The 102679-nt window shown below is 42.2% G+C and carries 76 protein-coding genes, 1 tRNA gene and 3 pseudogenes (1 of these 80 running past the window's edge); 43 read left to right on the plus strand and 37 right to left on the minus strand.

The features are described 5' to 3' along the window. Positions 1-3089, minus strand: partial view of a PAS domain S-box protein gene (locus V7K46_RS29405; RefSeq protein ID WP_335119562.1) — the 5' portion only. The gene continues 511 nt to the left of window position 1, outside the view; only the first 3089 of its 3600 coding nucleotides appear in the window; it begins with the start codon at positions 3087-3089; its stop codon lies off the left edge, out of view. Position 3090: 1 nt separating this feature from the next. Then, entirely contained in the window at positions 3091-3399 is a 309-nt protein-coding gene (locus V7K46_RS29410) for a helix-turn-helix domain-containing protein (protein WP_335119564.1), read from the minus strand. 734 nt (positions 3400-4133) lie between these two features. Here V7K46_RS29410 and V7K46_RS29415 point away from each other — a divergent pair. Next, positions 4134-5165: a 1-acyl-sn-glycerol-3-phosphate acyltransferase gene (locus V7K46_RS29415; RefSeq protein WP_335119566.1), complete on the plus strand. Its 1032-nt coding sequence runs from the start codon at positions 4134-4136 to the stop codon at positions 5163-5165. 263 nt (positions 5166-5428) lie between these two features. Here V7K46_RS29415 and V7K46_RS29420 read toward each other — a convergent pair whose 3' ends face one another. Further along, the gene (locus V7K46_RS29420; RefSeq protein WP_335119568.1) at positions 5429-7318 is read right to left on the minus strand and encodes a transketolase; all 1890 of its coding nucleotides are present in this window, start codon (positions 7316-7318) and stop codon (positions 5429-5431) included. A gap of 967 nt (positions 7319-8285) precedes the next feature. Here V7K46_RS29420 and V7K46_RS29425 point away from each other — a divergent pair. From V7K46_RS29425 to V7K46_RS29455, 7 genes are all read left to right on the plus strand, one after another. After that, positions 8286-10907, plus strand: coding sequence for a TonB-dependent siderophore receptor (locus V7K46_RS29425; RefSeq protein WP_335119570.1), 2622 nt, complete (start codon positions 8286-8288; stop codon positions 10905-10907). 340 nt (positions 10908-11247) lie between these two features. Beyond that, positions 11248-11745, plus strand: coding sequence for a hypothetical protein (locus tag V7K46_RS29430; protein WP_335119572.1), 498 nt, complete (start codon positions 11248-11250; stop codon positions 11743-11745). 224 nt (positions 11746-11969) lie between these two features. Next, positions 11970-12296, plus strand: coding sequence for a DUF6464 family protein (locus V7K46_RS29435; RefSeq protein ID WP_335119574.1), 327 nt, complete (start codon positions 11970-11972; stop codon positions 12294-12296). A 212-nt stretch (positions 12297-12508) separates the two neighbouring features. Beyond that, positions 12509-13771, plus strand: a complete 1263-nt coding sequence (locus tag V7K46_RS29440) for an ABC transporter substrate-binding protein (RefSeq protein WP_335119576.1) — start codon at positions 12509-12511, stop codon at positions 13769-13771. A gap of 7 nt (positions 13772-13778) precedes the next feature. Next, positions 13779-14729 (plus strand): branched-chain amino acid ABC transporter permease, encoded by a 951-nt coding sequence (locus tag V7K46_RS29445; protein WP_335119578.1) that lies wholly within the window; start codon positions 13779-13781, stop codon positions 14727-14729. Between the two features lie 103 nt (positions 14730-14832). Beyond that, entirely contained in the window at positions 14833-15756 is a 924-nt protein-coding gene (locus tag V7K46_RS29450) for a branched-chain amino acid ABC transporter permease (protein ID WP_335119581.1), read from the plus strand. A gap of 23 nt (positions 15757-15779) precedes the next feature. Then, the gene (locus V7K46_RS29455; protein WP_335119583.1) at positions 15780-16571 is read left to right on the plus strand and encodes an ABC transporter ATP-binding protein; all 792 of its coding nucleotides are present in this window, start codon (positions 15780-15782) and stop codon (positions 16569-16571) included. A 14-nt stretch (positions 16572-16585) separates the two neighbouring features. On the opposite strand, the gene V7K46_RS29460 is transcribed toward V7K46_RS29455, so the two are convergent. Continuing rightward, positions 16586-17515 (minus strand): Rpn family recombination-promoting nuclease/putative transposase, encoded by a 930-nt coding sequence (locus V7K46_RS29460; protein WP_335119585.1) that lies wholly within the window; start codon positions 17513-17515, stop codon positions 16586-16588. Between the two features lie 276 nt (positions 17516-17791). On the opposite strand from V7K46_RS29460, the gene V7K46_RS29465 reads away from it, so the two are divergent. From V7K46_RS29465 to trpD, 6 genes are all read left to right on the plus strand, one after another. Continuing rightward, a complete protein-coding gene (locus V7K46_RS29465) occupies positions 17792-18781 on the plus strand; it encodes an AraC family transcriptional regulator (protein WP_335119587.1) in 990 nt (329 codons plus the stop codon). A gap of 161 nt (positions 18782-18942) precedes the next feature. After that, complete coding sequence (locus tag V7K46_RS29470) at positions 18943-21540, plus strand: TonB-dependent siderophore receptor (RefSeq protein WP_442939887.1); 2598 nt, start codon at positions 18943-18945, stop codon at positions 21538-21540. Positions 21541-21803: 263 nt separating this feature from the next. Beyond that, on the plus strand, positions 21804-22067 hold the full coding sequence (locus V7K46_RS29475) for a hypothetical protein (RefSeq protein ID WP_335119592.1): 264 nt from the start codon (positions 21804-21806) through the stop codon (positions 22065-22067). Continuing rightward, on the plus strand, positions 22058-22315 hold the full coding sequence (locus V7K46_RS29480) for a helix-turn-helix transcriptional regulator (protein WP_335119691.1): 258 nt from the start codon (positions 22058-22060) through the stop codon (positions 22313-22315). The genes V7K46_RS29475 and V7K46_RS29480 overlap by 10 nt, the downstream gene beginning before the upstream one ends. 281 nt (positions 22316-22596) lie before the next feature. Then, positions 22597-23484 (plus strand): DNA adenine methylase, encoded by an 888-nt coding sequence (locus V7K46_RS29485; protein ID WP_335119693.1) that lies wholly within the window; start codon positions 22597-22599, stop codon positions 23482-23484. A 75-nt stretch (positions 23485-23559) separates the two neighbouring features. After that, positions 23560-24639 (plus strand): anthranilate phosphoribosyltransferase, encoded by a 1080-nt coding sequence (trpD, locus tag V7K46_RS29490; RefSeq protein ID WP_335119594.1) that lies wholly within the window; start codon positions 23560-23562, stop codon positions 24637-24639. On the opposite strand, the gene V7K46_RS29495 is transcribed toward trpD, so the two are convergent. Next, entirely contained in the window at positions 24569-25615 is a 1047-nt protein-coding gene (locus V7K46_RS29495) for a retropepsin-like aspartic protease family protein (RefSeq protein WP_335119596.1), read from the minus strand. The two genes, trpD and V7K46_RS29495, sit on opposite strands and share 71 nt — an antisense overlap. Before the next feature lie 225 nt (positions 25616-25840). On the opposite strand from V7K46_RS29495, the gene carA reads away from it, so the two are divergent. From carA to V7K46_RS29520, 5 genes are all read left to right on the plus strand, one after another. Then, positions 25841-27007 carry a glutamine-hydrolyzing carbamoyl-phosphate synthase small subunit gene (carA, locus tag V7K46_RS29500; protein ID WP_335119598.1) on the plus strand — a complete coding sequence of 389 codons (1167 nt, stop codon included), beginning with the start codon at positions 25841-25843 and terminating at the stop codon, positions 27005-27007. A 152-nt stretch (positions 27008-27159) separates the two neighbouring features. Further along, positions 27160-27531, plus strand: a complete 372-nt coding sequence (locus tag V7K46_RS29505) for an STAS domain-containing protein (RefSeq protein ID WP_273769590.1) — start codon at positions 27160-27162, stop codon at positions 27529-27531. Between the two features lie 574 nt (positions 27532-28105). Continuing rightward, positions 28106-28582 carry a Mini-ribonuclease 3 gene (locus V7K46_RS29510; RefSeq protein ID WP_335119601.1) on the plus strand — a complete coding sequence of 159 codons (477 nt, stop codon included), beginning with the start codon at positions 28106-28108 and terminating at the stop codon, positions 28580-28582. 93 nt (positions 28583-28675) lie between these two features. Continuing rightward, a complete protein-coding gene (rlmB, locus tag V7K46_RS29515) occupies positions 28676-29854 on the plus strand; it encodes a 23S rRNA (guanosine(2251)-2'-O)-methyltransferase RlmB (protein ID WP_335119603.1) in 1179 nt (392 codons plus the stop codon). An 87-nt stretch (positions 29855-29941) separates the two neighbouring features. After that, positions 29942-30250, plus strand: a complete 309-nt coding sequence (locus tag V7K46_RS29520) for a DUF1816 domain-containing protein (protein ID WP_335119605.1) — start codon at positions 29942-29944, stop codon at positions 30248-30250. Between the two features lie 163 nt (positions 30251-30413). Here the strand turns inward: V7K46_RS29520 and V7K46_RS29525 are convergent, their stop codons facing one another. From V7K46_RS29525 to V7K46_RS29545, 5 genes are all read right to left on the minus strand, one after another. Further along, a complete protein-coding gene (locus V7K46_RS29525) occupies positions 30414-31274 on the minus strand; it encodes an alpha/beta fold hydrolase (RefSeq protein ID WP_335119607.1) in 861 nt (286 codons plus the stop codon). Continuing rightward, entirely contained in the window at positions 31274-31633 is a 360-nt protein-coding gene (locus V7K46_RS29530) for a hypothetical protein (protein WP_335119609.1), read from the minus strand. Before V7K46_RS29530 ends, V7K46_RS29525 begins: the two co-directional genes overlap by 1 nt. Before the next feature lie 462 nt (positions 31634-32095). Next, positions 32096-32974: a tRNA pseudouridine(55) synthase TruB gene (gene truB / locus V7K46_RS29535; RefSeq protein WP_335119611.1), complete on the minus strand. Its 879-nt coding sequence runs from the start codon at positions 32972-32974 to the stop codon at positions 32096-32098. Between the two features lie 142 nt (positions 32975-33116). Further along, a complete protein-coding gene (locus tag V7K46_RS29540) occupies positions 33117-34832 on the minus strand; it encodes an alpha/beta hydrolase (protein WP_335119613.1) in 1716 nt (571 codons plus the stop codon). A gap of 434 nt (positions 34833-35266) precedes the next feature. After that, positions 35267-36190 (minus strand): DMT family transporter, encoded by a 924-nt coding sequence (locus V7K46_RS29545; RefSeq protein WP_335119615.1) that lies wholly within the window; start codon positions 36188-36190, stop codon positions 35267-35269. Positions 36191-36470: 280 nt separating this feature from the next. On the opposite strand from V7K46_RS29545, the gene V7K46_RS29550 reads away from it, so the two are divergent. Beyond that, positions 36471-38759: a cytochrome-c peroxidase gene (locus V7K46_RS29550; RefSeq protein WP_335119617.1), complete on the plus strand. Its 2289-nt coding sequence runs from the start codon at positions 36471-36473 to the stop codon at positions 38757-38759. Positions 38760-39178: 419 nt separating this feature from the next. On the opposite strand, the gene V7K46_RS29555 is transcribed toward V7K46_RS29550, so the two are convergent. Then, the gene (locus V7K46_RS29555; protein WP_335119620.1) at positions 39179-40357 is read right to left on the minus strand and encodes a GNAT family N-acetyltransferase; all 1179 of its coding nucleotides are present in this window, start codon (positions 40355-40357) and stop codon (positions 39179-39181) included. Positions 40358-41116: 759 nt separating this feature from the next. Here V7K46_RS29555 and V7K46_RS29560 point away from each other — a divergent pair. Both V7K46_RS29560 and ptsP read left to right on the plus strand, forming a co-directional pair. Further along, positions 41117-42334, plus strand: coding sequence for a hypothetical protein (locus tag V7K46_RS29560; RefSeq protein ID WP_335119622.1), 1218 nt, complete (start codon positions 41117-41119; stop codon positions 42332-42334). A 94-nt stretch (positions 42335-42428) separates the two neighbouring features. Beyond that, positions 42429-45044 carry a phosphoenolpyruvate--protein phosphotransferase gene (gene ptsP, locus V7K46_RS29565; RefSeq protein WP_335119695.1) on the plus strand — a complete coding sequence of 872 codons (2616 nt, stop codon included), beginning with the start codon at positions 42429-42431 and terminating at the stop codon, positions 45042-45044. A 342-nt stretch (positions 45045-45386) separates the two neighbouring features. On the opposite strand, the gene V7K46_RS29570 is transcribed toward ptsP, so the two are convergent. From V7K46_RS29570 to V7K46_RS29585, 4 genes are all read right to left on the minus strand, one after another. Further along, the gene (locus tag V7K46_RS29570; protein ID WP_292771956.1) at positions 45387-45683 is read right to left on the minus strand and encodes a hypothetical protein; all 297 of its coding nucleotides are present in this window, start codon (positions 45681-45683) and stop codon (positions 45387-45389) included. 278 nt (positions 45684-45961) lie between these two features. Next, positions 45962-48055, minus strand: coding sequence for a TonB-dependent receptor plug domain-containing protein (locus V7K46_RS29575; protein ID WP_335119624.1), 2094 nt, complete (start codon positions 48053-48055; stop codon positions 45962-45964). Positions 48056-48396: 341 nt separating this feature from the next. Beyond that, a complete protein-coding gene (locus tag V7K46_RS29580; RefSeq protein ID WP_335119626.1) occupies positions 48397-48954 on the minus strand; it encodes a hypothetical protein in 558 nt (185 codons plus the stop codon). Positions 48955-48966: 12 nt separating this feature from the next. After that, positions 48967-49845 carry a hypothetical protein gene (locus V7K46_RS29585; RefSeq protein ID WP_335119628.1) on the minus strand — a complete coding sequence of 293 codons (879 nt, stop codon included), beginning with the start codon at positions 49843-49845 and terminating at the stop codon, positions 48967-48969. A 314-nt stretch (positions 49846-50159) separates the two neighbouring features. Between V7K46_RS29585 and V7K46_RS29590 the strand changes: the two are divergent. Then, positions 50160-50808, plus strand: a pseudogene (locus V7K46_RS29590) (Uma2 family endonuclease). Between the two features lie 321 nt (positions 50809-51129). Here V7K46_RS29590 and petJ read toward each other — a convergent pair. The 3 genes from petJ to V7K46_RS29605 all read right to left on the minus strand — a co-directional run bounded on the left by petJ (position 51130) and on the right by V7K46_RS29605 (position 54314). Further along, complete coding sequence (gene petJ, locus V7K46_RS29595; protein ID WP_335119630.1) at positions 51130-51465, minus strand: cytochrome c6 PetJ; 336 nt, start codon at positions 51463-51465, stop codon at positions 51130-51132. A gap of 606 nt (positions 51466-52071) precedes the next feature. Next, positions 52072-52563 carry a GNAT family N-acetyltransferase gene (locus V7K46_RS29600; protein WP_335119632.1) on the minus strand — a complete coding sequence of 164 codons (492 nt, stop codon included), beginning with the start codon at positions 52561-52563 and terminating at the stop codon, positions 52072-52074. A 578-nt stretch (positions 52564-53141) separates the two neighbouring features. Continuing rightward, a complete protein-coding gene (locus V7K46_RS29605; protein WP_335119634.1) occupies positions 53142-54314 on the minus strand; it encodes an RpoD/SigA family RNA polymerase sigma factor in 1173 nt (390 codons plus the stop codon). 802 nt (positions 54315-55116) lie between these two features. Between V7K46_RS29605 and priA the strand changes: the two genes are divergently transcribed. Then, on the plus strand, positions 55117-57636 hold the full coding sequence (gene priA, locus V7K46_RS29610) for a primosomal protein N' (RefSeq protein WP_335119636.1): 2520 nt from the start codon (positions 55117-55119) through the stop codon (positions 57634-57636). Between the two features lie 101 nt (positions 57637-57737). Here the strand turns inward: priA and V7K46_RS29615 are convergent, their stop codons facing one another. Together V7K46_RS29615 and V7K46_RS29620 are read right to left on the minus strand one after the other, a co-directional pair. Beyond that, on the minus strand, positions 57738-58412 hold the full coding sequence (locus V7K46_RS29615) for a response regulator transcription factor (protein WP_335119638.1): 675 nt from the start codon (positions 58410-58412) through the stop codon (positions 57738-57740). 50 nt (positions 58413-58462) lie between these two features. After that, positions 58463-59560, minus strand: a complete 1098-nt coding sequence (locus tag V7K46_RS29620) for a sensor histidine kinase (RefSeq protein WP_335119697.1) — start codon at positions 59558-59560, stop codon at positions 58463-58465. 577 nt (positions 59561-60137) lie between these two features. Here V7K46_RS29620 and kdpA point away from each other — a divergent pair. Next, positions 60138-61823: a potassium-transporting ATPase subunit KdpA gene (gene kdpA, locus V7K46_RS29625; protein ID WP_335119640.1), complete on the plus strand. Its 1686-nt coding sequence runs from the start codon at positions 60138-60140 to the stop codon at positions 61821-61823. Positions 61824-61876: 53 nt separating this feature from the next. Here kdpA and V7K46_RS29630 read toward each other — a convergent pair whose 3' ends face one another. Beyond that, positions 61877-62110 carry a hypothetical protein gene (locus V7K46_RS29630; RefSeq protein WP_335119642.1) on the minus strand — a complete coding sequence of 78 codons (234 nt, stop codon included), beginning with the start codon at positions 62108-62110 and terminating at the stop codon, positions 61877-61879. Between the two features lie 215 nt (positions 62111-62325). Between V7K46_RS29630 and kdpB the strand changes: the two genes are divergently transcribed. From kdpB to V7K46_RS29645, 3 genes are all read left to right on the plus strand, one after another. Further along, the gene (gene kdpB, locus V7K46_RS29635) at positions 62326-64431 is read left to right on the plus strand and encodes a potassium-transporting ATPase subunit KdpB (protein WP_335119699.1); all 2106 of its coding nucleotides are present in this window, start codon (positions 62326-62328) and stop codon (positions 64429-64431) included. Between the two features lie 442 nt (positions 64432-64873). After that, on the plus strand, positions 64874-65476 hold the full coding sequence (kdpC, locus tag V7K46_RS29640; protein WP_335119701.1) for a K(+)-transporting ATPase subunit C: 603 nt from the start codon (positions 64874-64876) through the stop codon (positions 65474-65476). A gap of 72 nt (positions 65477-65548) precedes the next feature. Then, complete coding sequence (locus V7K46_RS29645) at positions 65549-66733, plus strand: universal stress protein (protein ID WP_335119644.1); 1185 nt, start codon at positions 65549-65551, stop codon at positions 66731-66733. A 4-nt stretch (positions 66734-66737) separates the two neighbouring features. Here the strand turns inward: V7K46_RS29645 and V7K46_RS29650 are convergent, their stop codons facing one another. The 3 genes from V7K46_RS29650 to V7K46_RS29660 form a co-directional block, all read right to left on the minus strand. Beyond that, positions 66738-68237: a carotenoid oxygenase family protein gene (locus V7K46_RS29650; protein WP_335119646.1), complete on the minus strand. Its 1500-nt coding sequence runs from the start codon at positions 68235-68237 to the stop codon at positions 66738-66740. 97 nt (positions 68238-68334) lie between these two features. Continuing rightward, entirely contained in the window at positions 68335-69741 is a 1407-nt protein-coding gene (locus V7K46_RS29655; protein WP_335119648.1) for a folate/biopterin family MFS transporter, read from the minus strand. Positions 69742-70393: 652 nt separating this feature from the next. Beyond that, complete coding sequence (locus V7K46_RS29660; RefSeq protein ID WP_335119650.1) at positions 70394-71197, minus strand: Npun_F0296 family exosortase-dependent surface protein; 804 nt, start codon at positions 71195-71197, stop codon at positions 70394-70396. A 718-nt stretch (positions 71198-71915) separates the two neighbouring features. Here V7K46_RS29660 and V7K46_RS29665 point away from each other — a divergent pair. The 4 genes from V7K46_RS29665 (at position 71916) to V7K46_RS29680 (ending at position 77582) form a co-directional block, all read left to right on the plus strand. Further along, positions 71916-73160 (plus strand): anhydro-N-acetylmuramic acid kinase, encoded by a 1245-nt coding sequence (locus V7K46_RS29665; RefSeq protein ID WP_335119652.1) that lies wholly within the window; start codon positions 71916-71918, stop codon positions 73158-73160. A gap of 120 nt (positions 73161-73280) precedes the next feature. Continuing rightward, entirely contained in the window at positions 73281-73727 is a 447-nt protein-coding gene (locus V7K46_RS29670; RefSeq protein WP_273762642.1) for a hypothetical protein, read from the plus strand. A gap of 190 nt (positions 73728-73917) precedes the next feature. After that, the gene (locus V7K46_RS29675; protein WP_335119654.1) at positions 73918-74931 is read left to right on the plus strand and encodes a glycosyltransferase family 2 protein; all 1014 of its coding nucleotides are present in this window, start codon (positions 73918-73920) and stop codon (positions 74929-74931) included. A gap of 1100 nt (positions 74932-76031) precedes the next feature. Beyond that, entirely contained in the window at positions 76032-77582 is a 1551-nt protein-coding gene (locus tag V7K46_RS29680) for a serine/threonine-protein kinase (protein WP_335119657.1), read from the plus strand. Between the two features lie 466 nt (positions 77583-78048). On the opposite strand, the gene V7K46_RS29685 is transcribed toward V7K46_RS29680, so the two are convergent. The 4 genes from V7K46_RS29685 to V7K46_RS29700 all read right to left on the minus strand — a co-directional run bounded on the left by V7K46_RS29685 (position 78049) and on the right by V7K46_RS29700 (position 82365). Continuing rightward, entirely contained in the window at positions 78049-78246 is a 198-nt protein-coding gene (locus V7K46_RS29685) for an NblA/ycf18 family protein (RefSeq protein ID WP_335119659.1), read from the minus strand. A gap of 1206 nt (positions 78247-79452) precedes the next feature. Next, positions 79453-80178, minus strand: coding sequence for a Stp1/IreP family PP2C-type Ser/Thr phosphatase (locus V7K46_RS29690; RefSeq protein ID WP_335119661.1), 726 nt, complete (start codon positions 80176-80178; stop codon positions 79453-79455). Positions 80179-80194: 16 nt separating this feature from the next. Further along, complete coding sequence (locus tag V7K46_RS29695; RefSeq protein WP_335119703.1) at positions 80195-81880, minus strand: ABC1 kinase family protein; 1686 nt, start codon at positions 81878-81880, stop codon at positions 80195-80197. Positions 81881-82038: 158 nt separating this feature from the next. Continuing rightward, positions 82039-82365 (minus strand): DUF6825 family protein, encoded by a 327-nt coding sequence (locus V7K46_RS29700; RefSeq protein ID WP_273762648.1) that lies wholly within the window; start codon positions 82363-82365, stop codon positions 82039-82041. 636 nt (positions 82366-83001) lie between these two features. Between V7K46_RS29700 and V7K46_RS29705 the strand changes: the two are divergent. Both V7K46_RS29705 and V7K46_RS29710 read left to right on the plus strand, forming a co-directional pair. After that, positions 83002-83250 (plus strand): annotated as a pseudogene (locus V7K46_RS29705) (Uma2 family endonuclease); the annotation flags it as partial. A gap of 47 nt (positions 83251-83297) precedes the next feature. Next, complete coding sequence (locus tag V7K46_RS29710) at positions 83298-83978, plus strand: Uma2 family endonuclease (protein WP_335119663.1); 681 nt, start codon at positions 83298-83300, stop codon at positions 83976-83978. 172 nt (positions 83979-84150) lie between these two features. Here V7K46_RS29710 and V7K46_RS29715 read toward each other — a convergent pair whose 3' ends face one another. Further along, positions 84151-86847 (minus strand): CBS domain-containing protein, encoded by a 2697-nt coding sequence (locus V7K46_RS29715; RefSeq protein WP_335119665.1) that lies wholly within the window; start codon positions 86845-86847, stop codon positions 84151-84153. A 719-nt stretch (positions 86848-87566) separates the two neighbouring features. Between V7K46_RS29715 and psbZ the strand changes: the two genes are divergently transcribed. The 7 genes from psbZ to V7K46_RS29750 all read left to right on the plus strand — a co-directional run bounded on the left by psbZ (position 87567) and on the right by V7K46_RS29750 (position 95370). Beyond that, a complete protein-coding gene (gene psbZ / locus V7K46_RS29720) occupies positions 87567-87755 on the plus strand; it encodes a photosystem II reaction center protein PsbZ (RefSeq protein WP_335119667.1) in 189 nt (62 codons plus the stop codon). Between the two features lie 191 nt (positions 87756-87946). Then, on the plus strand, positions 87947-88525 hold the full coding sequence (ribH, locus tag V7K46_RS29725; protein WP_273762652.1) for a 6,7-dimethyl-8-ribityllumazine synthase: 579 nt from the start codon (positions 87947-87949) through the stop codon (positions 88523-88525). A 647-nt stretch (positions 88526-89172) separates the two neighbouring features. Continuing rightward, positions 89173-89244, plus strand: a tRNA-Gly gene (locus V7K46_RS29730). A gap of 982 nt (positions 89245-90226) precedes the next feature. Then, the gene (locus V7K46_RS29735) at positions 90227-90634 is read left to right on the plus strand and encodes a hypothetical protein (protein WP_335119669.1); all 408 of its coding nucleotides are present in this window, start codon (positions 90227-90229) and stop codon (positions 90632-90634) included. A 4-nt stretch (positions 90635-90638) separates the two neighbouring features. Beyond that, the gene (locus tag V7K46_RS29740) at positions 90639-91904 is read left to right on the plus strand and encodes a glutamate-5-semialdehyde dehydrogenase (RefSeq protein WP_335119671.1); all 1266 of its coding nucleotides are present in this window, start codon (positions 90639-90641) and stop codon (positions 91902-91904) included. A 406-nt stretch (positions 91905-92310) separates the two neighbouring features. Then, positions 92311-93882: an alkaline phosphatase D family protein gene (locus V7K46_RS29745; RefSeq protein ID WP_335119705.1), complete on the plus strand. Its 1572-nt coding sequence runs from the start codon at positions 92311-92313 to the stop codon at positions 93880-93882. A gap of 636 nt (positions 93883-94518) precedes the next feature. Then, positions 94519-95370 (plus strand): universal stress protein, encoded by an 852-nt coding sequence (locus V7K46_RS29750; RefSeq protein ID WP_335119673.1) that lies wholly within the window; start codon positions 94519-94521, stop codon positions 95368-95370. Between the two features lie 104 nt (positions 95371-95474). Here V7K46_RS29750 and psbM read toward each other — a convergent pair whose 3' ends face one another. From psbM to V7K46_RS29775, 5 genes are all read right to left on the minus strand, one after another. Then, on the minus strand, positions 95475-95591 hold the full coding sequence (gene psbM / locus V7K46_RS29755) for a photosystem II reaction center protein PsbM (RefSeq protein WP_273762658.1): 117 nt from the start codon (positions 95589-95591) through the stop codon (positions 95475-95477). 172 nt (positions 95592-95763) lie between these two features. Beyond that, positions 95764-96060 carry a 2Fe-2S iron-sulfur cluster-binding protein gene (locus V7K46_RS29760; RefSeq protein WP_335119675.1) on the minus strand — a complete coding sequence of 99 codons (297 nt, stop codon included), beginning with the start codon at positions 96058-96060 and terminating at the stop codon, positions 95764-95766. 184 nt (positions 96061-96244) lie between these two features. Further along, a complete protein-coding gene (locus tag V7K46_RS29765; RefSeq protein WP_006195022.1) occupies positions 96245-96382 on the minus strand; it encodes a photosystem II reaction center protein K in 138 nt (45 codons plus the stop codon). A gap of 78 nt (positions 96383-96460) precedes the next feature. Continuing rightward, positions 96461-97609 carry a tRNA guanosine(34) transglycosylase Tgt gene (tgt, locus tag V7K46_RS29770; protein ID WP_335119676.1) on the minus strand — a complete coding sequence of 383 codons (1149 nt, stop codon included), beginning with the start codon at positions 97607-97609 and terminating at the stop codon, positions 96461-96463. 129 nt (positions 97610-97738) lie between these two features. After that, positions 97739-98191, minus strand: coding sequence for a hypothetical protein (locus tag V7K46_RS29775; protein WP_335119678.1), 453 nt, complete (start codon positions 98189-98191; stop codon positions 97739-97741). A 379-nt stretch (positions 98192-98570) separates the two neighbouring features. On the opposite strand from V7K46_RS29775, the gene cobS reads away from it, so the two are divergent. After that, entirely contained in the window at positions 98571-99350 is a 780-nt protein-coding gene (gene cobS / locus V7K46_RS29780; RefSeq protein WP_335119680.1) for an adenosylcobinamide-GDP ribazoletransferase, read from the plus strand. A gap of 137 nt (positions 99351-99487) precedes the next feature. On the opposite strand, the gene V7K46_RS29785 is transcribed toward cobS, so the two are convergent. The 3 genes from V7K46_RS29785 to V7K46_RS29795 all read right to left on the minus strand — a co-directional run bounded on the left by V7K46_RS29785 (position 99488) and on the right by V7K46_RS29795 (position 101249). After that, complete coding sequence (locus V7K46_RS29785) at positions 99488-99943, minus strand: PPC domain-containing protein (RefSeq protein WP_335119682.1); 456 nt, start codon at positions 99941-99943, stop codon at positions 99488-99490. Between the two features lie 87 nt (positions 99944-100030). Further along, positions 100031-100708, minus strand: a complete 678-nt coding sequence (locus V7K46_RS29790) for a ComF family protein (protein WP_335119684.1) — start codon at positions 100706-100708, stop codon at positions 100031-100033. Between the two features lie 31 nt (positions 100709-100739). Beyond that, positions 100740-101249, minus strand: coding sequence for a GNAT family N-acetyltransferase (locus V7K46_RS29795; protein WP_335119687.1), 510 nt, complete (start codon positions 101247-101249; stop codon positions 100740-100742). Positions 101250-102021: 772 nt separating this feature from the next. Between V7K46_RS29795 and V7K46_RS29800 the strand changes: the two are divergent. Next, positions 102022-102597: pseudogene (locus V7K46_RS29800) on the plus strand (AMIN domain-containing protein); the annotation flags it as partial. Between the last annotated feature and the right edge of the window lie 82 nt (positions 102598-102679).

Consider the following 102679-nt stretch of genomic DNA (forward strand, 5'->3'; position numbering starts at 1 on the left):
GTTGCTCCCTGTTCTTCGCCCAAACTTTCTGCCTGAACTGTGCCCCCATGTAGCTCTACAATGTGACGAACTATAGCTAATCCTAATCCCAGTCCCCCGAATTTCCTGGTAGTTGCACCATCAGCTTGTCGGAAGTAGTCAAATACATAGGGTAAAAAATCTGAGCTAATTCCCTTACCTGTATCACTGACTCGAAGTTGAGCCTGAGAATCAAGTGACTGTAAACTGATTTCTACCTGTCCACCTTGGGGTGTAAACTTAATCGCATTAAAAAGTAGATTCCAGATAACTTGCTGCAAGCGACTTGAATCACCAGTTACTTGACCGATGTTTGGTTCAAGGACAGTGTTAATCTGAATCAATTTGGCTTCAGCCGCTAAACGTACAGTTTCTATTGCTGCTGCGATCGCACTTTCCAGATTCACAGGAGCAATATTCAGGCTGAGTTTACCTTGCAAAATTCGAGAGACATCCAGCAAATCTTCAATTAATTGGGTTTGAAGTTTGGCATTGCGCTCAATAGTTTCGAGGGCGCGAGTGGTGGTTGCTTGATCATACTTTTTAGTTTGCAGTAACTTCGACCATCCCAGGATCGGGTTTAGCGGCGTGCGAAGTTCGTGGGAAAGAACCGCCAAAAATTCATCCTTGATCTGGTTAGCTTGGACTAACTGCTCTTTTTGCTGCTGTAACGAAGCCATCAACTGAGCGCGTTCCAGAGCAACCGCTACCTGATCGGAGGTTGCTTGCAGCAGGGCAATTTCCCCAGAAGTGAAGTGGGTACGGGTGCGGCTGGCAAAGGAGAGGACACCAAGCAGCTTTCCCTGAGCAATTAACGGTTGACCAGCATAGGCTGTGATTCCAAAAGGATGAAGGATCTGGACATTTGGATGGCTAGAGTGCAGCACATCATTGACGACAATTTGATGGCGTTCTTGCGCCACTAGTCCGCACATCCCTTGATTAAATTCCAGGTATTCAATTCTTTGAAATACTTCATCAGTAATGCCGTTCCAAGCTACTAACCGAAATTTCTGCTTATTTTCATGTGTATCGATTAGATAGTGGAAGTAAAAATGCAAATCCATCTGCGCCGAGAGTTTGCTGAACAAGCTGTTCATTAGATCCAAGGGGCGCTCGGTTGAAAGTAAATCGCTGGTTGTTTCAGAAAGCAGTTTGAGTCGTTCACTGCGCTCTTGCAAGGCTTGTTCAGCAAGCTGGCGTTCCCGAAGGGCGCGTTCGCGTTCGGTGATATCAACTGCAACCCCTCCTACCAGGCGTTGCCCAGATGCATCCGCAATGGGAAACTTATATACTAAAAATTCGCCGAGGGTGCCATCTGTGCGTGGCGTAGACTCGATCGTTTCAACAACCTGATTCGTCTCGGCAACCATTCTAATGTTATCAAGCAGGGGTTGAGCGATTTGGGCTGGGTATAGGTCAAAAATATTTTTATTAATCGGCTTATTTGTTGCTAAATCAAATGTGTTCAGATAAGTTGGACTGAGGTAAAGTACACGTCCGTCCGCATTCGTAATCCATGCGGCGGCTGGAATATTGTCCATAAAAGCTTGAAATTGCTCTTGACTCTGACTCAGCGCTTTTTTAGCTTGTTTGAGATCACTAATATCAAGAATGAATGCAACTGATTTCTGCCGAGATTCTCCTAACAGAGAGTAGCCAACTACAACTGGGACAATGGAACCATCCTTGCGAATGCACTCCTTCTCATAGGGAGTACAGGTTCCCTTCGCTGTTGCTTCGGCAATAGCCAGTTCATCTAAATATTGGTACTCAGAGGGCGTGATATCAGTCCAGCATAGTCTGCCAGCCTGGATATCTTCCTGGGTATAGCCCACAATTCGCAAGAACTCGTCATTAACTTCAGTGATGCTACCATTCACATCACCAAAGAGAATGCCAACTATATTCGCTTTGACAAAACTCCTGAGGCGTTCATCACTTGCTTGGACTGCCTTCTCTGCTTGCTTGCGATCGCTGATGTCACGGAAGAAAATGTTAAGACCATCCTCACAAGGGTAGGCGTGAATCTCCAGCCACAGGTCATACTTGGACGGGTAGTAGTAGTGATGCTCGAAGTGGACGGGAATCTGTTCTGCCATCGCCCGTCGGTATTGGCGTTCTACATTAGTGCCTACTGATGCAGACCACTCCTCCCAGTGCGACTTACCAATAACCTCTGTGCGGAGTTTGCCGTTAATTCGCTCTGCTTCGGCATTTTGGTAGATGATTCGCCAGTCCCGGTCTAAAGTAATAAATGCATCACTCATGTTTTCCAGAGTGCGTGTATTCCGCTCATTAGCTTGCTGTAATGCCGCTTCTGCTTGTTTGCGTTCGCTCAAATCAACAACGAAGCCAATGACTGTTTCTTGAGTATCTCCCACAAGCACAGAACCGAGCAAAACTGGAATGCGATCGCCATCTTTGCGGATGTATTCCTTTTCAAAGGGTTTACATACTCCGGTCGTTTTAAGTTGTTCCACTGAATACTCACTCAATTGAAGATACTCAGGTGGGGTGATCTCACGCCATTTCATTTGGTTAGCGGATAAATCTTCTCGCGTATAGCCCACCATCTTCAGAAAAGCATCATTGGCTTCGATGATCGAGCCATTTTTTATCTCAGTTAAGATGACTCCAATGATGTTGGATTCTGCTAGTCGGCTAAACCGCATTTCGCTATTCTGCAACAATTTCAGGCTTGTCTCTGCCGAAAGTCTAGCAGTTCGCAACTTTGAAGAGAGGGCAGTAATTAAGAAGGACACTAGTGAGAATGTAGTTAATCGTACCAAGACGTTCGGGCTGAGGAAATCGAACGAGTAGACTGGCTCGATCAAAAAATAAACAACAGTTGTAACAGATAGAGCGATCGCCACTACTCCAAGTCCCATGCCGCCATACCAGGCACTGATTGCCACGGCAGCATAAAATAATGTAAATACGCTCGGATCGAAGACTGGCACCAACAGTCGCGTCAGCAGCAGTGCCACTATGACTGCCAGAATCATCACACTATAGTTTAGTAACCAAGAGCGCATCATTAAAATCTTTTCTGGTACTTTCACCATCATCTTAGGAGTCCTCTCGCTGCTCTGCTATTAGGAGATACTCGTTCAGCAGTCTTTTGCCTGATTCGCCCATCTTCTGTAACATTTCTTCAATTAGTTTTAGTGCCATCTGTGAAGGCACTGTAGATCCGTTCTCCCAGCGATTGACTGTTCGTAGGGAAACTCCCAACTTAGCTGCAAACTTTTCCTGAGAGAGATTGAGTTGCTGCCGAAGTTCACGGATGAAATCTGAAATTTTTAATAGCTTTCCTAGTTCCATAATAAGAAGATTAAGACAGTTGTCTCGAACTTGAGGAAGAATTTGAACAGTCATTAGTCATTATCAATTTCATCTTTTGGCGAAATACTGATATCATTTCTCAGTCTTCATTGGTTACTGTTAACTGGAGAAAGTATCTATATAAACATTAAATTTTCTCAGGTGTGTAATGTTCAAATAGGATTATTTTAAGTACTTTGATGAGTTTCAAGCATTACGCGGTGCCAAAAATGTATGGGTAGTGGATTACATTGTTACGGTTCGTACCCTACTTAATATTTTATATATAGCAATCCTATTTTAGTTGTAAAAATTATCGTAGACGCGCAGCGGTAGCGTTAGCGAGGAACGAGCGTCGGAACGAGCGTCACCCGGAGGGCTTGCCGCAGGCTACCGCCAACTCTTGGAGACACTACCTGTAGCAAGATCCCCATAGGGGTACGCGCAGCGTCTCCAAGAGCGCCAAAAAAAGAAGGAAAGAAGTTTACGAATCATTTAGGAATGCTATATAGCAATCCTATTTGATTTGTGAGAATTGTAATCCGCAGATCCACGACAACTTTTACGAAGTCGGGAATCTTGTTTTTGTGCGTTTGATTTATGATTGCTATAGATAGCCTTGATACATAAGTTTTCTTTAATAGTTTGCATATATAAACTTTTCCAAATTGTCGTTAATTTTGGTAACCAAATCTTAAATTAATTTTAGATATAGTAAAATTGCCAATGGCAAAACTATAAAGTTATAATGTACATTTAATTAAATTTTTGCCTGAACTTTAACTGTTTTGATTAATCAACACTCCGAAAACCTCCTTAACAGTCAACTGGAAAATACACCAGGTGAAGGCTATATATTTAGCTGGTTTGATTGGTTTTGTCTTTGGTATCCTCCAGGCTGGCTAATTTTATTCAACCGCCATTGGCAACACTATCACACCGATTCAGACGGTTGGAATTGGCTGGAATATGGATTATTTTTAATTCCTGGCGGATTTTATCTGGCGTTGCTAAGTCGTTGGTTACGTCTTGGTTTTCGTTCACCCCAAAAAGAAGTTGGTGAATTTGATCCCAAATATCAACAAGCTTTTGGTGAAGAAGTTCTTGGCCCCATCGTTAAATACTATTTTCGGGGAGAATTGCAACAAGTCGAAAACTTGCCGCAAACAGGGCCATTGGTTGTGGCAATGAATCACGCAGGGATGTGTTTTCCTTGGGATTTTTTGACTTTGGGTTATTTATTAAGTGAAGCTAGAGGATGGGTGGTACAACCCATAGCAAGTCCAGTATTATTTGAGCATCCTTGGGTGATTTGGTGGCTACCACCTAAATGGTCACAGGTATTGGGTGGTGTGCGAGCCGAATTAGATTATTTTGAGGCAGCGATGGCCCAAGATAAAATTCTCTTATATGCACCCGAAGGTATCCGTGGCCCTCTGAAAGGTTGGAAAAGACGCTATCAACTAGAAAAGTTTGATGTAAGTTTTATTAAGTTGAGCGATCGCTATCAAATTCCCATTCTCCCAGTAGTTTGCATTGGTAGTGAATTTTTACATCCTTGGGCTGTTAATTTAGAGAAATTGCAACGACTAGTCAAATTACCATTCTTGCCTTTCTCGCCTTTGATGTTTGTCTTAATTCTGTTTCCTTCAATGGGAATTTGGGCAATGAGAACTCGTCTGCGTTACTTTATTCAGCCTTTGGAACCAGCAGAATTGTACAACTATTCAAACAAAGAGCGTACAGTAGCTTATCGGCAGGCACAACAATTACGCGAAAAACTGCAAAATAAAATTAATCAGTTATTGAGAGAAATTTAATCCTACGAGTGAATTTAAGTTAATCCTAGAAAAAATAATTTACTATTTTAGTAATAATTCATTACGTTTAAGCTGAATCAAAAGACTTCTAAAAGGTTTTACTATGCAAAACCGTCCCTCTCCGACTGGAAGAGGGACAGGCTTGAACTTCAGTTCAAGGTAGGGAGAGGTTCGTCGAACTCACGTTAAACAATAATAGTTTCTCCCCCTGCTTTTTCTGCTCAACTCAACAGATAACTTTCTCTTTTGCGAACTGTATTGTATTATACCCCTACTGGCTGTCTGACTTGTGATTTCACCGCTTCAACAATGGCATCGGCGTCAATTTTGGCAGCATGGAGCAGTTCTTCTGGGGTGCCGGAACTTGGCATATCAAGCACTGCCAACTTAATTAGCCGCAGTTGAGGTCCATTGTAAGTAGGAATACTACTAGTACCAGCAAAGGCATCAAGCACAGCCGCACCTAATCCGCCTTCCATCCAGTGGTCTTCAACCACGACTAAATTTCCCTTGGTATCGCGTGCAGCTTGATGAAGTGTTTGTACATCAATGGGTTTGACAGAGTAGGCATCTATGAGCCGCACCGTGATCCCTTCGTTTTTTAAACGATCGCTAGCCTTAAGCGCTTCGTGTAAAGTAATACCAGCCGCAATCACTGTGGCTTGATCTTGCTCAGAGCTACGGATTACTTTGCTACCACCAATGGGGAATTCTTCATCAGAGCCATAGATTACAGGTGTGCTTTCCCTGGTGGTACGGAGGTAGACAATGCCATTGCGATCGCTCATCTGCGCCACTAGTTTAGCCGTCTGATTGCCATCACTGGGATAAAGTACAGTACTACTCCACACCGCCCGGAAGGCTGCTAAGTCCTCCAGTGCCATCTGTGAAGGGCCATCCTGACCAATGGATATCCCAGCATGGGAACCCACTAATTTAATGTTGGCACGAGAGATAGCCGCCATCCGTACAAAGTCGTAACCTCTACTCAAGAAGGCTGCGAAGCTGGAAGCAAAGGGTTTGTATTTTCGCACCTGCAAACCCACCGCTGCTGCAATCAGTTGTTGTTCAGCAATGTACATCTCAAAGTAGCGCTCAGGATAGACTTTGGCAAAATCTTCGGCATAAGTGGAATTACTCACCTCGCCATCAAGAACAACTACATCGGGTTGAGCAGCTCCCAATGCTACTAATGCGTCACCATATGCTTTACGTGTTGCGACCTTTGCACCTTTTTCATAAGTGGGAAGTTGCAGTGGTTGAGCATTCCCTGTTGCAGCAGGTTGGCTTTGTTCTTCAGGTTTGTTGACTTGAATTATCATCTGGCGTTCACCACCCAACTCTGCGATCGCCTCTTTCTCTTGGTCAGGTTTGAATGGTTTACCATGCCAACCACCGATATCTTCCACAGAAGCCACACCTTTGCCTTTCTTTGTGCGGGCGATAATTACCGTGGGGCGATCGTTGATGCTCAAAGCAGTGGTAAAGGCTTGGTCAATCTCTGTCAAGTCGTGACCATCAATTTCAATTGCGTGCCAGCCAAAGCCTCTAGCACGCGCAGCATATGCTTGTGTGTTCCAACCCAGTTCAGTCTCACCGCGTTGCCCTAGTCGATTGACATCAATAATGGCGATCAGATTGTCTAGTTTGGAGTGTGAGGCATGATCAAAAGCTTCCCACACAGACCCCTCAGCTGTTTCGCTATCACCCAGCAATACCCAGACATGGTATGGAAGTTTATCTAAATATTTACCTGCTAAAGCTACCCCCACACCAATTGGTAATCCTTGTCCCAATGAGCCAGTCGCCACATCAACCCAAGGTAAAATTGGTGTGGGATGTCCTTCTAAACGGCTGCCAAATTGCCGTAGCGATAATAACTCCTCATCGGTAATTGCCCCCGCTGCTTTATACATGGCATAGAGTAGAGGTGCAGCGTGTCCTTTAGAGAGAAGGAAGTGATCGCTATTAGGGTTATGTGGATCATCAAAGTCGTAGCGGAGATATTTGGAGAGTAAAACCGCCATCAGATCAGCGGCTGACATGGACGAAGTAGGATGACCTGAACCAGCAACGGTTGTCGCGCGAATACTATCGATACGCAACTGTTGTGCTAGCTCATGCCATTGGTCTAGTTGCTCCTGTGTGGTCATAGTAATATTCCTAAATGAAAATCAAGGGTATTGTAGCGAATCCTTTGTTTTATCACTCGTGTTTTGGCTAGACTTGGCTATTTTACCGAAAAAAATGTTGATGCACTCTAGGTAAAAAGAAAGATTATTCTTTTTGAATTTGACTTTGTGATGAATAGTGTCTTTTTTAACCAGAAGCAGACACAAATCCAACTAAACACTTGTTCAGAGATTTATTTCAATATCCCTAAGTTTACTTTAGATAGTAAGAGCTACAGTGGCTTCTTTCTAATGGAATAACTAAGCTTTATTTCTTAGGGTATACAAGACTAATTATACTAAATTCAGTATTTTATTTATTGCTCAACAAAAATGGCAGTCAATATGCAAATGCGATCGCTTACTTATCACTCAGATATGAATACTTCTCATTTCAGTTCTGAGCAGTGCTAATAACGGAAAAATTAATTTGTTAAGAGAAATTTTCCGTTCCTCTCTAAAGTGGTTTTTTGGATGAAAACTTTGAACGATTTTTTTTGACAATAGGATTAGTTCTACCCTGATGCTATAGAAGCAAGTTAATCCCAAATTTCTCATATCAGCCATATCCAAAAAATTGCGATCGCCTGTTAGGGAATAACAGTTAATCTACCTAATTTTTGGCTGAACCGAGAAATATTGGGAGTCATCTGCCAACATAAAAATTTCATGTTCAAAACCTCTTGACAAACTGCTCATCATCTTAGCTAAATTTTAACGAATGTATATTGCTGAATAAAAATAGCTAAACAATCGCCATATTCAGAGATTGTTTTGGGATTATTCAACTCCCTTTGTGAATAAAAGCTGATAAATACTTGTAATTTCTTATTGATTAGCTGTAATATTTTTTTTACTTGATACTAATTGCTCTCAATAAAAAGAGCTATTTGCTGGATTATTGACATTATTTCAGTCAGATGATAGTTACAGGTGTGTGGAGTAGTAAATGAAGCCAAAGCTGTTATCGAAAATTTTCTCAATCGCAAGTTCTATTTTGTTTTGGGGTGGAATGAGCGCCACTGCTCAAGAAATACCCAAGCAAGAGGTAGAGAATAAGTCTGTCGCATCCGTACAACGCAATTCTAGGTCAATTAGAGAGATTCGCCAACTCAGTGAGATAGAGCATCCCAAGACTAGCGCCCAAAGAAGAGTGCAGTCGCCAGCACCCTCATCAGAAATTGTACAGATTACGGGAGTTCAAGCTACTCCCACTGACAAAGGTGTGGAGGTAATTTTACAGACTGACAAAGGGGCGCAACTGCAAATCACAAATCGCAGTACTGGGAATAACTTTATTGCTGATATACCTAACTCACAACTGCGTTTACCTAATGGTGAAGCGTTTACATTTCGTTCAGAAAAACCGCTTGCGGAAATTATTGAGATAACAGTTACAAATCTCGATACAAATACTATCCGAGTGACAGTAACAGGTAAAGCAGCGTTACCAACGGTTGAATTATTTGACGATGATGCAGGTTTGATTTTTGGGGTAGTATCTGCTGCAACTGCGACGCAGCCACCAAAGAAGCCGACGAATGAGACGAAACCGGAGGAACCCATAGCACAGCAGGATGACCCGATTGAGTTGGTGGTGACGGGTCAACAGGATGGGTATCGCGTTCTTGATACCTCATCTGCCACAAGAACTGACACACCGTTGCGTGATATTCCCCAGTCGATTCAGGTCATACCGCAACAGGTCATTAAAGACCAGCAAGCAACTCGTCTCACAGAAGTGTTAAAAAATGCGCCTGGTGTAGTCGTAGGAAGTCGAAGCCCCCGCGATCCTCTCAATGTCATCAAAATTCGGGGCTTTGATGCTTTTGGAGAGACTCTACTCAATGGGATACAAGACCGTTCAATCAGCAGTGTCGGGTTTGGCTCAAATATTGAGCGGGTTGAAGTCCTCAAAGGCCCCGCTTCGGTTCTATTCGGTCAAGGCGGACTAGGTGGCAAGGTCAACTTAGTCACGAAGCAACCATTAAGCGATCCGTTCTACGAAGTAGAAACTTCTGTTGGTAGCTACAATACCTATAACGGTGCAATTGATTTATCTGGCCCGTTGAATGAGAGTAAAACGGTGTTGTATCGCCTGAATGCTTCTGCTGGAACAAACGAAAGCTTTATTGATTTCTATGACCAACAGCAATATCTAATTGCACCTACTTTAAGCTGGCAAATTAGTGACAGAACAAAGCTGACTCTAGAAGCAAGCTATTCCCTTGCAGAGGGACCGTATGATTTTGGGATACCGGCACAGGGAAGCGTCCTGCCTAACCCCAATGGCAAAATTCCTCGTAATCGTTTTCTGAGTGAGCCTAATTTGAATGACACCTCTAATGGTGCATTTCGGATTGGTTATAACTTTGAACATCGTTTTAGTGAAAATTGGCAAGCGCGTAGCGTTTTTCAGACTTCTTTGTTTCACCTAAAACGAAATATTGTGGCTCCTTTCGGATTACAAGATGATTTGCGTACTATAGAAAGAGGCGTTGAGGATTTTGACTACGATGAAAATGCTTATAATCTAGACAATTATGTAGTCGCTAAGTTGACAACAGGTAGTATCAAGCATGAGCTAGTCGCTGGATTTAACCTAAATAGAACTGATACTGATTCCAAAGCTCTTTTCAATGACACTACTTCTTTAGATATTTTCAATCCTGTGTATGGAAATTTTACACAAGCTAGTCTTCCAGATTTTGATATCAAAAATACGGCGCAACAATTAGGTTTTTACCTTCAGGATCAAATTACCCTAGCAGAAAACTTCAAAGTACTTTTGGGTGGACGCTTTGATATTGCCAATCAAGAGGCTAAGGATTTAATTGCCCAAACAAACGACTTTAAGCAGACAGAAGCTTTTAGCCCCCGTGTTGGCATTGTTTACCAGCCCATTAAACCAATCTCACTCTACGCTAGCTATAGCCGTTCATTCAATCAGGCGGTAGATCTATTTGGTCCAGCTCTGCCGGAACCGGAGCGAGGAACGCAGTATGAAATCGGGGTTAAAGCAGATTTGACTGACCGATTAGCTACAACCTTGGCATTTTATGATTTGACTCGCACCAATCTCTCAGCCGAAGATCCAAATAATCCACAACGAACTATTCAAATTGGGGAACAGCGCAGTCGTGGGATTGAGTTTGATATATCTGGCGAAATCTTGCCAGGGTGGAACATCATTGCTGGTTATGCTTACACTGATGGAGAAATCACAAAAGACAATCCATCGACAGTGGGTAATCAACTGAATAATGTGCCGAGACACGCGCTGAATCTATGGACAACTTACGAAATTCAATCCGGCAGTTTAAAAGGATTAGGCTTCGGTTTAGGAGCCTTTTACTACGGAGACCGGCAAGCCGACTTAGCCAACACGGTTGAGTTACCTAGTTATATACGCACAGATGCAGCTATTTATTATAAGCGGGACAATTACCGAGCTGCGATCAATATCAAGAATTTGTTCGACACTGATTATTTTGTCTCTGCACAAAACGTAAATCGGATTATACCTGGTGATCCCCTGACAATACAGGGTACAATTACCTGGCAGTTTTAAGCAAACCCCCTGGGCATCCTACGCTTCTATCCCTCAGGATGAAGCGTAGAGGATTCACTTTTTCTATAGAGGAACTGGAAATTATAGTCAACAACTTAAATTCTCCGTTCTCAGCACTGCTTAGAGCTTAACCGAGAAGTGTTGACTCAGATATTTCCTTTAAAACAAGCATTTCAGAGCATATAGCACTTTGCGTAAGTCTACAGCAAGCTACGCCTAGCGTCTCCTAGAGAAGATCGTCGTAGACATCGCTGGTGTTCAAGGTAAATATTTATTAGTACAAATATACTATTTTACTGCTAAAATGCCTTAAAAGTCAGCTAGCCTTGCTTGAGGTAGTATGAAAAAAATCCCAGACACGGACAAAAAGCCCATTTTGCTCAAAGTTTCGCTGTTGCAGCCTACATCTGTAACTACTGCTATAGTGCCACTGCAACCCCAAGAGGAAAAAATCATCAGTGAACGGGAGCGTTTAATAGCACAAGTCGAACGCATCAATCAGATGGCGGGAGAGTTAGAAGCAGCGATATTAGAGTTGAAAGCGATCGCCAACACACTTAATACTCAAAAACGTTACCCAGTTCTAAAATGCAAAAATATTTTTATTTGGCAGTCAATTAGCGTCCCTTGGGTGAAACGAAAGCCAGACGAATCATTTATTCTGACGACGCGAAGAGTTGATTTATTCCGAGCAGAAAGAGAAGCAAAGCTATTAGCACAGCAACTTCGTCAGCAAACCAAAAAAAGATTAGCATCGCAGCGACACAGAAAAAATAAGAGTGGGGCTGAGGCTGACATAAAACGCTTCCTTAAAAAGGTATTAGTCAACAAATCTTAAAATTATCAACATTCAACGACAGCTGACCCATGAGATTTAACAGTTATGCTGATTAAAGTGGCAGAAGGAACTTCTTCATCAAAATTGCTGAATACCACACTGCCATTGCTAATTGCAACCACAGTTGGTTGCAAATAGGCAAAGCTGCCCTAATATTTGCACTTCCGTAAAACCAGGTGCAACATCAGGGATAATCAATCAGCGCACAGAAGAGGTAAAAAAAGGTGTTAAAGACACTTTTAGTGATTGCCGTTGGTTTTTTACCGTCCCTGTTTTCCCTGTGGATGATCCGCAAAAACTTTGTGCGATCGCGCTTACGGATGAGGCAAGCAGCGATGAATTTTCCAATGGTGCAGGGACGCCACAACATTAGACCTGTTGAAGGCGATCGCTATTATTTAGAAGGGGTGGGTTATCTGATTGGCGATATCAGCTGCAAATTTAATGCCCGATCTGGCTATATCCGCTGTGCTGTCAATCCCGACGGCCCATGTAACATTTGCCGTTACTACGAACCTAAGGGATTAACTGGTAGTGAAAAAAAGACTTAATAAGTTTTACCTGAGTAAATCTGGATTCAGAAAATCTTAGCCAATTATAATTTGTATTGACAAACACTTTGAAAATTTGGCTTTGCATGGTCAAATAAGAATGATTTAATAGAATTCGTGCAAAAGTGTGAATCTGCGTCATTTTGTTTGCAGATTATGAAATTTACTATTAGCTTTTGCGGAATATCTAATAACTACATGATTATTTAACGATGAACAACGCGATCGCTCGGACAACAGCATTATTATCAACTTGCGCTTTGCTACTAACAGGCTGTGGTGGTGGCACTAGCACTGTGACAAATTCTCCAAATAATAGTCCAAATAGTACCCCAAATAACACTGCAACCAATACAGCAGCAACAACGGGTACATTGTCAGGTGCTATTCCCATCGGTATTGCTGTTGCCCAAACTAGCAATGTAGCATTACTAGGTCAAGAGCAAGTTGCTGGAGCCAAACTTGCCGAGAAGTATTTCAATAGTAAAGGTGGTGTTAATGGCACTCCAATTAAATTAGTGTTTCAAGATACTAGCGGTGATGAAGCAGGGGCAATTAACGCTTTTCAAACTTTAATTAACAAAGATAAAGTTATTGGGATTGTGGGACCAACTTTGTCACAGCAAGCTTTTAGTGCTGATCCTATTGGCGAACGGGCAAAAATACCAATTCTTGGGCCATCGAATACGGCTAAAAACATTCCCGAAATTGGAGATTACATTGCTCGTGTTTCTGCACCAGTTTCCATCGTCGCGCCTAATTCGGTGAAAGCTGCACTTAAGCAAAACCCTCAACTGAAAAAAGTCGCAGTTTTCTATGCTCAAAATGATGCATTTAGCAAGTCAGAAACAGAAATTTTTCAGCAAACAGTTAAGGATCAAGGGCTGGAATTGGTAACAGTCCAAAAGTTCCAAACAAGTGATACAGATTTTCAAAGCCAAGCTACCAATGCAATTAATCTAAAACCAGATTTAATCATTATTTCTGGTTTAGCTGCTGATGGTGGTAATTTAGTGCGACAATTGCGGGAACTGGGTTATAAAGGCTTAATTGTTGGTGGAAATGGTCTAAATACATCGAATCTATTGACAGTTTGTAAGGCACTTTGTGATGGTGTATTGATTGCTCAAGCCTACAGTCCAGAACATCCAGGTGAAATTAACGCAGCATTTCATAAAGCCTATACTGACGAATATAAAAAAGAGCCACCCCAATTTAGCGCTCAAGCTTTTGCAGCAGTACAGGTTTATGTCGAAGCACTCCAAGCTTTAGATAAAAACAGCAAGGTTAACAAATTACAGCTACCAGAATTGCGGACGCAATTAAACAAACAGATACTTGTTGGAAGATACAATACACCACTGGGTGAAATTGGTTTTACTCCTCTAGGTGAAGTTGTTCAAAAAGATTTCTATGTTGCCCAAATAAAAATGGCAAAAGACGGAAGTCAAGGTAAATTCATATTCCTCAAATAGTTGCTACATGAATATAAATCTATTTTTACAGCAATTATTAAATGGTTTATCCATCGGCAGTGTCTATGCAATTTTTGCCTTAGGATATACCTTGGTTTATTCTATTTTGGGCATCATTAATTTAGCTCATGGTGCAATTTTTACCATGGGTGCATATTTCACTTATGCACTCATGGGTGGTAACTTTGGATTTAACGGCTTGTTAGCTAATGCAGCCTTGCCAATAAAATTACCATTTGCTATATCCTTGATTTTAGGAAGTACCTTGGCAGGATTGGTAGGGGTATTGATGGAACGTGTTGCTTTTCAACCTTTGCGCCGTCAAGGATCTGACTCTTTACTAACTGTTGTTTCCAGTTTAGGGGTAGCAGTGGTAATTGTGAATTTAATCCAGTATTTAGTAGGCGCAGAAAGTTACACATACCCCGCAAATACTTACGGAAATTTGCCGCCTGCTATTAACTTTGGTAGTTCAGAAAACCCAATTCCTATTCGCAGTGTTCAGGTGGTAATTTTTACTGTATCAGTTGTGATTGTGGCAATTCTTACCTATTTTATCAATCGAACTAAATATGGTAAGGCAATGCAGGCGATCGCAGAAGATCCAACGACAGCTAGTTTGTTAGGAATTAATAGCGATCGCTTTATCATCCTAACATTCTTCATCAGCAGTTTTTTAGCAGGATTAGCAGGAACTTTAGTCGCCTCTAGTGTTAGTATTGCTGGGCCATATTTCGGCATTGCTTTTGGTTTGCGGGGTTTAGCGGTAATTGTCTTAGGTGGTTTGGGTAGTATTCCTGGTGCAGTGTTGGGAGGCTTGGTAATTGGATTAGTGGAGGCGTTTGTTCCTGCTGAACTCTCTGGATATAAAGACGCAGTAGCCTTTGGGATTTTGTTTATTATGCTATTAGTTAGACCCCAAGGTTTACTAGGACGGCGGTTTATTCAGAAAGTGTAGTAAGAGGAAGTTAGGAGTTAATAGTTAGGAATTGTGAGTTTAAATCCTCTTAAATCCCAACTCATAACTCATAACTCATAACTCATAACTTATAACTTAAAAAATGGCTGATTTTTTCACTACTTACGGTTCTTTAATTGTCTCTATGGTATTGGGGGCGCTACTAGGATTATCACTTTACTTACCGATAATGACAGGGCAATTGTCTTTAGCTAGTCCAGGATTTTATGCTTTAGGTGGGTATATTGCAGCAATTCTCTCCACAAAAGTTTTGACATCTAGTAGTAGTTTATATCCCATTCCATTATTGTTATTGGAGATGTTAATTACTGGTGTAATTTCTGGTTTATTGGGTGTATTAGTGGGAATTCCAGCGTTGAGGTTACGAGGAATTTATTTAGCGATCGCTACTATTGCTTTTGTAGAAGTTCTGCGCGTCATCTCTCTCAATCTGGATATTACAGGCGGTGCTGTCGGTATTTTTGGCATTCCTCAACCTTTCCAAACACAACTTGAATATTTATGGATTGTTTTGCCCTTACTATTAATTAGTATGGTGTTACTTTACCGTTTAGAACGCATCCGAGTAGGAAGGGCATTTATAGCTATCCGTGAAGATGAATTAGCAGCGGGTGCAATGGGAATCAATCCCACTTATTACAAAGTTTTGGCATTTACACTAGGGGCTATGCTTGCAGGGGTTGTAGGTGCAATTAGCGCCCACTTTCTGAATACTTGGAATGCTCGTCAAGGTACTTTTGATGCCAGTATTATATATTTAACTTTTGTTTTGATTGGTGGTTCGAGAACTTTTTTAGGGCCGGTAGTCGGAGGTATAGTATTTACAGCCTTACCAGAGATTCTGCGAAGCCTAGCTGATACTGGTGGTTTACCTAATTGGTTAGCACAATTTTTGCGCGATGGGAGATTAATTATTTTTGGCTTACTAATAGTAATAGGTACAATATTTTTCCCCCAAGGGCTAATTACTCCAGATATTTTTCAAAGACGCAAAATCCCAAAGTGAACTATTCATAATAATATGCAAAAATGTCACATAGTACTCCAGCAGCTAACAGCAGTATTGTCTTAGAAGCACGAGCATTGACTCGTCGCTTCGGTGGTCTAGTAGCAGTTAATAATGTATCTTTTAGTGTAAATAAATATGAGATTTTTGGACTGATTGGCCCTAATGGTGCTGGCAAAACAACACTGTTTAATTTGATTACTGCTTTCATTCCACCTTCTAGCGGTCAATTAATTTATCAAGGTGGAGAAATTTCCCAACTGCGTCCTCATCATATTGCTGCTTTAGGTATCGCCCGTACCTTCCAAAATATCCGCTTGTTTGGGGAATTATCGGCATTAGAAAATGTGATCATTGCCCGACACTTACACACTAAAAGTAATATGATTACAGGAGTTTTGGGATTACCACCAGCGCCTAGTGAAGAACTTAGAACTAAGCAAAAAGCTTTAGATTTATTGGATATGATTGGCTTGAGCGATCGCGCTGACGAAAAAGCCAAAAATTTTGCCTACGGTGATCAGCGTCGGCTAGAAATTGCCCGTGCTTTAGCATTAGAACCGCAAATTTTACTTCTTGATGAACCGGCGGCGGGAATGAACCCCAACGAAAAGCAGCAACTCAGTGCATTTATTCGCAACCTGCGCGATCGCTTCAATTTGACGATCATCCTGATTGAACACCATGTACCTTTGGTTATGGGTTTGTGCGATCGCATTGCGGTATTAGATTTCGGTCAATTAATTGCTTTGGGTGAACCATCTGTAGTCAGAAATAATCCGGCGGTGATTGAGGCTTATTTAGGCAATGAATGACTATCTGTCTCAAATTACAAAACCTGTTGCAATTCCTCAATATTATTTGTAGTTACAACATTCCGTAAAATTGTCTTCAAACGCTCTAAATCATTAATTTGGTTAATTTGTGGCATTAACTGTAACCCGTTATCACCGAATTTCAACTCTAAATTAATTTCAATACTAGAAAGTATTCCTCGCAGTTCCCCGCGTGCTTCTCCGCGTGCTTCCCCGCGTGCTTCTCCGCGTGCTTCCCCGCGTGCTTCCCCGCGTGCTTCCCCGCGTGCTTCTCCGCGTGCTTCTCCTTCACGTAAAATTTCCTGATACCAAGGCGACTCACGTAATACAGTCATATCCCACCTCATGATTTCTTGAATTAGGGCACTCTCTAAAACAAACGTAGCAGAAAAAGCTAAGACCGTTTCCAGTTGGCTTAGTTGTTCATCAGCACGGAGAATTTGCAATGCTTCTCTAATAGTAGATTCATTTTCACCACCTTTAAGAATGGGTACAAACGGCAGTAAGGAAGGTAAAGGTTGTTCAAAAGCAATGTTAACATCGACTTCCCACAGGTTAATTACCCGATAATCTTGTATTGCCCGTAATCCTGCAATATTTGATGTAAAGCTTGTGGGTATTTCGTTGTTACCAGTTTTAAGAATGTTGATGAGAACGGGGTATGTTGGCAAGTTATATTTTTCTTCTGCAAGTGCAGCGTATGCACGCATCCGACGTGGCATTTTGGATTGATAGCGTAATTGCAATTCGTTGAGAAGCAGAAATTCTCCGTTTTGGGGACTTGTGACACGGATTAATACATCACTTTCTCGGCTAATCCACTGAAATTCACTGGTGAGAATTTCCCCAGCAACAAGATTAGGAATCTGGGTTACCCATCTTACCCAGTTGTCGGGTGCAAGACTGATTAATTTTTTGGTACTGACATCGGCAGGTTTTGCCATCGGGGTGTAGATGCTCTCAATAAGTGAGATTTATCGTAACTTGAAGTGTGGTATTACATCTAAAAAATGTTTATTAACTAAGCTTTTATCTACTTTATTTGTCTGCAATGTTAATAACAGCTAGTGATGGGGTTTTGCGATTCTCCTTTGGAGACGCTATGCGATCGCCAGTTATAAAGAATGAATTAAGAAAAAATTTGGGCGATACCGACCGTAAGCTCTGCTAACGCCATACTAACCTATAATTAATGATAAACTTTATCATTATCATTAACTATGACCATTACCCTAACGTTGGAACAGGAAAGAGACTTTTGGGCAGAAGCTAGACAAAATAGCCAGCAAAACTCGTCAGAGCCATTTGAATCCTATTCTCAAGTACCCAGGCAACTGGGCAAAGGATATAGCCGAAGCATAGAAGTGCATCCCCAAGTGTGGCTGGGGATTAGTAACTACGAATACTACGATGACATACTGGAACCAGGCTGTGAATGCGTTCACCCTTTGGAATTTGCTGTTAGTATTTCAGGAACAACTATAGATGAATTTGGAGGGCAATTAGGAGAAGGATACACACTTATTTCAGGTGGCGGCATTCAACGAAATATGACTTTTTTGAATTCTCAAGCGCAGGTGGGTATTGGCTTCAGTATGCCTGTTGAGTTATTGGCAACCTTTTTCCCAACAGGGGACGGAGAAATTCCACCGCAACTACGTTTTTTGGTAAAAGGTAACGAGTGGCAGACATTGCTCTACCCAAAAACTACAACAGCAATACAGACAGTGGCACAGCAAATAGTCAACTGTCCCTACCACGGGATGACTAAGCGTTTGTATTTACAGGCGAAGGTACTAGAGTTGATGTCGCTGCAACTTGCCCCCTTCTTAACTGAACAAGGTGGACTGCAACCACAACCGCGATTTAGAACCGGAACTGTTGAGCGCATATACCAAGCAAGAGAAATTTTACTCTCCCGCCTAGAAAATCCACCATCATTATTAGAATTAGCACAACTTGTAGGAGTAAGCGATCGCACCCTCCAACGTGGTTTTCAGAAACTCTTTGGTACTACCGTATTTGGTTACTTGACAGATAAACGCATGGAACGAGCAAAACGCTGGCTCCAAGAAGGAAATCGCACAGTTCTAGAAGTGGCAATTATGACTGGTTACTCCAATCCCACACACTTTAGTGCTGCTTTTAAACGTCAGTTTGGTATTTCTCCAAGTCAGTGTTTATTGGGAGAAAAGTCTGTTTGGCGATGATTAGTTCTGTATTGGGGTAGACGTGAGTCATCCAATTCCTGTAATCTACATTTCGAGTTTATTCAGAAGCTTTCTCAACAAAGAGGGTTTTGGTTACTGGAGTGTGGGGAATTATTGTGAGGATTCAACGGTTGTCGTCTATTATTTGGCTATGGTTGGTGATGAGTTTTCTGCCAATGTTTATGGCACAATCTGTACGGGCGGAAGTGAAACAAAATTCGCCAACAGTAATTACAAAAATTAAGTCACTGAGTGAGATTTCACGCCCAGCCACAAATGTTAGTGGGTTGTTTTCTCAATCGTCAACCCCACAAGCAACACCTTCATCAGAAATTGTGCAAGTGACGCAAGTGAAGGCAAATCCCACCGCACTAGGTGTGGAGGTGATTCTACAAACCACTAAAGGGCAACAGTTACAAGTTACTAATCGTAGTGCTGGTAATAGTTTTATTGCTGATATTCCCAATGCCCAGCTGCGCTTACCTTCAGGTGAGGCATTTACATTCCGTTCCTCTAAACCACTTGCGGGAATTACTGAAATAACAGTCAATAACTTTGATGCCAATACTATCCGGGTGACAGTTATAGGGGAGGCAAGCTCACCAACAGTCGAGTTATTTGACAGTGATGAAGGTTTGATTTTCGGGTTGACAACTGCTGCATCTACTGCACAGCAGCCACGCCAAACACAACCAAAACCTCAACTAGAGCAGCCAACAAACCAAACTCAGCCGAAGCAACCATCAGCACCGGATGATCAGCCAATTGAGTTGGTGGTTACAGGAGAACAAGATGGATACAGCGTACCAGATGCGACCACTGCGACCAAAACCGATACACCCTTGCGCGACATCCCGCAATCAATTCAAGTTGTACCCCAACAGGTACTCCGCGATCAACAAGCCACCCGCTTGGACGATGCTTTAAGAAATGTTCCCGGTGTGGTTTCATCATCTGGACCACCTGGCAATAGCGAATCAAGTGGATTTACCGTTCGGGGCTTTGATAGTGGGATTACGCTCAGGAATGGTCTGGCAGATCCTCTGGGCGATCGCTCACTGGAACTGTCCAATATAGAGCGAGTGGAAGTTCTCAAGGGTCCGGCTTCAGCTTTGTTTGGTAATGGTAGCCCCGGTGGCACAGCCAACTTGATTACCAAGCAGCCCCTCGACACTCCTTACTATGCCCTTGAAGCAACGGTTGGAAGTTACAGCTATTATCGGGGCGCTGTGGATCTGTCTGGGCCTTTAAACGATGACAAAAGAGCGCTGTATCGACTGAATGTGTCTTATAAAGATGCAGGCAGTTTTATCGATTTTGCTCATGATAAAAATCTACTGATTGCCCCAGTTTTTAGTTTTGCAATTAGTGAGCGAACAAAACTAAGTTTGGAAGGAGAGTATATCAGTGCAGACACCAATCGATTGTGGCTACCAGCCTTCGGCACTGTACTACCTAACCCAAATGGAAAAATACCACGCAACCTGAACACGAGTGGACCTGACAGGAATGACAATTACGTTCATGAAGACATTGGTAGAATTGGATATAGTTTAGAACACAAATTCAGTGACAACTGGTCATTAAAAAACGCTTTTCGGGCAATATTTTATCATTTTGAAACCAGTGCTTTTCTACGTGATGGTACTCCTCTCGTGGATAACCGAATACTAAATCGAGTATTTGGTGAAGGACAGTTTAATGACGAAGCTTACAATCTGTTAACAGACATCGTTGGCAAATTCTCAACTGGCTCCATTCAGCATCAGTTGTTGTTTGGATTTGACCTGAGTAGATATGATTCTAAATATTTATTTAACGATAGGAGTGCAGCACCCATTGACCTGTTTAACCCAGTGTATGACCGATCTCTAGGTGAAAGTTTGGGTTCTCAGAATGGTTCTTCTCTAACAGAGGCACTTGGTATTTATGTCCAAGATCAGATCGCGCTGAGTCAGAATCTGAAGTTGCTGTTGGGTGTAAGGTTTGATGCCTTTAAACAGACGGATGGAGATTTAATCGCAAACACCGAAAGCAGCCAGTCAGGAGATGCATTTAGCCCTCGTTTCGGTATTGTTTACCAACCAATCCAGCCAATTTCACTCTATGCCAGCTACAGTCGCTCGTTTTCCCCAGCGATTGGACGTAGCTTTGATGGCAGCACCTTTGAACCAGAACGTGCCACGCAGTATGAAGTCGGGATTAAGGCAGATTTGAATCAGAGAATTTCTACAACACTTGCTTTCTATAATCTGACTCGCTCCAATGTCTTGACTGAAGACCCAATTAATCAAGATTATTCGATTCAAACAGGTGAGCAGCGCAGCCGAGGTATCGAATTCAACATTGGGGGTGAAATATTACCCGGTTTGAATGTGATTGCAGGTTATGCTTACACGGATGCTGTAATCACCGAGGACGAGACTTACAAACCAGGTAATTACCTGAACAATGTACCCAAAAATAGTTTCAATTTGTGGACGAAGTATGAAATTCAATCTGGTAGTCTCAAAGGACTCGGCTTTGGTTTGGGATTATTCTACGTAGGCTCACGCCAGGCAGATTTAGAAAATGACTTTGAACTGCCGAGCTATTTCCGTACTGATGCTGCCATTTTCTATAAACAAGGACAGTTGCGCGCACAGGTGAATTTCAGAAATCTCTTTGGTGTGGATTATTTTGATTCTGCTATTGATACTTTACGTGTTTATCCTGGCGAACCTTTCACCGTGCAGGGCACGATTTCGTGGGAGTTTTGATCTTCCCTAATACAGCACGGCGTAAATAAACCAGCCATTCCAAATCAACAAAACGCTTACGCTGTATACCTGTTTGAATTTTGAATTTTGAATTCCGCCTTGCGGTACTAGGGTGGATGGGTGAGGAGGCGATCGCTTCCTTTAATCACACTAATTCTTCCTACACAATAGGCCATGTCTCTTGACTCGCCAAGTCAGCGTCTACGCTTTGTATCAGTTCAATTGCGTTTGCCCTACAGCCCTTCTCAAGACAGGAGACGCTCTTGCGTTCGGGCATCCTACGGCAGGCGTTGGCAAAGCCATCGCTTTCGTGTTTAATAAAAGCAAATTTGCTAAGTTCCTATATTGAATTTGGGCAGTCGTTGATTAAATTCGGGCAGTCGTTGATTAAATTCGGGCAGTTGTTGATTAAATTCGGGCAGTTGTTGATTAAATTCGGGCAGTCGTTGATTGAATTCGGGCAGTCGTTGATTGAATTTGGACAGTTGTTGATTGAATTTGGACAGTTGTTGATTGAATTCGGGTAGCCACAAAGGGCTTACGCACTCTTGAACGTGGTTTTCAGCGACTCTTTGGTATTACCGTATTTGATTACTTGACAGATAGACGCATGGAGCAAGCAAAACGCTGGCTCAGAGAAGGAAATCGCACAGTGCTGCAAGTGGCAATTATGAGTGGTTACTCCAATCCCACACATTTTAGTGTTGCTTTTAAACGTAAGTTTGGTATCTCTCCGAGCCAGTGTTTGCTGGGAAAAAAGTCTGTTTGGCGATGATTAGTTTTGTATTGGGGTAGACGTGAGTCATCCAATTCCTGTAATCTACACTTCGAGTTTATTCAGAAATATTCTCAACAAACAGGGTTTTGGTTACTGGAGTGTGAGGAATTATTGTGAAAATTTAGAGCTTGTTGTCTAATATTTGGCTATGGTTGGTGATGAGTTTTCTGCCAATGTTTATGGCACAATCTGTAGGGGCAAAAGTCAAACAAAATTCGCCAACAGTAATTACAAAAATTAAGTCACTGAGCGAGATTGAACGCCCAGCCACAAATATTATGCTCAAAAGCCCTCTGCGATATCCTGGCGGTAAGTCAAAAGCAATAAATCAAATAGTTGAATATTTACCAGAGAGCTTTTCTGAATTTCGAGAGCCTTTCGTGGGTGGTGGTTCTCTATTCATTTATTTAAGACAAAAGTTTCCTGATATCAAGATTTGGATTAACGATTTAAACCGCGAACTATTCTTATTCTGGAAGTTTGCTCAATCTGATCTAGCTCAGTTAGTGAAAGAAGTTAGACATATTAAAGTCAAATATACAGAGGGCAAATTACTCTTTACAGAATTTACGAAGGTAGATGTCAATAATTTATCTGATTTAGAAAGAGCCGTTCGCTTTTTTGTCCTCAACAGAATTACTTTTTCCGGGACTGTAGAATCAGGTGGCTTTTCCCAAGAAGCTTTCCATAAAAGATTTACTGATTCTTCAATAGAACGATTAGAAAAGTTAGAATATATTCTGTCAGAAAATGTCCAAATTACTAATTTGGATTACAGCCACTTATTAAAATTAGAAGCAAAAGATGTATTTTTATTTTTAGATCCACCATATTTTAGTGCTACCAAATCAAAGCTATATGGTAAAGATGGTAACTTGCACACCTCTTTTGAGCATCAGAGATTTGCTGAACTTTTGCAACAATGCTATCATCGCTGGCTAATTACCTACGACGACTCACCGCAAATTAGAGAGAATTTTCAATGGGCTAATATCTCAGCATGGGAATTGCAGTATGGGATGAATAACTATAAGCAGAGTGGTGCGGCTAAAGGAAAAGAGTTATTTATTACTAACTACAAAGTTAAACTTGATTTGGAAAAAAAATCACAAGTTCAGAATCTTGCTAATCCAGCTTTGCAATTAAGCCTTGAGATTTCACTCTAACTTTGATAGCTTCCAATTTTCAGGTAGGATAACCCCATAGCTCTCAATATAGCTACAACACCACAAACCTTAGCTATGACAACTTCCCCAATCCCTGCTCAAGAATCCTCTGTTAGCTGGTATATCCTGCTGCAACAATTAATAGATGGCCAATCCTTGTCCCGTACTCAAGCTGCTGAATTGATGCAAGGTTGGCTGAGTGAAGCGGTTCCCCCAGAGTTATCAGGGGCTATTTTAACAGCGCTGAACTTTAGAGGCATTTCTGCTGACGAGTTGACCGGCATGGCTGAAGTATTACAATCTCAATGTTCCCCACTCAGCACTCAGCACTTACCAGGGGCTAAACACCCCGCTACTGTAATAGATACCTGTGGCACTGGTGGAGATGGATCATCAACCTTTAATATTTCTACAGCGGTTGCATTTGTCGCCGCTGCTTATGGCGTACCCGTCGCAAAACACGGCAATCGTTCAGCCTCAAGTCTCACGGGGAGTGCTGATGTCTTGGAAGCTTTGGGTGTAAACTTGAGTGCTTCTACTGAAAAAGTGCAAGCTGCACTACAAGAGGTGGGGATCACTTTCTTGTTTGCCCCTGGTTGGCATCCAGCCCTCAAGGCGGTTGCCTCATTACGGCGGACTTTGAAAGTGCGAACAGTTTTTAATTTGCTTGGGCCGTTAGTAAATCCCTTGCGTCCAACTGGGCAGGTGGTAGGGTTATTTACTCCCAAACTTTTGGCAACTGTTGCTCAAGCCTTAAACAATTTGGGCAAGGAAAAGGCAATTGTGCTGCACGGGCGAGAAAAACTCGATGAGGCTGGGTTAGGAGATGAAACCGACTTAGCGGTGTTATCAAATGGAGAAGTGCAGTTAACTACCATTAATCCCCTGGATTTGGATTTAACGCCTGCTACCATAGGTATGCTTCGGGGTGGGGATGTCCAAGAGAATGCGGTGATTCTCAAGGCGGTACTCCAAGGTAAGGGAACTCAAGCGCAACAAGATGCAGTTGCCTTAAATGCGTCGTTGGCGCTGCAAGTAGCGGGTACGCTCACATTGCTGGATCATGCCGAGGGTATTAAAATCGCTAAGGATATCCTACAAAGTGGGGCTGCTTGGACAAAGTTGGAGCAGTTAGTTGAGTTTCTGGGGAATTGATTTGCGATCGCAATTGCGGGCGAAATTCTACCACATTACGTTTGATGGTAACATCGTAGTTGCCAAAAAAGTCATGTCCTAAAAGTCCAGTTTCTAGTTCTGCCCCTGCGATCGCTACTGCTACTTTATTCACTATTACCCCGCCAACTGCCATCGAATTAACGTAGCCCACAGGAAATTCTACAGCTCTTGAACTAGCGGTGTTTGCCTTAGCTCTCCCTACTGGCACTATACCCAAAGCATCGGCCATCTCTTGGGTGATTACAGTGCCACTGGCTCCTGTATCCACAATCATCTCAAATTGTCGCTGACCATTGAAGGTGACTTCGACAATTGGCGTTCCACCAATTCGCCTTTTAATCGGGGCTGTAAATACTGCTTCATCTGGAATCAGCACTACTGATGAGGGCAAACGTGGTGGTGGTAACGGTTTTGTTTCTTGTAGAGGCGATAAAGGTGAGGTATACTTTGGTGTGGTTGCTGGGTGGGGAACAAGAACTACTATCCTCTTCCGTTCGGCAACACGCACAGGGCGAGGATTAGCTTGCAGTTTGGCATATTTGATTTGGCGTCGATATTCAGTAATCTTGGTTTGAGCGATCGCAAATTCCGGGCTTTGTCGCCGTACTCTTTGCATCAGCGCGATCGCATCCTGGTACTGATTCGCCACCAAAGTCCAATCACCTGGGGATTGAGCAGATTGGCTGATACTCCAAGCGCCAACGGCTTTGTCTAGCCCCATCTCAAAAAGACTTGGTTCAGTTTCAGATGGCTCTAGCGGTTGTGCTTCTGGGGTAGCTGTTGGTGTTGCTGGTTCGACGGCAGGCTGTATTGATCGCAGATCCCCAATTGGCGAGGGTTGCTCATTGCCACCAGTCGCAATGTTCCCTTTGTCTTCACTACAGGCAACACACAAAACCGCTAGAGCGCTTGAGAGAAAAATTAGCGTTGCACGGGATAAAAAGGACTGAAGCATAATTAATTTTAACTGCCCAAGCTTTGCCAAATCCACTCCAGCTACTTTAATTCCCTTTTAATTTTAATTAACTATTCTAAAAACTCCCAATTGCTCAACTCATGGCATAATTAACAATCGCAGCATTAGGCCATGGGGCATAGAGAATGGGCAATAGGGAAGAGTTTTCCCAATGCCTAATGCTTAATGCCCAATGCCCGATCCCCCGTACCCAATTTATCGCCTATGTCCCTGACTGACGCAATACCAGCTTTACTTGTCCTGGCAGATGGAACCATCTATCGCGGTTGGTCTTTCGGTGCGACGGGAACCGCGATCGGAGAAGTGGTGTTTAACACTGGTATGACTGGCTACCAAGAAGTACTGACTGATCCTAGTTACTGCGGTCAGATTGTCATTTTTACCTATCCTGAATTAGGGAATACTGGCGTCAATCCTGAAGATGAGGAATCAGATGGCCCCCAAGTGCGAGGTGCGATCGCGCGCAATATTTGTCACCGACCAAGTAACTGGCGATCGACACAATCCTTACCTGATTACCTTAAACAAAACCAAGTACCAGGGATATACGGCATCGATACCCGCGCCCTCACCCGCAAAATTCGGATGTTTGGAGCAATGAACGGTGGTATTTCCACAGCCATTCTTGATGAGGGGGAATTGCTAGAGCAGGTACAGGCAGTTCCCAAGATGGCGGGATTGAATCTGGTTCGTGAAGTCACCACCCCAACGGCTTATGAATGGTCAGATCCCACAATTCCAGCTTGGGAATTCAACTCTGAGGCTGCGGAAAATCTTGGGGAACCCTTTACTGTTGTTGCCCTTGACTTTGGCGTAAAACGCAATATCTTGCGTCGCTTAGTAAGTTATGGTTGTCGGGTAATTGTTGTGCCTGCTGATACGCCACCAGAGGAAATCCTCAACTACAATCCAGATGGTGTGTTTCTTTCTAATGGGCCTGGCGACCCTGCTGCTGTCACCGAAGGGATTGCAACTGCCAAAGCCCTCCTATTAAGTCAAAAACCCATCTTTGGGATTTGTATGGGACACCAAATTTTAGGTCATGCACTAGGAGCAGAAACCTATAAACTCAAATTTGGTCACCGTGGTTTAAATCAGCCTGCGGGCTTACAACAACGGGTAGAAATTACTAGCCAAAACCACAGTTTTGCTATTGACCCAGATTCTTTACCTACGGCAGTTGTGGAAATCAGTCACCTAAACTTAAATGATCGCACCATTGCCGGGGTACGTCACAAATCTCTGCCTGTATTCTCCGTACAGTATCACCCAGAAGCCAGTCCTGGCCCTCACGATGCTGATTACTTGTTTGAGCAATTTGTTCAAGTCATGCGAACAGCACGTCAAGCCGTGGCAGCCGAGGTCAGGTAAAAATAGGGAATAGGAACTAGGGACTAGGGAATAAGATTAAAAATACTATTTTCCAATCTCCAATCCTCAATGCCCAATGCCCCAGAAGATTGTAGACAACTTGCTCGAAAACCATCTATACTTGAGCGTTCACTTTCACTCATGAGGAGGGAATTATTGCTGAACCACTGAATCTAACCGTTAGCCTGAGGGGCACTCGTGAAGTCCGGGATAACTGCCAGCTATTCCGCCTCACAGGTTTGTTAGATGCCTTTTCTGAACCAACATTTCGCAAAGTACTTGGCAGCAAGATTGACGAGGGCCCTAAGCACATCATTTTGGATCTCTCACAAATTGACTTTATTGATAGCTCTGGCTTGGGTGCTCTGGTGCAGCTAGCCAAGCAGGCTCAAACTGCTGAAGGCACTTTGCAAATTGTCACGAATGCCCGTGTAACTCAAACGGTCAAGCTTGTTCGCCTAGAGAAGTTTCTCTCCCTGCAAAAATCAGTTGAAGACGCTCTAGAAAACGTTAAGCAATCTTGATTGCTTGAACCGAGAGATCAATTCAGCTATCCACATTCAACATTGGATAGCTTAATTTTTAAAACTTCTGGCAGAAAACCTCTCTCCTTGTGGGGGAGGCACAAAGCCAGTTGAGTTATTATGTTTAAAGTTGAGTAATAACTAAAGATATAGACACCCAGTTATTAAGTATATAATCGTTGGCTAGAATATTCGGATAAACAATTAAGTCTGAAAAAGTTCTAGCAAATACAAAGCCAGCAGATTTGTCTATATGTAAACTTGACTTGATACTGTATAGTTAGAAATTGTCGCTTACTAAGTAAGCCTGGCAATGCGCTCAAGTCAAAGGGTGAGTTTGATGTCAAAATTTTACCCGATCTTAGGCACAGACCACAAGAAGTAGGTGAAATTTGGTTTATAGGCGTTGACATCAAGGTGATTTAAAATGCCAACTCTCAAGCAAAAAGATGAAATTAGGAAGTAATTTTGATAGTATTGATTATGCTAAGTATACTATCATGGCATACTTCATAAAAATCAGTCTTTGCGAAGAATGCCTGCCAAATGTAGCCCGTCAAGGAATGATTTATTTGTGAAGTCACAGGAGGAACTATTAGATGGACAAGATGAAACTCCTAAACAGAGTTTATCTTGGACTGAAGCACTCTTGGTAACCACAGGGCCATTCCAACAGATTTCCCTTTCACAAGTACAACAAATTTCTCCTACTGCTTTAGCATATTTGGGGGATGCAATTTATGAGTTGTATGTTAGAATGTTATATCTACTGCCATTGCAGCGGTCAGGAATTTACCATAGTCTGGTAGTGGAGCAGGTAAGAGCGGAAACACAAGCCCTACATTTGCGATCGCTGATTCCTCATCTAAGAGACACTGAATTAGAAATTGTCCGACGGGGTAGAAACGCCGCTACAGGACGCCCAAAGCGACTTAATCCGGAAATTTATCAACAGGCTACTAGTCTAGAAACCTTAATTGGCTACTTATATCTTACCGATTACCAGCGTCTAACCGAACTGTTGCAAATACTTCATGTAGAAAAAGAGTGAAAAACTCAATTTCACAGTAGCCACAGCAGTAAATTAGGCTCAAGAAATTGAGGGAATCGGGATGACCAACTATACGCTATATCCATAACTCAAATGCAGAATAAACCAAGAAAAGTCAAGACTTCTAGCGAACCAAATCGTGGACAACCCGTAAAAATTCAGGGTAAGCGTGTTGTTAGTAATCCCACTCGTAATCCCAGAAAAATAGATAGCAATCCCATCTCTGTCGCTAATCCCACTCGCAATCCCAGAAAAATAGATAGCAATCCCATTTCTGTCGCTAATCCCACTCGCAATCCCAGGAAAATAGATAGCAACCCCATTTCTGTTGCTGATCCCACTCGCAATCCCAGGAAAATAGATAGCAACCCCGTTTCTGTTGCTGATCCCACTCGCAATCCCAGGAAAATAGATAGCAACCCCGTTTCTGGCAACTCCCGACAACGAAATAGCAACTTCTCCCAGGCGTCTGTATCTACACCGACAGAAGAAGATAGCGATCTCATCTACGGTCGTCATCCAGTATTGAGTGCGTTGCAAAATCAGCGCAATCTCAATCGGATCTGGATTACTACTCGTCTGCGCTACGATCCCAGCTTTCACCATTTTCTCCTGCAAGCGAAGGAAAATGGCACAGTTATTGATGAGGTTGAACCCAAGCGCTTAGACCATCTCACCAACGGGGCTAATCATCAAGGTGTGGCGGCACAAATTGCTCCCTACGCCTACATCGAATTGCCGGATCTAATTGAACAGACAAAAGCTGTAACCGATCCTGTAATTGTCGTGGCTGATGGAATTACTGATCCCCACAACTTGGGAGCAATTATTCGCACCGCCGAAGCAATAGGCGCTCAAGGATTGGTGATTCCCCAGAGAAGGGCATCTGGGATCACTTCCACTGTCATGAAAGTAGCAGCAGGTGCTTTAGAAAATTTTGCTGTAGCTAGAGTTGTCAACCTCAGCCGCGCCTTAGAAGAATTAAAAGCAGCTGGCTTTTGGATTTACGGCACTGCTGCAAGTGGGAGCGAACCCGTGCATACAGTCAATTTCACTGGGCCAATCGTTTTGGTAATCGGCTCAGAAGGCGAAGGTCTGAGTATGTTAACTCAACGCTCCTGTGATTTTTTAGTATCGATTCCTCTACAGGGTAAGACACCCAGCCTCAATGCTTCCGTAGCAGCGGGTATGGCGCTTTATGAAATTTATCGGCAGCGATCGCTAAACACGCTGCACTTAGATAAATTACAAAAATTTTCTTTGAAAAAATAATAGTAAAAGAGTATAAATAAATGTAAAAGATAATCAAGTAGTATATCGTTTAATACCCTGTAGCACGTTTATAAATCGGCGAAAATCATGAAAACTATTTGGCATAACCTCAAGGAAGTGTTAATTAACACATTCGACTACATCGGCTTGGCTTGGTGGGTAGAGATTGTGACGCAGAATCCCCGCTGCACGTACTACTTCGGCCCATTTCTGAGTTCTTCTGAAGCAAAATTGTCAAGTACTGGATATATAGAAGATTTGGAAGTAGAAGGAGCGCAGGGAATTGCAGTGAATGTCAAGCGCTGCAAACCTAATACTTTAACAATCGCTGAAGACTTGGGGGAAAAGATTGACCGCAAAGTACAGCCTGACTTTGGCGGTCAAATTTTAAGTTAGGCCAGAGAATGAAAACAATTCGTAATTCGTAATTTGTAATTTCGAGTTCTAATTACGAATTATTTGTTCAATAGTCAAAAACCCTTGGACTTTTGACTATTGACGGGGCGGTTGGTACACACGTTTGAAAGTCTATATTAACTGTTCAAGAATTCCCCCTACTTTAGACATGGGCAGTATCAATACCAATTACCTGCGGATGAACTTTGAGCCAATGGTCAATGTCATTCAGCACCTGCTGGGGAATTTCCCACGGGAAAAGATGGGCGGTGTTGGGATAGCACTGCCACTGAGAATTTTGGAGGTGTTGAGCAGTTTCTAAGCTGGAATCAGATGTGATGTGGCGGTCTTGGTCACCAGCAAGTACTAAACTAGGACATTGTATTTGTTGCAAATCTAGAAGTCGGTTGTATCCTGATTGAATTGCACTATAGAGGGCGCGAGTAGCAGCAGGAGAGGTTTGCAAATAAGCTGGTACTGCAACAGTTGCGATATAGTTGTAAGTGGTAGATGTATGTTGTTGGATTAGGTAGCGGAAAAGCGATCGCTTGCCAAAAGTTTCAATATTCCATTGCCAACTCGGTTTTATATAGTTTAGTAGGCCAGCAACACCAGTATATAAATTATCTTGCCAAGTGATGGTCGGATGACTGCCACGCGGTTTTGCGGCTGTCGCTACTAAAATCAGCCCTGTAACGCGCTCTGGCAAACGTAATGCCAATTCCATTGCCAGAATGCCCCCAAGTGACCATCCCAATATTAGGCACTTTTCAATCTCAAAACGGTCTAGCAGGGCTTGTAAATCGGTCAAATGGTCATCCATATCAAAATTGCTATTGCAGCGACTTTTGCCATATCCACGTAAATCAGGGGCAAAAGTTTTATAGCGTTTTGATAAATGATTGGTAAAGACAGATAGACTACGACCAGAACCAGGATGACCGTGTAAGCCCAAAATGGGGAATCCTTGACCTTGGATGTAGACATTAAGACGTGCAGCAGTGGTGATATGGCGATCGCTCATTACTCCCCGTTCTCCTGTCTGCCGAACAAATGTTCTAGAATGGGTTGACTTTCTGTTCTCAACCCTCTAATTTCCGATCTGATTTCTCTGAATTCGGTGACAATTCCTTCAAAGTTATGTTGAGTTGCTTGATGGTTGAGCTGATGGATTTCAACTACCTGCATCAAGGAATTTACGGTTGAGGGTAGTTGGGCGTAGACGCGTTGGCGCAGCCTCTCGTAGAGAAGCGGCTTGTCGCCAGACATCGCAATATTCGCTTCTATGGCTACTCTATTACCATCTATAGCTCTCGTATTCGCTTCAGCGCTTTGTGCTGTCCGTTCTCGGATTGCCTCAATCCGATCTAGCCTTTGTGTCATAGCAGTTGCTTATATTATTCTTCTAATTGTGTCACACGGCTAGTGGTGAAGCATTCCAGTGTTTAGTTAAAGTTCAAGCTTTTGGAGATAATCTCAGGACTTACGCACGGGTCATGGAAGAACGAACCACAGAGACACAGAGTACACGGAGGAATGATTTGAGAGGTTTTTTGCGTAAGTCCTAAATCTATTAAAGTTAGTACTTGGCGATTCGCTACTATAAGATTTACAAATACTAGAGCTTATACTTACGTAATTCAGAAACGTTTAAATGTTTGCCATTCTGGTCATATTTGCTCGCTTGCAAACCAAACTAGCAAGTTACTCGTTGTTTTATATGTGATATCAGATTGAATATCTGCCCAATTATTGGGTAAAGCTCCCATTTAATTTACTATTGGTGAAAATTTTACAGATTGTGCCCAAATGTGTTCAAATTAAAACCTTCAATTTACCACACTTTCAAGAAATAGGTTCAAAAACCATTTGGGGAATCAACACTTCCTCTTGTAATTGCCCAATACCTAAAAAGCGAGTCTCTTGATCATAAACTCTCACTATTCCAGAAACATCGAAAGTTAGAGAAATTCGCTGACCTTGACACCATTTTTGAGCAGATGTTGCTGGTAAAGTTACAGATGACAAATGTTTCAAGGCGGCATCAGGTACAAAAGGTTGAAATGTCTGGGCTTGGAGTTTAGTTTCTAAGTCTGTGAAAGTGAGACTATCTGTTAAATCGAAACCACTGCTTTGGGTGCGGATCAAAGCCGCAAGAGTGCCACCAGTTTCTAAAATTGCACCTAAGTCACGAGCGATCGCTCTAATATATGTACCAGAACCACAGGCGATCGCCACATCCAATTCCGGAAAATCTCCTTCTCTCCAGTCCAAAATATCTATCTGAAAAACTTCCACTGTTCGCACTGGAACTTCCACCGTTTTACCTTGGCGTGCTAAGTCGTAGAGACGTTTACCATCCACTTGGATTGCACTGTAAATAGGTGGTATTTGCTCAATCTTACCTTCAAATTGTGCCAGTGCAGTTTTCACTTCTGCTAAACTCAATCCAGCACAAGGTTGAGAAGTGATGATTTCACCTTGTAAATCATCAGTTGTAGTACGTACACCCAGCCGAATGGTGGCTTTGTAAGCTTTGTTTTCTGGCAGATATTGCAATAATCTTGTGGCTTTACCAAGGGCGATTGGTAATACCCCGGTAGCTGCTGGATCTAAAGTTCCCGCATGTCCCACACGTTTGAGGCGCAACAATTTTCGCACCCGCGCTACGCAGTCGTGGGAAGTCCAGTCAAATGGTTTGTTTAAGTTGAGAAAACCTTGCACAGTGAAATTTTATAAGTTTGACAATAGGCATTCTGCTATATAAATACAAGACTTGTCTAGACATTTATGCCTACATGTCAAATAAAAATCATTACATGCAGCAATGCAACACCAATATCCAACATCCAAAATCCGAAGCTGACTATGGTGTTGGGAACTTTTTTTTTAAAGGTTTTCCTCCTTCCAAATCCAGCAATTGAGCCAATTCTATTGTATTCAATGACTTGACAAGATTTAAACCAAGAGACTTACTAGAAATGCTTTGAGTGTAAGCGGCGTTAAGGTAGGGGGTGTATTGTGACCTTCCTGAAACATAGGTTTGGAAGAAAGGTAAACTTAAAACATTCATGTAACGACGCGCTTGGGAAGCATCACCAATCATATCGGCAGGTAATGCTACTTGTTGATTTGCAGGGTTGCCATTGCCAATGGTGGAAAAGTGGGTGCCACCTACAAGCATGACGAGATACTTTTGTGAATTAGCGAACCAGGAGAAAGGTAGAATTTGTTCGGATAAAGCTGGTGCAACTGTATCATCACTACTGCTGACAATCATCACTGGAGTTTTAATTTGACTTAAGCCAGCTTTGCCGAAAATAGAACTAGTAATGGGATTAACTGCGATCGCAGCTTTTACTCTCTCATCCCGCAGGTTATAATCCTTGGCAGATTTGCTGATGTTCAATTCTAAAGCACGACATTGGAGCAGTAAAGACATGTTCCAGGTATTTTGCAGCACTGCTGGTTGACAGTCTTGTTTTAGCTGCTCAAAGTTGATTTTAGCGCCTGCCAGGGTCAAGGCTGTGTAGCCTCCCAAAGATTGACCAAATACTCCAACTTTTTGCAGATTTAATCGACCTTTAAATCGTGAATCAGATTGGTTACCTTTTTCCAATTGATTCAATATATATGTTACATCCAAAGGTCGGTCTTTAAATTCACTTGGTTCTGCTACATCATTGGCGCGTCCATTCAACAGAGAATGTAATTGTTTAGCATCACTACCAGGATGATTGGGAACGGCGACGGCAAATCCGTAGGAAGCTAGGTGAGTGGCTAAATATTGAAAGTTGCTGCTGTCTAAACCTAAGCCGTGAGAAATCACAATTACGGGTGCAGGATTCTGGACATTGGGAATATAAACATCAGTTAATAAAGGCCGATTGCGGGTTGAGTCGAAAAACTTCAGGGTATATTTTTGTGATTTAAACTTTCCCGGAACCTGTAAATCAGACAATTGCGAGAAAATTGGTTGTTTTATGGAAGCAGCTTCAATCTTAGACTCTTGGGAAACTGCTGCGATCGCTCGATGGGTTTTATTAGCAAGTTTCTCCAATTCTGTAGCTATTTCCAAAGTCTGCACTACATCAAGGTTAATGCTGTTGGTGGGATATTTACGCAACACATTTAAAAGTGTCAAGCCTCCTGATTCAGCAGAGGCTAAAATTACCGCCGAACGCAAAGCATGAAATTCTGGTTCTGGTTGAGGAGATTTGGTTTTAATCACTTGCGCCAACCGATGCAGCAAAAATTCTCCTTGCGGTGTGTAGAGAAATTGTGAAAGTACTACTGGACTAACTTTCACACGATTAAGTAAAATCTGCCGTAATTCTTGAAGCTGTTGAAGAGGCAGATATTGCTGATAGGCTGCCAAATCGTCGTCAATTACACCTGTTTTCGCGTAGTTTTCTAAAGTAGTGACTGAAATAGAAAGCTCTAAAGCTGAATAAGATGCATAAATCCGCTCTGCTGCCAAGACAGAATTACTAATTCCAAACGTTGGCAGCATCATTGAAAGAACCAGCAACAGGAAATTTTTTCTCAAGGTGCTGGCCCAATTACCAAACAAACTATTCATCGCTCAACTGTTTCGGTGGTCTGGTTTTATTCGGTGTTGGCTTTGGTAGTTATTCGGACACCCTGCTTGGTTTACTTAAATTATTAGCCTCAATTTTATCAAAACAGAATTTAGGAGTCAGTCGTTATAATTTAGGATGAATTGTGTATGACTTGCGAATGGAGAAAGCTTTATCTGACTCCTGAATTCTGATTTTTTAATTCTTATTCAAGAATTTTTATCTTGGCTATAAAGTCAAAAATCAGATAGATACTACGGAGTCGCACAGATGAGTAAAATATCCATCTTACAAAAGGCTGACTCCAGTAGTTTTGCTTCACCATCAAATCATAACAAATAAAAAATCTTCTGCCTCAGTACTTATATTGTAGCTTTGAATATGGCACAAATTCACTAAATGAATAACCCAGTAAAAATCCGGAAAATTATTTCTATTAATCAGTTTTTACCAAGGCGATCGCTACTGAACCCGTGACTACTAAAGCCGCTCCTAATATTGCGATGAAAGTGAAGTGTTCTGCTGGTATCCAATAAGGTGCAATAACTGATACAACTCCGACTGATATTAATGTCACAATGGGAGCTAAAGCTAATACTGCGCTCACTCGTGATGCTTCCCAATGTTCTAATGATTCGGCAAAAGCACTGTAAGCGATTAAAGTATTCAAAGCACAAAAAAGCAACATTCCTAAGTGGAAAGTATCAAGTATAAAAAGCGATTTTACTCTGGCTAGAGGAGTGAATAATAAAGCACAGCCCCCGTAAATAATCAGCATGATACTAGAAGAAGATAAAGATTGTAATAACTGCTTTTGTGCCAAAGCATAAATAGCCCATGCTGTGGCTCCTAGCACAATCAAAACACTACCTAGTATATATGTGCCATGCGCTGTAATTAAATTCCTTAGTTGTTCACCAAAAAATAAAAGGTAACCGCAAGTTAGTACACTTATACCAATCCATTGATACAGTCGATAACGTTCTTTAAAAATTACTAACCCTCCTAAACCTAATAAAAGGGTAGATAATTGAATGAGAACTTCAGCGTTAGCAGGCGATGTTAGTGCTAAACCTTGCATGAAGAAAAAGTAATTAATCCCTAAAAAGATTGTCGCGATCGCTAATAATTTCTTAGAAGCAAAAAACAATTGTTCTAACTTTGGCAATTTACCGCGTATTCCTAAATACACAGCAAGTAATAAAAAAGATACTAAAAAGCGAAACCAAATAACGGTATATACATCAAGCACTTGCAAAGTTACCGTCAGAGCAATAGGTAAAATTCCCCACAATAAGACCGTCAATAGCGATAACGCTAGCCCTAAACGCCACCGACCAGAACTTTGATGTAGTGACATTCAAATATCCTACTCAAAGTAGGGCTAATAACAAGCTAAAACACATCTATTATACATAGCTATATTTTATCAAACTCTTGTGGAAAAAGGATATTAGCAGCCTAGCTAATCTAAATTAAAATAGAACAGTTTACCTCTACCGTTCAATTTCTTGATAGTCATATAGGGCTTTTTGTTCACATAAAATTCGTAAATTATGTAGTTACTTTACATGAATATTAAATTTATAATTCTCGCGTAAGTATATAATTTATCCGTTGTTATTTTATTACAAAAAACTATGGGGTTTATACCCTTCATAGGCTTAGTAGTCTTTATTACAGGCTTATCAATTTACTTGCTACTGACCTCAAAAGGTCGATTTTTGCTCAAATCTTTGGTGACAAAAATAAAGCCCCAAGAGCGGAGATTCAGATATGGTAAAATTAACTACCTGAAATCAAGATTTTTAAGGACTATAACAATTGCTGCGATTATTCTAGCAGCAGTAATAGCTGGAAATACTGTATCAGCCCAGGTTACGCCGCCTCTAGCTTCGCTCAAGAGCGTATCGATTCCAGAACCTAACAATCTTGGAGACTTTGTAAAAGACAAAGTAGCCGCGATCAAATTAGGAAAGACTCTTTTTTGGGATATACAGGTTGGGAGCGACGGACTGACTTCCTGTGCTAGTTGTCACTTCCATGCTGGAGCCGACAATAGATCCAAAAATCAGATTTCTCCTGGGCTTTTGCGGGTTAACGCTGATCGGACATCGAATCCGGATACAGTTTTTGATGTAGGTGGTGCGCCAAACTACCAGCTAAGAAAAGAAGATTTTCCCTTCCACAAGCTGTCAAACCCGAATGATCCCAAGACCGTTGTATCTGACCGTAACGATGTCAGTTCCTCTCAGGGGGTCTCCAATACGAAGTTTGTTAATGTTAAACCTGGTAGCGCGGAAGACGAAGCAAAAACCGAGCCAGATAAGGTGTTTAACGTGGGAGGTACGAATGTGCGCCGTGTCCAGGCGCGTAACACGCCAACCGTAATTAATGCAGTATTCAACTTCCGCAACTTCTGGGATGGAAGGGCGCAGCGGATCTTTAATGGGGTGAATCCCTTCGGTTTAAGAGACCCTAATGCCTCTGTGGTAAAAGCAGAAAACCCAAATCAGCTCAAATTTGTCAAAATCAGCTTGAATAATTCGTCTTTGGCTTCCCAGGCGCTCGGCCCACCACTCAGTTCCTTCGAGTCGTCTGCTGATGGTCGCACTTTTCAAGAAATTGGTGATAAGTTCGGGCGAATTGACAACAAAAAATCTCTCACCACACTGCCGCTAGATAATCTAGATAATATTGGTGATACTCTGGTTGGCCCGCTACTCAGTTCCGTTGAAGATATTACTGGTAATTTGGGGCAAATTGACAACATAAAATCTATCAACGGACTGGTGCAAAATGTTCTGTCAATTAGCGGTACAAAGCTCCCTCGAGTACTGGCGCAAAAGTTAACTAGCCTCAGACCGTTAGGCAAACAGGTTGTGCATCCACAAGACAGCGTTTTAGGTGCAGACAGTAGATCGCCTCTACCCGGACTGAAGGATAGAACCTACGAGCAGTTAGTTAAAGATGCCTTTAAGCCGCAGTGGTGGAAATCTAATCGACTCATCCAAGTTGATGCTCAAGGTAGACGGACTTTTGTCAACACGCCTGATAACTCTTCCCAAACCAATGAGTACACACTGTTGGAGTATAACTTCTCGCTATTCTTTGGGCTTGCAATTCAGTTGTACGAGTCTACACTAATTGCCAATGATACGCCTTTTGATCGCTTCTTGCAAGGAAACACCACAGCCCTAACCAAGCAGCAGCAACTGGGTAAACAACTGTTTGAAGGCAAAGGTCTGTGCATTGGTTGTCATGTTGGATCAGAATTAACAGCTGCTTCAGTGAGCAACGTGGCTAAAGAGGGACGAATCAAACGTGCGCCCTTCCCTCCAAACAGTCCTGAAGACAATGGCTTCTTCAATATCGGCGTCAGACCTGTTACGGACGATCTAGGTTTGGGTGGTAATGACGGTTTATCTGGTAACGGCCAAGGTAATCCGCTTTCAGAGGCACGATTGGCTCAGTCAGGGAAATTTCAAGCTCTCCTCGGCGAAAACCCCCCCACTCTCAGTCCACCGTTAAAGCCTAATGAAACTGTGTTTGCAGACGGAGCCTTCAAAGCACCTGGACTTCGCAATGTGGAACTCACTGCTCCCTACTTTCACAATGGAGGTCAGGCAACTTTAGAGCAAGTGGTTGATTTTTACAATCGGGGTGGTGACTTTGGAGTTCTTCCGCCGCTGAATCTCTCACCAGAAGAAAAACAGCAATTGGTCGCCTTTTTAAAGGGATTGACTGATGAGCGAGTTCGGTATGAGAAAGCGCCCTTTGACCACCCGCAACTGTTCGTTCCGAATGGACATCCAGGTAACTCTACCTCTGTTACCAATGATGGTACTGGCAAAGCCACGGATAGCCTACTAGAAATTCCTGCTGTTGGTAGGTATGGTGGTAGTGGCACTCGAAATTTCCTGAACTAACTAGCAATTTGAGTTAGTAACTCATACCATTTTACACAAACCCTGATACATCTAGATTTCTCGTAGGGGCACAGCATTGCTGTGCCCCTACCAACGTATTTGTATCATTATTAAAGTGAAACGGTATCAGGTGTGGGAGATCAGGGAAATGGGGGAGCAAGGGGAGATAAGGGAGAAAAATTGCTTCCTTGTCCCCCTCACCCCCCTAACAATTGAGCAGTGCAACTTCAACAATTCAAGGTGCGTTAGCCTACGGCATAACACACCCTACTTCTATCGGAATGCCCCGAAGCCCAATTCCCCACTCCCCTTAAAGAGATCCAAAAAATAAAATGCCCAGCCGTTTCAATAATATTGTTGGCATTACCCAAATATTTTGGCGCTTTCGCCATTTGGGTATTTTATTACTTGTAAGTGCCTTAAAAGTGATCAGCCATCCAAGGCGACGCACCTGCAAATATTTGCGTAGCTGTTAAGATAGCGGCTTGTGTCCCATGCAGTTTTCTGGCTTGTTGCAAATGGTAGGGGGTGAACAAACTTGTATACAATGGTGCCAATTCTCGGATATCTAGCTGCAACTCACCTCTTCCACCTCTGGTGACTTCACCACGTCCGTTGGCGACAGAAAGAATGAATTTACCATTATTTCCAGTTAGCAAATTATCTTGAATTTCTAAGTGCAGTTCAGTTTCGATTCCCGATGGATAACCCCGCGCCTCCAGCGCCTTAACTACATCTATCACTCGCAACATCCAGCGGATCGTATTCCCGATCTTGGCAGTCTGCTCTGGTAGCAGCAATGTCAGGGAATCAGTCACAGAACTCTTCCATCGCACCCGGTCAATTTGAGAGCGATGATTGGCAAGAAAAGACCAAAAACTTTGTGCAGCAGAATTTGTGAGTATTACCCAATCTTTGATCCGCAGAATTGCGCCATCCTCTGCTGAATGTTGGCTGAAGAGGATGTAGCCTTGGGGTTTCTCTTTGGTACCGATAAAATATGCGTAAAATGTTTCCTTCTTATCTGGTTGGATTAAGCGCTCCCAGATTGCTGGATGTCGGTCTAAATATCCATGCGTTTGTCTCGCCTGCTGCTGATACAGCTGATGAAAGATTTCATGATTGATCGGAATTATTGGTTCCAAAGGTAAAGGTTGCTCCCGCACCTGGATACTGTTAGCAGCAACTTCCCAATCACACAAGTGACCCCCCTGCTCATACCCGACTTTTCGGTACAAGCCTTGAATAGAGGGATAAAGAGCGGAGAGCGCTACGCCCCTAGCATAAAGTTCTTTGAGGGTGTGCTGCATTAGAGCGATCGCAGCTCCGGAACCGCGATCCTCTGGAGCAATGCCTACTGCCGCAATTCCTGTCATGGGTACACGTTGACCACCCCACCACTGACCCATATCCAAAGTTGCCAATCCACCAATTACTTGCTGCAATTTACGGATAATTCGGAAATTTTCTACGCCAACGAGATTGATGTAAACTTCCTCGCCACCAAATGCGCTGATATAACACTGCTCAAAGATATACCCCAGTTGCTGAATATCCTGTGGATGGGCGAGAGTGCTGTATTCAAATTGAGCCGTCATCTCTTATACCATTAGTAGGATAAAACCACAATCATACTACAGCAGGCGTTGCCTCAATGCTTCACCACTAATAACTAAACGGCGTAGGCGTAGACTGTCGTAGACATTGCTCCCATTCAAAGACTAGTTGTCAAAATTTAAACGTTTGTAGCTAATGTTAGATCATTCATAAGGTATGTTTAAGCATTTGTAGGTCAGCTATAAGCAATTGCTAAAAATACTTCATCTTTTGCAAAAAATGCTCTTACATTTATAAGCAATGCTTAAGTCATTGCTGGAAAAGTATAAGTTAGTTATGCAAATGTCAAAACGTTTGCAACAAATACTCTTACATCTATAAGCAATGCTTAAGTCATTGCTGGAAAAGTATAAATTAGTTATGCAAATGTCAAAACGTTTGCAACAAATGCTCTTATATTTATAAGCAATGCTTAAATCATTGCAATTAACTTATAAATCTATTTACTATCAGAAATTCAAAACTTCCTTAAGTGAAATTAACTAAATAGGACTTACGCACAAGTTACGGAATAACGAACCGCAGAGGCACAGAGGGCACGGAGAAATCAGAGTTTGAGAGATATTTTGCGTAAGTCCTACTAAAGTTTTGTGGATGCGATGTCTACGAGGGGCTATGATGCTCGTTCGCGCCAGCATACCGTAGGCAAGACTCGTTAACGCAACACTTGGAGACGCTGGGCGATCGCTAGCTATCGGCGTCGCGACTTATTAGCCTTAAAGTGGTAACGACAACTTCTTGTGGAATTGCGGTTAGAGACGATGAATCCTGTAATCAATTTATTGCTTTTTTTACTGCCGATTCTGAGTAGCCTTTTGATTGCCCAAACTTTCAACCCTCTGTCTTCTTATCAGCCTCTCCAGGTTATAGATGGGGCAGGTTTATATAAAAAACAATTAACAAATGGTAACGAAGCATATTTACAAGTTATTAATCTGGGAAAAATGCACATAGACCAAATTACCGGAGAGGTAGATAATATGGGTCTAAATGAAGGTAAATATTATAAAGGAGAAGGTAAATATTACAGCCCTTTTTTCAAAACCAAGTTGTTTTCTGAAGTTACAGACGAATATAAGAAACTTTACGCAAACAATGTTTTTTCTCTGATTAACTGTTCTTTTTTTGAGCAATACCAATCTAGTTCTCAATTATCCTTTCCAATTAAACTCAATGGTGTAGTCATCAGTGGTGGCACTAGCCCTTATGGGCCAATCAAGCAACCAAAAGAGAAATACTATACTAATATTCACCTCAAAGCCCTAGTCTGGAATAGTAAGCAGGCATACATTACTGATTACGACCAAGTTAGTGGTGCGCCTCTCAACCAAAAAGCAGTAAACAATGCCATTGTCACTTACCGATACAGCGATCATCCGGCGAAAGTATTAGCCCAAAACCAAGCGAATAAGTATCAAATCATCGGTACTCTGGACAAAGATAGTGTTAAGGGTGACGAGCTTTTGTTGATTATGACGGTGAACCAAGCAACTCTGGACGAGGCAGCCGATTTATTACGTAAATTAGGAGTTAAAGGCGATATCATTACCGTTGACGGCGGTAGATCAACTTATTTATTTAATTCGCAGAACGGCAATATTATTGTTCCACAACTGTCTAATCCTCAAGAAAATCCGGCTTTCCGACACCTACCTCATTATCTGGGATTCCGTAAGAAAACCAAAAATCAGGTTGCGCCAAAAATCTTGATCAGTCAGCCAGTGAAGAAAATACTTCCAAAGAAGGATCAACCTTATTTAATATTGTGGCGGGATAATTTTGACGGTGATGTCTCGATTAAGTTGTACGATGGAAACAAACTTATCCAAAACATTTATTCTCGTACTGCTAGCGATGGAGTTCATGAGTGGACACCAGATATTTCCGTAAAAGAAGGCTATTTTGTTCGCATTTATAGCTGGAAAGACCGGAATATTTTCGGGCAGTTGCAATTGTAATAAAGATCAGCGCTGTTTTTAGCGGTGCGGAATGAGAAAATGAAATGGATAACTAGCTAAACACAAACCTCTCAACAAGGTTGGCGGTGTGGCAGTGATCGGAATTGTCATCGTTTCTCACAGTAAACAACTAGCTTTGGGTGTGCGGGAACTCGCCGCGCAAATGGTTCACGGCCAAGTCCCTATAGCTGTTGCAGCAGGTATTGAAGATCCAGAAAACCCATTGGGTACAGATCCGATCCAGGTTTATGAAGCGATCGCTTCTGTTTTCTCTGATGATGGTGTCTTGGTGTTAATGGATTTGGGTAGTGCTTTGCTGAGTGCAGAAATGGCAATAGAGTTTCTCCCAGAAGCACAGCAGCAAAAAGTTCATTTGTGTGAAGCACCTTTAGTAGAAGGTGCGATCGCTGCTGTGGTGGCGACGGCGGCTGGTAGGGATATTCACCAAGTGATGGCGGAAGCAGGCGGCGCACTTTTAGCAAAAGCAACTCAATTAGGTGTAGTTAGTAGGCCGTTGTCAGTTGTCAGTAGCAATACCCCAACAACAAATGGAGAATCACCAACGCCAGAAATCCGGTTGATTGTGAGCAATCGCTTAGGATTACACGCCCGTCCCGCAGCACAGTTTGTAGCAACCGCAGCCCGATTTCAATCCCAAATTCTGGTGCAGAATTTAACCAGAAATACTGAGCTAGTCAGGGGTGACAGTATTAACCAAGTCACAACTTTAGGGGTACGTCAAGGGCACGAACTAGTGATTACTGCTACTGGTTCTGATGCAGATGAAGCGCTGGCGGCATTACAGGCATTATTCGCAAATAACTTTGGTGAGGCAGCCCGGTCTTGTTGTTCCAACAAAGAGGAGCCAGCGCTGAAGACGGGTTTCCCGTCGCAGGCGACTGGCGTTGGACTGCCGAACCCGGAGGGTGAAGATAATGTTGTCTTGAATTCTCCACCAGCATTTCACCATAAAGTTACTCCAGCAACTCACGGCGAACTTTCGGGAATTGCAGCTTCTGCTGGAATAGCGATCGCACCCATTATTCATTATCAACCTACTCATATTTCGATTAAGGAATACCACGTAGATGATCCTGAGGCAGAGTGGCAACGAGTACAATCAGCAATTCACACTGCCCGACAGGAAATCCAAGCAGTTTTTTCACAAGCATCTATTCAAATTGGTGATGCTGAAGCCGCCATCTTTGATGCCCAACTACTATTTTTAGAAGATCCAGTCTTGTTAGAAGCGGCTAAAGAGCGCATCTTAGGACACCATCTAAATGCTGAAGCCGCTTGGCAAACCGTAGTAGATGAAGTAGCAACTTCCTACCACACACTTGAAGATTCTTACTTGCAAGAGCGAGTTGACGATGTTGTGGATGTCGGGCAAAGAGTGCTGCGATTACTAGCTGGGAATGCCCCTGCAAAAGTGCATCTTGATGAACCGGCGATTTTGGTGGCGACTGATTTAACTCCCTCAGATACCGCTGGACTAGATCCGACAAAGGTGTTGGGTATTTGTACTACTTCAGGTAGCGCCACTTCTCACAGCGCCATTATCGCCCGGACATTAGGTATTCCCGCAGTTTTGGGAGTGGATGCCCAGGTGTTGCACTTGGCGGATGGTACAGTTATGGCACTTGATGGTGAAAGTGGCAGAGCTTGGGTAGAACCAGAATCACATATCCTAAATTTACTAGCAGCAAAGCAGTCAGCTTGGCAAACTGCCCAACAGGAAGCACTAGCTACGGCACATCAGCCAGCAATTACTCGTGACCATCGGCAAGTTAGCGTCTTCGCCAACATTGGTAGTATAAGTGATGTCCAAGTTGCTGTGGCTAGCGGTGCCCAAGGCGTGGGGCTACTCCGCACTGAGTTTCTCTATCTCGACCGGACAAGCGCCCCGACTGAAGAAGAACAACTAGAAGTGTATCAGGCGATCGCCCAAGTTTTAGATCATCGTCCGTTGATTATTCGTACCTTAGATGTAGGTGGTGATAAGCCACTCCCCTATCTGAGAGTAGGCTTAAGAGAAGCTAACCCTTTCTTAGGTTGGCGGGGAATTCGTTTCTGTTTGGATAATTTAGATTTGTTCAAAACTCAGTTACGGGCAATTTTGAGAGCCAGTGTGGGACACCAAATTAAGATCATGTTGCCGATGATTGCGACTGTAACGGAGGTACGTGCAGCTAAGGTAATTTTGGGTGAAGTGCAGGCGGAACTAAATCAAGCTGGTATCCCTTTCGATGCAGCGATGAAAGTAGGAATTATGGTAGAGGTTCCGTCAGCAGTGGCGATCGCTGATCAGTTAGCTGCTGAAGTAGACTTCTTTAGTATCGGCACTAATGATCTGAGTCAGTACGTCATGGCTAGCGATCGCACTAATCCCCGCGTGGCAAATTTGGTTGATGCGCTACACCCAGCAGTGTTAAGAATGGTGCAGCAAACTATCCAAGCTGCTAATGCAGCAGGGATTTCGGTAGGATTATGTGGAGAATTGGCAGCAGATACTTTAGCAACACCAATTTTACTAGGTTTAGGGCTGGATGAGTTGAGCGTGAATCCTCAAAGTATAGCTGGAGTCAAGCAAGCGATCGCTCGGTTAAGTATAGTTAAATGTGAAGCGATCGTGGCATCAGCATTACAACAAGATTCCGCAGTTCATGTCAGAGAACTAATCTCAACTTCAGTTACTCCGCCTGCATAATACTAATTCACAATTAATCATTAAAATCTTATTCCCAGTTGCCCGTTAAAGCCACGAATAGAATTGTAGTCGGAGACTGGGAATGACCGAAAACGCTTTCGTATACAAGCCCCTGAATTTATTTATGGAGAAGCGAAAAAATGTATTTCGATTGAACAGCGCAAGAAATACCGCGTCCTTACAAGCAAGCCCCTAAATTTATTTATAGGGATTAAAAATGTTTGAATTTTGAATTTTGAATTTTGAATTTTGAATTTTGAATTCGGAGCGTTCGCGCAGCGTCTCGTAGAGAAGCGACGTGACTACTTTGAGGCTCCGCCCCCCTTACTAGCAGCAGCATCCCTACTCAAAAGTGGACACATCTCGCAGCACATTAGGAATTTCCCCTTGAGAAAAAGGAAACTCCAGCAAGGTTTCTCTAAGACCTAAATACCCAGATTCAGCAAACGACAAAAGCATTCGTGAAAGCGCTAGCCAAACCTCCGGTTCGTATTCCCAATCACGATAACGGGAAGCTTGACCAGCAATTGAACGTAGCGCCCAGAAATAAGAGTTCCGCACCACCGAACCACCCTTCTTAAACTCTGGCAAATCTTCGTGGTGGATAAAAAGTATTTTATTTTCAATTCTGGCTCTCATAGCAATTTTGGATTTTAGATTAAAAGTAAATCTTAATACCGATTACCTCTGAGGTTGCATAGAACCAGTTACTCAAGCCCCTTGTTTGACCAAGCCTGATTTTGTACAGTTTCACAAAAAATTGCTACAAGTAACGTGCATTACGGCTTTAGCCTAACGCACTATATTGGATGGCGGTGTGTCGTCTTTACCAAAAAACTCTTTAATGAATTTCAAATAATCCTATTTATCCCAATAATCTAGAGATTTTGCAATGACAAAATCTCTAGATTTAATACCTAAAAATTGGCATTTAAACCCACACGAAAAGTGAATCCAGGGCTATAGATGCGATTAACTCGCTCATATTGCTCACCTAGTAGATTTTCTAAGTAAACTGTCAGTCCTAAATTCCTAGTTAAAGGTATACGACCGCTCAAATCTAAATTTACAAAAGATGGTGCAAAGTCTGTAGTCTTGTCACCAGGGTTAGTAAAGAAGGCTCTACGAGCGCCACTATTGTAAGTAACATACAAGTTAGCCTGCCATCCCGCATTTTCATAACCTACACCGCTTTGGAGTACAGAGTATGGAATCAAACCTAACTGCAAACCTCTCTCTGATCCCGTCTTTATTTGGGAATCTGTATAAGTATAGTTGAGGAAAGTTGACCAGCCAGCCGCAATTCTTAATTGCAAAGCAGCCTCTAAACCATTGGTATCTACCAGTCCAATATTTGCCCATTTTCCATCTATTACTCCCAAGCGATCGCCTATACTACTACCAAAGTAAGTAAACTGTCCAATCAGATTTTCCGAAAAATTGACATCTACTCCCGCACTCCAAGTAGAGCCAGTTTCTGGTCTTAAATCAGGATTAGGTTCCCAACCATGAACTGTATCATAGACATACAACTGATCTAACCCAGGATTGCGTTGTCCCCCTGCCCAACTTCCACGCACTGCTACTATTGGTGTGATGGCATAACGTAACCCAACACTAGGGTTGAGATAATTTCCAAACTGGCTGTCAAAGGTTTGCCTTAGCCCTAAATCTATCAAGAAATTCTCACTAATATTCCAAGTATTGACAGCAAATAAAGCTGTATTGAACAAACTCCTATCTTCAGTTTCGTTCTTGCTAATACTATTAGGATTTGTACTCAAAACATCACCAGTTAAGTCGGTGTTTTTCAAATCTAATCCCCAGCGTAATTTATTACTGGAAGTAACTTTCCACTCATGATCTACCCTGGCTGTAAGTTGTTGTGTATCTAAAGCTCCTATACGGTAAAATGCTCCTGTAGGGCCATAGGTGCTGAAATAATCTTGGTTATAACCAATTGAGGTTGTCAGGTTAGAGCTTTCCCCATTACCTAGCCGAGTTTTCCAGGATAAGCCAACGTTTAAACCATCGTGGTCTAATCTATCTCTTTGAATAGGAAAACCAAAATAAATTAAGCCGCGACGACTGCTGAGTTTAGTAACATCTAAATTCAAAAAATTTTTCTGATCTAAATCTAGTCCAATGCTACCAAAATAAGTACTTGTAGCTGTGTCTGCATTTGATAAAAATCCCTGACTATCACGATTTGCTGCACCTACAGGGACGCGGTAACGGTTATCTGTAAAGAATCTTTCAAAGCTGAAGTTGTACTTTACATTATCAGATGAACCACCGTAGCTCACTTGTTGATTATTTAAACTTAATGAGCCAAATTCTGCACTAGCACTCAATTTAGGTTTGCCATAACCTTCCTTTGTGATGATATTCACAACTCCTCCAAAGGCTGATGAACCATACAAAGTAGAGGCTGTACCACTGTATAATTCCACTCGTTCAATAGCCTCTACAGGAATGCTATTTAAGTCAGTTCCACCATGATAAGTGTTAACATTATTGTTAATTGGTCTGCCATTAATCAGAAATACAGATTGATTAATTGAGGCTCCCCGATAGTATGTACCTGTGTGAGTATCTGCACCATGACCTACATCATTGATCGCAAAACCAGGCATTCTTTTCAAAATATCGGCTAAACTTGTAGCGCCCTGCTTTTGAATTTCTTCTTTATCAATTACGTAAGTTGGAGTAGATTGAGGTAGGTTATCTTTTTCTCCGATCGCTTCTATGTGAATGTCTGCATCATCGCTCGGAGTTTGCTCTGTTTCTGATTGAGTTTCTGAATTAACTTCATTCGGTGCAGATTGTTGAGTTAATAATTCGGCATTAATAGCGGGTAGCTCGATTTCACTCAAACTCGGAATATCTGAAATAACTTCGGTTGATTTATCAGTATTTCTCTGCTTAATTTCACTCTCAGCAGCAAAGCCAGGAAACGCTATCAGTAAACCTGGTAAAGCAGCTGTTAGCAACAAAAAATCCTTTTTCACGTTCTCTTTCACACCAACTAAAAACAGTCACCACGTAATATTGTTGCTGTAATAGTAAAATCATGTCAAAAGACACGCTGTCATATTTCCACGATTCAGATTTTCAATTTCTCTAAGATATCGCTAATCTTGCTATTCACAAATAATTAAGTAGAGCTATAGCAGTTTGTAGCTGAGTAAGGTAAAGAAAAAAATAATTAACCACAGATAAACACACATATTCGTAGGGACACAGCAATACCGTGTCCCTACCCATGTACCTCATTCAAATGAGAATTGCTATATAGCAATTTTTAATTGTGTGAAGTATGTAAAATTTTTATAAATACAACATTACAGTTTCAAAAACTATTTTTACTCATAACTCTAATTAAAAAACGCAGAGCTTCATTTACTGCTTCCGAATTGGGAAACATTTCTGCAACATCAGGCTCTAACAAAACTGTCAATTTTTCAATATTATTGTGATTATCTTCGCAATTTATCACATTCTTGTCTATCAAACTCCGATTTGATTGAGTTTTATTCTGTGTTATAGTTGTTTGGGAAGATGCAGCATTTAATTTATTAACTAGCGATTCCCAACTACTAACTTTTAGGTTAAAGTGAGCTTTTGCATCCCGTAATGTTTTAAACTGTTGCTTTAGAATATCAATAGTATAAATATGTTTCTGAGATACCTGTTTCTCTACATTAAGGTCTGACTCAACCATATCAACTACTTCACTAATAAGTCGGTCATGATTTTCGGCAATTTGAGCAGCAGCCCCTAAAATCCGGGAAGTTGTTTTTATTTGTACATAAGTCTCTTGTTTAAGGCGATCTGCAATACTACGAATTTGATCTCCCAGCCTTGCTTTACCTTGTTTTCGCATGATTGGGAGTGATTTTTTGCTCATGAGTATGCTTATTTATTCAGAAAGTATATCTTTAATAGCTAGCCAGATGCGTTTAAACTTTTGTACCAAACCTATAGGATTGTTAGTTGTTTCTTCTTCTACCGAATCAACTAGAGATTGAATCCGATCCATACGTTCTGCTACAACGTAAAGACTGTTTACTGCTTCATCTTTACTTTCTAAGGATTCACGTAGTAGCACAACCATCTGGGCAATTTCCCGTTTTAGTCGTTCATTCTCAGCTTTACGGCGAGTTTCCCATCCCTTAATACCAGCTTTAGAACGTCGCTCATGCTTGAGTTCTGCTTTCGCCTCATTGTATAAAGTCAAATACATTTCTCGTTCAGAGTTTACTGCATCATATTTGGTAAGCAATTCAGTCGCTCTCACTTTTTCTGCGTTGTAGAGGCAAAGGGTTTGTTTGTGACTTTGTTGTTCATCAATATATAACTGGTAATTTTGAGTGACTCGCTCTTTTAGCTCATTAGCTTCGAGTTCGCAAGTTTGAATTTCTCGCTGGTAAACATGAACTAGCTGGGATATTTTCGTTTTTTCTTCGTTGTAAAGGTAGAGCGTCTTTTGATGACTTTCTTGCTCATCAATATAAAAGCGATAATTTTGAGAAACACGCTCTTTTAGTTCATTAGCCTCAATTTGGTAAGTTTGAATCTCTTGCTGAACATGAACTAGTTGGGATGCAGCTTCCTGGTATTCTTTTGCACGTTCTTGCCACTCATCACGTTGAGATACAGTTTCTTCAAGATTGGCACGGACAGTCATCAATGAAAGTCTTAACTCATAAGGAGGAGTTGGTTCTTTCTGCCGTGAGTGAGGATTATTAACAGCGTTGTCATGATTAGAATCTTTGCGATCCGCTCTTTTCATTGCCATAATTTCAGTTCTTACGTGAGCATTTGTTCTAGTAAAATGTTTAGTTTAGCCAAGATGAACTTATTGAAGTGTGATCTCGGTTCTACTGGTAATATGATCTGACTCTGAGTTGAGATATCTTTTATTCTCTCTCAGGCGCTCAAATTCCCAGAGTGCGATTTCCAAGGGCTAGAGATATTGCGCTTCATAAGCAAGCTAGGCTCCAAAAGGCTAAGGGCAATAAGCCTCAAAGCCTCTTCCCCTGTAGCAATTACGAATTACGTTAGCATTGAGAAAACTGGAAGCTTTGCAAACACTATAGAAGGCAATAATTTATGATTCAAGCCTTACGCAAACTAGTTACATTTGATGAATTCGTTGCTAAATATCCTGACAACACAGGAAAACGTTATGAATTGCATGATGGAGTAATAGTCGAAATGTCCCAACCAAAGGCGACCATGAAGAGATTATCGTATTTTTAGTCCAGAAATTTATTCTGGAATATAGTCGCATCAGCCTACCCTATGGCATCCCAAAAACAGTATTAGTAAAACCGCTTGAAAGTGAATCGGCTTACTCACCAGATGTACTGATATTAAATCTCCCTAATTTGGTAAATGAACCTCTGTGGAAAAAAGAATCTACTGTAAGCCAAGCGGAATCAATACCCTTAGCAGTTGAGGTAGTGAGTAGCTATTGGCGTGATGATTATTTAAAAAAGCTGCTGACTATGAAGCTGTAGGCATCCCAGAATACTGGATTGTAGACTATGCGGCTTTAGGGGGTAGGCGATTTATTGGCAACCCCAAACAACCAACTGTCTCGCTTTACACCTTAATTGAGGGAGAATATCAAGTCAGCCAGTTTCAAGGTAGCGATGCGTGCGGCAACCCCTTCGGGGAACGCATCGTCTCACCTACTTTAAAAGAGTTAAATTTAACCGCCGAACAAATTTTTCAAGCTGGTGGATACCCTGTATAACCCTGACAGTGCTAGAAAAGAGCGATTTCCGTTGCAGACGAAATTTGTTGTCGCAAACTCTTTAGTAAATCTAGAGTTTTTTTGTAGGTAACTCTCTTTCCTTGGTTTTCAAAGTATTCAAATGTTTTTTAGAAATTAGCGATCGCTATCAGCTACAGCAAAATATTTCTGAAGTTCAATCGCTTGATTTAAATTCTCTATTACTATGACAAATAATTGCCATAAATCAGTTATAAATATTCTATTGGGAAATTTTGGTAACCTAAAATTAGCGGGACAAAAAGCCCCACTAATTGTTAATCCTTGAAGTTAGATTTTAGTCTACTTCCAGTTTTTATCTGCTTGTGAAAGTACATAAGCAGTTACATCTTCAATCTGGTTAGGTTTCAAACGTTTGCCGAAAGCAGGCATGGCATTTTTACCTTTTGTAACTTGGGCGATAATCGCCTCCGCTGAGTACATACCATACTTTTCCAAAGCATCTTTCTTCAGGTTTTTTTGCGCTTGAACCAGATTCTTACCTCCCGCGTGACAAGAGGCACAATTGGCACTAAATACTTTAGCTCCACTAACAGCATCTGCTGCCAATGCTGGACTACTGAAGGCAAAGGTGAAGATTGCTATGCCTAAAAGCATTACTGTAATAACTTTTTTCATTTGGTGTTCTCTCTCTGGAATAACGGCTTATTCGGTGCAATATCCTCCATAATTGTCAGTTGAACTGCTGCCATAGTCAAACGACAATCTGTCAAACTTCCTTTGAAAGTTTTTGGATTTTGAATATTCCTGGTTTTAGATTCAGAGGTGTTAATACAGAGCGATGTCTGATGATGAAAATGCAAGTTTATATAAATTTAAATACTTTATAACCAAAAAATGATAAGTATTCAATGATAAAATGTTCAAGATGAAAATTGTCTTGCTTCATCCTTTGTTCTTTAGTTCGCAGCTCCTAACTGATACCAATTACCTGTCAATCAATTTCGGATTTTGGATAATAGAATTTAGATTCATCCCAGCAATCAAGTCAGGCGATGCACTGAGCGTAGCCGAAGTGGGCAATGCATAAAATGTTTGGATTTTGGATAATAAAATTCTTTTCGCGTTTAAATTCGCTTGCTCTCAAACATTTATAAATAATGGAACGCAAGAATATTCAATCCACAATCCAAAATCCAAAATTTAAAATCTAAAATTCGGTGAGGTTGCTCCAGAACTTAGAGATTTTGCCCCAAGTCTGACCAAGCTTTGTTTTGTGCAGTTTCACAAAGAATTAGTATGAGGAAGCATATCTTCTGTGACACGGCAAATTTGCCAATCATCTAATATAGATGCTCCCATACTACGGTAGAATGCTTTAGCTGATTCGTTCCAATCCAACACACTCCACTCTAACCGCCCACAATCACGTTCTACAGCTATCTGGGCTACTTTAGTAATCAGAGCTTTACCAATACCTTGCCTGCGATATTCTGGTAAAACAAATAAGTCTTCCAGATAAATTCCTGGCTTGGTCAAAAATGTTGAATAATTATGAAAAAATAGGGCAAAACCAACAGCTTGACCCGCAGATTCTGCTAAAATCGCTTCTATATACTTGTGTGAACCAAATAAATGCTCCTCAAGTGCCAGAGCATTGCCAGTGACAGCGTGAGATAATTTTTCATACTCAGCAAGCCCCTGAATTAATTTAAACAGTACGCTGCAATCAGCTGGTTCAGCAAAACGCACAATCAAATTGCTACACGAAGTCATCAGTCTATAGTCCATAGTTCATAGTCCATAGTCTATAGGCAAGTGTGCAAATATTTTTGAGTCATCACTAAACAAAAGCTTAAAAAACCTACAAAACGCCTGGTTTTTGCGAATTGGAGTAGGTGAAGCTGAAGAAATATAATATACAGATACAAGCTCTCTAAATTTCTTAGGAATGTGGATTTAATCAAGAGCAAGTTTTGTCCGGTGTGTTATTGCCGAGGGACGGCAGCATTATGAATTTAAATGCGTTATACCATTTCTTTGTGAGGCTGCGCCAAATTTTCTTTCTTTCTTTGTGTCCTTCTCTACGAGACGCTGCGCGTAGCTTGCTTCTCCGTAAGAGTATGCGCCCTTTGCGGTTCGTTCCTTATTATAGTTTGGCGCATCTTCATGCAGAATTAGTATTAGGACAAATGTCCATAACACAACGCCACAACGCCAGTTGCTACAACGGAGAGAACCTTCGCAACGCACTGGCTCACCGACAAAATTTCAAGTTTTGCACTTTATTTTCTCCATGTTCGTTAGTGGAGTTAATTAGGTCAGGTATTGCATCTCTATCTTCATCAATGTAATTAAATCAACCAACCTTTTAAGCGTTTAGCTATGTGGGGACGCCGCAATTTTCGCATGGCTTTGCTTTGAATTTGTCGGACTCGCTCACGAGAAAGATTAAACATATTGCCAACTTCTTCTAAGGTACAGGGTTCGCTGGTCGTCAAACCATAGCGTAGAGAAATCACATCTTTCTCTCGTGGAGTTAACACGTCACCCAAGACTTCCCAAATCTCCTGACGCATCATGTTTTCATTCATTTTTGCTTCTGGAGACAGATTATCTTCATCTTCTAGCAAATCCATCAATTCCGTGTCTTCTTCTTTACCGACGCGGTGGTTGAGAGAAAGTGCTTGCCGCCGTAGTTGTTGTAGTTGGCGTAGTTGTTGCACACTAATTTCCAAAGCTTCTGCCATTTCGCCTTCAGTAGGATTGCGACAGAGTTTTTGTTTGAGTTCCCGTTGAGCTTTTTTCAGCTTGTTAAGCTTTTCAACAATATGAATAGGTAGCCGGATTGTCCGCGCATCGTTAGCTATAGCCCTGGTAATTGCTTGTCTAATCCACCAGTAGGCGTAAGTAGAAAATTTATATCCCTTATCAGGATCGAACTTTTCTGTAGCGCGATTTAAACCCATTGCTCCTTCCTGAATTAAATCCAGAAAAGGCACTCCCCGATTCAGATATCGCTTGGCAATAGAAACTACCAATCTCAAGTTCGAGCGAATCATTTTACGTTTCGCTACTCTACCTTGATACAAGCGACTTTCTAATTGCTTTTCTGTCATTTCTAGCTCGGAAGCTACTTCTAACTTGGTAGGTTCCTGTCCCAGTTTTAAGTGTAAGGCAGCTTGTAATTCCCTAACTTCTTCTAGAAACCTAACTCGCCGCGCTAACTCTACCTCTTCATCAGCTTTTAGGAGCGGATAACGCGCCATCTCCTTAAAAAACGCGCCTACGGCATCATCATGCTCGGTTTTATTGTATCCCGAAGGACGAGCCGCCGCCATCTCATCCCCGTCGCGTTCGTCTGATTCCAGATTTTCTATTATAATTGCAGGTTCTTCATCTGCCACTGCTTCTAAAATATCGAGTAATGGTTCTTCAATATCAGCAGTATTCTCCAGTATTTCCATTTCTCCTAATTCAACAATATTCATAGTTTCCTTTAGGGATTGTTGCTTTGTTTGGTACATAATTTAGTTACAGCTACTCGTTTGAGGCTTGGTAGTTTTCCCTAAGAGACGAATGCACCCGTTTATATAGCGAAATACAGGCTTATGCTAATTTAACTTCAGGAATGAAAATCGGCACCTACCTAACACCTATGGGTTACAGTTAGATACAACCTCTAACGAAACTGGCCTTCGCGCCCAACAAAACTTTATTCTCAGGCTACCAACAGATTATATTCTTCATTTTTTTCTTAATTACCAAATATGTCAAACCCCCTCAACCTTTCTCAACCTTAACAAACATAGAAATCTCAGCTAACCATCCAAATTTCTTAAACTTTCATATATTTTTCTAAATATTTATTTTTAATTTTGAGGTGTTGGAAGTCACTGGATAAATCAAAAACCTGGTGCTGGGGTTATATATTTCCGATTCAAGTTACCCAGATGATACAAATTACAATAATCGGAGCTTATTTTCGGGATGTTTTTACTTGTATAAAAGCATCTCATATACAGAAAGGCTTGAATATCTATCGATAGGCGGAAAAAGGCTACTCCCTATTTAGTAGTTGGGGTAACTTTTGTAGACTTAGCCGAGATGCTTTTATTTGTAGAGTAGGCACCAAATATTTATTGCACGTATAGAAGAGACAAAATTGTCTAGTAGATTACATAAGAGGAAACTTATCAAGTATTATGAAGAATAACAGTATTGAGAAATACAATTTATGTCTAATAAAGCAAAAGAATAAAGTTGAATGAGTCAGGTTAATTGTGAACAGCTAAGTGAGTAAAAAGTCTAACTATCAAGTCAGAAAACATGTATATTAATGACGTAAATTTATCTCCTGTGATGGTGGCTGAACCGGGAGAATCGTATCAGTTAAGTGCAGCTGTTAATAGGTGGGTTGAAGTACTGGTAGACTGTCCAGGAGCTTCAAGAGAATTAGAAAAAGGAGAAAAACTGTATACGTATCGATTACCTGCCAAGTTAGAAGTAAAACCAGGGGATATTTTGAGTGTGCCATTTGGTTTACAACAGGTGGGAGGGGTAGCTATTCGTTTCCTAACAAAACCCCCAGCAGATTTAGCACTAGAAAAAATTCGGGAAGTAGAAGATGTGATTCAGAAGGATTTCATCGGAGATAGTTACTTTACTCTACTGGAACGGGTATCAAAGTATTATTACACACAACTGATTCAGGTGATACGTATGGCGTTGCCGCCTGGATTATTGGGGCGATCGCAGCATCGCATTCGACTCAAGCGAGAAAATATTCCCAATGGTGCAATAGAATTCCTTGGTTCAACCGCAGCTCGTCAAATTCTCAAAATTCTGCAATCTCAAGTTGATGGGGACTACAGTTTCAAATTCCTCAAACGCCAGATTCAAGGATTTGACTATGGAAAGAAGCAATTACTAGAACGCAATTGGGCAGAAAGTTATGTGGAATTACTTAGATATTCTCAACCCCAGACAAAACCAGTAGTCACGTTAGTTGCCGATGGATCTTACATTGATCTAAACAAGCGTCAACGGGAAATTTTAAAAGTGCTACGGGATTGTGGTGGCGAGTTGTGGCTAAATGAGTTCCTACAGATTTGTAAGACAACTACCCCTACCCTAAAAGGGTTAGAAGAAAAAGGCTGTATCGTCATCGAAGAACGGGAAGTATTGCGAAAAGAACAGGGGCCTGCATTAGCTCAAGATCAACCAAAGTCATTAAATGCAGCCCAAGCTAGCGCCTTGGCGACAATCCAGACTCTAGATGAATTTGCTCAAGTTTTGTTGCATGGAGTGACAGGTTCGGGAAAAACCGAAGTATATTTGCAAGCGATCGCCCCCCTCCTCAACCAAGGCAAATCCGCCCTTGTCTTAGTCCCAGAAATTGGACTTACACCTCAGCTAACTGACCGTTTTCGCGCCCGCTTTGGTAATAAAGTCAGCGTTTATCACAGCGCCCTTTCCGATGGTGAACGTTACGACACTTGGCGACAAATGCTCACAGGAGAACCCCAAGTTGTGATTGGTACTCGCAGCGCCGTTTTTGCCCCTTTGCCCAACTTGGGTTTAATTATTTTAGATGAAGAACACGACAGCAGCTTTAAGCAAGACTCTCCCATACCCACCTACCACGCTCGCACCGTCGCCCAGTGGCGAGCAGAGTTAGAAAATTGTCCCTTGGTGTTAGGTTCCGCTACCCCTTCGTTAGAAAGTTGGGTAAGTATAAAGAGCAAGGAGGAAGGAGCTAGGAGTTATTACTTAAGTTTGCCCGAACGCATAAATTCCCGCCCTCTACCGCCAGTGGAAATAGTCGATATGCGGCAAGAGTTGCAGCAGGGAAATCGTTCTATATTTAGTAGATCATTGCAAGAAGCTTTGCAACAGTTACAAGAAAAAAAACAACAGGGGATTTTATTTATCCATCGCCGGGGACACAGTACTTTTGTATCTTGCCGCAGTTGTGGATATGTGTTGGAATGTCCGTACTGTGATGTGTCGCTGGCATATCACCACACCGAAGAAAAAGCGCCGGAATTATTGCGCTGTCATTATTGTAACTATGCGCGATCGCATCCCAAATTCTGCCCCGATTGTAGTTCCCCTTACCTAAAATTTTTCGGTAGCGGTACTCAGCGAGTAACGCAGGAATTAGCGCGACAGTTCCCAGAGTTGCGCTTGATTCGTTTTGATAGCGATACCACTCGCAACAAAGGTTCACACCGAACCCTACTTACCCAGTTTGCCGACGGCGAAGCAGATTTATTAGTAGGTACGCAAATGCTCACCAAAGGATTGGATTTACCACAGGTGACACTTGTGGGCGTTGTCGCCGCCGATGGATTGCTAAATTTATCAGACTATCGCGCCAGTGAACGGGCATTTCAAACTTTAACTCAGGTAGCTGGACGTGCTGGTAGAGGTGATGATCCAGGTAGGGTAATTGTGCAAACTTATACTACAGAGCATCAGGTAATTGCAGCAGTGCGATCGCATGATTATCACTCTTTTTCTGAAGCTGAATTAGAACAACGGCAAGCACTCAATTATCCCCCATACGGGCGGTTAATTTTGTTGCGCTTAAGTAGTCTCGATCCGATTCAAGTGCAAAATACCGCGCAAATTATCGCCACAACCTTGAGTACAGAAGAAGAATTCGAGATATTGGGACCAGCACCAGCAAGTATTTTACGGGTAGCTAATCGTTATCGTTGGCAGATATTGATTAAATTTGCCCCCGACGCATTGCCACAATTGCCAGATTGGGAAGAAGTGCGAGATATCTGTCCCCAATCTGTTAGCTTAACGATAGATGTAGACCCATTAAATATTATGTAATTTTATTAGGGTAAAAAATTCAGGACTTACGCACGGGTCATGGAAGAACGAACCACTCCAGACACAGAGTACACGGAGGAATGAGAGTTTGAATGTTTAATCTAATTAATCAAAAATTCTGCTGCTACTAATCCTTTTTGGATAGCTAAGACCGCGGCTTGAGTGCGATCGCGTACTTCTAGTTTCTGCAAAATAGCATGGACATGCACCCGCACTGTACCAGGGGCAATGTAGAGAATCTCGGCAATTTCTTGATTGCTTTTACCAGCTGCCACCAGTGCCAAAATTTCTTGCTCCCGCTTCGTTAAGGGATTTTCTAAGGATTCCTCAGTTTTTGCAGGCAGTGTCGCCGTAAAGTTTCCTTCAAAAGCTGCTCTAATTTCTGTTGTTGCCGTTTGATCCCACCAAGAAGCGCCCCCTGCAACCGATCGCACCGCCAATATCAGAGATTCAGCAGGAATACCTTTGAGACAGTAACCTTGCGCCCCGGCAGCAATTAACCGCGAAATCAGGGGTTTTTCAGAACGAGATGTTAAAACAAGAATTGGTAAATTTGGGTGCTTCTGCTTGATTTGGCGACAAGCTTCAATCCCGCCAATGCCCGGTAAACCTACATCCAGTAAGACCAAATCCAGGGGATAGCTATTTGCTAATTCTACAGCTTGTTCCCCATCTTCTGCTTCTGCGACAATCTCCAAACTAGTTTCTTGTTGCAACCTCATCCGCAGACCAAGCCGAAACAATTCATCATCTTCAACGAGTAAGATTTTTGTCATTTGTTATTTGTCATTGGTTATTTCTCTCCTACTTCCCCTGTCCCCACTCCTCATCTCCCTGGTGGTGGACAAGCTGGGAGTCGGAAACCAAACAGTGCGCCTCGTGGTGAGCGATTCTCTGCCCAAATTGTACCCCCATGAGCAGCTATAATTTGCCTGGTCAAATAAAGCCCTAGTCCAGATCCAAAGACGTGGCGATCGCTATGTCCTTGATAAAATCTCTCAAATAAGTGGGGTAACTCTTCTTCGGTAATGCCGGAACCAGTATCGAGTATTTTTACCACTTGCTCGCTAGAATAACCTTCAAATACTACTTCCACTTTACCGCCACGGGGGGTATGGTTAATGCCATTACTCAGCAGATTTGTAAAGACTCGCCCTAGTTGCAAAGGATCGCCATTTACCCAAAGAAAACTCCGAAAATCTGATTCCCCATAGTGCAGAGAAATATAAACCTGACGTGTTCTCGCTAGTTCAGTCAAGGTAGCGATGATCTCCTCCGCCACTGTCACCAAGTTAACAGGTGATATTTGTAGTTTCAGCCCTTCGGCATCATTGCGATACACATCTAAAAGCGTTTGGACTAATTGCAGTGTACTTTGATGACTACGAGCCATTGTTTGTAGGACTTTTGCTTGCATTGGTGTAACTTCACCAAATTGCTCATTTTGAAAATATTTCAGCGTTTCAATTGCTCCTAATAGGGGTGTTTTCAAATCATGCGTTAGGGTAAAAATAAAATCTTCACGCATGGTAGCTAATTGTTCTTGAGAGCGTAATTGTGCTTGCGTATAAGCGATCGCTTCTTCATTGCGGTGGTTGCGATCGCTTAACCAACCCGTTACCAGCAATGCCAATACTGCAATCAACCTATTTGCCAACGTTGGGGGATTAATTATTTCTCCTCCTGGGACAAACAAATTCAACAATGTTAATCCTGTCGCCGCAAGAGTGATCCCCAATACTGCTGCCCGATTCAATCGAGAATCTGCTAACAAAATTGTCCCTGTGTAGAGGTAGCCAAATACGTACTCAGGTGGTGTCAAATATTCCAAGCTTATTACTATAGCAAAGGCGATCGCTATTAGCCCATATGTCTCCCTCCGATTATTTATAGCTTCTTTCATAGTCAATAATCGCTTTAACATTGTCATTTATGATTTACTAAAAATCGTGATTATACAATCTGTATAACTATTTAATTTACCAATTATGATTTATCTGCAATCTATATCTGCAAATGCCAAGTTGAGAATTAATCCTAAAATTGGGATTATCCTGATGCAAGAAAGGAGATTGATACCGCAAGGTGCAAGTCACTCATTCAAAAGTCACTCATTCAAAATGAATACAGCGTAAGCGTTTCGTTGATTTGGAGTGGGTGGCTTATTTATGCCTTACTGTACTAGGTAGTTACCCACAAGGAGCAGGGTATGTACCCCAATCTTGCCAATCCCTAATCCCATTAATAAAAGCCAAGATAATTTTATATTCTTTGAAAGTAGCAAACTTTGAAAATGTATTGTATAAACAAATAGTCCTAATTAGTGAGATAGATGAATTAACCGGAAAATTTAAATAATCTTAACAAAAAGTTTAACAAGTATCTGGAAAAGAGTAAGAACCGAAAATAGTAAATCCCTCGAAATGAAATACCCCAACAGTTAATCTTTTATTTTTAAGAATTGACTTGCCAGCCCTTAAATTTAATTTAGCGCGAAATATATGGGACAAGGTTTTTTGCAAATTGGCTTAACGCTGTGTATCGTCATCGCAATCACTCCGCTATTCGGTAGATACATAGCGCGTGTCTTTTTGGGAGAAAGAACACTGCTTGATTTTTTAATGAACCCGATAGAGCGAAGTATGTTCGTACTAGCGGGTGTCCGCAGGAAAGATGACATGACGGGTTGGCAGTATATCCAGGCTGTACTGTGCAGCAACCTGATTATGGGTATTTCAGTGTATCTGCTGTTATATTTTCAGAGACTCTTGCCGTGGAATCCTAACGGCTTCGGTGCGCCCAATTGGGATATATTATTGCACACAACCATTTCCTTTGTGACGAATACCGACCAGCAACACTATGCTGGTGAGACAACCTTGAGTTATTTTAGCCAGGTAGCGGCTTTAGGCTTTTTGATGTTCACCTCCGCAGCTACCGGTTTATCTGTGGGAATTGCCTTTATTCGCGGGTTGACGGGTAGAAGACTGGGGAACTTTTACGTCGATCTCGTCCGTGGAATTACGCGAATATTGCTGCCGATTTCGATTATTGGAGCGATCGCCTTGCTTGTAGCAGGTGTACCACAAACATTAGCTAAGACTCTGGATGTGAGAACCTTAGAAGGCGGGACGCAATATCTTGCCAGAGGTCCGGTGGCATCCTTTGAAATGATCAAACTTTTGGGCGAGAACGGCGGTGGCTTTTTTGGCGTAAACTCAGCCCATCCCTTTGAAAATCCCAATGGCGCTTCTAACTTAATAGAAATGCTCGCGATGATTTCTATACCAGCAGCCTTGATTTATACCTACGGTATATTTGCCAACAACATCAAACAAGCTTGGCTACTTTTTTGGATGGTGTTTGTGATTTTTGTAGTTCTGGTGGGAGTGACAGCCGTCGGAGAACTACAAGGTAATCCCCTTGTTAATAATGCCTTTGGATTAGAACAGCCCAATTTAGAGGGGAAAGAAGTTCGGTTTGGCTGGGCACAAACGGCATTCTGGGCAGTTATGACTACAGCTACTATGTCTGGTGCTGTGAACGGGATGCACGATTCTTTAATGCCGCAAGGAATATTTTCGATTCTCTTCAACTTGTTTATTCAGGTTATCTGGGGTGGTCAGGGAACTGGAACGGCTTACCTATTCATTTACTTAATTCTCACAGTGTTCCTAACTGGACTAATCGCAGGACGCACCCCAGAGTTTTTAGGACGCAAAATTGAAAAGCCAGAAATCGTCCTCGCCAGCGTGGTGCTGTTGATTCACCCAATTCTAGTTTTGATTCCCAGTGCGATCGCATTGGCTTATCCCATCTCCCTATCTGGAATTAGCAATACTGGTTATCATGGCATTTCTCAAGTAGTTTATGAATACGCCTCAGCAGCAGCAAATAATGGCTCCGGCTTAGAGGGGTTGAAAGATAACACCCTGTGGTGGAATTTAAGTACTTTAGTTAGCTTAATAGGAGGACGCTATATTCCGATGATTGCCATCTTACTGTTAGCTGACGGGATGTCTCGCAAACAACAAGTACAAGAAACCCCTGCTACCCTAAGAACTGATTCTCTGGTATTTACTGGGATCACTGCTGGAGTGACATTGGTTTTGGGAGTGTTGACTTTCTTTCCCGTTCTGGCTTTAGGCCCCATAGCTGAGGGTTTGAAACTAGCATCTGGCAATTAGAAAATTTATGAGTTATAAGTTTGGAATTAAGAGAATACCAAAAAATAAATAAATTATCCGATTTCGTAGGGGAGCCAGTGCGTTGCGGTGAGTCCAGCGCTGTAGGCGAGTGGCTTTCCCGTTGGGAGGTTCCCGACGCAAGGGTAGCACAGCGTAAAGCCTGCGGCATGGCAACTCTTAGAGACGCTCTTGTGTTCGCTTAAAGCGACTGTGCGTAGCGTCTGACTCGCTAATGCTGCGCTATCTGTTGTAGCAACTGGTGTTGTGTTAGCGATCGCGTAACGCACCTTACAGGTTGGATCTGTTTTTTATTGAATAATTCCTAATAACTGCTAACTCCTGTACAGACGCGATTAATCGCGTCTCTCCTAACTCCTGTACAGACGCGATTAATCGCGTCTCTCCTAACTCCTGTACAGACACGATTAATCGCGTCTCTCCTAACTCCTGTACAGACGCGATTAATCGCGTCTCTCCTAACTCTTAACTCCTAACTTTATTTATAAATCAAGTGGCAACTAACTTCAAAGCTAGACGCCCAAATTCGCGTGCTGGCGATCGCCGCCAAGCACGTAAAAAGGCGAAGACAAGTACTAAGTGGCTGTACTTAAGGGCAATTAAAGATGCTTTTGTCAAGCTCAACCCTAAGTATGCAATCAAAAACCCAGTGATGTTTGTGGTTTGGGTGGGGACAATCATCACCCTATTGCTAACAATTGATCCCAACCTATTTGGCCCAGCCCTCCAAAAGAACCCGCAACTTTTCAACGGCTTGTTGTCGGGGATTTTATTCTTTACAGTTTGGTTTGCCAATTTTGCCGAAGCCGTAGCCCAAGGACGGGGTAAAGCCCAAGCCGATGCTTTGCGATCGACGAAATCAGAGACGATCGCTAAAAAACTTGCTCCCGATGGCACACTTAGTGAAGTTCCATCCACCAGCCTGAAACAGGGCGATACCATCTACGTCGTTGCTGGCGATATCATTCCCGCCGATGGCGAAGTAATCATGGGTGTCGCCTCTGTGGATGAATCGGCAATTACTGGGGAATCGGCACCAGTATTGAAAGAATCAGGCTCCGACGTAACTAGTTCCGTTACTGGTGGGACGCGGATTATCTCAGATGAACTAATTATCCGCATCACATCTGACCCAGGCAAAGGCTTTATTGACCGGATGATTGCCTTGGTGGAAGGGGCAGAACGCAGCAAAACACCCAATGAAATTGCCCTGACAGTATTGCTGGCAGTTCTGAGCTTAGTATTTTTGCTAGTCGTGGTAACCTTGCCCGCACTTGCTTACTATGTCAACAGTCCAGTCAGCGTGCCAATTTTGATTGCCCTATTAGTAGCATTAATTCCGACGACGATTGGCGGCTTACTAAGTACCATCGGCATTGCTGGTATGGATCGAGTTGCCCAACTTAACGTCATTGCCACTTCCGGACGAGCAGTCGAAGCCTGTGGAGATGTCACCACTTTAGTGCTGGATAAGACAGGTACAATTACCCTCGGCAACCGTTTGGCGGAAGACTTTATCCCAATTAACGGTTATTCAATGTCGGAAATTGCTAATGTTGCGTGGGCAGCTAGTGTCTTTGACAATACACCAGAAGGAAAATCGATTGTTCGATTGGCAGAAAAGCTAGGGGCACGGTTTGATTTTGACTCAAGTCAAGCAGAAGGAGTTGATTTTTCCGCCGAAACCCGCATCAGTGGCACCAACTTGCCTGGAGGGCATGAGGCTAGGAAGGGAGCAATAGAAGCCATTAAAGGATTTGTCCGTTTCTACAACGAACGCGATAGCGCAGAACTAGATGCTACCTACGAACGAGTTTCTCGCCTGGGAGGTACACCCCTAGCAGTCAGCCTAGATAACGAAATCTATGGGGTTATTTATCTCAAAGATATAGTTAAACCTGGTATCCGCGATCGCTTTGAGCAACTGCGACGGATGGGAGTGCGTACCATCATGTTAACTGGAGACAACCGAATTACAGCTTCTGTGATTGCCAAAGAAGCTGGGGTAGATGATTTCATCGCCGAAGCCACACCAGAAGACAAAATCAGCGTCATTAAAAAGGAACAAGCAGCAGGCAAACTGGTTGCCATGACGGGAGATGGAACTAACGATGCTCCAGCATTAGCCCAAGCTAACGTTGGTGTTGCGATGAATACAGGAACACAAGCTGCAAAAGAAGCCGCCAACATGGTCGATTTGGACTCCGATCCCACAAAGCTGCTCGATATCATTAGCATTGGTAAACAATTGCTGATTACTCGCGGGGCATTGACTACATTTTCTATCGCTAATGACATTGCTAAATACTTTGCGATTATCCCAATGATATTTGTCGCTGCTAACCTGCAAAGCCTGAATATTATGAATTTGACTAGCCCTAAGTCTGCTGTACTATCAGCGCTGATTTACAACGCTTTGATTATTCCAGCTTTGATTCCCTTGGCATTGCAGGGTGTGCGGTTTAGACCCCTAACAGCTAATCAGTTAGTCCAACGTAATATCTTAATTTATGGCTTAGGTGGAGTGATTGCGCCATTTATTGGCATTAAGTTGATAGATATACTGATTACAATTGTGGGCTTGGCTTAAGGACAGTAAAAGTAGAGATGCTACCAAATAAGCGCATCTTACTAAGGTAAGATAATAAACATTTGACCTTTTTTATTTTTACTTTTACCTATTCAGAAGGGGAACAAAAAGAATATGAATAAACAGGTCGATGTTTGGGAGAAGTTTCTGCCAATGAATCTGATACAGGCGATGTCCTTTGTTTGGTGGCAATGGCATAAACAACACCTACTAAAGAAGACGCAAAGAGTGGGGGATGCACTGATACGGCGCTATAGGCTGCACCATGTCTGTTTGTCTGTGTGTCTTCTCAACACTCGCTATTTTTATCCTGCTGTGCTTGAATGTGGTAATTCCCCCAGTTGTTTACGCTGTTGCTGACAGCACCTTGGAACGTCCTTGTGCTTGGGTAAAAGAATTAAAAATTAAAAATAAAATATTAGCAGCAATTGGAAAACTTTTTATGGCTATTATTCGAGAAACTATCAGAGCAATTTTCATCACTCTAATGCTTTGGTTGTTGACTGCAATCATCTATCCTTTGGTAATCCTTGTAGTGGGTCAAGTTTTTTTGCCATATCAAGCCAATGGCAGCATTATGCGGAATCTAAATAATCAACCAATCGGTTCGGCTTTGATTGGTCAAGTGTTCACATCTGAGCGATATTTCCATCCCCGTCCCAGTACTGTTAGATATAGCCAAGGCAAAAAAGCCAAGCCAACTGGCATATCTGGAGCCAGCAATCTCGCTGCAAGCAATCCAGAGCTACTCAACCGGATTCTAGAACAGGCAAATCAATTGCGAGACGAAAATCTTCAACCAATTGCTGATATAATTTATACGTCTGCATCTGGTTTAGATCCGCATATTTCATTAAAGGCAGCCCGGCAGCAATTGACGCGGGTTGCTGGTGCGCGGGGAGTAAAAGAAGATGAGATCCTCCGTTTAATTAATAAGTATAGTGATGGCAGATTTTTATGGATTTTTGGGGAACCGGGAGTCAATGTTCTGCGATTGAATTATGCTCTTGACTTGCAAGATTTTAATCGTCAGCAAAATCAATAAACGGGTCATTGGGCATTAGTAAAGCGCCGTTTTCTGATGAAATAGGATTGCCATACAGATACCAAGAATGAAATGTCAGATAATAGTAATACTACTTCGGCTGGCACAGCACCTTTAAATTCTGCAAGTTACTCTTTTTATCCGGCACGACGGCGGGGTAAGCATAAAATTTTTATTGGCATGGCTCCTGGGGTAGGCAAAACCTACCGGATGTTGGAAGAGGGACACGCACTCAAACAGGAAGGAATTGATGTTGTCGTTGGGCTTTTGGAAACCCACGGACGCAAGGAGACAGCTGAGAAGGCAGAGGGACTGGAAATTATAGCCCGCAAGCAATATCTTCGGGGTGAGTTGACACTAACGGACATGGATACAGATGCTATTTTAAAGCGATGTCTGGCGACAAGCCGCTTTGCGTCTACGCCCCAATTAGTCTTAATCGATGAACTTGCCCATACTAATGTCCCTGATTCTCCACGCGAAAAACGCTACGAAGATGTAGAAGTAGTTTTAGCAGCAGGTATTGATGTCTACTCCACAATGAATGTGCAACATTTAGAAAGTCTCAATGACTTAGTAGCCCGAATTACTGGGGTGGTAGTCCGTGAGCGTGTTCCTGACAGAATTCTGGATGAAGCAGATGAAGTTGTGTTAGTAGATGTCACACCGGAAACCCTGCAAGAACGGTTATTAGAAGGGAAGATTTACGCACCGCAAAAAATCCAACAATCCCTCGATAACTTTTTCCAACGTCGTAACCTGATTGCTTTGCGGGAGTTGGCTTTGCGGGAAGTTGCAGACAACGTGGAAGAAAATGCGATTGCTACTACTCCCAACGGGCAATTTTGTAATATTCACGAGCGGGTTTTGGTGTGTGTATCCACCTATCCCAACTCAGTGCAACTGTTACGCCGGGGTGCGAGGCTGGCTAACTATATGAACGCGCCGCTTTATACCTTATTTGTGGCCGATTCTGAGCGCTTCCTTACTAAAGAGGAAAGCTTACACATCCACACTTGTGAGAAACTTTGTAAAGAATTTGAAGGTACTTTTCTTCGTGTTACCAACAGTAATGTAGCTAATGCGATCGCCCAAGTCGCCGAGAAATATCGGATCACCCAAATTGTAATTGGAGAGAGTCAGCGATCGCGCTGGCAAATGCTCCTCAAAGGATCTTTGACGCAAAAATTGGTGCGGTTGCTCAAAAATATAGATTTGCATATCATTGCCAGCGAAAAAATGGTTTCACCCAAATAGGGGATCAAATTTTTAGAAAAACCTTAGAAGTAAAGCTTCCATGCAAACCATAAGGGATATGATGCTTGAGATGTAGCCGAGCAATTACTCCTTTATGGAAATCACTGGCATCTAAAATCACCACATCTGAGCGGTGATGAGTAGCATCATAAACTAAAGCTAATATCCAACCATCATCTTCCTTTTCAGAATCTGGGCGTGGGACAAAAATCGGTTCACCTACAAAACCACGGGGTGCAGCACTCCAAAATTGTCTTTCTCCAGACTCTAAATCAATTTTCAGCAATGCTTGTAAGGGAGCATTACCAGTCTCTGCATGAGCCACACCTATATATATATATCGATAAGGATGTCCCACATTTGCCGGATGTATGCTGGGAAATTCACAACAACGACCATCAATCAATTCCCGCCGGACTGTCCCATTCTTCAGATTCAGATAAAATCGCCAAAGTTGCCCAGGTGAAAGTGCCTCAATATCAACTTGTCGAAAATCGCTTTCGGGTTCTACTTCTGGGAAAGATTGGTAGCAAATGGAGTCAATCAAAACTTCGTCTCCTACTTCAAAAGCATTAATGTGGTGGAAGACGAAACCCGACTGAGTTTCCAGAATTTTTATCTTTTCTTGCCCTTTTTTGGGGAAGCGGGGAATAATTAGAATTTGAGTTGGCTGATTTGGCTGAAATTTGATACATTCTCCCGCCGCACGTATTCCTAAGGCGAAAGGTATGGGATTGAAGGTGACAGGATTTTGAAAGAAGATGCAGTAATTGGCAGTAATGACAAAATCGTGGATGAAACAAAAACCTGGAACACTATGAGCGTGGTGTCTGACAATTTTACCTGCTGAGTTTAGCTCGAAAATAGTAATTGTGGTAGATAATCCCGGCTTAATCGAGAAATTTACCAGACAAGGTGCGCCCCCATCTTGGTCGCAATTATTTTCCAAGCGGGGATGTGCAGCGAAAGCTTCATCGGCTGACAAGACACCATTAAAATATTCATTGCCCAAGGTTTCAAGAGTATAAGGATCGAGGCGATATGCTTCACCCCCTTCCCACAGCGCTAGTAGTTTACCACCCCAATAAATAACATTTGTATTAGCGATATTTTTGAGTTTGAAGTCAAAGATATTAGCTAGCCAACCGCCGGGTTTTTGAGTACCAAAAGTACCGCGATAGAGAATTTTTCCCGCCTTTTGCTCTGCCAAATAGCCAGTTGTGTGGACAAAGCGGTTACGAAAATGAGCGCGACCGTTGGTAAAGATAATTTTGCTAATCATCCCATCCCCATCAAATGGGTGATGAAGAGGTTGCCCATTCACATCCAGCAAACCAGGGCCATTTCTAAACAGCGTACCTTCTAACTCTCTGGGAATTTGTCCTTCTATATCATCAATCCAATAATCAAACTCTTGGGTGAGAGATTGATATCCTCCTTGCCAGTCTGCACGAGTGTAGGATTTTTCTGTAACTGGGCTTTCTTGACTTTTAAAACTTTGCATGTACTTTATTTTTTATTGTTACTTTGCACGAAAATATGTAGCCGCTAAAAATAATTCATTTGCGACTTTGCTACGCCAGTGCGTGAGATTTATTACACTATTCCACTATTTTCGACTCTGGTTCTCTCAGTACCAACTCAGACATCAAATCTGGCAAAAACGGTTTTTCGCTATCTTTGGGTGTCTCAGTTTGCTCTTCAGCAGGTAGCCAGTTGATAAATGGTAGGGGTAATAGCGTGCTGAGGTTAGTAATTAACACCAACAGCCAAAGTGACTCAAAGTTCGTTGCGGTGATCCCCAGCCAATACGTGATTAATGCCCCAAATGCCCGAGAAACCGTTCCGGCAGAATTAAACACTGACATTAACAAGGCAAATAATGTCGCTTCCACACCAGAGGGACAAAGCCTTGCTGCTAGAACCATCACTTGCATAAAGGCAATTTGACCCATCACGGAAAGAACAACACTATCACCCAAACTAAACCAGTGGTCATCTATACCCAACCGCCTGTTTGTGTGAGTCACTAACAACAGCATCGTCATCCCTAAAATTGACGAAAGGACGGTACTCCATGCAAAAATCACCCGAAAAGGGATACTTTTGAGAAAACGTTGAAAAATCCAAACACCTGCTAGAGAAGCGAAACTTGTTACCAAGTGTACCCGCCCCAAAAATTCTGGTTCAAAGTGTAATTCGTTGGTAGAGAAGTAGAAAAAGGCTGAGTCAGCACTTGGCGTAGCTTGCCAGACGAAGATAAACGCCGTTGGTAGCCAAATTGTTTTTTGGGTAATGGCTTGGCGTAGCTGCTTCAGTTGATGTTTGATTGGTAAAGAGTTGGTATTATCTTGAGAATCTTTGCTAACGGGGGACTCAGCAATTAACCAAGCTACCCCTGAAACGATCAGAGGAAACAAGGCGGTAATTCCAAAGACAGTACGGGTAGTAAAGTATTGCAGCAATAGACCGCTAAAGTATGCTGTTATCAAACCTCCGATCGCAGAAGCACCCCAACACACAGATTGTAGTGAACCGGCTTTCGCTTGCGATTCGCCTCTGGCTCTTTCAACAACCAGTGAGTCAACTATGACATCACTCATGGCGACACTAAGAGAACTAAGAGCGATCGCTAACGTAGCTGCCCAGGTAGTATGAACTATTGTGGCCAGACTTACCCAGGAAGCAGTTCCCAGTATCCCGGATAAAATCAAGTAAGGACGCCTACGATAGCCAAATATAGGCAAGCCATCAGAGATAAAACCAAACACTGGCTTGATCATCCAAGGTAGCAAGACAATTCCGAATAGCGCCGACACCTGGACTGGACTCAGCAGCAGTTCATCTTTGAGGAAAAAGCTAACGGCTAAACGCGATAGCCCTAAAATTCCTTGGACAAAGTAAACGGTGAGAATTGCAATTAACTCCGCATTGGGTTCATTACCCAAGAAGATTTTTTGTGTTAATGAGTCTTTAACTTTGGACAAGCCAGATGATTGAAGCACCATTCGATAAATATTTTTTAAATTTTATCTACTTTTCTATCATATCGATATCTTAAGACCTGGGCTTTAGGATCAGTTCTTAAGCCTCTGGACTGGGTAATGCCGACATCTCCAAGCTAAAGCAGGGACTAATCCAGGCATTGTCCAACTTTCTCCAAGTGTTGTAGAGCGGCTGATGATCAAATAAATGGGAAAATAATTAGGGCGAACTTACCTAAATAAGTTCGCCCTAACTTGTATTTAATGTTGACTTTTCACTGGAACTTTTGAAATCCTGCCTATGGCACACTACGCCAACATAAAGTCTGGAAGTAGAGTATAGAGAAAATCAGGCAAATCTTACTGAGCTAGAATTAGTATCTTTTAAGAAATTGCTTTCCATGCAACTTCTCGTTATTACGCTTGCAGATAAACTTGATGATCTAACGCCGGAACGCCCAAAACTTAGGCTAGCACCGCATAAGTCCAGCATCTCTGTAACACTTTTCCCAAAACGACTGCGGTTAGTACACTAATTGCAAAGATAAAGGGCATAAAGGCTGGAACAAAAAAACGGTGTTATTAACGTTGCGAGTGACATTCCCTTAATTATCATTAAAAGTGCAGAAGACCCTTAATGTGAGCCAGAAATCGTCTTGTTTGCAAATTGCAACAGTTATGACAATTGCAAAAATGACTTTTTATTGACTCGACGAGTCAGAACTGAAGTAGCACCCACCAAACCAATTACAAGAACTCCTAATACAGAAGAAGACTCAGGAACTGCTGCTGTAACGACATTACCGGTGATACTCTTGTAGCTAGTGGCAACTGTGTGATTATCTGATTCAAAACCAGTTCCGCCAACATTGGTGAATTGAACCTGATCAAAAGTTCCGCCAACATCGTAGAAGTTGATAAACGCAAAGGGTTCTCCAGAATCCTGATTTTGGAATGTAGAATTAGGATTACCGTAGTAGCTGGCTTTATTTGGTAGCTTTCCGATATAACTAACAACATCAGCGGTGGTCATACTTTGTACAACCTGACCTTGTGAAAGAAATGTAATTACGTTGTTACTATCTCCCGCAGACCACCAAAGTCCAAAGTAACTTTGTGGGGTTGTCAAATTTAGGGTGGAAACCGTTTGACCATTACCTGATCTACTGGTATCTACATCAAAATATTTGCCTGTTCCACCAGCACCACCATATTGATCTGCATTCACGATCAGAGTCTTCTGATAGCTACCAATATTTGTTGTTCCCTCATTCCATTGAAAGCCTGTTGCACTGTAACCTTGTGTTTGTGCATCAAAATTTTGTATATGAGCATTAACAAGATTTGATAATTGTGCATTTTGCACGCCTGGGTTTTCTATTGATACCGCAAAAGACGCAGCCATTACAGGACGGGTAACAGTAGCTAAGGACAAAACAACACCAGAAGCGATCGCGGACTTAATTAAAAGACTTTTCATTGGACAATCCTTTTCGTTTTTCTAATCTTTCGCGTTCATAGCCTCATTGTGCGATGTGCCTCCAAATTCCAACATCAGAAGGATTACTACTTTTTCTATTTGATTATACTTAGACAAAGATGTTGTTTTTCAATTAATATTTTGAGAAAAATCACTGAGATTATGTTTTATGATGTTTATTACTTTATGTAAAAAGCGTGAAGTTATCAGTGCAAAATTGTAAAGAAGCTTTATTTATAAGACGTACTATTTTGTGATTTGCAGGCAATTTATATTTTTTTGGTTCTAGATCAAGAAGGTATGAGGCATTGGACTAAACCAATCCTTTAAAAACCTATGTTTATCCCTTAACTTAATAGTTTTTAAATTTTCTGATCAAGATTACCTTGGTTATTATTTAAGATAATTAGATAATCTACATAATGCTAGAGTGATTAACTTCTTAATCTCTTTGTGACAACTGATTGTATCAATTTTCACAATATATCTAGATAGTTCTAATACCTTTAATAACTCTGGAATTGCTGTAATTTGCAACGTAATTATTTTTTCTGCTTCAAGGGAATCCCATGTTCTTTGACAGGTAGCCGTCGGCTGCCTCTAACTCCTTCTCTCACAATTCGTCTTTCTCCGTCAACTATGCCACCTTAGTATTTTTTGACATGGGTAGTAACATGAATTAAACTACCTCTTGCAATTAACAAAAGAATCTTTATCAATGCATCCGACTGAAGAAGCTGCTGTCCCTACTCGCGTTATCGGTTTAATTAGTGGCACATCCGTAGATGGCATAGACACTGCGTTGGTAGAGATTTCCGGTACAGAATTAGATATCAAAATTGAGCTGCTAGCTGGAGCAACATATCCTTATCCAGCCGAACTCAGAGAAAGAATATTGGCAGTTGGTGCAGGCGTTGCCATCTCAATGGCAGAATTGGCAGAAATAGATGATGCGATCGCTCAAGTATTTGCCCAAGCCGCCCAAAATATTCAAATTGGTCATCAGCCAGCCACTCTCATTGGCTCCCACGGTCAGACGGTTTTTCATCGACCACCTGGGGGAGCAGGGGAGCAGGGGAGGAGAGAAATCTTAATTTCTGACTCCTCACGGGCTAAACAACAGCTATCCGTTAACAGCACTCCCTTGGGTTACAGCCTGCAACTAGGGCGCGGTGCATTAATTGCCAATCTTACAGGCATTACAACCGTGAGCAACTTCCGCGTTGCTGATATTGCTATTGGTGGTCATGGTGCGCCTTTGGTGCCCAGAGTAGATGCCTATTTGCTCAGTCATCCTGAAGAAGGGCGTTGTATTCAAAACATTGGTGGTATTGGTAATGTTGCTTATATTCCGCCTCAGCATGGCAACTGGCTCTCAAAAATTCGCGCTTGGGATACTGGCCCAGGAAATAGTCTGTTGGATCTAGGGGTGGAGCATTTAAGCGCTGGTGCTAAAACTTACGATGAAGATGGCAATTGGGCAGCGAGTGGTACTCCTTGTCATCCGTTGGTAGAACAATGGCTCAACCAAGACTATTTTCATCTGCCGCCACCCAAATCTACTGGTCGAGAGTTATTTGGTGTGACTTACCTACATCAGTGTTTAAAAGATGCCCAAGCATACCAACTCAATGCTGCCGACGTACTGGCAACTCTCACAGAACTTACAGCTGCTTCAATTGTTCAGAGTTACCGCACTTTTTTACCGGAAATGCCACAACGGGTACTATTATGTGGGGGTGGTAGTCGCAACCTCTATTTGAAACAAAGATTACAGTTATTGTTGACATCAATACCAGTCTGGACTACAGATGAAGTCGGTTTGAGTGCAGATTTTAAAGAAGCGATCGCCTTTGCGGTTTTAGCCTACTGGCGAAATTTGGGTATTCCTGGCAACCTACCTACTGCCACTGGGGCACCTCAAGAAGTGCTTTTGGGAGAAATTCACAAAGCTCAGTCCTGAGTTCTGAGACAGGAACAATAAATAAGATAAAAAAATTTCTTCATTCATTTAGCACTCGCAACTCAGCACTGCTATAACTGTAGTCTTGGCGGCACTCGATCAAGGCAGGGAATATAGAATGTGGCTCATACTTTTTTATTGGAACCAGGACGCTGGGCAATGCAAGGAAATTGGCTGGAACGTAATGGTATGCCAATCAGCGTCAAGGGTATGACCTTGGTAGCTTGGAATCGAGATAACTGGTTCACTATGGCTACAAAGCTGATATTCCCAGGTAGCGATCGCTCTGAAATCTCTCTGCAATACAAGGGGCGGCTGCATGATGGAGAGCGTCAGTATACTTTTTTGCTACAACATAATATTTTGGGGCAGGTTGAAGGTGAAGGCTGGATTGGTCTAGATACTATTGTGCAGCGTTACTGGGTACTAGGCGATCGTCAGCGTCGTAGTGGCTTTGAAACCCTCCACCGGATTTCGGAAGATACATATTACCTCAGTAGTGGCATCTTGGCTGGTCATTTTTTGACTAACACAATGGAAGCTAGCCTAGAGCGTCAGTCAACTTAAGCGCTGTATGTTTAGGCTGGAAGCCGACTGCTCAAACAACTCTGGCAACGTTCAATGTCTCATATCTGACCTTAAGGAGTCATCGTTTATTTTCACCAACCTACTGAGTTGTATACTAAAAAAGTAGTTATCAAATTATCGTCAGGATTTTAGCATTTTTACCGAACCGTGTAGTCTGGAGTTGAGTTTCGTGAATCCTAAAGTATCTGTCATTATCCCTGCTTACAATACTGAAGCTTATATTGCCAAGGCAATAGAGTCAGCCTTAGAGCAAACGCTCACTGATATTGAAGTTATCGTGGTCGATGATGGTTCAAGTGATAAAACTGTAGAAGTCCTTAAAAGTTTTACTGACCAACGTCTCAAAGTAATAGTTAATCAACAAAACCTTGGGGTTTCTGCTGCGCGTAATCGTGCCCTCAGAGCAGCCCAAGGAGAATGGATTGCTGTTCTTGATTCAGATGACTGGTATGCTCCCGAAAGATTAGAAAAGCTTGTGTTGCTGGCAGAGGAAACAAATGCAGACATGATTGCTGACGATCCTTATTTAATCAAAGATGGTGCTACATCTCCTTGGAGTACATTGATTCAAGAAAGTGGAGAACATATAGATAAAATTCTTCAAATTGATCTCATTTATTTTGTGGAAACTGATATCTATGGAAAAGCAGGATTGCGTCTTGGTTTAAGCAAGCCTATATTCAAACGAGAATTTCTGGTTAAGCACGGCATTGATTACGATGAAACCGTCAGCATAGCTGAGGACTTTTGGCTTGATCTGAAATGCTTAATCAATGGCGCTCGCTTTTTTATTGTGCCAGAATCCTATTATTTCTACCGCTCACGCCCTATTTCTCTTGTACGTCAAAGCATATTGTTACGTCTAAATCAATACATAAGTGCTACTAATTCTTTCATGCAACAAGAAGTTGTGAAAAAAAATCCAGCTTTAATGCGTGCTCTGTCTTATAATCTTGCAGTTTATCAGAAAAATCTAGCTTACTTTCAAGTTGTAGTGCCTATAAAGCAAGGAAAATGGTTAACAGCATTAAGAAAAATGGGAGAAAACCCCAACTTCTTTCCTTATTTTCTTTCCAAATTTAACACTATTATCGAACGTCGAATTCAATACTATGTGAGGGGTAATAAATCAGTTTATGATATGTCTTATAACGTAAATAAAAAACGAAAAGCTACCAATTAGTATTATTACAGTTTTATCAAGAAATAATACATCCTTAGAGGATGGTTTAAAAGGGTCTTTTCCTCTCCTAGTTAGGATAGCAAAGTATCTCAGTATATGGCTAAAACCTTGATTTATCGTCGAAGTTAACTCAAGTGAGAACAGCAAAATTATACCTATTGGGACTTTTAAAACATTCTCTTACATAGTCAGAATCAGCCTTAAGGTTAAAAACCTGGTCAGGCAATAAGTATTTGTCATTATCCCTACTTACAAAACAAAGGCAGATGACAGTCTTACTGAAGGTAGGAGGAAAGTACTAATCAAGCAAAACTTTAGTTGTGGATCATTGCTCACTAAAATAACAGTTATAAATCCTAATAGACTAGAGCATTGTTTACAAAACATCAGGGCTTGGATCTGATAAAATCTGCCCAGCAGGGCTTCATGTCATCTCCTCAGGCTTTATTTATATTTAAAACTCCGCACTCATTACTCAGTTATCAGAACTCTGTGGTGAGTGTGGTGCTACCTAATTAAGCTTTTTGGCAGATACTATAGTTATCTATTGAGTCAAAATTGGGCAAACTAAAATTACACCACAATGAAAGTGCAAAATGTTTACAAAGCGTCATTTTAAATAAATAAGTACGAATCAACCTAACTATGTAACAAAATGTAAAACCGTCAAAGTCCTTGTGATTGCAACTCTTGGAGACGCTACGCGTAGCTTGCTTCTCCGTAAGAGTACGTTGCACTCCGTTTCAGTAGCAATGACATACTTATAAATTTTCCTCCCTACCTACTTAAATCTACCCTTTCTGCTTGTTTGATCTGGCATGTTGCACTAGTTGTAATAACTGTCTCGGTTGCAAACTGCCAGTTGATGGTTTCAATGTTCTAAAAAAGGACTGAAAAAAGCTAGTACAGCACCGCGTAAATAGACCAACGATTGGAAATAGCCCAAAAGTCTAACCTATAAGCTTTTTAACTTTTGACTTCCATTTCTGCTTTGTGGTACGAGCCTAGAAAGTCATTTCTGGGCGCAATAATTCAAATCTCAGTTTGAATGCATTTTTCCTCCCAAACACTTACAACCTGCTTTTGGATTCAAATTCTCTATGTCAGACCCCAACATTGGTCGCTTACTCAGCAAACGCTACCAACTCCAGGAGTTAATCGGTACTGGAGCAATGGGTCGAGTTTATCGTGCTAAAGATACTTTGTTGGGAGGTGTACCTGTTGCAGTTAAGTTTCTGGCGCTATCAATCCAGAATGAAAAGATGCGATTGCAAGACCGCTTTGAGCGAGAAGCAAAAACCTGTGCTTTACTAGGGCAAAAAAGCATCCACATTGTCCGAGTCATGGACTATGGCGTAGACGACAATAACACCCCGTTCTACGTCATGGAATACCTAGAAGGACAAAGCCTGAACAATATTATTCGCAAGCAACGACTGCCTTTACCAAGATTCCTGAGTATGGCGCGTCAACTCAGCCTGGGGTTGCAGTGCGCTCATGATGGCATCCCAGTTGAGGGTACTATTTGCCCAATTATCCATCGGGATGTTAAGCCAAGCAATATACTGGTGATTCAAGATGCCAGTTTCGGAGAATTGGTCAAAGTTCTAGATTTTGGGATTGCAAAGTTATTACAGTCAGATGGCGACCATACAAAATTCTATTTGGGGACATTGGCTTATTCTTCTCCCGAACAGATGGAGGGTAAAGAATTAGACAACCGTGCTGATATTTATAGTTTGGGAATTATGATGTTTGAGATGCTCACAGGCAAAATGCCACTGGTGGTTCCATCTCATTCTTTTGGAGCATGGTATAAAACACATCACTATCAAAAACCACGTTCTTTTGCTGAGGTTGCGCCTGGATTAGAACTACCAAAAGAAATTGAAAATTTGGTAATCAGCTGTCTAGCTAAAGTAGCACGCGATCGCCCCCAAAGTATCACTGAAATCTTAAAAGTTTTAGCGTCTCTAGAAAAGCCTGAGCATACACGCGAAATTAAGCAAGATCATCCGCTAGTTCCTGTTACCACAGTCAGCACTGAGCTTGAACAAAAGACAAAATCCGATTTGCAGGTATCCTGGTCAAACGATGAAATCGCTCGTGCCATTTCCTGGCCTCAAAATAAACCAATTGCCGATATTGTCTTTCCCCAGCCCATTCATACCAATGGAGAGATTTTACCAGCCCTGTGGGTGATGCTACCGCAAGAAGAAATTCAAAAGCGCTTAGTGTGTACCCGCTATAACCAATTTCTGTTCATCTCTATTCCCCATCCGATGCTGCTATGGATTACTGTCATCTACAACCACAAACATAGTGCTAAATGGTTACCTTATTACCTTGATCTCAAAACCAGCCTTGGTCAAGAAATTGCTCGATTACTACAGCACACAGGTTATTACCGCCTGTTATTCTTTGCACGAGAAACACCAAATAGCTGTACCCATATCTTACTTTCTAGCGTCGCTTCTGCCCAGCGCCAACGACTGCAAGAGTGGGTCGCAATGAGCAATACAATGATGTCCTCTGCCGACCCGCAAATTAGTAAAAGCTTACTCAAAAGCGAGTACGAAAAGATTAAGCCTCAAATTCTGGCAAAACTGGAAAGTATTGATACAGATTCTGCATACGAGTTTTCCAGCTAGAAATAATTTCTTAATGTTACATCTTTTAGATGAAACTAAGGGGTACTGACTCAGCGAATGTAAACTTTTATAAACAAAATATATATAAAGATGTAAGTTCTAGTTATATGTATAAAGAGTGAAAACACTAGCTGCCAAATCACGGCTATCTAAATTCTCTGTCAATCTTCCTGTATATATCATTCCGGGGGATTGTAAATTTACGCAGGTTAATCAGCACAGTAGACGAACCAAAAGGAAGTCTGGCTCAAGCAAACAGTAGATTTGTCCTACAAAATAAAAGTAAGTCTAGACTTTAGCAGATGTATCGTTGAAAAGTTTACTCATTGTAAGTTTTTGGAATTGCATTTTTGTCCAAGCTTTACGGAAATTAGTTATCGAAGTTGACGCCCCGACATCACCAGCTCTTTTCCTCCTTGGAACCAAGCAAGAGAAGGAGGTCGCCCACTGCGACAGTAGAACGACTCTATGCCATAGTGGAACCGGAATCTAAGCCCCACTGGTGCTTAAGAAGTTCTTGATAAGTTGCCTCGCGCACTACCATTTGCTCATAAAGCTTTACCAAAAAGTCTTTGGCTTGCTCATGGGTCATATTTTGCACCTGAGTAGAAAATGAGCAGATGCTAAATTGCTGTTCCAAGGATAGTTTCATTGGTTGATTCATAAGTTAACTCCGAAAAAACAACGCGTAAAGATGATATCGCTCACAGAAGTCCAAATTGGATAATATTTGGACTTATAACTGTCCAACATTTGTTCCTCCGTATTAAGAAAGATAACAATTGTTTGACACATTGCCCACATCCTAAATGTGGACTTTTTCTGGTCTGATATCTTGCACCTAATCCTACTGATATACCACCCAAGTCAGCCGAGCATATTCCGAAAAATAGGCTTCGTTTGAACTCAGATAAGTATAACTACCTCCCCGACTCCTAACTGCTTTGCATAACTCTCGTTTGCAAAGAAGTTCAGATGTTATCCTTAACCCTCAATAGTTTTTCTTAAACAGGAAAACTAGGATGCTGTCTCCCTAATATGGAGGAAGCTTTGGAGGGTAGGGATTTTAAGGAGGTTGGGGAATGAATGGTAATAAGCGTGAATTATAGTCGCTCTACCTTATTACGTGCAAGATGTCAATTTACCAATTTATGGAAATTCAGCCTCCTTAAATCACTTTGGAGGCTAAAAATATTTGTATCAAATTGTAAAAAGGAAAAATGCTCAGGCTGAACAAATTGCTGAGTATATCTACCAAATAGGAGTCAGGAGTAAAAACTCATAACTTTGCTAATTCGGGATTTTAGATTTTAGATTTTTCCTTCAATCCCTGACGCAAGGGTAGCGCAGCGTAAAGCCTAGTCCGCGAGCATCTGACTTGCTAACGAGCGAACGCGAACAGCGTCTTTAAGAGTTGCCATGCTGTAGAGAAGGCACAACTCTTGGAACCACCAAGGGCGCAGTGACTCCGCAGATACCAAAGCTACGGTATACACACAAGTCTTTTAGGCGTTGCATAAATGTAGGATGAATTTGCAGTTGAAACCATTAAAAATTCCTTGCAAATTGGGCGAAATCATCCCATGATTCAGCAACACCGTCTTTTAGAGTTGCCCCAGAGGCTTTTTATCCCCTCAACCTGCCGATAAATTGGGGGTCAAAAATTTCAAAGTCCGCCAATTTCTTGGGGGATTTAGGAGGATTAGACGATGTTTTGCATCCTATGTAAAGATGTGTGTACACCGTAGTTATCCCATTCGTGAGAAGGGGAGACGCTGCGCGAAGAAGTCGGGAAACCCGGTGTTAGCACCTGACTCACCGCCCTGCTTCACCAAAATTTAAAATCTAACATTGAATGACTCATAACTTTTTAGTCAAGTGAGACGATGACAACTGTGATGTTATCGTGCCCTCCATGCTCCTTAGCAGCCTCAACTAGAGAAATGGCGACCTTATCAAGCCAAGGACTGTCTTGGAGGCAGCTAGCAATCTTCTGTTCGACAAGTTCTTCGGTGAGACCATCACTACATAACAGCAAGCGATCGCCAGCTTTTACATCCAGTGGTTGCACATCAATCTGATGCAAGTCTTCACGCCCCAAACAGCGCGATAATACATGACGAAAAGGATGTAATCGTGCTTCATCTAAGGTGATGTCACCTATTTTGATTGCCCGTGCTACCCAAGTGTGGTCTTCTGTTATCTGTTCTAATTGCGACTCTCGGAAGCGATACAGCCGCGAATCGCCAACATGAGCGCACCAAGGCGACTCTGGGGAGCGAAAAATTACCGCTACAACCGTTGTACCCATGTCGCCGCGTTCGGGATGATTTTGCTGATCCTGCAAAATCGCTTCATTGGCACCCCACAAAGCTTGCTCTAGCAATTCTTGAGAAGATTTAGAAGATTGCCAATTTGCCAGCAAATACGCCTGAATTTCTCCAGTAGCAATCCGACTTGCTTCCTCACCTCCGGCATGACCACCCATACCATCGGCAACAACGAAAAACCGTCCCTCTGGGTCGATATGGTAATTATCCTGATTATTAGAACGAATAAGTCCCGGATCGGTAAAACCCGTGAAATTAAGTTTCATAAATTTTTTGCAACAATTAATACATCCGATCGTAACGGTCTAGGCGTAAAAGTAGTCGGATCAGGATCACTGAAAGCCCTGCTGCAATTAAACCAGGCACTAGTGCCCACCATACATAATTGGTAACCACTAAAATCGTAGCTGAAAGTGTGAAACCACTGATTAACAGAGCATAGCTTATTGAAAGCTGAATACTGCTCTGCCGCCGCAACAGCCGTTCAGTTTCTATAGACCGAACGCGCAAGCGCATGTCTCCCCGTTCTAGCTTTTCTAGCGTGTCCTCTAACCTACGTGGTAAACCCAACGCAGTACTACTTACCTGAGCTGCTTGGCGACTTAATTCGTTAAGAAAGCTATTCCCCTCAGAACCATTCATATCGGTTATAAGCTGCATTGCATATGGTTGGGCAACTTCCATAAAGTTAAACTCTGGATCTAAACCTTTGCCTACCCCTTCTAAGGTAGAAAAGGCTCGCATCACAAAAGTGAAGGTTGCTGGAAATCTAAATGGCTGATTATAAGCTATTTCGTAAAGGTCGTCACTAATTGCCGCGACCGATTGATTTTCAAAAGGCTTATCCATGAAATGATCCAGCATATACTGGACGGAACGCCGCACTGGGCCCATGTCATCGGTTGGGGCGATCGCGCCTAAATCGATCAGAGACTGAACAACGCGATCCCCATCTTTTTGGGCAATGCCAAACAGTGTTTGCATCAATCCTTCACGGACGTTGGACTTAATCCGCCCCATCATGCCAAAATCGTAGAATATCAAAGCACCACTTGCACTAATAGCAATATTGCCTGGGTGAGGATCGGCGTGGAAAAAGCCACTATTGAGTAACTGTAGTAAGTAAGCTTGAGCGCCTTGACGAGCGATCGCCTTTCGATCCAAACCCGCTGCTTCTAAAGCTTCATACTGGCTAATTTTAATTCCAGGGAGATATTCCAAGGTCAGTACTCTAGAAGTGGCGTAACGCCAGTATATTCTTGGGACATTCACCCAATCGTAGCCACGAAAGTTCCGGCGAAAAGTATCGGCGTTACGACCTTCGTTAAGATAATCAATTTCTTCCCAAAGAATGCGGCAACACTCTTCATAAATACCCAACCAATCTCGCCCCCGTCCCCATTTGGGATGGTTTTGAAAGTAGCGGGTAATTCCCTTGAGAATTTGTAAATCTATTTCAAATAACTTCTTTAGTCCAGGACGTTGCACCTTGACAACAACCGATTCCCCAGTATGCAGTACAGCTTTGTGTACTTGCCCCAAGCTAGCAGCAGCTAAGGGAATAGGTTCAAAATTATGGAATAGTTCAGGAATTTTCTTGCCTAGTTCTTTCTCAATCGTCGATTCTACTTGTTCATAGCTAAATGCCGGTACTTTGTCTTGTAACTTGGCTAGTTCTTCTACATATTCACCAGGGAATATATCAGCACGCGTAGAAAACAGTTGCCCAACTTTGATAAAGGTTGGCCCTAAATCCAGCAGGGTATTGCGAATCCAGACTGCTTGGGTTTTGCGTCTTGCAGCTTGCTTTGCCTCAGTCACACCACCTGGATAACTCCAAGATTTGTTGTATAGCCAAAGTTTGAACAATAACGTCAAGACAAAAGACCAAATGTCCACAAAACGCCGTCTGCTAGAGTATTTTTCCCGATTCCAACGGTATGCCTTATCTGAATAACCTTGTTCCATATGCTGTGTGTACCGTTGGTTTGCAACCGAATCAGTTAGAAGAAAAGACACTCTGATTCCTAAACTGTTTTTGATCAAGTGCCATTTGTGTTTTGTCCTTTGTCATTTGTGCATAATTTTTGGCCTAATGACTAATGACCAATGACCAACGACTAAATTTATGCAGAAGTTCGGCGATAATGTTGCAATTCTGTTCGTAACAGGGCAATTTCTGCTCGTAATTCATCAATATCTGCTTGCAAGTCACCTGAATCAGAATTAGCTTGCCCACTACCTGTGGTAGGTTGACCAGCATTAGCAACTTCTGCTGACCGATTTGCCCGCTCTAGGACTTCTTCTGTAAACTGGCGCAACTGCTCTCTAGCTTCCGCATCAAATTTGCCTAGATCACTCAAAGCATCGGTCAAGGCGACCTCTAAACGCTCATTAACTACTTCAGCTACCGCTCTGCCTACGAAAAAGGCTTGTACAAGGGGGTTACTCATAAATTTTTATTACGTTGATCCGCAAGAGAATTATAACTTGCCTGTATGCTTTACGGCTTCTGCTGGGGAGTTAGAGATTTACGTGACGCGATATGCGACTTCAGCCTTGGCGAATAGAATTGCCAAGTTTACGGGCACACAAACGAGAGCTACACCGACCTGGGATCACATATATCGTGACATTCCAGTAACTCTCGATAATATTACTCTGGTGTACTGGGTGAATAGGTTGTCATTTGTAAATCGTGACATTCCAGTAACTCTCGATAATATTACTTTGGTGTACTGGGTGAATAGGTTGTCATTTGTAAGAGGATGTTTGAAAAGTATTAGACGAATATAATTCGCTACTACACAAACGAAGTCCACCTCCGTGGAAGGGATGAATCAAGGGTTTTTAACCCACGTACCCCGTTGGCGAATTCGCAAGGTACGTGGGTTAAGTCTCGTGTAGCCGAGATTTCCAGTCGCCAAGGCAAGTAATAAATTAGACTTTCCAAACATCTTATAAGGCTTGCTCTCTCAATTTGAAACTTTGAGTAATATTAATTCGGTTTAGATTATGGAAAATTACCCAAAGTGCTACTTGATAATCATTGATACTTACGATTATTTGTTCGACAGTTTCAATATCCATTTTTTGTAATGTTAGTAACTGAACGTAAAACCTGTAAAAGTGGGGTCGTTTGGGAAGAATATGGCAAATATCCAAATGTAATTATAGAAATTCTTTCTCAATCAACAGCTAATACTGACAAGGATTTAAAGTAAAAAGTTTATCAAGATACTTTCTGCATACCTGATTATTTTTGGTTCGACCCCTACACACAAGAATTTGCGGGATTTCATTTAGGAGATGGAGAGTATCAACCTTTACAAGCAAGTGAGCCTGCTAAAATAAATTTATAACTACTTGATGCCATATCCATTCTATGACTATTGCTCAAGAATTAGATTCTAAAAAAGGCATCTGCCAAGATGTTATATTTCCCCCTGGCGATTTATATAGTGATGAGCCTCCCTTGGAAACCGAACTGCATCTACGGCAAATAATCCTACTTTTCAAATGTCTGGAATGGCTGTGGCGAGACAGAAATGATTTCTATGCGGCAGGAAACCTGACTATCTACTACAGTCCGCGCCAACTGAAATCGGAACACTTCCGAGGACCAGACTTTTTTGTAGTGCTGGGAACTGAACGTAAAACCCGTAAAAGTTGGGTAGTTTGGGAAGAATATGGCAAATATCCGAATGTAATTCTGGAAATTCTTTCAGAATCAACAGCAAATACCGACAAAGATTTAAAGAAAACAATTTATCAAGATACTTTCCGCACACCAGATTATTTTTGGTTTGACCCTTACACACAAGAGTTTGCAGGATTTCATTTAGTAGATGGAGAATATCAACCTTTACAAGCAAGTGAACAAGGATATTTGTGGAGTCATCAGTTAGGGTTATATTTGGGAATTTATCAGGGACTATTGCGGTTTTTTACACGAGATGAGCAACTAGTACCAACACCTGAAGAAACGGCAGAACTATTAGAACAAAAGGGAAAACGTTTGGCAGCAAAACTGCGGGAGTTAAATATCGACCCAGATACTATTTAGACTACTGCCATAGCATAGTGTGCCGGAAGCATTTGCTTGTTTTCGCAAAGCGTGAATGTAGTACGATTTATCTTTCAATAAGAATGTTAATCGCATCCTCTATTTGTAAATATTCCTCTGGAGTGAAGTATTTTTTTGTGTTTGCATAAAAACTAGATATGGGAAATAGAAATTACTGAGAATAATGCTTGGCTAAAAACTCTTTAGCCTCAGTCTTATCTTTAATCACTCCATCCAAAGTAGCAGCAACTACATTATCTAATATTTGCCGATACTGGGGCCCTGGTTTGTAACCAAGTTTCTTTAAATCATTGCCATTCAATAGTGGCTGCACATTAGCCCAAACAGTTAAATATTCCCAAATTTGATGTCTAATCTCTTGTGAACTTTGCACGGCGATTAAAATCAGCATTGGTAAATCGTACTGTCGCAGCAATTGCACTACTTGACTGGGGCGTTGCAAACTGGGTAATAATGTCATCACCTCAGTTTGAACTTGAGCTAAGTTCTTCAGCCTTGCAATGCTATCTTCTGGCAATTGCAGATTTTTTGCTACTTTCGCCCGATATTGTGATGTTACGTGGGCGATTAACGTTTCTAAGCGCATTTCCCAATGGATAAGGGTTGGTTGCGGGTCAAATCGCCGCAAGCAGCGTTCTAGCAAGCGTAATTGTCGCAGAAGTTCTGCGTCTAGCTTCAGAGTAGGATGGATACATTGCAATGCCCCTAAGTTATCGAGTAACTGCAAAGCCGATTTCCAGTAGGGGGCTTCGAGAATGTATTTTAATTCTGTTTTCAGTCTAGTTTGCAGGGCTGGAGTTCTGCTATTCTCTTGAGCAGTGCGATCGTAAACGCCACTGTTGATCGCATAGCGGATAAACTCTTCAGTTTGTGGTTCTATCTGAAATCCAAAGCGCACGGCAAAGCGCACACCACGATAAATGCGGGTGGGGTCTTCGATAAAGCTGTTGGCATGTAAAACCCGAATTTGCTTGGCTTCTAAATCCAGTAAACCGCCAAAGAAGTCAAGTAATTCACCTGAACGAGGGGTAGTAAGCCGTAAGGCGATCGCATTCATGGTAAAATCCCGACGATACAAGTCTTGACGAATTGAACTCGCCTCAACTTCTGGATTCGCTGCTGGGTAAGGATAAAATTCTGTCCTAGCCGTAGCAATATCTACCCATAGAGAATCTAATTCTGGGTCTTTGTGCCACAACAAAGCAGCAGTTTGAAAAGCCCCGTGGATTTCTAAGCGAGCCGCAGGATAAAGTTGTTGGAGTGATGAAGCTAGTTCCACACCAGCACCAACATCTGCTGATTTGTGAAAGCCATCAACTACGAGGTCAATATCTTTAATCATCAAGCTGCCTGCTGCGTCAGCTAACAGCAAATCCCGCACCGCACCTCCGACAAGATAAAGATGCCAACCCCGTTTTTCTGCTTCTTGCGATGCTGTGGTGAGTAATTGCCATAACTGAGGAGCAAGTTTAGTTTGCAATTGAGGGAGATTAATATTACTTTTCACCCTCTTTGCCTTTCCCCCTCCTCCGTCTTCAGCCCTTTCCTGATGTAATTCCCGCAAAACATCAGTACGAGTGACGATACCAACTAACTGCCCATTTTCCAATACTGGTAAGCGTCCGATATCGTATGTCACCATCACTGACTCAATTTGTGGCAATGTCGTATCTGGTGTAATCGTTTTGAGATTCGTAGTCATGTAACCCTTGACTGGTGCATGACTAAATCCGTGATGCAAGGCGATATCGATATCCCGCCGCGAAATAATACCTACCAGTTGCCCTTGAGCATCGACTACAGATAAACCAGACTGTCCATAGCGTAATAAAATGCGCTGTGCTTCGGCAATTGTGGTTTCAGGCAGAATAGTGCGAACAGGAGAGGACATCAAATCCCTAGCGGTGGGAGGATGGGGAATTTGCGCTTTTACCCCGTCTAGGAGTTGTTTTAATATTGCCTGCGAATCAACCCCCCTTAGGTTTAGCGATGCGGCTTGTGAATGACCGCCGCCACCTAGAGGTTGGAATAATAGGTTAAGATTCGTTTTGGGAATTTGCGATCGCCCAATTACTGTTAAGCGGGAATCACTTTCACTCAAAGGATATTCATTGGCTAATAGTATGGCATCAATTTCGGTTAATTCCACGAGTTCTGAAGCCAGACTCGATAGCCCCGGCACAAAACCATCTGTTTTCAGAGTTACCCAAGCAACCGTATATCCATGTAGACAGAGATATTCTAAATTTTCCAGCGATTCAGTTAATAGCTGCTGCAATTGCAAAGACAAGCCAGGGTCACGGTAGGTAGAAATTACTGGTAAACTGGCATCTTGTTGCATCAACCAAGCCAAAGCCAAGGCATCCCGTGGTGTGGATTGGTCAAAGGTCAAGGAGCCAGTGTCAACATGGATACCCAAAGCCATTACAGTTGCTTCAGTAGGAGTTAAAGAAATTTGCTGTTGTTGCAATAGCTCCACAATTAAAGTTGTGGTGGCTCCTACTGAGGAAATATGCGATCGCTTGGCGGGAATATCTGATTCTTGTCCTAAGTGATGGTCATAAACTATAATCTCTGTTAAATGCGGTAAATCTAACCACTCAGCAGTTTTACCCAAGCGATCGCGCTGTTGCGTATCCACCACAGTCAAAGAACGAATTTTTTCTGGATTCACCGAACGGCGTTCAATCAGCGGATATTCATCCCGATGCAATGCTAAAAAATCCCGTACAGTAGGGTGAGAACCGCCAGTCAGGACAATCTTACTTCCCGGTAGTAGCCGCGTTAACCCTACTGCTGCTCCTAGTGCGTCAAAATCTGCTGTTGTGTGGCAAAGAATTAAATCCATAGTTAAGAGTGATTAGTCATTGGTCATCGGTAGTTATACAAAGAACAAACGACTAAAATGTTGCGATTTTTGGTAACTTAACAACAAGAAAAAAGTGTCAGTGTCGCTCTTTAGCTAAAATGAGCAGAAGCCTCATCTTTTAGCCCTCAGAGTCAGCACCCTAATTGTCAAATATTCTGAAATAGATGATCAGGGCGCAATACAGTTCAGTTAAGCATTTCTTCCTTCTCTTCTTTCTCTTGCTTTGCGTCCTTCTGTACGAGACGCTACGCGAATGCGTCCTTTGCGGTTCGTTAAAAAAATTCCCTTTGGCAAAGAGTTAAGTTTTAACCCAAGCGTATTGGATCAGAGCGTTGTATGATTTAATTGGTTACTCGCCGTCACAGTCGTTGATACACCTCGCTTACTGCCCTCTGGGAAACCTATGTCAAAGGTTGGACAACGGGAAACGAGTAGACTTCCTTTCAAAAAATGCAAATTTACCCTTGGTTGACACATCAGTGCAAAAGTCATAAGCAATTCATCCTGTGTCGTAAAATTTGTGGGCTACAAAAGGAAGAAAAAATCAACCTGTCGGTGGTGGGGCATCAGGGGGACATAAAACCAGAGCTTCTGGAAATGTCCTATGCAATAGCAGGAGTCATACTCGTTGCCTACACTGTACAGCTTACTGTTAGTGTAGGACATATCACTATTTCGCTGTATTGGGAGAAGCAAAAATGACCGTAATATTCCAGTTTGCCTTGATAGGTCTAGTCGTGTTGTCTTTTGTCCTGGTTGTGGGCGTCCCCGTTGCTTACGCCACTCCCCAAAATTGGGTTGAATCTAAAAAACTGCTCTGGCTTGGTTCTGGCGTCTGGATTGGTTTGGTATTTTTAGTTGGTTTGTTAAACTTTTTTGTCGTGTAGGCGACGGCTTCACTCTGGCGCAGGCACATAATATAAGAAATAGAGGGGCAGAAAAGCCAAGGTCAAAGATTAAAGGAAAAAAGGAGAGATTTTTCCTATTTCCTTTCTTTTGACCATGCTTTCCTGCTCCTCTACATTTAAATAAGAAATGTATATTGACCGGAAAAAGTATAGTTGATTAAGAGGCAGTCATGGCAGTTTTCGAGGGAACTTTTACTCAAACGGAGCCTTTGCGGTTTGCAGTGGTGATTGGTCGATTTAATGACCTTGTTACTGGAAAGCTGCTAGAGGGATGTCAAGATTGCTTGAAACGCCACGGTGTAGACCCTAACCCCCACGGTAGTCAGGTGGACTATGTTTGGGTACCAGGAAGTTTTGAGGTACCTTTAGTAGCACGCCAACTAGCACTTTCCCATCGTTATGATGCTGTAATTTGTTTAGGTGCAGTCATTCGAGGGCAAACACCCCATTTTGATTACGTATCCTCAGAAGTTTCTAAAGGTATTGCTGCCGCTAGCTTTCAAACTGGTGTGCCAGTAATTTTTGGCATTTTGACAGTAGACACTATGCAGCAAGCTTTAGAACGGGCAGGGATAAAAGGTAATCATGGCTGGGATTATGCCCTGAATGCCCTAGAAATGGCAAGCCTGATGCGGCAATTGCGTTCTAATCTGGCAGAGCCATATTCTCGTAATAGCCAGTCTTTGCCAGCCTCTTTTCAAAGTGCCAGTGTTGGCAATTTAACTGTGGAGTCAGAAGAACTGGGCTAATTGACACTCTCAGGTATAAAGACAAGCTCGATTTTCCAAGCCAAGCAGGAAAGGGATAGTCAATCAATTTTGGATTTTGGATTTTGGATTTTGGATTGACCCCGACCACAAGGATATGGGGCAAGCCGAATAATAAAACTGAGAATTTTGGATTTGTTCCGCCCACGAAAGCGAACAGCGGGACGTACCCCTACGGGGAAGCAAGCTACGCGTTAGCGTCTCCAAGAGTTGTCCGGGGCGGGGTATGAACCAAAAAATCTAAAATCTAAAATCTAAAATCTAAAATCTAAAATTCGTAGTCAAATATCCCTCTAGACGCTCAAAACAACTATTAGGACGAGAAATATGTAATTACTTGCTCTTTTTGTGTTAACGCCTCAATGTGCGTACTAAGTAGCCGATATTTCTCCGGATTAGAATGCTTCCAAACGTAAGTAGTTATTCTTAAACTGACTGCGACTAGAAGAGCAGGTGGCGTTCGCACGAGTCGTTTGCCTCTGTGCACTATAAGTGAGTGAGTGAGTTTATCAATTACTGCCTAATCGGATGAGTGCTGAGTTATAAGTTAAAAAACTCGGCGCTCAAAACTAAATTAAGGGGTTGACAATTAGGGATAAATCTGAGAGACTAATATTTGGTTATTGATTGCGGGTATAGCTCAGTGGTAGAGCGTCACCTTGCCAAGGTGAATGTCGCGCGTTCGAATCGCGTTACCCGCTTCCAATTAAAACCTCTTGGAGTTAAAAATACCAAGAGGTTTCGTATTTTTAGGGTGCGTTGAAGTGTTTGTTGATTCGCGCTGCATCTGTGTGAAATGATCCGAATGTGGACAGATTGAACAAAGAAATCATCTACTGTCAGAATTTGAATATCGTCCACTAAAATCATTCCTAAGAAATATAAAACCCAGCTTTAGACTAATCTAGATATGGATTAGCTTGGATACAATCTTTATAGGTGTAATCAATTCAGTTTCTGTAAGTAAGTCAGTGAGAATAACTCAAACTATATTAACTACTGTAAAAAATAGTGAAATTAGTTTTTAGTCAGGGCTAAAGCCCTGACTTTGAGGGCTAAAGCCCTGACTACAAATCTTTCATTATTTACGCCGACTTACTTAGGGTGTATTACACTGGACTAAAGGTGGCTGGTTAAATAATAGTGTTGTAAAGTGCAAAGGGTCTTTTAGCAGTAAAGTTAGCCACAATGTATTTAAGCAAAGAGTTACACAGACGCTCTGGATGTTTTGGCAATTCCCGCTCTTGAAACGCTTGTCAACTAATCCCGATCTAACCTTGATAACTGGATAGTAATATATAGTGACCCAAAGGAAAATCTAGGGTTTATTGGTGTCTGTTGTTTATGAACGTAGCCTTACCAAACGATTTATTTTAGGAGTGCTCACCACGTAGACTTAAAATTGTACCAGGTGTGTCAGCACAATAAATCCAAAAACGCAACCATATTACCTTGAAAGCGATAAATGAAGAGAAGGAAATTTTTAAATAAGATTGCCAGTTCGGGAAAAGACTACAAACAGAAAACCCCGTACTCATATGGCAATTAGAATATTTAGAGTCTGCTGCATCTACTGTTTGCATCGCCTGTCTATCTTCATAAAGAGAGAAGCCTCTAAGGCATTTATTAAGGGATCATATTCTCGCAGTTTGTGTAAAACACGCTCAAGTTATTAGAACGCTTGTGCAATCTCAAAAACCCGAAAAAATAGACTTCAATACCGAATACCCCTGTCCCTGTCGTCGCCGGGGTCAGTTAATTCCGATTACGCTGACAGAAGCATTTGGTTGCGATCGCTGTCAGCAAATCTTTGTAGTAGAAGATAATGGTCATGTGCTAGAACAGCTTTCTACCACCTATCCCTACAAGCGGGCTTGGCGTTGGATAGGAAATAGTTGGCATGTTGTTCATCCCCGCTTGGGAGAAAGCTATCTACCTATAGCACTTGGCATTATTTTCGTGCTAGTGATTATATGGCTGCCATTAGCACTGCGATTGGCAAATGGTTCCAGCATTATTGCTTGGGCAATGGTGGCGGTGCTATTGGCTATTCTGCCAGCATTAATGGTCTGGCTTACCTACAGACGTTAACTCAATGACTGTTGAAGTTTTGGATGATCACCCCGAACCGATTACTAGTGCCCAACGAGCCTATCAAGCCTCCCTAAAGTTGGGGATCACAAAGGGAGCAGACCGGAGTCGTGCAGTACTGGCGATGGCACAAGCCCTTGAGCGCTCATTTGACGACATTCTAGAAGCCAACACCTTGGATTTAGAAGCCAGTCGGGAAATGGCAGTGCCAGAGTTGATATTGGACTGGCTGAAGCTGACTCCCACAAGGTTAGAGATGACAGTAGACATTTTACAACGGTTGGGGGAATTATCAGATCCGCTGCGGCGCGTCAGAACTGCTGATTATCAACTGGAAGATTCCCAGAGTTACACCCAGTTAATGCCCTTGGGAGTGATTGGATTTATTTATGAGGCGTTCCCGGATTTAGGGGCGATCGCAGCGGGTTTTTGTATCAAAACTGGCAATTGTCTAATTCTCAAAGGCAGTACTGAAGCTAGCCATTCTAACGCGGTGATCGCTGAGGTACTGCAAAATGCGATCGCCCAAGTTGGTCTACCTCCGGGCTGTCTAGAACTGATCACAGCAGAACATGGTGCTTCGATTCGGGATTTAGTTACCCAAGATCAGTACCTGAATTTAGCGATTCCCTACGGACGTTCCGGCTTGATACAGCAGGTAGTAAGACAGTCAACTTGCCCAGTCTTAAAATCAGCGATGGGTAATTGTTACCTCTACTGGTCACTCAATAGCAACTTAGAAATGGTGCGCTGGATGATTCTTGATAGCCATCAAAGCGAACCAGACCAAGTTAATGCCATTGAAAAGGTACTAATTCATCGCCAAGCTTTGCGGTCTTCAATAGCCGTTCTGTGGAACAGTTTGAAGGAAAAAGGCTTTGAAATTAAAGGAGATGCAGAACTAGTAGAAGCCTTTCCCCAATTGCAGCTGGCCAAAGAAGGCGAATGGGGAAACCCTTATTTAACTAGGACAGTAGCTTTTAAACTGGTGGATAGCTTAGAGCCTGCGATCGCCTGGATTAACGAATACAGCAGTGGTCATGCCGACTGCATCGTTACTGAATCCTACCAGGAAAGTCGGCAGTTTGCTTTAGGAGTTAACAGTGCCTCTACCTACATCAACACTTCGCCGCGTTTTTCCCGCAACCCCTCGCGGGGAGATTCAGTATTTCTCGGCATGTCTAACCAAAAAGGTCATCGTCGGGGATTTATCAGCCTAGAAACTTTGACCACTGTTAAGCACATTGTTCAGGGAAATGGCAGGTTTTAAATAATTCGTAATTTATACAGGAAGTAGAATTCCGAATTCAGAAGTAAAACAGGCTTTATGGCAGGCTTTGAGACTTAGGTAGTGTATTTCACTAAGTTGAAATCCGCTAGAATTCGTAATTCATAAATTAGAAAAGAGTTTTACAAGAGTGCCTGTAGCGGCAGTTCTATTTTAGTTGAGGTCTCAATCCCCACAAAATTCTCCCAATGACCCCACTTGCTCCCCCATGCCCCAATTCAATTTTAAACTTAACAAAATCTTAATTTGTGCTTGATCCTGGGTTGCTAGGTTCCTTGTGTTTGGTTGAGCAGCAATTGGGAGACCAGTCAAATCAAGTCATTATTTGTGCTTTTCACAACTGACCCTCCTGAATGCCAACTGTATTTACATCTGGGTAGAGATGAATATGGAACTTATGGATGGCACGCGCCTGCTAGCAAATCGATGCAGACGGCGGAGTTTTTTGTTGGGTGCAGGATTCTTAACGGGGTTAACAATCGCTAGCCAATGGCATCCAGTATTGGCTAACTCAAGGTTTTCTGGCTATCCGTTCAGTCTTGGTGTTGCCTCTGGTGATCCTTTGCCGGATGGTGTTGTTATCTGGACACGACTGGCTCCAAATCCACTCTCTGGAGGTGGAATGCCATTCGTAAATGTCCCAGTGCGGTGGCAAGTCGCCCTTGATGAAAACATGAGACAGGTGGTGCGGCGAGGAACAGTGCTGGCAACACCAGAGTTAGCACACTCAGTCCACGTTGATGTCCGTGGACTAGACCCTGACCGTTGGTACTGGTATCAATTTCAAGCAGGTAGGGAAGTTAGCCCCATTGGACGGACTCGCACAGCACCAGCATTTTATAGCTATATCCAAGAACTGAATTTTGCTTTTGTCTCTTGTCAAGACTGGCAAAATGGCTACTATACGGCTTATCGGCATTTGGCTGATGAAAACCTCGACCTTGTGGTTCATCTGGGTGACTACATCTACGAATACGGGCCACAATCCGGTGGTCCCCGCCAGCATAACAGTCCAGAAATCATCACTCTTGCCGACTACCGCGATCGCTACGCCCTGTACAGAACAGATCAGAGTCTCCAAGCTGCTCATGCTGGTTTTCCCTGGATTGTCACTTGGGATGATCATGAAGTTGACAATAACTACGCCAACTTAATCCCTGAAGACAACCAAACCCAAGAGGCTTTTAGGAAACGGCGAGCTAATGCTTACCAGGCTTACTATGAACATATGCCTCTACGTCGGTCTTCACTGCCTAATGGCCCAGACGCACTGCTTTATCGGCGGTTGACTTTCGGTAATTTAGCTGAGTTCAACGTCCTAGACACGAGGCAGTACCGCACTAACCAACCTTGTGATGATGGACTCAAGCCTCGCTGCCCCCAAGCTTTTGATCCCAATGCTACCATGACTGGCTCAAAACAAGAGCAGTGGCTACGAAAAGGGTTAGATCAGTCGCGATCGCGCTGGAATGTGATTGCTCAACAGGTGATGTTTGCCGAGTACAATTTCAATAGTAGTCCAGGTCCAGGTGTATTCAATATGGATCAGTGGGACGGCTACGTAGCTGCACGGAATCGCCTCCTGAGTTTTCTAAACCAGCGTCAACCTTCTAATCCAGTGGTGATTAGCGGAGACATCCATTCTAGTTGGGTACACGACCTAAAGCTTGACTTTAATAACCCAAAATCACCGACGGTAGGCACTGAGTTTGTAGGAACTTCAATTACCTCTGACTTTCCTACCCAATTCATCGCTCCAGCTCAAGCTGCCCTACGTAATAATCCTCATACTAAGTTTTTTGACGGTGCTTACCGGGGATACGTCCGCTGCAACCTTACCCCAGAACGCTGGCAAAGTGACTACCGCGTTGTATCAAGCATTGTTGACTTGAATGCCTCTGTCAAAACCCTAGCTTCCTTTGTAGTCCAAAACGGACAACCAGGAGCACATCTAAGTTAAGCAAATCTCACAAGTAATTAACCAAACCCCCCAAATATAATCTGGGGGGTTTCAATATAGTATGAAATATGACTTCGACTATTAGAACATCCGAATTCGGACGCTATTATCCCACATTCTTCTGGTGTTCGGATATAGCAATCCTATCTGAGTTACCAAAACTGCAATAAAGTTAAAAAAAGGCGGAGAATAGGGAAAATTCACGAGTAGTGTAGACTATTCAAGGCGTAGGCATAGCCCGTCGTAGACATCGCCTGTTAGAGGTTGCACTGAATCAATTTTCCTGAAGAGTTATTTTGGCATTTCTTTGCAATACTTAACTAACTTTTAATTAAAAAAAGTGAACATAGATTAAAAATAATAATTAACATCAGAATTTATTAAGTTACTTAGGCTAAGTTGAGAGTATGCTTAATAATTGAAGTCTAGTTGAGAATTTAAGTAACTAGGTGCAAAGAAACTTAAACATTTGTTGAGTTTTTTCTACTTTGCCATTTATTTGAATGTTAAATACTAAAAAACAAAGTTTATTTGTGCCAACTGACTAACTAGGTTGTCGAGCAAGGTGGGAAAAATCTGACCATAGCCAAGTACTAACAGCGAAAACAAAAGTAAACTTCACAAAAAATACGTAAGATGATCAGAAGAATTTTGCTGGCTGTATCGGGATTGGGACACGCAGAAGAAATGCTCAAAACCCTGAAAGAAGTCCCTTCAATTCAATCTGCAAAAGTTACAATTTTGCATGTTGTTCCTGCACAAAGTACTGCTACTACCATGACAGCTAAATGGGAAAATGGTGGTAAAATTCTTGCGAATGCAATTCAAACTTTGAATTTAGATCCTAGTCAAGTTTCTTCAATTTTGCGTGAAGGCGAACCCAAAGATGTAGTTTGCCAACTAGCTGATGAAATCGACGCTGACTTGATTATTATGGGTTCACGCGGACTTAAACGCCTGCAATCGATTTTATCGAACTCAGTCAGTCAGTATGTTTTCCAACTATCTTCTCGCCCCATGTTGCTGGTAAAAGATGACATTTATGTCAAAAGAATTAAGCGCATTATGGTGGCAATAGACAACTCTGATTCCGCAAAAAACTGCTTGAAATTAGCAATGTTTTTACTGCGAGATATTCAGGGCGGCCAGTTAATCTTGGCAAATGTTGCTACAGATTTAGGTGGTAAAAAATCAGAAATAACCGAGGTGAACTCAGATAAAAATCCAGTTTTAGCAGCCGCAGTTGCAGAAGCTCAAAAACAGGGCATTCAATCTCGTTCTTATATCAGCAGTGGCAAACCTGGTGAAGAAATTTGTCGGTTGGCAGACGAGTTGAATGTAGACTTATTATTACTCGGTTCCCCAGATCGTCGTCCATCCATTGCTAAGAGTTTTGTTGATATAGACCGACTCATCGGTTCTTCCTTGTCTGACTATGTTCGAGTTAATGCCACTTGTCCAGTACTGTTAGCGCGAACAATTGCTTAAGCTCAAGCGTGCCGAGTACTTTTTATTTGATTCAGCACTCAGTTAGCATGATAAATAAAAACCCCTACACTAGTGTAGGGGGTATTTATTTTATACACAAACTCTTAACTATCTTTTCCACCTTGTCGGCTAGCAGTTTGGATGTACAGAATTAATAAAAACACAGCGGGAACCAGTACGAACAAAATGCTCGCTATGAACCCCAGGTCATTAACTTGCATGGCAAGAAAGCCTCTCTTAATTTTCCAGTCAACAAGATTAGGATAGCATCATAGATGACAGAGTTATACCAATTCAAAATTCAAAATTCAAAATTCAAAATCAGGAAACTCAATTTTGGTAAGTATTTTGACTACTGACTGGATAAAAATTGAAAATGGCAGATGTGAGAATTTAAGGTTTGGTGACTACACTGACTGACCCATTCACTAAAGTTTGGCAGGCAAGACGGTAATTTTCTGGCTTTTTTTTGAATTTTCGGTTCTCTACATCTGTGCGGGGGGAAAGATTTTCTAGTCCTTCGACTATCTCGACAACGCAAGTGCCACACTGGCCATTACCACCGCAATTCGTCATCTTGCCAATCAATTTATATATATCAATGCCATTTTGCATCGCTTTCAGCCGGAGATTAGCACCATCCGCCACCACTAGTTCCTTATTTTCTTTAACGAATTTGATATTACCCATAACTGAATTTCTCCTTGACTTAAGCTTGGCTTTCAAGGCTTCATATTGACATGGCTTGATTCAAATCTTATTTATTATATTAATTCATTACAAAATATTAATAAGTATTAATTTTAGAAAACATGATGCTACAAAAAAATAGGACAGGTATAGCATCTGTCCTATAAATTGAAAATAGATTAACTTACCTAAATCCCACGGCTGCTTGCCAAACGAAAGCAAGCAACAAAAAGAATACGGGAATAACTGGGAGAACGTCCACTAAGGGATCGAAGATTTGGTAAGCTTCAGGCAGTTTTGCTAATAAAAGTGCTGCTTCCATGTTTGTTTAAATCCACCTATCCAACACAGCTTTCATAATTGAGAAGTATCTTAACATAGTTTGGGTCTTGGTCATTGGTCAATAGTTATTTGTCATTTCTTCCTCATCTGGTACTGATTCAGATGAGTTGAGCCAGTGACCAAATTCTGTGGTGAAGCGATCGCTCAATATTGCTTCTCTAATATGCTGCGTAAAGCGAATTAGTTCGGTAATGTTGTGAATGCTCAACAAGGTGTAAGCTAAAATCTCCTGCGATCGCACTAAATGAGATACGTAAGCACGGCTAAAATTTTGACAAGTGTAGCAGGGGCAAGTTTCATCTAATGGCGTAAAATCTTCACGAAACTTAGCATTTTTTAAATTCCAGCGTCCGCCCTGGACTATTGCTGTACCGTGTCTCGCCCAACGGGTGGGAATTACGCAATCAAATAAATCTACACCAGATGCGATCGCGATCGCCATTTCCCGATAAGTACCCACACCCATCAAATAACGCGGCTTTTCCGGGGGTAGAAGCGGTGCTGTGACTTTTACTATCTCAGCCATCAATTCTGGTGGTTCTCCCACACTGACGCCACCAATGGCATATCCAGGCAAATCCAACTTAGCCAAAGCTTCAGCCGCACGGCAACGCAAATCCAAATATACGCCCCCTTGCACAATCCCAAACAAAGCTTGCTCACTGCTTTGATGAGCCGTTATGCAGCGTTCTAACCAGCGGTAAGTGCGCTCAGTTGCAGTTTCTACCTCTTGGCGAGTAGCTGGGTAGGGCGGACACTCATCAAAGGCCATAATCACATCTGCCCCCAAAGTATTTTGAATTTCAATGGAGCGCTCTGGTGTTAAGTTAATAATTTGTCCATCATGGGGTGAGCGAAAAGTGACCCCTTCTTCAGTAATTTTTCGCATCTCACTTAAGCTGAACACCTGAAACCCACCCGAATCTGTGAGCATTGGGCCGTTCCAACCCATAAATTTGTGCAACCCACCACCTCCAGCCACGATCGCTTCCCCTGGTTGTAGGTGAAGATGATAAGTATTGGATAAAACCATTTGCGCCCCAGTATCTCGTAGCTGAGATGGGGTGAGAGTTTTGACATTCGCCAGCGTTCCCACTGGCATAAATCTGGGGGTTTCTACAATACCGTGAGGAGTGAAAAACACTCCTGCTCTAGCTTTTGTCTGACTACAGCAAGCAAGACATTCAAAGGAAAAATTCGCGCTCATGCCATTTTAGATTTTTGAAAATGCGCCTATAGGACTTAGGCAAAACATCCGAATGTAGGGGCAATTCATAAATTGCCCCTACATAAATAAAGCGCAGCCTCAGATAAAATTGGTATAGTAGTCGCTATTTTAGAAAGAATCAGAACAGTCATCGTCAATTTCTGCATCCCATCTGGCTGAGAGGACTTGCTCCATCATCGCTTCTATGGCGCTGACATTGAAGTTTCGCTCTCGTCGCTCTTGTAAAGGGGTTGAGCAGGGAATCAACCGCAGACACACTCCTTCTTGGATCAAATCGAAGTAGGTTTCTTGTTGCGGTGACTGTTTTAGTTCCAAGTAATCAAAACTACAAACATTTAAGTATAGCGCATGGTTAGCCACTAAGGTAGACCTTTGTGGATTAGCAAAAACTTCCATCACATCCCCTTCACCCTCGCTCAGTACCTTATCTTCTTGGGTGTAGATGTAGTGGACTCGACCTAAATCTGCCAGCAATCGCCGGATGTCGAGTTTATTCACAATGATGCCCGTGTTAATAATGCACGGAGCTGGTATCCTGGTGTCGGGTAGATGGTGACTCATAGGAAAATAGCGATTGAGCTAAGGAGAGCGACAACATAGCTAAACTGTCATAATTGAATAGCTTGTTTACTCCCTACATTTAAAAAAATATCAATTTTGTGGGGCAATCGTCTAAATAATTTAGAGTAAGTTTTTAGTTAACGAATACAAAATACAAATTTTGATTGCTGATGGAATTTTATTTTCCGGAATCTTTTGTTTTTTGTATAAAAAACACTCAATTATTATTTAATCACTACTTAGACCAGGATAACAAAATTTTCAGTAATAATCTCTAATAGAAGTAAATCTTATTTAAAGCTTTAAAGTCTACTGATGTTGAATTGTACTAAAATTATCACTCTTATCCAGCAATTAACTAAATATTAATGTAACTAAGATGACTAAACAGCAACAGTGGTGGAAAAAGCTGCTGTTAATGCTGGCAGCTAGTATGATATTTTACACCAGTATTCCCCTCCCAAATTTGAACGGATTGGACTTTCGGGGAGTGGCACGGCTTGCTTCGCTTGTAGGGTTGATAATTGGGGGAATTTTAGGGTTACTGGATACGGGGATGGATTATATTGGTATGCCCGTGTTAACTCGTAGTGCTTTGGTAGTAAGTGTTTGGATTGCCATTACTGGAGGACTACACTTAGATGGGGCAATGGATACTGCTGATGGTTTGGCAGTGGGCGACCCAGATCGGCGACTGGAGGTAATGGCAGATAGTGCCACAGGTGCTTTTGGGGCAATGGCAGCGATCGCCTTGGTGATCCTGAAAATAACAGCCTTAACAGATATGCCAGAAAACCGTTGGTTACTGTTGATGGCTGCTTGTGGGTGGGGACGTTGGGGACAACAGGTGGCGATCGCGCGATATCCTTACCTGAAACCAACTGGCAAAGGTGCCTTTCATAAACAAGCCATTCGTTCTTACAAAGATTTGTTACCGGGATTATTTTTGTTGTTTTGTTTAAGTGGTTTACTTGTGCTGATAGATAAACACCAGCTATTTCTCGCACTGACAATGATAATTGCTGGAAGTGCGATCGCCACTTTAACTGGTGCGTGGTTCAACCACAAATTAGGCGGACACACTGGAGATACCTACGGCGCAGTCGTCGAGTGGACTGAAGCCTTATTTCTCTGCGTGCTGACCGTTGTAGGAAGTTAGAAGTGAGGAATGAAAAGTTTGGAGTTAAAAATCCAAACTCCAAACTCTGTCAATTTTAGATTTTGAATTTTGGATTTTGGATTGAAGAAAAATCTAAAATCTAAAATCTAAAATCCAAAATTGAATGACTCCTAACTTTACTTAATCGGTTGCAGCTTTGTCACCTTGAGTTTAAAAACCCCAACCCCAGTTTCTCCAAAAGACCGGACACGAATAACATAATTCCCTGTCTCTACGATGCGGGTAAATAGTAGGGAATTGCTACTACCATCAGGGCCATCATCATTTTCTGCCAGAGTCGATCCATCAGGTGCCAGCAGTGTGATGATGCTGTCAAAGTTTTCAGATGACAGGTCAACTGCTAAATTATCGCCCTTCTGTAACTTGACTGTGTAATCACGAGCAAACCCACCTTGACCTGTGGGAATGTCTTTATCTGAGAGGCTATCAGTAATTTCAGTACTGTTAGATAAAGGAATTGGACTATACAACTTATTTTGAGCAAAAGCTGCACTTGTACTTATGCCTATTGCCAGCGATGTGGCAGGAATGATGATGAGTTGTTTTAAACCTGCCGCAAAAACTTTATTCATACATTTCAAGCAATTTTTTCCAGAAAAATAGGGTAATTAGGTCAATTTATACACTTATATGTTAAAGCTTGCCCATTAATTCTGGATTTATCCGTCTTTGACGGTAGTGGCTACTGCTACTAATCCTAAGACCACAATTCCATACTGACGAAGTGTTTGTACAGCAGACCTGGCAGTAGCACCAGTAGTATAAATGTCGTCCACTAACAGCACTGGGACATTTGGGGGACGATGGCGAAATTCTTCGCCAACAGCAAAAGCTTGAGCTAAGTTTTTTTCTCGTTTAGATACTGATAAACCAAATTGCGCTTCAGTTTCTCGCACTCTTGCTAAACCGTTTAGTTTAAATTTTAATCCAGTTATTTCACAGAAGCTTTGTGCGATCAGTGCGGCTTGATTGTATTTACGTTGCTTTTGCTTGCTAGGGTGCAGTGGAATGGGAACTACTATAGGTTGGCTATCTCGCCTCGGTGAATTTAACAACCATGCTTCTCCTAACCATTGACCAAAGGGACGAGCTATTTGGGGTTGATTTTCGTATTTCATCGCCGCGATCGCTCGTTTCACGGGACCACCATATTCCCCCCAGCCAAATACTGGTATTGGTTCTTGCCACAGAGAAATCGGGTCTTTTCGTTGACATTTTTGCAGTTGTCTGGTGCAGTTCTGACAGAATTCTTCCGAGGTTGCACGTTGGCACAGAGGGCAATGGGATTGAAGAAAAAGATTGAGTAAGCCTGTGAGATTTTTAGTCCAAGTGTGCATTTTAAAAATTAGGAATTAGGAGTTAACTCCTTTAACTGTTGTGCAGTAACTTAACATACACGCGATGCCTGCGGCTGGCAATGCCAACACAGCGTGTTGTTTCCACACCTGTTGCTGGAGTATAGCCGTTGCTTTCATACAGCTTGACTGCTTCCACTAAAACGCTGGCGGTTTCAATCCAAATTTGCCTAAAACCACGATCTGCGATCGCTGCTTCTAGCTGTTGTAACAAATATTTCCCCAATCCCAAACCTCTGATGCTGGGCAAAAGATACATTTTGCGTATTTCTACAGCTTTTTCGCCACGATGTATGGGGTAGTATGCCCCAGTACCCACTAACTGGCTTTGGTGTTCAATTACCCAAAACTCTCCCCCAGTGGCTAAATAATATTCCTCTACTCGCAGCACATCTCGGTCAGCACCGTTTGGTTCCCAACCCAGACCGTATTCTGATAATACATAACTGATGACTTCGGCGGCTCTAGTGCGATCGCTTTCCACCCAATCACGAATTAAAAAATCTTGATAATAGTTTTTCATTACCATTTGCTGGTCAAGTTTACACAGAAAATTTTTCCGCATCTATATCCCAATTTACCCAGCAAATAGCAATTCTTGCAGAGTCGATTTCAAGCGCTACTATCAAGGCGTGAATTGTGCCAGTGTTGATAAAAGTCATCTTTAATAAATAAATTGGCTGTAGTTTTATCTGGCAGTACAACCTCTAGTTATGTGTCAAGCAAACACCTGGCTTAAGAATAAGTGTTGCTTATACCATTTCTTTGTGAGGCTGCACCGAATTTTCTTGGCTTCTTATTTCTTTCTTTGTGTCCAACTCTTGGAGACGCTGCGCGTAGCTTGCTTCTCCGTAGGAGTATGCGTCCTTCTCTAACGAGACGCTGCGCGAATGCGGTAGCCTGCGGCAAGCCGCTTTGCGTCTACGTTCCTCATTTCGTTTGGCGCATCTTCATACAGAATTGGTATTAGGATTAATAACTAAATAAGAAAAATTATCAATTATCTGGTGTTTTGTATCACTTCATAATATAATTCAAGTTAAATAATAATTTTTTTCATAAATCGTCATTGTTTCTTCAGGTACGACGAAGTAGTGTGATTGAGTGTAAGCGAATAAATGAAGTTAAATAAATTGTTTCAAAGCCTGCTGCTGACAGGTGCGGTTGTTCTTTTTATCAGCACTCCCGCGATATCTGAGGAAGTACTAGAAGATAGAATAGGCGAATCTTTTACCCAGGCGATAGGCAAATCTGCATTAGATGAGAAGGTTGGAGTTAAAGATAAAGAATTTGCAATGCCTGCTTTGGGCGTAGCGATCACCAAATCCCCAGTTGATCTTCTTGGTTGCAGAAAAACCCGACTTTTTGAGTCTCAAATTGCAAGTTCACTGTGGAGAGCAAAGTTGGGTCAAGCAATTAAAAACATTCCCCAAATAAGCGAAATCAAACTTCCCATTACTAGCGCCAGAATGCTGGTACAGACACCAACACCAATCAATCCCTCGAATCTAGAACAAAGAAGTGGGGATCAATTTTTAGCAATCACAGGTGTTAAAGCAAATCCCACGGATAAAGGTGTGGAAATAATTTTACAGACAACTTTTGGAACTCAACTGCAAGTCACAAATCGCAGTACGGGCAATAATTTTATTGCCGATGTGTCTGGCGGACAGTTACGTTTAGCTTCGGGCAATGCTTTCACATTTCGTTCCGAGAAACCAAGCGCGGGAATTACTGAAATAACAGTTACGAATATTGATGCGAATACTGTGCGAGTAACGGTGGTGGGTGAGAAGAGTTTGCCTACGGTTGAATTATTTGATGATGATGCCGGATTGGTTTTTGGTATAACTTCTGCTGTAATTGCTCAACTAGGGCTAAAAAGAGAGCCGTTAGTAGAAAGAGCTTTCTGGATAGCTTGATAAGCAGTCAAACCTTGACGCTTGCCTGTAT

It is taken from the genome of Nostoc sp., assembly GCF_036917395.1.
GTDB lineage: Bacteria > Cyanobacteriota > Cyanobacteriia > Cyanobacteriales > Nostocaceae > Nostoc.

Coding starts and splice junctions, on each gene's coding strand:
- V7K46_RS29765 (WP_006195022.1), bottom strand. CDS start 96,382: ATGGAAGCAGCACTTTTATTAGCAAAACTGCCTGAAGCTTACCAAATC.
- V7K46_RS29470 (WP_442939887.1), top strand. CDS start 18,943: ATGAGTTTTCTGCCAATGTTTATGGCACAATCTGTACGGGCGGAAGTG.
- V7K46_RS29745 (WP_335119705.1), top strand. CDS start 92,311: ATGGAACTTATGGATGGCACGCGCCTGCTAGCAAATCGATGCAGACGG.
- trpD (WP_335119594.1), top strand. CDS start 23,560: ATGACAACTTCCCCAATCCCTGCTCAAGAATCCTCTGTTAGCTGGTAT.
- V7K46_RS29550 (WP_335119617.1), top strand. CDS start 36,471: ATGGGGTTTATACCCTTCATAGGCTTAGTAGTCTTTATTACAGGCTTA.
- rlmB (WP_335119603.1), top strand. CDS start 28,676: ATGCAGAATAAACCAAGAAAAGTCAAGACTTCTAGCGAACCAAATCGT.
- V7K46_RS29585 (WP_335119628.1), bottom strand. CDS start 49,845: ATGGCAATGAAAAGAGCGGATCGCAAAGATTCTAATCATGACAACGCT.
- V7K46_RS29655 (WP_335119648.1), bottom strand. CDS start 69,741: ATGGTGCTTCAATCATCTGGCTTGTCCAAAGTTAAAGACTCATTAACA.
- V7K46_RS29495 (WP_335119596.1), bottom strand. CDS start 25,615: ATGCTTCAGTCCTTTTTATCCCGTGCAACGCTAATTTTTCTCTCAAGC.
- kdpC (WP_335119701.1), top strand. CDS start 64,874: ATGGCTATTATTCGAGAAACTATCAGAGCAATTTTCATCACTCTAATG.
- psbM (WP_273762658.1), bottom strand. CDS start 95,591: ATGCAAGTTAATGACCTGGGGTTCATAGCGAGCATTTTGTTCGTACTG.
- V7K46_RS29695 (WP_335119703.1), bottom strand. CDS start 81,880: ATGGAACAAGGTTATTCAGATAAGGCATACCGTTGGAATCGGGAAAAA.
- V7K46_RS29760 (WP_335119675.1), bottom strand. CDS start 96,060: ATGGGTAATATCAAATTCGTTAAAGAAAATAAGGAACTAGTGGTGGCG.
- V7K46_RS29715 (WP_335119665.1), bottom strand. CDS start 86,847: ATGGATTTAATTCTTTGCCACACAACAGCAGATTTTGACGCACTAGGA.
- V7K46_RS29440 (WP_335119576.1), top strand. CDS start 12,509: ATGAACAACGCGATCGCTCGGACAACAGCATTATTATCAACTTGCGCT.
- V7K46_RS29680 (WP_335119657.1), top strand. CDS start 76,032: ATGTCAGACCCCAACATTGGTCGCTTACTCAGCAAACGCTACCAACTC.
- V7K46_RS29775 (WP_335119678.1), bottom strand. CDS start 98,191: ATGAGTCACCATCTACCCGACACCAGGATACCAGCTCCGTGCATTATT.
- V7K46_RS29660 (WP_335119650.1), bottom strand. CDS start 71,197: ATGAAAAGTCTTTTAATTAAGTCCGCGATCGCTTCTGGTGTTGTTTTG.
- V7K46_RS29620 (WP_335119697.1), bottom strand. CDS start 59,560: ATGTTAAAGCGATTATTGACTATGAAAGAAGCTATAAATAATCGGAGG.
- V7K46_RS29455 (WP_335119583.1), top strand. CDS start 15,780: ATGTCACATAGTACTCCAGCAGCTAACAGCAGTATTGTCTTAGAAGCA.
- V7K46_RS29570 (WP_292771956.1), bottom strand. CDS start 45,683: ATGAGAGCCAGAATTGAAAATAAAATACTTTTTATCCACCACGAAGAT.
- V7K46_RS29605 (WP_335119634.1), bottom strand. CDS start 54,314: ATGTACCAAACAAAGCAACAATCCCTAAAGGAAACTATGAATATTGTT.
- V7K46_RS29430 (WP_335119572.1), top strand. CDS start 11,248: ATGAAAAAAATCCCAGACACGGACAAAAAGCCCATTTTGCTCAAAGTT.
- V7K46_RS29525 (WP_335119607.1), bottom strand. CDS start 31,274: ATGAGCGATCGCCATATCACCACTGCTGCACGTCTTAATGTCTACATC.
- psbZ (WP_335119667.1), top strand. CDS start 87,567: ATGACCGTAATATTCCAGTTTGCCTTGATAGGTCTAGTCGTGTTGTCT.
- V7K46_RS29485 (WP_335119693.1), top strand. CDS start 22,597: ATGCTCAAAAGCCCTCTGCGATATCCTGGCGGTAAGTCAAAAGCAATA.
- V7K46_RS29520 (WP_335119605.1), top strand. CDS start 29,942: ATGAAAACTATTTGGCATAACCTCAAGGAAGTGTTAATTAACACATTC.
- V7K46_RS29540 (WP_335119613.1), bottom strand. CDS start 34,832: ATGAATAGTTTGTTTGGTAATTGGGCCAGCACCTTGAGAAAAAATTTC.
- cobS (WP_335119680.1), top strand. CDS start 98,571: ATGACTAAACAGCAACAGTGGTGGAAAAAGCTGCTGTTAATGCTGGCA.
- V7K46_RS29650 (WP_335119646.1), bottom strand. CDS start 68,237: ATGCAAAGTTTTAAAAGTCAAGAAAGCCCAGTTACAGAAAAATCCTAC.
- V7K46_RS29685 (WP_335119659.1), bottom strand. CDS start 78,246: ATGAATCAACCAATGAAACTATCCTTGGAACAGCAATTTAGCATCTGC.
- V7K46_RS29750 (WP_335119673.1), top strand. CDS start 94,519: ATGATCAGAAGAATTTTGCTGGCTGTATCGGGATTGGGACACGCAGAA.
- V7K46_RS29710 (WP_335119663.1), top strand. CDS start 83,298: ATGACTATTGCTCAAGAATTAGATTCTAAAAAAGGCATCTGCCAAGAT.
- V7K46_RS29410 (WP_335119564.1), bottom strand. CDS start 3,399: ATGACTGTTCAAATTCTTCCTCAAGTTCGAGACAACTGTCTTAATCTT.
- ribH (WP_273762652.1), top strand. CDS start 87,947: ATGGCAGTTTTCGAGGGAACTTTTACTCAAACGGAGCCTTTGCGGTTT.
- V7K46_RS29600 (WP_335119632.1), bottom strand. CDS start 52,563: ATGACTTCGTGTAGCAATTTGATTGTGCGTTTTGCTGAACCAGCTGAT.
- V7K46_RS29740 (WP_335119671.1), top strand. CDS start 90,639: ATGACTGTTGAAGTTTTGGATGATCACCCCGAACCGATTACTAGTGCC.
- V7K46_RS29450 (WP_335119581.1), top strand. CDS start 14,833: ATGGCTGATTTTTTCACTACTTACGGTTCTTTAATTGTCTCTATGGTA.
- V7K46_RS29545 (WP_335119615.1), bottom strand. CDS start 36,190: ATGTCACTACATCAAAGTTCTGGTCGGTGGCGTTTAGGGCTAGCGTTA.
- V7K46_RS29445 (WP_335119578.1), top strand. CDS start 13,779: ATGAATATAAATCTATTTTTACAGCAATTATTAAATGGTTTATCCATC.
- V7K46_RS29425 (WP_335119570.1), top strand. CDS start 8,286: ATGAAGCCAAAGCTGTTATCGAAAATTTTCTCAATCGCAAGTTCTATT.
- V7K46_RS29785 (WP_335119682.1), bottom strand. CDS start 99,943: ATGAATAAAGTTTTTGCGGCAGGTTTAAAACAACTCATCATCATTCCT.
- V7K46_RS29465 (WP_335119587.1), top strand. CDS start 17,792: ATGACCATTACCCTAACGTTGGAACAGGAAAGAGACTTTTGGGCAGAA.
- V7K46_RS29460 (WP_335119585.1), bottom strand. CDS start 17,515: ATGGCAAAACCTGCCGATGTCAGTACCAAAAAATTAATCAGTCTTGCA.
- V7K46_RS29700 (WP_273762648.1), bottom strand. CDS start 82,365: ATGAGTAACCCCCTTGTACAAGCCTTTTTCGTAGGCAGAGCGGTAGCT.
- petJ (WP_335119630.1), bottom strand. CDS start 51,465: ATGAAAAAAGTTATTACAGTAATGCTTTTAGGCATAGCAATCTTCACC.
- V7K46_RS29795 (WP_335119687.1), bottom strand. CDS start 101,249: ATGAAAAACTATTATCAAGATTTTTTAATTCGTGATTGGGTGGAAAGC.
- V7K46_RS29665 (WP_335119652.1), top strand. CDS start 71,916: ATGCATCCGACTGAAGAAGCTGCTGTCCCTACTCGCGTTATCGGTTTA.
- V7K46_RS29580 (WP_335119626.1), bottom strand. CDS start 48,954: ATGAGCAAAAAATCACTCCCAATCATGCGAAAACAAGGTAAAGCAAGG.
- priA (WP_335119636.1), top strand. CDS start 55,117: ATGTATATTAATGACGTAAATTTATCTCCTGTGATGGTGGCTGAACCG.
- carA (WP_335119598.1), top strand. CDS start 25,841: ATGTCCCTGACTGACGCAATACCAGCTTTACTTGTCCTGGCAGATGGA.
- V7K46_RS29555 (WP_335119620.1), bottom strand. CDS start 40,357: ATGACGGCTCAATTTGAATACAGCACTCTCGCCCATCCACAGGATATT.
- V7K46_RS29420 (WP_335119568.1), bottom strand. CDS start 7,318: ATGACCACACAGGAGCAACTAGACCAATGGCATGAGCTAGCACAACAG.
- V7K46_RS29530 (WP_335119609.1), bottom strand. CDS start 31,633: ATGACACAAAGGCTAGATCGGATTGAGGCAATCCGAGAACGGACAGCA.
- V7K46_RS29690 (WP_335119661.1), bottom strand. CDS start 80,178: ATGAAACTTAATTTCACGGGTTTTACCGATCCGGGACTTATTCGTTCT.
- V7K46_RS29790 (WP_335119684.1), bottom strand. CDS start 100,708: ATGCACACTTGGACTAAAAATCTCACAGGCTTACTCAATCTTTTTCTT.
- V7K46_RS29645 (WP_335119644.1), top strand. CDS start 65,549: ATGTCAGATAATAGTAATACTACTTCGGCTGGCACAGCACCTTTAAAT.
- kdpA (WP_335119640.1), top strand. CDS start 60,138: ATGGGACAAGGTTTTTTGCAAATTGGCTTAACGCTGTGTATCGTCATC.
- V7K46_RS29615 (WP_335119638.1), bottom strand. CDS start 58,412: ATGACAAAAATCTTACTCGTTGAAGATGATGAATTGTTTCGGCTTGGT.
- tgt (WP_335119676.1), bottom strand. CDS start 97,609: ATGAGCGCGAATTTTTCCTTTGAATGTCTTGCTTGCTGTAGTCAGACA.